The 114,600-nt window shown below is 72.6% G+C and carries 102 protein-coding genes, 2 pseudogenes and 2 riboswitches (1 of these 106 only partly in view); of the genes and pseudogenes, 63 read left to right on the plus strand and 41 right to left on the minus strand.

Annotated elements, in window-relative coordinates:
• The coding region (locus QSK37_RS20795; protein WP_432705581.1) for a transposase at positions 1-248 on the minus strand (248 nt) is incomplete at its 3' end.
• 155 nt (positions 249-403) lie between these two features.
• On the opposite strand from QSK37_RS20795, the gene QSK37_RS20800 reads away from it, so the two are divergent.
• The 4 genes from QSK37_RS20800 (at position 404) to QSK37_RS20815 (ending at position 4,179) form a co-directional block, all read left to right on the plus strand.
• Positions 404-577 (plus strand): hypothetical protein, encoded by a 174-nt coding sequence (locus QSK37_RS20800; protein ID WP_285623577.1) that lies wholly within the window; start codon positions 404-406, stop codon positions 575-577.
• A 99-nt stretch (positions 578-676) separates the two neighbouring features.
• On the plus strand, positions 677-874 hold the full coding sequence (locus QSK37_RS20805) for a hypothetical protein (RefSeq protein WP_285623578.1): 198 nt from the start codon (positions 677-679) through the stop codon (positions 872-874).
• A gap of 435 nt (positions 875-1,309) precedes the next feature.
• Positions 1,310-2,695 carry a discoidin domain-containing protein gene (locus QSK37_RS20810; protein ID WP_285623581.1) on the plus strand — a complete coding sequence of 462 codons (1,386 nt, stop codon included), beginning with the start codon at positions 1,310-1,312 and terminating at the stop codon, positions 2,693-2,695.
• A 104-nt stretch (positions 2,696-2,799) separates the two neighbouring features.
• Positions 2,800-4,179 (plus strand): discoidin domain-containing protein, encoded by a 1,380-nt coding sequence (locus tag QSK37_RS20815; RefSeq protein WP_285623583.1) that lies wholly within the window; start codon positions 2,800-2,802, stop codon positions 4,177-4,179.
• Positions 4,180-4,230: 51 nt separating this feature from the next.
• Here QSK37_RS20815 and htpG read toward each other — a convergent pair whose 3' ends face one another.
• From htpG to QSK37_RS20835, 4 genes are all read right to left on the minus strand, one after another.
• The gene (gene htpG, locus QSK37_RS20820) at positions 4,231-6,162 is read right to left on the minus strand and encodes a molecular chaperone HtpG (RefSeq protein ID WP_285623586.1); all 1,932 of its coding nucleotides are present in this window, start codon (positions 6,160-6,162) and stop codon (positions 4,231-4,233) included.
• Positions 6,163-6,271: 109 nt separating this feature from the next.
• Positions 6,272-8,296 (minus strand): xanthine dehydrogenase family protein molybdopterin-binding subunit, encoded by a 2,025-nt coding sequence (locus QSK37_RS20825; RefSeq protein WP_285623588.1) that lies wholly within the window; start codon positions 8,294-8,296, stop codon positions 6,272-6,274.
• The gene (locus QSK37_RS20830; protein WP_285623590.1) at positions 8,293-9,267 is read right to left on the minus strand and encodes an FAD binding domain-containing protein; all 975 of its coding nucleotides are present in this window, start codon (positions 9,265-9,267) and stop codon (positions 8,293-8,295) included. Before QSK37_RS20830 ends, QSK37_RS20825 begins: the two co-directional genes overlap by 4 nt.
• Positions 9,264-9,764: a (2Fe-2S)-binding protein gene (locus tag QSK37_RS20835; protein ID WP_285623592.1), complete on the minus strand. Its 501-nt coding sequence runs from the start codon at positions 9,762-9,764 to the stop codon at positions 9,264-9,266. The genes QSK37_RS20830 and QSK37_RS20835 overlap by 4 nt, the downstream gene beginning before the upstream one ends.
• A gap of 218 nt (positions 9,765-9,982) precedes the next feature.
• Between QSK37_RS20835 and QSK37_RS20840 the strand changes: the two genes are divergently transcribed.
• Positions 9,983-11,158: an oxalate decarboxylase family bicupin gene (locus QSK37_RS20840; RefSeq protein WP_285623594.1), complete on the plus strand. Its 1,176-nt coding sequence runs from the start codon at positions 9,983-9,985 to the stop codon at positions 11,156-11,158.
• A gap of 46 nt (positions 11,159-11,204) precedes the next feature.
• Here the strand turns inward: QSK37_RS20840 and modA are convergent, their stop codons facing one another.
• The 4 genes from modA to QSK37_RS20860 form a co-directional block, all read right to left on the minus strand.
• Entirely contained in the window at positions 11,205-11,984 is a 780-nt protein-coding gene (gene modA / locus QSK37_RS20845; RefSeq protein WP_285624936.1) for a molybdate ABC transporter substrate-binding protein, read from the minus strand.
• Positions 11,985-13,039: 1,055 nt separating this feature from the next.
• Positions 13,040-13,249 carry a TOBE domain-containing protein gene (locus tag QSK37_RS20850; RefSeq protein WP_285623600.1) on the minus strand — a complete coding sequence of 70 codons (210 nt, stop codon included), beginning with the start codon at positions 13,247-13,249 and terminating at the stop codon, positions 13,040-13,042.
• A gap of 1,361 nt (positions 13,250-14,610) precedes the next feature.
• Positions 14,611-14,961: a hypothetical protein gene (locus QSK37_RS20855; RefSeq protein ID WP_285623602.1), complete on the minus strand. Its 351-nt coding sequence runs from the start codon at positions 14,959-14,961 to the stop codon at positions 14,611-14,613.
• Positions 14,962-15,017: 56 nt separating this feature from the next.
• Entirely contained in the window at positions 15,018-16,103 is a 1,086-nt protein-coding gene (locus QSK37_RS20860) for a nitronate monooxygenase (protein ID WP_349497977.1), read from the minus strand.
• A 170-nt stretch (positions 16,104-16,273) separates the two neighbouring features.
• On the opposite strand from QSK37_RS20860, the gene QSK37_RS20865 reads away from it, so the two are divergent.
• Entirely contained in the window at positions 16,274-17,143 is an 870-nt protein-coding gene (locus QSK37_RS20865; RefSeq protein ID WP_285623605.1) for an LLM class flavin-dependent oxidoreductase, read from the plus strand.
• A 25-nt stretch (positions 17,144-17,168) separates the two neighbouring features.
• On the opposite strand, the gene QSK37_RS20870 is transcribed toward QSK37_RS20865, so the two are convergent.
• The 3 genes from QSK37_RS20870 to QSK37_RS20880 all read right to left on the minus strand — a co-directional run bounded on the left by QSK37_RS20870 (position 17,169) and on the right by QSK37_RS20880 (position 22,714).
• A complete protein-coding gene (locus QSK37_RS20870) occupies positions 17,169-19,127 on the minus strand; it encodes an ABC transporter ATP-binding protein (protein ID WP_285623607.1) in 1,959 nt (652 codons plus the stop codon).
• A gap of 86 nt (positions 19,128-19,213) precedes the next feature.
• Positions 19,214-20,677: an MFS transporter gene (locus tag QSK37_RS20875; protein WP_285576205.1), complete on the minus strand. Its 1,464-nt coding sequence runs from the start codon at positions 20,675-20,677 to the stop codon at positions 19,214-19,216.
• A 93-nt stretch (positions 20,678-20,770) separates the two neighbouring features.
• Entirely contained in the window at positions 20,771-22,714 is a 1,944-nt protein-coding gene (locus tag QSK37_RS20880; RefSeq protein WP_285623610.1) for a hypothetical protein, read from the minus strand.
• A 593-nt stretch (positions 22,715-23,307) separates the two neighbouring features.
• On the opposite strand from QSK37_RS20880, the pseudogene QSK37_RS20885 reads away from it, so the two are divergent.
• From QSK37_RS20885 to QSK37_RS20930, 11 genes and pseudogenes are all read left to right on the plus strand, one after another.
• Positions 23,308-24,017: pseudogene (locus tag QSK37_RS20885) on the plus strand (PP2C family protein-serine/threonine phosphatase).
• A 10-nt stretch (positions 24,018-24,027) separates the two neighbouring features.
• Positions 24,028-25,020, plus strand: a complete 993-nt coding sequence (locus tag QSK37_RS20890) for an NAD-dependent epimerase/dehydratase family protein (protein ID WP_285623614.1) — start codon at positions 24,028-24,030, stop codon at positions 25,018-25,020.
• Positions 25,017-26,222, plus strand: a complete 1,206-nt coding sequence (locus QSK37_RS20895) for a glycosyltransferase family 4 protein (RefSeq protein WP_285623617.1) — start codon at positions 25,017-25,019, stop codon at positions 26,220-26,222. The genes QSK37_RS20890 and QSK37_RS20895 overlap by 4 nt, the downstream gene beginning before the upstream one ends.
• A 13-nt stretch (positions 26,223-26,235) precedes the next feature.
• On the plus strand, positions 26,236-26,961 hold the full coding sequence (locus QSK37_RS20900) for a hypothetical protein (protein ID WP_285623624.1): 726 nt from the start codon (positions 26,236-26,238) through the stop codon (positions 26,959-26,961).
• Positions 26,958-27,341 (plus strand): hypothetical protein, encoded by a 384-nt coding sequence (locus tag QSK37_RS20905; RefSeq protein WP_285623625.1) that lies wholly within the window; start codon positions 26,958-26,960, stop codon positions 27,339-27,341. Before QSK37_RS20900 ends, QSK37_RS20905 begins: the two co-directional genes overlap by 4 nt.
• On the plus strand, positions 27,341-28,444 hold the full coding sequence (locus QSK37_RS20910) for a glycosyltransferase family 4 protein (protein WP_285623627.1): 1,104 nt from the start codon (positions 27,341-27,343) through the stop codon (positions 28,442-28,444). The genes QSK37_RS20905 and QSK37_RS20910 overlap by 1 nt, the downstream gene beginning before the upstream one ends.
• On the plus strand, positions 28,441-29,328 hold the full coding sequence (locus QSK37_RS20915; protein WP_285623629.1) for a hypothetical protein: 888 nt from the start codon (positions 28,441-28,443) through the stop codon (positions 29,326-29,328). The genes QSK37_RS20910 and QSK37_RS20915 overlap by 4 nt, the downstream gene beginning before the upstream one ends.
• Positions 29,329-29,342: 14 nt before the next feature.
• Complete coding sequence (locus tag QSK37_RS20920; RefSeq protein WP_285623631.1) at positions 29,343-29,939, plus strand: MaoC family dehydratase; 597 nt, start codon at positions 29,343-29,345, stop codon at positions 29,937-29,939.
• Positions 29,940-30,592: 653 nt separating this feature from the next.
• Positions 30,593-30,760 (plus strand): hypothetical protein, encoded by a 168-nt coding sequence (locus QSK37_RS20925; RefSeq protein ID WP_285623633.1) that lies wholly within the window; start codon positions 30,593-30,595, stop codon positions 30,758-30,760.
• Positions 30,761-30,887: 127 nt separating this feature from the next.
• Positions 30,888-30,998, plus strand: a pseudogene (locus QSK37_RS51770) (acetyl-CoA hydrolase/transferase C-terminal domain-containing protein); the annotation flags it as partial.
• 142 nt (positions 30,999-31,140) lie between these two features.
• Positions 31,141-32,052, plus strand: coding sequence for an alcohol dehydrogenase catalytic domain-containing protein (locus QSK37_RS20930; protein ID WP_285576185.1), 912 nt, complete (start codon positions 31,141-31,143; stop codon positions 32,050-32,052).
• 550 nt (positions 32,053-32,602) lie between these two features.
• Here the strand turns inward: QSK37_RS20930 and QSK37_RS20935 are convergent.
• A complete protein-coding gene (locus QSK37_RS20935) occupies positions 32,603-34,387 on the minus strand; it encodes a sensor histidine kinase (RefSeq protein ID WP_285623636.1) in 1,785 nt (594 codons plus the stop codon).
• 235 nt (positions 34,388-34,622) lie between these two features.
• Between QSK37_RS20935 and QSK37_RS20940 the strand changes: the two genes are divergently transcribed.
• From QSK37_RS20940 to QSK37_RS20985, 10 genes are all read left to right on the plus strand, one after another.
• On the plus strand, positions 34,623-35,843 hold the full coding sequence (locus tag QSK37_RS20940) for a threonine synthase (RefSeq protein ID WP_285623637.1): 1,221 nt from the start codon (positions 34,623-34,625) through the stop codon (positions 35,841-35,843).
• Positions 35,844-35,863: 20 nt separating this feature from the next.
• The gene (locus QSK37_RS20945) at positions 35,864-37,387 is read left to right on the plus strand and encodes an ABC transporter substrate-binding protein (RefSeq protein ID WP_285623640.1); all 1,524 of its coding nucleotides are present in this window, start codon (positions 35,864-35,866) and stop codon (positions 37,385-37,387) included.
• A 2-nt stretch (positions 37,388-37,389) separates the two neighbouring features.
• Positions 37,390-38,364 (plus strand): ABC transporter permease, encoded by a 975-nt coding sequence (locus QSK37_RS20950; protein ID WP_285623642.1) that lies wholly within the window; start codon positions 37,390-37,392, stop codon positions 38,362-38,364.
• Positions 38,361-39,224, plus strand: coding sequence for an ABC transporter permease (locus tag QSK37_RS20955; protein WP_285623644.1), 864 nt, complete (start codon positions 38,361-38,363; stop codon positions 39,222-39,224). Before QSK37_RS20950 ends, QSK37_RS20955 begins: the two co-directional genes overlap by 4 nt.
• 90 nt (positions 39,225-39,314) lie before the next feature.
• Positions 39,315-40,103: an SDR family NAD(P)-dependent oxidoreductase gene (locus QSK37_RS20960; RefSeq protein WP_285623646.1), complete on the plus strand. Its 789-nt coding sequence runs from the start codon at positions 39,315-39,317 to the stop codon at positions 40,101-40,103.
• Positions 40,100-40,945: a polysaccharide deacetylase family protein gene (locus QSK37_RS20965; RefSeq protein ID WP_285623649.1), complete on the plus strand. Its 846-nt coding sequence runs from the start codon at positions 40,100-40,102 to the stop codon at positions 40,943-40,945. Before QSK37_RS20960 ends, QSK37_RS20965 begins: the two co-directional genes overlap by 4 nt.
• A complete protein-coding gene (locus tag QSK37_RS20970) occupies positions 40,938-41,912 on the plus strand; it encodes an ABC transporter ATP-binding protein (protein WP_285623651.1) in 975 nt (324 codons plus the stop codon). The genes QSK37_RS20965 and QSK37_RS20970 overlap by 8 nt, the downstream gene beginning before the upstream one ends.
• 40 nt (positions 41,913-41,952) lie before the next feature.
• On the plus strand, positions 41,953-42,924 hold the full coding sequence (locus tag QSK37_RS20975; RefSeq protein WP_285623653.1) for an ABC transporter ATP-binding protein: 972 nt from the start codon (positions 41,953-41,955) through the stop codon (positions 42,922-42,924).
• Positions 42,921-45,155, plus strand: coding sequence for a penicillin acylase family protein (locus QSK37_RS20980; protein WP_285623655.1), 2,235 nt, complete (start codon positions 42,921-42,923; stop codon positions 45,153-45,155). Before QSK37_RS20975 ends, QSK37_RS20980 begins: the two co-directional genes overlap by 4 nt.
• Positions 45,148-45,822, plus strand: coding sequence for a GntR family transcriptional regulator (locus tag QSK37_RS20985; RefSeq protein ID WP_285623658.1), 675 nt, complete (start codon positions 45,148-45,150; stop codon positions 45,820-45,822). Before QSK37_RS20980 ends, QSK37_RS20985 begins: the two co-directional genes overlap by 8 nt.
• A 109-nt stretch (positions 45,823-45,931) precedes the next feature.
• Here the strand turns inward: QSK37_RS20985 and QSK37_RS20990 are convergent, their stop codons facing one another.
• On the minus strand, positions 45,932-46,921 hold the full coding sequence (locus tag QSK37_RS20990; protein WP_285576161.1) for an aldo/keto reductase: 990 nt from the start codon (positions 46,919-46,921) through the stop codon (positions 45,932-45,934).
• A gap of 106 nt (positions 46,922-47,027) precedes the next feature.
• On the opposite strand from QSK37_RS20990, the gene QSK37_RS20995 reads away from it, so the two are divergent.
• Together QSK37_RS20995 and QSK37_RS21000 are read left to right on the plus strand one after the other, a co-directional pair.
• Complete coding sequence (locus tag QSK37_RS20995) at positions 47,028-47,681, plus strand: TetR/AcrR family transcriptional regulator (protein ID WP_285623660.1); 654 nt, start codon at positions 47,028-47,030, stop codon at positions 47,679-47,681.
• Entirely contained in the window at positions 47,669-47,986 is a 318-nt protein-coding gene (locus tag QSK37_RS21000) for a DUF6204 family protein (RefSeq protein ID WP_285623662.1), read from the plus strand. Before QSK37_RS20995 ends, QSK37_RS21000 begins: the two co-directional genes overlap by 13 nt.
• 28 nt (positions 47,987-48,014) lie before the next feature.
• On the opposite strand, the gene QSK37_RS51470 is transcribed toward QSK37_RS21000, so the two are convergent.
• Positions 48,015-48,929: a GNAT family N-acetyltransferase gene (locus QSK37_RS51470; RefSeq protein WP_349497978.1), complete on the minus strand. Its 915-nt coding sequence runs from the start codon at positions 48,927-48,929 to the stop codon at positions 48,015-48,017.
• Positions 48,930-49,044: 115 nt separating this feature from the next.
• Here QSK37_RS51470 and QSK37_RS21015 point away from each other — a divergent pair, with 115 nt between their 5' ends.
• Positions 49,045-49,635, plus strand: a complete 591-nt coding sequence (locus QSK37_RS21015) for a dienelactone hydrolase family protein (protein WP_285623664.1) — start codon at positions 49,045-49,047, stop codon at positions 49,633-49,635.
• Between the two features lie 16 nt (positions 49,636-49,651).
• On the opposite strand, the gene ligD is transcribed toward QSK37_RS21015, so the two are convergent.
• Together ligD and QSK37_RS21025 are read right to left on the minus strand one after the other, a co-directional pair.
• Positions 49,652-50,608 carry a non-homologous end-joining DNA ligase gene (gene ligD / locus QSK37_RS21020; RefSeq protein ID WP_285623667.1) on the minus strand — a complete coding sequence of 319 codons (957 nt, stop codon included), beginning with the start codon at positions 50,606-50,608 and terminating at the stop codon, positions 49,652-49,654.
• Positions 50,609-50,741: 133 nt separating this feature from the next.
• Positions 50,742-51,215: an RrF2 family transcriptional regulator gene (locus tag QSK37_RS21025; protein WP_285623669.1), complete on the minus strand. Its 474-nt coding sequence runs from the start codon at positions 51,213-51,215 to the stop codon at positions 50,742-50,744.
• 85 nt (positions 51,216-51,300) lie between these two features.
• Here QSK37_RS21025 and QSK37_RS21030 point away from each other — a divergent pair, with 85 nt between their 5' ends.
• Complete coding sequence (locus QSK37_RS21030; protein WP_285623671.1) at positions 51,301-52,041, plus strand: SDR family oxidoreductase; 741 nt, start codon at positions 51,301-51,303, stop codon at positions 52,039-52,041.
• Positions 52,042-52,271: 230 nt separating this feature from the next.
• On the opposite strand, the gene QSK37_RS21035 is transcribed toward QSK37_RS21030, so the two are convergent.
• Positions 52,272-53,030, minus strand: a complete 759-nt coding sequence (locus QSK37_RS21035) for a DeoR/GlpR family DNA-binding transcription regulator (protein WP_285623674.1) — start codon at positions 53,028-53,030, stop codon at positions 52,272-52,274.
• Positions 53,031-53,103: 73 nt separating this feature from the next.
• Here QSK37_RS21035 and QSK37_RS21040 point away from each other — a divergent pair, with 73 nt between their 5' ends.
• Positions 53,104-54,291: an MFS transporter gene (locus QSK37_RS21040; protein WP_285623677.1), complete on the plus strand. Its 1,188-nt coding sequence runs from the start codon at positions 53,104-53,106 to the stop codon at positions 54,289-54,291.
• 99 nt (positions 54,292-54,390) lie between these two features.
• A complete protein-coding gene (locus tag QSK37_RS21045) occupies positions 54,391-54,684 on the plus strand; it encodes a hypothetical protein (protein WP_285623680.1) in 294 nt (97 codons plus the stop codon).
• Between the two features lie 25 nt (positions 54,685-54,709).
• Here QSK37_RS21045 and QSK37_RS21050 read toward each other — a convergent pair whose 3' ends face one another.
• A complete protein-coding gene (locus QSK37_RS21050) occupies positions 54,710-55,498 on the minus strand; it encodes a putative protein N(5)-glutamine methyltransferase (protein ID WP_285623682.1) in 789 nt (262 codons plus the stop codon).
• A 221-nt stretch (positions 55,499-55,719) separates the two neighbouring features.
• On the opposite strand from QSK37_RS21050, the gene QSK37_RS21055 reads away from it, so the two are divergent.
• Positions 55,720-56,559, plus strand: a complete 840-nt coding sequence (locus QSK37_RS21055) for an SAM-dependent methyltransferase (protein WP_285623685.1) — start codon at positions 55,720-55,722, stop codon at positions 56,557-56,559.
• A 60-nt stretch (positions 56,560-56,619) separates the two neighbouring features.
• On the opposite strand, the gene QSK37_RS21060 is transcribed toward QSK37_RS21055, so the two are convergent.
• Entirely contained in the window at positions 56,620-58,653 is a 2,034-nt protein-coding gene (locus QSK37_RS21060) for a phosphocholine-specific phospholipase C (protein ID WP_285623688.1), read from the minus strand.
• Between the two features lie 137 nt (positions 58,654-58,790).
• Here QSK37_RS21060 and QSK37_RS21065 point away from each other — a divergent pair, with 137 nt between their 5' ends.
• On the plus strand, positions 58,791-59,807 hold the full coding sequence (locus QSK37_RS21065; RefSeq protein ID WP_285623690.1) for a class I mannose-6-phosphate isomerase: 1,017 nt from the start codon (positions 58,791-58,793) through the stop codon (positions 59,805-59,807).
• 7 nt (positions 59,808-59,814) lie between these two features.
• Here the strand turns inward: QSK37_RS21065 and QSK37_RS21070 are convergent, their stop codons facing one another.
• Positions 59,815-61,380, minus strand: a complete 1,566-nt coding sequence (locus tag QSK37_RS21070; RefSeq protein WP_285623692.1) for a glycosyltransferase family 39 protein — start codon at positions 61,378-61,380, stop codon at positions 59,815-59,817.
• Complete coding sequence (locus tag QSK37_RS21075) at positions 61,380-64,040, minus strand: methyltransferase domain-containing protein (protein WP_285623693.1); 2,661 nt, start codon at positions 64,038-64,040, stop codon at positions 61,380-61,382. Before QSK37_RS21075 ends, QSK37_RS21070 begins: the two co-directional genes overlap by 1 nt.
• A gap of 169 nt (positions 64,041-64,209) precedes the next feature.
• Between QSK37_RS21075 and QSK37_RS21080 the strand changes: the two genes are divergently transcribed.
• On the plus strand, positions 64,210-65,094 hold the full coding sequence (locus tag QSK37_RS21080; protein ID WP_285623695.1) for a phosphotransferase family protein: 885 nt from the start codon (positions 64,210-64,212) through the stop codon (positions 65,092-65,094).
• 11 nt (positions 65,095-65,105) lie between these two features.
• Here the strand turns inward: QSK37_RS21080 and QSK37_RS21085 are convergent, their stop codons facing one another.
• Positions 65,106-65,792, minus strand: a complete 687-nt coding sequence (locus tag QSK37_RS21085; RefSeq protein WP_285623697.1) for a dienelactone hydrolase family protein — start codon at positions 65,790-65,792, stop codon at positions 65,106-65,108.
• A 128-nt stretch (positions 65,793-65,920) separates the two neighbouring features.
• Positions 65,921-66,838, minus strand: coding sequence for an NmrA family NAD(P)-binding protein (locus QSK37_RS21090; protein ID WP_285623700.1), 918 nt, complete (start codon positions 66,836-66,838; stop codon positions 65,921-65,923).
• A 264-nt stretch (positions 66,839-67,102) separates the two neighbouring features.
• On the opposite strand from QSK37_RS21090, the gene QSK37_RS21095 reads away from it, so the two are divergent.
• The 5 genes from QSK37_RS21095 to QSK37_RS21110 all read left to right on the plus strand — a co-directional run bounded on the left by QSK37_RS21095 (position 67,103) and on the right by QSK37_RS21110 (position 73,799).
• A complete protein-coding gene (locus QSK37_RS21095; RefSeq protein WP_285623703.1) occupies positions 67,103-68,746 on the plus strand; it encodes a beta-N-acetylhexosaminidase in 1,644 nt (547 codons plus the stop codon).
• Between the two features lie 521 nt (positions 68,747-69,267).
• Positions 69,268-69,438 (plus strand): DUF397 domain-containing protein, encoded by a 171-nt coding sequence (locus tag QSK37_RS51775; protein WP_432705582.1) that lies wholly within the window; start codon positions 69,268-69,270, stop codon positions 69,436-69,438.
• A gap of 206 nt (positions 69,439-69,644) precedes the next feature.
• Positions 69,645-70,259: a cardiolipin synthase ClsA gene (gene clsA / locus QSK37_RS21100; RefSeq protein ID WP_432705586.1), complete on the plus strand. Its 615-nt coding sequence runs from the start codon at positions 69,645-69,647 to the stop codon at positions 70,257-70,259.
• A gap of 31 nt (positions 70,260-70,290) precedes the next feature.
• The gene (locus QSK37_RS21105; protein WP_285576116.1) at positions 70,291-72,789 is read left to right on the plus strand and encodes a mannose-1-phosphate guanyltransferase; all 2,499 of its coding nucleotides are present in this window, start codon (positions 70,291-70,293) and stop codon (positions 72,787-72,789) included.
• Positions 72,786-73,799: an alpha/beta fold hydrolase gene (locus QSK37_RS21110; protein ID WP_285623706.1), complete on the plus strand. Its 1,014-nt coding sequence runs from the start codon at positions 72,786-72,788 to the stop codon at positions 73,797-73,799. Before QSK37_RS21105 ends, QSK37_RS21110 begins: the two co-directional genes overlap by 4 nt.
• A gap of 7 nt (positions 73,800-73,806) precedes the next feature.
• Here the strand turns inward: QSK37_RS21110 and QSK37_RS21115 are convergent, their stop codons facing one another.
• Both QSK37_RS21115 and QSK37_RS21120 read right to left on the minus strand, forming a co-directional pair.
• Positions 73,807-74,217, minus strand: a complete 411-nt coding sequence (locus QSK37_RS21115; RefSeq protein ID WP_285623708.1) for a hypothetical protein — start codon at positions 74,215-74,217, stop codon at positions 73,807-73,809.
• A 73-nt stretch (positions 74,218-74,290) separates the two neighbouring features.
• Positions 74,291-74,848 (minus strand): 2'-5' RNA ligase family protein, encoded by a 558-nt coding sequence (locus tag QSK37_RS21120; protein ID WP_285623711.1) that lies wholly within the window; start codon positions 74,846-74,848, stop codon positions 74,291-74,293.
• 108 nt (positions 74,849-74,956) lie between these two features.
• On the opposite strand from QSK37_RS21120, the gene QSK37_RS21125 reads away from it, so the two are divergent.
• From QSK37_RS21125 to QSK37_RS21155, 7 genes are all read left to right on the plus strand, one after another.
• Positions 74,957-75,817, plus strand: coding sequence for a DUF881 domain-containing protein (locus tag QSK37_RS21125; RefSeq protein WP_285623713.1), 861 nt, complete (start codon positions 74,957-74,959; stop codon positions 75,815-75,817).
• Entirely contained in the window at positions 75,814-76,146 is a 333-nt protein-coding gene (locus QSK37_RS21130; RefSeq protein WP_285576105.1) for a small basic family protein, read from the plus strand. The genes QSK37_RS21125 and QSK37_RS21130 overlap by 4 nt, the downstream gene beginning before the upstream one ends.
• Positions 76,143-76,844: a DUF881 domain-containing protein gene (locus QSK37_RS21135; RefSeq protein WP_285623716.1), complete on the plus strand. Its 702-nt coding sequence runs from the start codon at positions 76,143-76,145 to the stop codon at positions 76,842-76,844. The genes QSK37_RS21130 and QSK37_RS21135 overlap by 4 nt, the downstream gene beginning before the upstream one ends.
• 322 nt (positions 76,845-77,166) lie before the next feature.
• Positions 77,167-77,718, plus strand: coding sequence for an FHA domain-containing protein (locus QSK37_RS21140; protein ID WP_285576100.1), 552 nt, complete (start codon positions 77,167-77,169; stop codon positions 77,716-77,718).
• Between the two features lie 73 nt (positions 77,719-77,791).
• The gene (gene ftsR / locus QSK37_RS21145) at positions 77,792-78,502 is read left to right on the plus strand and encodes a transcriptional regulator FtsR (RefSeq protein ID WP_285623718.1); all 711 of its coding nucleotides are present in this window, start codon (positions 77,792-77,794) and stop codon (positions 78,500-78,502) included.
• A 270-nt stretch (positions 78,503-78,772) separates the two neighbouring features.
• On the plus strand, positions 78,773-79,243 hold the full coding sequence (locus QSK37_RS21150; RefSeq protein WP_285576096.1) for a bifunctional nuclease family protein: 471 nt from the start codon (positions 78,773-78,775) through the stop codon (positions 79,241-79,243).
• Positions 79,244-80,800: 1,557 nt separating this feature from the next.
• Positions 80,801-81,394: a MerR family transcriptional regulator gene (locus QSK37_RS21155; protein ID WP_285576094.1), complete on the plus strand. Its 594-nt coding sequence runs from the start codon at positions 80,801-80,803 to the stop codon at positions 81,392-81,394.
• 30 nt (positions 81,395-81,424) lie between these two features.
• On the opposite strand, the gene QSK37_RS21160 is transcribed toward QSK37_RS21155, so the two are convergent.
• Together QSK37_RS21160 and QSK37_RS21165 are read right to left on the minus strand one after the other, a co-directional pair.
• Positions 81,425-83,800, minus strand: a complete 2,376-nt coding sequence (locus QSK37_RS21160; protein WP_349497980.1) for a lysylphosphatidylglycerol synthase transmembrane domain-containing protein — start codon at positions 83,798-83,800, stop codon at positions 81,425-81,427.
• 179 nt (positions 83,801-83,979) lie between these two features.
• Entirely contained in the window at positions 83,980-84,774 is a 795-nt protein-coding gene (locus QSK37_RS21165) for a TetR/AcrR family transcriptional regulator (RefSeq protein WP_285623722.1), read from the minus strand.
• A 109-nt stretch (positions 84,775-84,883) separates the two neighbouring features.
• Here QSK37_RS21165 and QSK37_RS21170 point away from each other — a divergent pair, with 109 nt between their 5' ends.
• The 4 genes from QSK37_RS21170 (at position 84,884) to QSK37_RS21185 (ending at position 91,371) form a co-directional block, all read left to right on the plus strand.
• Positions 84,884-85,846, plus strand: coding sequence for an ATP-binding cassette domain-containing protein (locus tag QSK37_RS21170; protein ID WP_285623725.1), 963 nt, complete (start codon positions 84,884-84,886; stop codon positions 85,844-85,846).
• Positions 85,846-86,679, plus strand: coding sequence for an ABC transporter permease (locus QSK37_RS21175; protein WP_285623727.1), 834 nt, complete (start codon positions 85,846-85,848; stop codon positions 86,677-86,679). Before QSK37_RS21170 ends, QSK37_RS21175 begins: the two co-directional genes overlap by 1 nt.
• Before the next feature lie 69 nt (positions 86,680-86,748).
• A riboswitch (glycine riboswitch) is annotated at positions 86,749-86,846 on the plus strand.
• Position 86,847: 1 nt separating this feature from the next.
• Positions 86,848-86,958, plus strand: a riboswitch (glycine riboswitch).
• A 57-nt stretch (positions 86,959-87,015) separates the two neighbouring features.
• Positions 87,016-89,856 carry an aminomethyl-transferring glycine dehydrogenase gene (gene gcvP / locus QSK37_RS21180; RefSeq protein WP_285623729.1) on the plus strand — a complete coding sequence of 947 codons (2,841 nt, stop codon included), beginning with the start codon at positions 87,016-87,018 and terminating at the stop codon, positions 89,854-89,856.
• Between the two features lie 381 nt (positions 89,857-90,237).
• Positions 90,238-91,371, plus strand: a complete 1,134-nt coding sequence (locus QSK37_RS21185) for a tetratricopeptide repeat protein (protein ID WP_285623732.1) — start codon at positions 90,238-90,240, stop codon at positions 91,369-91,371.
• Positions 91,372-91,492: 121 nt separating this feature from the next.
• Here QSK37_RS21185 and QSK37_RS21190 read toward each other — a convergent pair whose 3' ends face one another.
• Positions 91,493-91,921 carry a PPOX class F420-dependent oxidoreductase gene (locus tag QSK37_RS21190; RefSeq protein ID WP_285623734.1) on the minus strand — a complete coding sequence of 143 codons (429 nt, stop codon included), beginning with the start codon at positions 91,919-91,921 and terminating at the stop codon, positions 91,493-91,495.
• 75 nt (positions 91,922-91,996) lie between these two features.
• Between QSK37_RS21190 and QSK37_RS21195 the strand changes: the two genes are divergently transcribed.
• Positions 91,997-92,608, plus strand: a complete 612-nt coding sequence (locus QSK37_RS21195; protein ID WP_285623737.1) for an alpha/beta hydrolase family protein — start codon at positions 91,997-91,999, stop codon at positions 92,606-92,608.
• 53 nt (positions 92,609-92,661) lie between these two features.
• Here the strand turns inward: QSK37_RS21195 and QSK37_RS21200 are convergent, their stop codons facing one another.
• Entirely contained in the window at positions 92,662-92,865 is a 204-nt protein-coding gene (locus tag QSK37_RS21200; protein WP_285623739.1) for a DUF5999 family protein, read from the minus strand.
• A gap of 311 nt (positions 92,866-93,176) precedes the next feature.
• Here QSK37_RS21200 and QSK37_RS21205 point away from each other — a divergent pair, with 311 nt between their 5' ends.
• The 5 genes from QSK37_RS21205 (at position 93,177) to QSK37_RS21225 (ending at position 98,816) form a co-directional block, all read left to right on the plus strand.
• Positions 93,177-93,929, plus strand: coding sequence for a (Fe-S)-binding protein (locus QSK37_RS21205; protein ID WP_285623741.1), 753 nt, complete (start codon positions 93,177-93,179; stop codon positions 93,927-93,929).
• Entirely contained in the window at positions 93,926-95,074 is a 1,149-nt protein-coding gene (locus QSK37_RS21210; protein WP_285623744.1) for a 4Fe-4S dicluster domain-containing protein, read from the plus strand. The genes QSK37_RS21205 and QSK37_RS21210 overlap by 4 nt, the downstream gene beginning before the upstream one ends.
• Before the next feature lie 142 nt (positions 95,075-95,216).
• Complete coding sequence (locus QSK37_RS21215) at positions 95,217-95,807, plus strand: LutC/YkgG family protein (RefSeq protein ID WP_285623747.1); 591 nt, start codon at positions 95,217-95,219, stop codon at positions 95,805-95,807.
• A gap of 268 nt (positions 95,808-96,075) precedes the next feature.
• Entirely contained in the window at positions 96,076-98,082 is a 2,007-nt protein-coding gene (locus QSK37_RS21220; RefSeq protein ID WP_285623750.1) for a zinc ribbon domain-containing protein, read from the plus strand.
• Between the two features lie 74 nt (positions 98,083-98,156).
• The gene (locus QSK37_RS21225; protein WP_432705587.1) at positions 98,157-98,816 is read left to right on the plus strand and encodes a DNA alkylation repair protein; all 660 of its coding nucleotides are present in this window, start codon (positions 98,157-98,159) and stop codon (positions 98,814-98,816) included.
• A gap of 7 nt (positions 98,817-98,823) precedes the next feature.
• On the opposite strand, the gene QSK37_RS21230 is transcribed toward QSK37_RS21225, so the two are convergent.
• Complete coding sequence (locus QSK37_RS21230; protein ID WP_285623752.1) at positions 98,824-99,690, minus strand: oxygenase MpaB family protein; 867 nt, start codon at positions 99,688-99,690, stop codon at positions 98,824-98,826.
• 126 nt (positions 99,691-99,816) lie between these two features.
• Positions 99,817-100,353, minus strand: coding sequence for a TetR/AcrR family transcriptional regulator (locus QSK37_RS21235; RefSeq protein ID WP_285576064.1), 537 nt, complete (start codon positions 100,351-100,353; stop codon positions 99,817-99,819).
• A gap of 179 nt (positions 100,354-100,532) precedes the next feature.
• Between QSK37_RS21235 and QSK37_RS21240 the strand changes: the two genes are divergently transcribed.
• From QSK37_RS21240 to QSK37_RS21255, 4 genes are all read left to right on the plus strand, one after another.
• The gene (locus tag QSK37_RS21240; RefSeq protein ID WP_285623753.1) at positions 100,533-100,943 is read left to right on the plus strand and encodes a plectin; all 411 of its coding nucleotides are present in this window, start codon (positions 100,533-100,535) and stop codon (positions 100,941-100,943) included.
• Positions 100,944-101,274: 331 nt separating this feature from the next.
• The gene (locus tag QSK37_RS21245) at positions 101,275-101,901 is read left to right on the plus strand and encodes a maleylpyruvate isomerase N-terminal domain-containing protein (RefSeq protein ID WP_285623754.1); all 627 of its coding nucleotides are present in this window, start codon (positions 101,275-101,277) and stop codon (positions 101,899-101,901) included.
• A gap of 102 nt (positions 101,902-102,003) precedes the next feature.
• A complete protein-coding gene (locus tag QSK37_RS21250; protein WP_285623755.1) occupies positions 102,004-103,149 on the plus strand; it encodes an FAD-dependent monooxygenase in 1,146 nt (381 codons plus the stop codon).
• Positions 103,150-104,335: 1,186 nt separating this feature from the next.
• A complete protein-coding gene (locus QSK37_RS21255; RefSeq protein ID WP_285576049.1) occupies positions 104,336-104,983 on the plus strand; it encodes a lysophospholipid acyltransferase family protein in 648 nt (215 codons plus the stop codon).
• Here QSK37_RS21255 and QSK37_RS21260 read toward each other — a convergent pair.
• Entirely contained in the window at positions 104,970-105,617 is a 648-nt protein-coding gene (locus QSK37_RS21260; protein ID WP_285623756.1) for a response regulator transcription factor, read from the minus strand. The genes QSK37_RS21255 and QSK37_RS21260 overlap by 14 nt on opposite strands.
• On the minus strand, positions 105,614-106,912 hold the full coding sequence (locus QSK37_RS21265; protein WP_285623758.1) for a sensor histidine kinase: 1,299 nt from the start codon (positions 106,910-106,912) through the stop codon (positions 105,614-105,616). Before QSK37_RS21265 ends, QSK37_RS21260 begins: the two co-directional genes overlap by 4 nt.
• A gap of 323 nt (positions 106,913-107,235) precedes the next feature.
• Between QSK37_RS21265 and rho the strand changes: the two genes are divergently transcribed.
• Positions 107,236-108,435: a transcription termination factor Rho gene (gene rho, locus QSK37_RS21270; protein WP_285624945.1), complete on the plus strand. Its 1,200-nt coding sequence runs from the start codon at positions 107,236-107,238 to the stop codon at positions 108,433-108,435.
• A gap of 6 nt (positions 108,436-108,441) precedes the next feature.
• Here the strand turns inward: rho and QSK37_RS21275 are convergent, their stop codons facing one another.
• The 7 genes from QSK37_RS21275 to QSK37_RS21305 all read right to left on the minus strand — a co-directional run.
• Positions 108,442-109,239 (minus strand): hypothetical protein, encoded by a 798-nt coding sequence (locus QSK37_RS21275; RefSeq protein WP_285623759.1) that lies wholly within the window; start codon positions 109,237-109,239, stop codon positions 108,442-108,444.
• Between the two features lie 213 nt (positions 109,240-109,452).
• Positions 109,453-111,255, minus strand: coding sequence for a glutamine--fructose-6-phosphate transaminase (isomerizing) (gene glmS, locus QSK37_RS21280; protein ID WP_285623761.1), 1,803 nt, complete (start codon positions 111,253-111,255; stop codon positions 109,453-109,455).
• A gap of 12 nt (positions 111,256-111,267) precedes the next feature.
• Positions 111,268-111,537 carry a hypothetical protein gene (locus QSK37_RS21285; RefSeq protein WP_285623763.1) on the minus strand — a complete coding sequence of 90 codons (270 nt, stop codon included), beginning with the start codon at positions 111,535-111,537 and terminating at the stop codon, positions 111,268-111,270.
• Positions 111,538-111,640: 103 nt separating this feature from the next.
• The gene (locus tag QSK37_RS21290; protein ID WP_285623764.1) at positions 111,641-112,393 is read right to left on the minus strand and encodes an SDR family NAD(P)-dependent oxidoreductase; all 753 of its coding nucleotides are present in this window, start codon (positions 112,391-112,393) and stop codon (positions 111,641-111,643) included.
• A complete protein-coding gene (locus tag QSK37_RS21295) occupies positions 112,390-113,013 on the minus strand; it encodes a hypothetical protein (protein ID WP_285623766.1) in 624 nt (207 codons plus the stop codon). Before QSK37_RS21295 ends, QSK37_RS21290 begins: the two co-directional genes overlap by 4 nt.
• 14 nt (positions 113,014-113,027) lie before the next feature.
• The gene (locus QSK37_RS21300; protein WP_285623768.1) at positions 113,028-113,609 is read right to left on the minus strand and encodes a TetR/AcrR family transcriptional regulator; all 582 of its coding nucleotides are present in this window, start codon (positions 113,607-113,609) and stop codon (positions 113,028-113,030) included.
• Positions 113,610-113,642: 33 nt separating this feature from the next.
• Positions 113,643-114,600, minus strand: partial view of an MFS transporter gene (locus tag QSK37_RS21305; protein WP_285623770.1) — the 3' portion only. It continues 299 nt past the right edge of the window; only the last 958 of its 1,257 coding nucleotides appear in the window; the start codon falls outside the window, past its right edge; the stop codon is at positions 113,643-113,645.

A 114,600-nucleotide genomic window follows, 5' to 3' on the forward strand; every position in this document is an offset into this window, starting at 1 on the left:
GTGGCCAGCCGACGCCGCACCCCAATGAAATCCCAGGTCGAAGAGCTCATGAACTGCTGCAACCGCTGATGATCCACACCAAGGCGCTCCGCCATCGGCTGCATCGACTTACGCTGCCCGTCCAGCAGCAAACCCCGCACATACAGCCCACCCGTGGCGCGCTGATCCGACCGCGGCAATCCCGCGAACACCTCAGCCGCGAACTCCTCCAACCGCGACCGGACCGCGGTGATCTCCCCAGACCTCACACACGATCATCGCCACCAAGATCACAAACGTAACAAAGCACTACTAGAGCCTGTCTCGAAGCCCCGCTGTCCTACTGCGGCGGCGGACGGGGGACTTCGAGACAGACCCTGGCGCCTGGTCGTCGGCGAGAGTGGCGCGAAGGCGGGCGAGGGGCGTGGTCCGACGGGGTCGCGTGGCCCACGACCAGGGCGGGCGGGCCCGGCTCTGGAGTGCGGCGGTGGCCGCCGAGCCCCGCCGGCGCGAGGCCGCACCGGGCGGCGCGTGCGCCCACCGTACGGCCTCGGTCAGCCGGCGGCACGCCCAGCGGGAACTGGTGTCCCGCGTCTGAAGAAGCCGGCCGAAAAGGAGGGTTGGATCGTCCAGCACATCCTGGTTCGCTCGCGTACGTGGGACCCCGGCGGAAACCGCGGGTTCCACGCTGGCCGGCATGGCCGGCACGCCGGCGTTTCCCGACAGCTACGACATGATCCCTAAGCCGGCCGACCAGGACACGGCGACCTGGGAGGTCGTGATCACGGGTTTCGCCGGTTTCCTTCACGGGCGGCTTCCGGCCGCCTTCGGGGCGGAGCGTCATACGTCACCCGCCGGCCTCCTGCCCATGGTGAAGACGCGGCCCGACTTCTGATCCCGGGACGAGACGAGGCTCCTGGTAATCCGGGGTGGGGCCCGTATCGCGCGAGCGCGAGCGCGGTCGACTGGAGCGTGAGGGCACGGGCCTGTCGGCCCGCGCAGGTGATCATGGGCCGGAGTCTCCGCCGCCAGAAATATTTCCGTGGCGTTTCGGCGGAGTAATGGGGTGTGGAACAACAAATACCCTGGCCAGGGCATATGTCCGGCGACAGGGCGAGTGAGTTCTCGCTGGCCGTTACCCAAACGTTATGACTTGACTCTCTTGACGGGAGCCGGAAAGACGGCCACCGTCTGCCGTGAGAGCGCTCTCAGCAGCACCCCGAACCCGCCCGGACGATCCGGCGAGCTCATCCGCCGAATCGCGGCTCCGGCGGCCGCCACCGCCGGAGCCGCGCGTCTCACCTCCCTACCCCAGAAAGGGAGACGCCACGTGCGACCTACCCTCCGCCCCCCGGCGCGCCGTCGCGCGCCCGCCCACCTCATGGCGATCGCGTCCGCCGCGATCATGCTTCTCGTCGGCTCCCTCGTGGCCGGCGCCCCGTTCACGGCCGGCGCCCAGGCGCTGTCCGGCGGCACTCCGAAGGCCGCCGCGTGCGGCGGGAGCAACGTCGCGCTGAACCGGCCGGCGACCGCCTCCTCCACGGAGAACTCCGGTACCCCCGCGTCGGCCGCCGTGGACGGCAACACCGGAACCCGCTGGTCCAGCGCCTTCAGCGACCCGCAGTGGCTCCAGGTGGACCTCGGCTCCTCCCAGCAGATCTGCCAGGTCACGCTCAACTGGGAGACGGCCTACGCCAAGGCCTTCCAGATCCAGGTCTCCGACAACGCGTCCACCTGGACCACCGTCTACAGCACCACGACCGGCACCGGCGGCACCCAGACGCTGAGCGTCAGCGGCACCGGCCGGTACATCCGGATGTACGGCACCACGCGCAGCACCCAGTACGGCTACTCGCTGTGGGAGTTCGCGGTCTACTCCGGGAGCACCACGACGCCGCCGCCGGACTCGTTCTGGGGCGACACCAGTGGCATCCCGGCCGCGCACAACGTCCTCGAGCTGAAGATCCTCAACCGGACGAACGGCCACTACCCCGACAGCCAGGTCTACTGGAGCTTCAACGGGCAGACGCACTCGATCGCCGAGCAGCCCTACTTCGACATGCCCGCCAACTCCGCGGGCCGGATGTACTTCTACCTCGGCTCACCGGACAGCCAGTACCGGGACTTCATCGAGTTCACCGTCGGGCCGGACGTCTTCAACGGCAACACGACACGCGTCGACGGGTTCGGCCTGAAGCTGGCGCTGCGGCTGCACGCCCACGACGGGTACGACACGCAGGTCGGCGAGGACCAGGCGACGTTCGCCGAGGACCGGTCGGCGACGTTCCAGCGGTTCCAGAACGAGGTCCCGACCGAGTTCAAGCACCTCGCGACGGTACAGGCCCCGTACTACATCCCGGCGCCCGGCAGCGACAGCGCGTTCCGGACGGGCGGGCAGTACGCGAACTACTTCACGAGTTACGCCCAGGCGAACGGCGTGAACGAACCCACGTCCAACGTCTTCGGATGCGCGGGCTCGCTCGCCGGCAACCCGAACATGTGCGCCGCGCTCAACCGGCACGTCGCCGGGCAGTCGCAGCAGTCGGACCCGAGCCAGTACTACAAGGCCGCGCCGGCCAACTACTACGCCAAGTTCTGGCACGACCACGCGATCAACCACCTGGCCTACGGCTTCCCCTACGACGACGTCGCCGGCCAGTCCTCGTTCATCTCCCACGGCGACCCGCAGTACCTCCTCGTCGCCGTCGGCTGGTGAACCACTCGAACCACGCCTGAGAGCTCCATCGCCCCATCGACCGTCACCCTCGCCACAGGGGGCCGTACGGGTGGGTCTGTACGGCCCCCGCAAAGGAGCACATCGTGTTGTTCGACCGGCAAGACAGGCACCTCCGCGCCTCGTGGGCGCACCGGCTCAAGGTGGGAGCCGGCGCCCTCATCCTCGCCGTCGGCGTGTTCACGCCCGCCACCGTCGCCGCGAGCGCGCCCGCCGGGGCGGCTCCCGTGCGGCCCGCCGCGGTGCCGGCCCCGCCCGCCGGGTTCACCACCACGTGGAGCGACGACTTCACCGGCGCGGCCGGCACCGGCCTGAACACCGGCACGTGGAAGTACGACACCGGTCCCGGCAGCGGTTTCGGCACCGGTGAGATCGAGACGATGACCAACAGCACCGCGAACGTCTACCAGGACGGCGCGGGACATCTCGTCCTCAAGGCGCTCCACTCGGGCTCGGACCCGCGCGCCGGCTGGACCTCCGGGCGGGTCGAGACGCAGGCCGCGACTTTCGGCGCGCCCGCCGGCGGCGTCGTCATGATGCAGGCGTCGATCCAGCAGCCCAACGTGACCACCGCCAACGGGGCCGGCTACTGGCCGGCGTTCTGGATGCTCGGCTCGACGCTGCGCAGCGGCACGCCGTGGCCGACCTCCGGGGAGGTCGACATCCTGGAGGACATCAACGGCCGCAGCTCGGTGTTCGGCACCCTGCACTGCGGCACGAACCCCGGCGGGCCCTGCAACGAGTCCACCGGCATCGGCAGCGGCGAGCACGCCTGCCCGGGCTGCCAGACCGGCTACCACACCTACGCCGTGCAGATCGACCGGTCGGTCTCGCCGGAGCAGATCCGCTGGTACCTCGACGGCACCAACTACTTCACGCTGGCCGCCAACCGCGTGGACGCCACCACCTGGGCGAACGCCGTCGATCACCCGTTCTTCATCATCTTCGACCTGGCGATGGGCGGCGGGTTCCCCGACGCGTTCGGCGGCGGGCCCAACTCCTCGACCGTGTCCGGCGCCTCGCTCAACATCGACTACGTCGCGGTCTACAACAAGGCGCCGGGCGGCGGCGGTGGCACGGGGACGAACCTGTCGCAGGGGCACTCGACGACCGCCTCGTCCACCGAGGCGCCCGGCACCGCCGCGGCCAACGCCACGGACGGCGACACGGGTTCCCGCTGGTCCAGCGCGTTCAGCGACCCGCAGTGGCTTCAGGTGGACCTCGGCGCGGTGCATCAGCTCAGCCACGTCGTGCTGAACTGGGAGGCCGCCTACGGCAAGGCGTTCCAGCTCCAGACGTCCAGTGACGGCACGAACTGGACGACGGTCTACTCGACGACCAGCGGCACCGGGGGAGTGCAGGACCTGAGCGTCTCCGGCTCGGGCCGGTACGTGCGGATGTACGGCACGCAGCGCGGCACGCCGTACGGCTACTCGCTGTGGGAGTTCCAGGTCTTCGGGACCTGACAGGGGGAGCGGGTGGGCCGGGACACCGTCGGGCGCCCCGGCCCACGCCGGTCACTCCTCGCCCGAGCCCCCGTCGGCGTCCGCGTTCTCGGCGTCCGCCTCGGTGCCGTCCGCGAGCGTCATGAGCAGGTCGTTGAGCCGCTCGACGAACTCCGCCGGGTCCTCGATGCGGGCGCCGAGCGTCAGCACCGACTGGCTGTAGAGGACGTGCGCCCAGTCGCTGAGGCGCTGTTCGTTGCCCTCCCGGTCGAGCCGGCGTACGAGGGGGTGCTCGGGGTTGATCTCCAGGATCGGCCGGCTCGGCATCCCCGAACCCTGCATGCGGCGCATGAGGTTCAGCTCGAGGTCCGGCTCGTCCGCGACGATGCAGGCCGGCGAGGTGGTGAGGCGGTTGGTGGTGCGCACGTCGGCCACCTTGTCGCCGAGGGCCTTCTTCACCCGCTCGATCAGGCCGCTGAGCTCGGTGCCGGCCTTCTCACCCGCCTCCTTCTCGGCCTCGTCCTCCATCGCGCCGAGGTCGGAGACGCCCTGGGCGACCGACTGGAGCCGCTTGCCCTCGAAGTCGGGCAGGCTCGTCACCAGCCAGTTGTCGATGGCCTGACCCAGCAGCAGCACCTCGATGCCCTTCTTGCGGAAGATCTCCAGGTGCGGGCTGCTCTTGGCCGCGGCGGGCGTCGGGGCGATCAGGTAGTAGATCTTGTCCTGGCCCTCCTTCATTCGCGCGACGTAGTCGCTGAGGGAGGTGTCGGGCTCGTCGGTCGCGGACTTCGTCGTCGTGAACCGCAGCAGTTTGGCGATCTCGTCGCGGTTGGAGAAGTCCTCGGCCACGCCCTCCTTCAGGACGTCGCCGAACTCGCGCCAGAACCTGGCGTACTTCTCCGGCTCCTTCTCGGCCAGGTCCTTCAGCAGCCGCAGGACCTTCTTGACCGCGCTGGAGCGGATGTTGTCGACCACCCGGCTGCTCTGGAGGATCTCGCGGGAGACGTTGAGCGGCAGGTCGGCCGAGTCGATGACCCCGCGGACGAACCGCAGGTAGTTCGGCATCAGCTGGCCCGTGTCGTCCATGATGAACACCCGCTGGACGTGCAGCTTCACGCCGTGCCGGGCCTCGGGCATCCACAGGTCGAACGGCGCGGTCGCCGGGATGAACAGCAGCAGGGTGTACTCGTAGGTGCCCTCCATCTTGCTGTGCAGATGGGCGAGCGGGTCGGCGAAGTCGTGCGCGACGTGCTTGTAGAACTCGTTGTAGTCGGCGTCGTCGATCTCGCTCTTCGGGCGCGCCCACAGCGCGGAGCCGCGGTTGACCACGGTGTCCTCGCCGGCGTCGTCGCCGCCGTCCTGCGGCATCACGATCGGCAGGCTGATGTGGTCGGAGTACTTCTGGATGATCGTGAGCAGCCGGTGGTGGTTCAGCAGGTCGTCCTCGCCCTCACGCAGGTGCAGGACGAGTTCGGTGCCGCGCCGTGGCCGCTCGACGGTCTCCAGGGCGTACTCCCCGCGGCCGTCGGACTCCCAGCGCACACCCTCCTCGGCGGACAGCCCGGCGCGGCGGGTGGTCAGCGTCACCCGGTCGGCCACGATGAAGGAGGAGTAGAAGCCGACGCCGAACTGGCCGATGAGCGTCGCGTCCTTGCGCTGGTCACCGGTCAGCGCCTGGAAGAACTCCCGGGTGCCGGACTTGGCGATGGTGCCGATGTTGTCCATCACCTCCTGCCGGCTCATGCCGATGCCGTTGTCGGTGATGGTGATCGTGCGCGCGTCCTTGTCGAAGGCGACATGGATCCGCAGCTCTTCCTCGTCCTCGTCGAGGCCGGGCTCGGTCAGCTGCGCGAACCGCAACCGGTCGATCGCGTCGGATGCGTTGGAGATCAGCTCCCGCAGGAAGATCTCCTTGTTGCTGTACAGCGAGTGGATCATCAGGTCGAGAAGCTGGACGACCTCGGCCTGAAAACTGAACCTCTCCTGCTGCGTCGGCGCGCTCATTGGGGTACTCCTGCTCCCTGCGTCAACTCGTCTCCGGCCCGCGCGACCGGCCGCGCGGCACCGTCCAAAGGCAAGGACTCAGCGTATCGAGATCGGACTCGTTCCCGCGTCAGCCGACCAGTTTCGGCGGGGTGATCGGAAGGTCGCGCACGCGCCGTCCGGTGGCGTGGTGGACGGCGTTGGCGACGGCGGCGGCGGTGCCGACGATGCCGATCTCCCCGACGCCCTTGGCACCCATCGGGTTGAGGTGCGGATCCTCCTCCTCGATCCACACCGCGTCGATGTCCTGGACGTCGGCGCAGGCGGCCACGTGGTACTGCGCGAGGTCGTGGTTCAGGAAGCCGCCGTCCCGCTCGTCCACGATCGTCTGCTCCATCAGGGCCATGCCCATGCCCATCGTCATGCCGCCGACGAACTGCGACCGCGCGAGCTTCGGCTCGAGGATCCGCCCGGCGGCGAACACGCCGAGCAGCCGGGGCACGCGGACCTCGCCGGTGTCCAGGTCGACCCGTACCTCGGCGAACTGCGCGCCGAACGCGTGCCGGGAGAAGCCGGTGTCGCCCTCGACGTCCTCGGTGGTGTCGGCGGTGCCGCGCTCACCGTTCTTCAGCAGCGCCTCGCACGCCCGTACGACCGCCGACCCCCACGAGGCCGTCCCCATCGAACCGCCCGCGAGCGAGGCGCGCGGCAGGGCGCTGTCGCCGACCTCGACGCGCACGCGCTCGGGCGCGGTGCCCAGGGTCTCGGCCGCGATCCGCGTCAGCACCGTACGGGCGCCCGTGCCGATGTCGGCGGCGGCGATCCGGATGACGAAGTCGCCGTCCTCGACGGTCGCGTCGGCCGTGGACGCCATCCGCCGGGAGGGATAGGTGGAGGCGGCCACGCCCGTACCGATGAGCCACCGCCCGTCGAGCCGGATGCCGGGCCGGGGGTCGCGCCCCTCCCAACCGAACCGGCGGGCGCCCTCCCGCAGGCAGGCGACCAGGTTGCGGGAGCTGAACGGCAGGTCGTTCTCCGGGTCGACGTCGGGCTCGTTGCGTATCCGCAGCTCGATCGGGTCGATGCCGGCGGCGACCGCCAGTTCGTCCATGGCCGACTCCAGCGCGAACATCCCGGGACACTCGCCCGGCGCGCGCATCCACGACGGCGTGGGCACGTCGAGGCGCACGAGCCGGTGGGTCGTCCGGCGGTTCGGCGCCGCGTACATGACCCGCGTCGGGGCCGCGGTCTGCTCGGCGAACTCCATGAGCGTCGAGGACTGTTCGACGGCCTCGTGGCTGATCGCGGTCAGCCGACCCTCGGCGTCCGCGCCGAGCCGGACGCGCTGGATGGTGGGCGTACGGTAACCCGTGAGGTCGTACATCTGCTGCCGGGTCAGCGCCAGCTTCACCGGGCGCCCGGCGGCCCGCGCCGCGAGCGCCGCGAGGATGGCGTTCGGGCGCGTGGTGCCCTTGGACCCGAAGCCGCCTCCGACGTGCGGCGCGACCACCCGTACCCGCTCCGGCGGCAGGCCGAGCACCTCCGCGATCGTGTCGCGGTCGTCGGCGGCGCCCTGGGTCGAGTCGTACAGCGTCAGGTCGCCGTTCTCCTCCCAGACGGCCATCGTGGCGTGCGGTTCCATCGGGTTGTTGTGCAATGTGGGCGTCGTGTAGGTCGCGTCGACGGTGACCGCCGCCTCGGCGAACCCGGCCTCGACGTCGCCCCGCCGGGTCTCGGCCGGCATCCCCGGGTTGACCTTCTCCGGGGTGTAGAGACCGGGATGGTCCGCCCGCAGCAGCACGTCGTGCGGCTCGGCGTCGTAGCCGATCCGCACCCCGTGTTCGGCCGCCTCCCGTGCCGTCTCCGGCGCGCGCGCGACGACCGCCGCGACGAGCTGCCCGCGGTAGGCCACCTGGTCGCTCTGGAACAGCGCGAGCTCGGCGTCCTCCCGCGAGCCGAGCGCGGGCGGCTCCGCGCAGGACAGCACGGCCAGCACCCCCGGTGTCGCGAGGGCGTCGGTGGCGTCGACCGAGAGGATCCGCCCGCGGGTCACCGCCGCCTGGACGGGGTGGACGTACGCGACGTCCTCGGCCGGGTACTCGAACGCGTACCGCGCCCGGCCGGTGACCTTGTCGCGTCCCTCGACGCGGTTCACGGGATCAGCTCCTGGAGGGTCCGGACGATCAGGTTGCGGGCGAGCGGCACCTTGTAGGCGTTCCGTGGCAGCGGCCGGGCCTCGGCCAGCTCGGCCTCGGCGGCCCGGACGAACTCCTCTTCGGTCGCCGGTGCGCCCCGCAGCGCCGCCTCGGCGCGTTCGGCCCGCCACGGCACGTGGGCGACGCCGCCGAGCGCGATCCGGCAGTCGCGTACGGTGTCACTCGCCTCGTCGACGTCCAGCACCGCGGCGACCGAGACGAGAGCGAAGGCGAACGACGCGCGCTCACGCACCTTCCGGTAGTGGGAGCGGCCCGGAGGCGGCGGAGGCAGCGTGATCGCCGTGATCAGCTCGCCGGGCGTCAGGACGGTGTCGCGTTCCGGCTCGGCGCCGGGGAGCCGGTGCAGGCCCGGGATCGGCACGACCCGGTCGCTGGCGGGGCCGGTGACGTGCACCTGCGCGCCGAGCGCGGCGAGCGCCACCGCCATGTCGGACGGATGGGTCGCCACGCACTGCTCGGAGTGCCCGAGGATCGCCAGGTTCTCGTGGTCGCCGGGGATCGCCGGGCACCCCGAGGCGGGCCGGCGCTTGTTGCACGGCCGCGAGACGTCCTGGAAGTACGGGCAGCGGGTGCGCTGCAGCAGGTTGCCGGCGGTCGTCGCCATGTTGCGCACCTGGCCGGAGGCGCCGCTGAGCACGGCCCGGGCCAGCATCGGATAGCGCTCACGGACCGCCGGATGCGCGGCCAGGTCGCTGTTGCGCACGGCGGCGCCGATGCGCAGCCCGTCGCCGTCGGCGTCGATCGTGTCGTACGGCAGGCGCGTGACGTCGACGAGAAAGTCCGGCCGGGCGACGCCGAGCCGCATCAGGTCGACGAGGTTGGTGCCGCCGCCGAGGTACATCGTGCCGGGCCGGAACCGTTCCAGGGCCTCCCGCGCGTCGGCGGCGCGTGCGTACTCGAAGAGCTTCACCGGGCCGCCTCCTGGATCGCGGCGACGATGTTGACGTACGCGCCGCAGCGGCACAGGTTGCCGCTCATGCGCTCCCGGATCTCCTCCGGTGTCAGCGGTGGATCGTCGGTGAGGTCGGCGGTGACCGCGCTCGGCCCGCGCTCGGCGAGCATGCCGGCGGCCGAGCAGAGCTGGCCGGGCGTGCAGTAGCCGCACTGGAAGGCGTCCCGCTCGACGAAGGCGGTCTGGAGGGGATGGGGCTCGTCGCCGTCCGCGGCACCGCCGAGTCCCTCGACGGTGGTGACCTCCGACCCGTCGCAGGCGACCGCGAGCGCGAGACACGCGTTGGCCCGCCGCCCGTCGAGCAGCACGGTGCAGGCGCCGCACTGCCCGTGGTCGCACCCCTTCTTCGTACCGGTCAGCCCCAGACGCTCACGGAGCAGGTCGAGCAACGAGGTGCGGGGATCGACGTCGAGTTCCCGTACCGATCCGTTGACTCGCAGTGTCATCTCCGCCATGGGCGGCGGCCTACCCGCGCCCCGGCGCACTAACCACCAAGGCGATGGGGGTGATCGGAAAGATTCGGGCTCCGCGGTGGTCCGCCGCGACGCGCCGCCCGCGTCTTTGCCCAATGCTGGTTCGGCGCGTGACCGGCTTTCCTGGCATCGGGGTATTTCGGGCTTATGCGGCTATCCGCCCCCAAGTGACCGTCTCGCGGACCAGGGAAAGGACTCGGATGAGACTGAAGCGACGCCCGGCCGACCGCGCTCCGCAGGCCGTACCGCAACCGCAGCGCGACGGGCAGGGCGGCCTCGACACCGGTCCGCGCAACATCGAGCTGGACCGGCAGAACCCGGACCTGCTCACGCCGCCGCCGACCGACCACGGCACCCTGCCGAACCTGAAGTTCTCCTTCTCCATGGCGCACACCCGCATCGAGAACGGGGGATGGACCCGTGAGGTCACCCAGCGCGAGCTGCCGGTCGCCACCACGCTCGCCGGCGTCGACATGAAGCTCAACCCCGGCGCGTACCGCGAACTGCACTGGCACAAGGAGTCCGAGTGGGCGTACGTGCTGGAGGGGAGCTGCCGGATCGGCGCGGTCGACCAGGCCGGACGCGGGTTCCTCGACGACGTCGAGCAGGGCGACCTGTGGTTCTTCCCGAAGGGCATCCCGCACTACATCCAGGCGCTGGACGAGGGCGTGGAGTTCCTGCTCGTCTTCGACGACGGGGCGTTCTCGGAGAACTCCACGTTCATGCTGAGCGACTTCTTCGCGCACACGCCCAAGAGCGTGCTCGCCAAGAACCTCGGCTGGACGCCCGAGCAGCTGGCGAAGATGCCGGAGCGGGAGAAGTACATCTTCGACGGGCAGGTGCCGCCGCCGCTGGACGACGCCGCGCGGATCATCAGCCCGAGCGGCGACGTGCCCCGGACGTTCAAGCACCGGATGCACACGCAGCCGCCGATGCGCTTCGACGGAGGCACCGTACGGATCACCGACGCGACGAACTTCGCGGCGACCACGATCGCGGCGGCCCTCGTGGAGCTCGAACCCGGCGCGCTCCGCGAACTCCACTGGCACCCGACCGACGACGAGTGGCAGTACTACATCTCCGGGTTCGGGCGGATGGGAGTGTTCGCCGGCTCGGGCCTGGCCCGTACGTTCGACTTCCAGGCCGGCGACGTCGGATACGTCCCGTTCGCGTACGGGCACTACGTCGAGAACCTCGGCGACGAGCCGCTGGTGTTCCTGGAGATGTTCCGCAACCCGAGGTTCGAGGACATCTCCGCGAACCAGTGGATGGCCAACCTGCCCGCGCGGGTCACGGCCGACACGCTCAACGTCCCGCCGTCCCTCGTTCAGGCGCTTCCGAAGGACAAGCGCAGCGTCCTGCCCGCCGTCCGTTAGGGGAGGGCGGGGGCCCGCTCCGGAGGGCCCCCGCCGCGCTCACGGGTCAGGGACTCTCGAACCCTGCCTGCTGAAGGACGGACTTGCCCTGGCCGGACAGGATGAGCTGGACGAACTCCTTGGCGAGCGCCGGCTGCGGCGCCTTGGCCAGCGTGGCGATCGGGTAGTCGTTGATCGCCTGGGCCGCCTCGGGAAAGTCGATGCCCGTGACCTTGCCGCCCGCGGACTTCACGTCGGTGCGGTAGACGAGAGCCGCGTCGGCCTCGTTGAGCTGAACCTTGGTGAGCGCGGCCTTGACATCCTGCTCCTGCGACACCGGCTTGACCTTCAACTCGGCCGCCGCGAGGGCCTTGAGCGCGGCGGCGCCGCACGGCACCTCAGGCGCGCACTCGACGACCTTGAGCTTGGGGTTGGTCAGGTCCTTGAGCGCCTTGACCTTGCCGGGGTTGCTGGGCGGCACCGCGATCTCCAGCCGGTTACGGACGAAGGTCGTCGGCGCGCCGGCGGCGTCCTTGGCGTCGGTCACGGTCTTCATGGTGGCCGGGCTCGCGGCGGCGAACACGTCGGCCGGGGCGCCCTGCGTGATCTGCTGCGCCAGGGTGGAGCTGCCGCCGAAGTTGAACTTCACCTTCACGCCCGGGTGGGCCGCCTCGAAGGTCTTGCCCAGGGAGGTGAACGTCTCGGTCAGCGACGCGGCGGCGAACACGAAGAGCGTCTTGCCTTTGGACGAGTCGTCGCCGGTGCTCCCGCATCCGGCCGCCAGCGTCAGACTCGTCCCGAGCGCGGCGGCGAGCAGCACCCGGACGCTGCGGGGCAGACGTTCGATCACCTTGGTCTCCTCGTGCAGTCGGGGGGCTGGGACCCTGTGAGGGCGCTCGGACCACGTGTCACCGTGACCGTCCCGTCGCCCCACCGTACTATCGCATATTCCACCCCTGACGCGCCCAGGGCGGCGCATATGCCACACAGGGGGGCTTCTCGCACCTGCTTCTGCCTACGCTGCCTTGGCCGGGGATGAGCAGAGTGACCTTTCGCCCGCCGGTCTCTTCAGGCGGGGACCGGCCAGCGTCGGAGATCCGCACCGTTTCGGGCAGGGGTGGGTTGGGGGGTGAGTGGGGTACGGCGCGGCGTCCTAGGTCAGCCCGGTTCTCACCGGCGCATTCCTAGTCAATGTGGATCGGCGTGGCCCTTCGTCCGCCGGGCCGCGGGCGGCGATCGGCCGGCGCGGCGTCTGAGGTCCGCATGGTTTTCGGCCGGGGGCGGTGTGGACGCGAGAGGCGGCCGGTTCTCACCGGCGCATTCCCAGTCAATGGGGGCCGCACGACCTCTCGCCTGTCGGGCCCCGGCGGGGGACCGGCCAGCGCCGTGTCCGAGGTCCGTACGGTTTCCAGCCGGGGCGGGGAGGGGTGGGCGGTGCGGCGGCCAGTTCTCACCGGCCGTTCCCGGTCAATGGGTGTCAGCATGACCTTTCGCCTGTCGGACCCCAGGCGGGGGGCCGGCCAGCGCCGTGTCCGAGGTCCGTACGGCTTCCAGCCGGGGCGGGGAGGGGTGGGCGGTGCGGCGGCCAGTTCTCACCGGCCGTTCCCGGTCAATGGGTGTCAGCATGACCTTCCGCCTGTCGGACCCCAGGCGGGGAACGACCAGCGCCGTGTCCGAGGAGCCGGGGTCCCCTTTGATGAGGGGCCACAGCAACGTCCTCCGCCTGTGCGGTCCTCTGCCGGGGAGACGGCGTCTTCCGCCCGCCTGGCTCAACGGCTCTCAGCCGAGGGTCCCGGCGGCTCTCAGCCGAGGGAGTCGGCGTGACGTCCTCCGCCGGCGCGGGTCTCCGTCGAGGATGGCCGGCGTCAGGTGTGCCTCTCGTTCGCGTTCCGTCCGCGGTTCTCAGTCGGGAACGGCCAGGATGACGTCCGAGGCCTTGATCATGGCGACGACCTCCCGACCCTCGGACAGTCCCAGCTCCCGCGCCGCCTCAACCGTGATGGACGCGACCATGCGCACGCCGCTCGCGTCCAGCTCCACATTGGCCGTCGCCTCGCCCTCCGTGACGCGAGTGACTGTGGCCCGAACCTGGTTACGCGCGCTCAGCCGCATCATGACTCCTCCGATCACATGTCTGACCTGCAAAAACGTTCCCCCTGGACGGCGCACTCATACCGAACGCCCCGCCGGCACGGCGACATCGAGACGGCGCGGGAACGAGCGGGAAGCGGTGCGGAGTCGGTAGTCACCTCCACCCAGACGGCCGTATGGCGACGGCCGGCGCACTGGGGCAGCGGCCCTCGACCTTGATGGGTGATACGCGCCCTGCAGTGCCGGCGAGGCGACGCGAGGTTGGGTGACAGGCGATGTGGAGTCGGCGGTCCTCCGGGCGGCGGCCATCGACCTTGATGGGTGATATGCGCCCTGCAGTGCCGGCGAGGCGACGCGAGGTTGGGTGACAGGCGATCTGGAGGCGTCGGTCCTCCGGGCAGCGGCATCTCACGACGGCCGAGGTGACGGTGTCGTGGCGACCGCCGAAGTGGTGGCGGCCGCCGTGACGGAGCGAGCATCGCCCGTGACAGGCCGGCCGCGGCTCTCGGCGGGCCGTGCCACGCCGTGCCGTGGCGGCGAGGGGCGGGAGGCGCTACGGGGTCGGTAGTCGTCTTTGACCAGACGGCCGTGTAGCGACGGCCGGCACAGCGGGAGAGCGGCCATCCTCCCTGACGGCCGGCCCTACGTGTGGTGCCGACGCGGCGACGTCGAGGCGAGCGGGACGGTGCGGTGTCTCGCGGCGCGGCGCGGCGCGGGGCGGCGAGGGGCGCGGGGCGGTCGTCGTCTCCGGCCGGGCAACCGCGTGACGACGGCGGCGGGAGGCCCCGACGGACCGGCTGCCGCTGTGGGGGGCGACGACGGGGACAGCCTCGGGCGGCCTCGCCTCCCGTCGGTCAGCCGGGCCGCAGGGCAGGGGAGAGGCGGCGGTCGTCGTCGCTCGCAGACCTTCCGTGCCGTTCGGGGGACTAGGGGCAGGGCGTTACCGATCGACCACGCCGCACCACGCCGTACCACGCCGTGCCGCGTCACCCCGTGCCGTGCCGTGCCGCGTCACCCTGTGCCGTGCCGCGCCGCGAGACGCTGCGCCGCGCTGCGCCGCGCCACGCCACGAGACGCCGCGCCGCGCCGTGCCGTGAGGCGCCGTGCCGAGAGACGCGGCGGCCCGGGGAGGCGGGCGTCATTATCCCTGGCCGGGCGTCTCTGGCCGGAAGGCCGTGCGGGTGCCATGCGCGCCGATGCAGTGCGTGCTGGTGCCGTGCGCGCCGATACCGCGCGCGGGACAAGGCGCCGAACGGCGGCCAGTCCGGTCTCACCGCGTCGAGGCGGACATAACGCCCGCCAACGGTGACCTCTTCGCCATCGAGCACCCCGCCCAAGAGCGTCACGGCCGGGAGCGCGACCTGGGGAAGCGGACGATGTGCCTAACCGGAGCGGCGGTTCGCGTGGGCGAAGGTCAAAGCCTCCTGGGCCAGCGCGGGCCAGTCGTGGCCGGAGTCGGGGGCCAGGCTCAGCCACTCGCGCATCGGTGTGCCCTTGTTCGCGTCGAAGTGCGTCCCCTCACCGGCGGCGACCAGCTCCCCGACCCGGGCGGCCGGTAGCTTCAGGACCAGGTGGCCGCGGACGAGCATCGCGAAGATCTTGCCGTGGAAGCGCAGCGCCGTGCGGCCGAAGCCGCGGCCCCCGTTCGGCGGGTCGACGCCGTGGATCGCGGTCATCTGGTCGACCAGGTCGGCATAGCGGTCTTCTGCCGCCCGCCCCTCCTCTCCGCTCACGCCCGTCAGCCTAATCCCCACCACCGACACTCCCCCCCGCTCCGTCCACAAGTCGATCACAGCTTCGACGCCAGCCGGGTGAGGACCTGGGCGGCCGGTTCGGCGGTCGCGTGCCGGTGGCCCGTGCCCGCCCACAGGTGGAGCACCTCCTGGTCGTTCGCTGCCGCCGCCGCCTTGCGCAGGGGGCTGGTCAGGTGGTGCACGGCGGGGTAGCCCGACGGCGCGCCGTCGCTGTACCGGTCGGTGAAGCGGTTGCGCAGCCCGCGGGCGGGACGGCCGGTGAACGCCCGGGTGACGACGGTACGGTCGCGCGCCGGGTCGGTCAGCGCCGCTCGGTGGGCGGCGGTGGCGCCGCTCTCGTCCGTTCGCAGCAGGACCGTGCCGACCATGGCCGCGACCGCGCCCGCCCGCAGCGTCCCGGCGACGTCGTCCGGTGTGGCGAGCCCGCCGGCCGCGACCAGTGGGACGTCCGTCACCGGCCGTACGCGGGCGACCAGTTCGGTGAGCGGGATCTCCGGCGGGAGGCGCTCCGGCGTGAGCGTGCCCGAGTGCGCGCCCGCCGCCGAGCACTGGACGATGAGCAGCCCGGCTCCCGCCTCCTCGGCCAGCCGGGCCTCCTCGGCGGACGTGACCGTCTGGGCGATGAGGCTGCCGGCGGCGCGCAGGGCCGCGATCACGGCCGGTTCCGGCACCCCGAACGTGAAGCTCACCACCGGAACGGGATCGGCGAGCAGCAGGTCGATCTTGTCCTTCCAGTGGTCGTCGTCCTCGACCGGTTCGCCGGCGGTCAGATCCAGCCCGTACGGCTCGGCCTCGGCCTGGATCGCCCGCGCGTACCGGCGGTACGCCTCGGCGTCCACGGGCACCGGGTTGGGCGCGAACACGTTGACGCCGAACGGCACGCCCTCGGCACGTACGGCGGCGATCTGCCCGGCCAGTGCCTCGGGCGTCTTGTAACCGGCGGCGAGGAAGCCCAGGCCGCCCGCTCGCGCGGCCGCCGTGACCAGCGCGGGCGTGCCGGCGCCTCCGGCCATCGGCGCCGCGAGCACGGAGGAGGTCAGGCCGAGATCGGACAGTGGCGAACCCATTTCTCTCCTCGTCTCATCGCGGTCGGCGGACGGATCGGCGTCGTCCGCTGCCATCAGTCTCCACCGTGCGGCACGCGGACCGGCGCCCGCGTACGGACCGTCCCGGGCTCACCGAAGGATCATCGCTTTCCGTACGCGCGGCGGGTCGGCGAGGATGGCCCCGTGACCGGGCTCGGCGAGAAAGAGGCGCGGTCTCTCTTGTCACTTCCCGGCGAAGGAGAGTCATGACCGTTCTCGGCGCGGTGAGCCTGCCCCAGCTGCCACCCGAACGACTACGCGACCTCGCCCGCGCGGCCGACGACGCGGGACTGGAGGAACTCTGGCTCTGGGAGGACTGTTTCTGGGGGAGCGGCGTCGCCACCGCCTCCGCCGTGCTCGGCTGGACCGGCCGGCTCCGCGTCGGCGTCGGGCTGCTGCCCGTGCCGCTGCGCAACGTCGCTCTGGCGGCGATGGAGATCGCGGCGCTGCACCGGCTGTTCCCCGGGCGCGCGACGGTCGGCGTCGGCCACGGCGTTCAGGACTGGATGGCGCAGGTCGGCGCGCAGGTCGAGTCGCCCGTGACGCTCCTGCGTGAGCACCTCACCGTGCTGCGCGCGCTGCTCGACGGCGAGGAGGTCACCGTCGACGGGCGTTACGTCCGCCTCGACGCGGTCAAGCTGGACTGGCCGCCCTCGACGCCGTCGCCGATCCTCGCGGGCGCGACCGGTCCGCGCTCGCTCCGCCTGTGCGGCGAGGCGGCCGACGGCACCATCCTCACCGGGGGTACGACGACGGACGAGGTACGCGCGGCCCGCCGGCTCGTGGACGAGGGACGGGCGGCGGCCGGCCGCGTCGACCCGCATCCGGTGGTCGTCTATCTCCTCGCCGCCACCGGCCCGGACGCGGCCGGGCGGGTGGCCGCCCAGCTGCGTCGCGAGGGCCGCGACCCCGTGGCCGGCGGCGTCGCCGGTGACGCGCGTACGGTCGCCGACGCCGTCCGGCGGTGGGCGGACGCCGGCGCCACCACCGTGGTTCTGCAGCCGACCGGCGACGAGCCCGATCCGGAGGCCTTCGTACGGTTCGTCGCCCAGGAGGTGCGGCCGCTCGTCCCCTGACCGCGACGCGGCCGGCAGGGACCGCTCACGCCTGCGGAACGGCCTCACCCGACGCGGACTCGTACGCGGACGCCTGCAACAGGTACAGGTCGCGGTACGCGCCCTCGCGCGCCATGAGTTCGTCGTGGGTGCCGCTGGCGGTGATCGTGCCGTGTTCGAGGACGTGGATGACGTCGGCGTCGCGGATGTTGGCCAGCCGGTGGGTGATCAGGACGACCGTACGGCCGCGCATGTGGCGGCGGATCGCCTCGAAGAGCGTGTGCTCGGCCCGCGCGTCCAGGTTCGAGGACGGCTCGTCGCAAATGATCAACGGCGCGTCGCGGTAGAAGCCGCGGGAGACGGCGACACGCTGCCACTGGCCGCCGGACAGCTCGTGGGAGTCCTTGAACCGGCGATCCAGCATCGTGTCCCAGCCGTGGGGCAGCCCGGCGACGACCTCGTCGGTGCCGGCGGAGACGGCGGCGCGGTCGAGGCGCCCGGCCTCGTCCTCGTCGCCCAGCACGACATTGGCGCGCGCGGTCATCGGCCAGTGGGCGTGGTCCTGCGCGATGACCGCGACCCGTGAGCGTACGGCCTCGGGGTCGGCGTCCGCGAGGTCCGCGCCGTCCCAGCGGATGCGGCCCGACCCGGGCGTGTACAGGTGGGCGAGCAGCTTGGCCAGCGTGCTCTTGCCCGAGCCGTTCTCCCCGACCAGCGCCATGATCTGTCCGGCGGGCAGGGTGAGGGACACGTCCCGCAGGGCGGGCTCATCGGCCCCGGGATAGGTGAACGACACGTTCTCCACGGTGATCGCGGTGAATCCGTCGGGGACCTCGGCGGTGGGCGGCGGTGGCAGGTGGGTGCGCGCGGTCGCGAGGAACGTCGTGTAGTCGGTGAGGTACAGGCCCTGCTCGTAGCAGTCGTTCACCGCGTGGATCAGCTGGGACAGGGCCGCCCGGCTCGTACGGATGGCCAGGACGGCGGTGCCGGCGACGGCGAGGGGCAGCCACGCGGCGGCCAGCAGCAGCCCGAGCGCGAGGTAGACCAGCCCGCTGGCCAGCCCGGATCCGGCGTCCCCGGCGAGGCGGGTGGTGACGTTCTTGCGCGCCAGGCGGAGCTGGGCGTCACGGTAGATCCCGGCCACGCGCCGGTACTGGGCGAGCAGCAGGTCCTGGAGGGTGTACGAGCGCAGGTCGGCGGCGTAGCGGCGGTTGCTGAGCAGGTCGCCGAGGATCACCGAGTGGTAGCGGGGCCCGACGGTCTCCACCATCATCAGGTACCGCGAGCGCGCGACGCGGATCGCCGCCCACGCTTCGGGCAGCGCGGTGACGAGCAATAGAGGCAGCAACACCGGATGCAGCGCGGTGATGGCGATCGCGGCGGCCACGAAGGAGGTCAGGCCGGTGACGATGTCGATCGTGGCGGACACCACCTGCTGCGCCGCCGAGGCGCCCGGTCCCTCGGCGCGCATGAGCGCCTCGTAGAACTCCGAGTCGTCATAGCTGGCCAGGTCGATGCGGCTCGTCACCTCGTACAGCTCGACCTCGGCCCGCTGCTGGACCCGCGGCGTCAGCCGGGACTGCGCCCACCCGGCGGCGGCCGACAGCAGCGACCGCAGGACCGCCGCGCCGCCCACGAGGAGCAGGGACGGCAGCGCCGCCCGTACCCGGTCCGGCGTCGGGCCCGCGGCGAGCAGCGCGTCGAGCACACCGGTCGTGGCGAGCAGCCCGAGCGCCGTGAAGACGCCCGACAGCAGGTTCAGCGTGATCGTGGTGATCGTGTCGGCGGGCCCGGCGCGCCAGGCCAGGTGCAGCGCCCGGCCGACCAGCGCGGGCAGCCGGCGGGCGACGGCGGTGAACCGCGCGGTCGCGGCCGCCTCGGCGTGGTCGTACCAGCGGAGGGTCGCCACCGCCGGCAGGACGTCGTCCTCGCCGGTGGTGTCGGGAGCCTCGTCCTGCTCCCCGTCGTCGTCTCGTGCGGTGTCGGCCGATGGCGTTCCGTCCATCCCACCCCCAGGCTCCGCCCTTCATGATGGGCGCACCCGGAGCGGGCCGCTGTGTCACCTGGCACGGTCGGGGAGACGGACGGCCGCTACCGGCCGGCGCTCACCGCGGGCTGCTCGGCGGAGAGCGGAGCGGCGATGTCCTCCAGCGAACGCCCGGCGGCCTCCACGCCGAGGACCAGCTCCACGATGCCGGCGAGGATCATCAGGCCCGCGCCCAGCAGGTAACCGCCGGCGACCGTACCGGTGTGGCCGGTGTCGACGAGCTTGCCGAACAGCAGCGGGCCGATGATGCCGCCGAGCGCGGTGCCCACGGCGTAGAACGCGGCGATGGCCATCGCGCGGGTCTCCATCGGGAAGATCTCCGAGACGGTCAGGTACGCGGAGCTGGCGCCGGCCGAGGCGAAGAAGAACACCACGACCCAGCAGACGGTGAGCGTCACGGCCGACAGGTGGCCGCCGCGGAACAGCATCGCGGTGCCGATCAGCAGCACGCCCGACAGGATGTACGTGCCGGAGATCATCACCTTGCGGCCCAGCCGGTCGAACAGGCGGCCGAGCACGAACGCGCCGCCGAAGTTGCCGAGGCCGATCGGGATCAGGTACCAGCCGGCGTGGTCGTCGGGCGTCTTGAAGAACTTCGACAGGACCAGCGCGTACGTGAAGAACACCGCGTTGTACAGGAAGGCCTGGCCGACGAAGAGCGACAGCCCGAGGACGGTGCGCCGGGGGTAGCGGCTCACCGCGGTGCGGGCGATCTCGCCGAAGCCGACCGTGTGCCGCTGACGGATTGTGATCTTCTCGTCCACCTCGTCGAGCGGCCGGCCGGTCTCGTCGGCGACCTCCCGTTCGATGCCGCGGACGACCTCCTCGGCCTCGCGGTCCCGGCCGTGGATGAACAGCCAACGTGGGCTCTCCGGGACGATCCGCCGGACGAAGAGGATGCCGATGCCGAGAATGGCGCCGAGGGCGAACAGCAGCCGCCAGCCGAGGTTCTCCGGCAGCACCGACGCGTTGAGCACCGGCACCGACAGCAGCGCCGCGAAGGTCGTGCCCAGCCAGAACGACCCGTTCACCACGACGTCGACGGTGCCGCGCAGCCGCGCGGGGATCAGCTCGTCGATGGCGGAGTTGACCGCCGCGTACTCGCCGCCGATTCCCATGCCGGTGACGATCCGGCACAGGTAGAACCAGAGTGGGGAGAAGGAGAACGCGGTCGCCACGGTCGCGAGCAGGTAGACCGCGAGCGTGACGAGGAAGAGCTTCTTGCGCCCGAACCGGTCGGTGAGGTACCCGAAGACGAGCGCTCCGGCGCAGGCGCCCGCCACGTACAGCGCCGCGCCCAGGCCGACCTGCGAGTCGCTCAGCCCCAGCCCGCCGCCCTTGGAGGTCAGCCGTGGGCCGATGACCCCGACCACGTTCACCTCGAGGCCGTCGAGGATCCACACGGTGCCCAGGCCGACCAAGATGAGCCAGTGCCAGCGCGCCCAGGGCAGCCGGTCGAGCCGCGCGGGCACATTCGTCTCGATCGTTCTCAGACCATCGGCGCCCATGCGGCCTCCCTGCTCCCTCGCCGTCGATCGGAACCGACGAGGTGAATACCCTCCCCTCCATTCGCAAACGTGCATACCGGGGCCAAGCGCCCCCTAGCGGGGACGGTCCGGCTCCTCGCGGTCGGGTTCCTCGGCCCGGGTGTCCTCCGGTTCGTGCGTCTCGCTCGCCGGGCGTCCCGTGTCATCCGCCGGTGGCGCGGGCGGCGGGGGACGGTGGCCGGGCGGAGGCCGGTAGCCGCCGGGGCCGGCCGGCGGACCGTAAGGACCGGCGGGCGCGGGTGGCGGTGGACCGTACGGGCCGGCCGGCGGACCGTACGCCCCGGGTGGGGGACCGTACGGACCGGGCGGCGGGGGACCGTACCCGGGAGCGGGCCACGGGGCGCGCGCCTGGGGGAGCGGCCCGCCGGGCGTGTCCGCCTCGGCCTCGCCGGCCGGACCGGTGGTGATGACCAGCCGGTCGAGGTAGAAGATCTGCAGTACTCCGAGGGCGAGGAAGAGCACGATCACCAGGACGAGCGGCGTCGCCACGCCGAGCGCCGGACGGCCCGCGAAACCGCCCAGTTGCCTCAGCACCAGGAGGGGCGCGGTCTGGTCGTCGAGCCGGCTGGCCACGGCGCTCGGCCACAGCACACCTTGCGTGCCGAACAGCACGGTCACGCCGCCCATGAGCGCGGCGAGCGGCAGCGCGGGCACCACCACCTGCGGGAAGAAGCCCGCCCCGCCCGCGCGCCACCGCGCCGCGCGGCTGCGGCAGAACAGCGTGAGCACGAGCAGCGACGGCACGCTCAGCAGGATCGGCGGCACTAGGCCGATGAAGCGGTTGAGCAGGTGGAGATGCCGGGCGTTGTCGAAGTCGGCGACGCTCAGCGGCGTGACGCCGACGAACAGCCACGGCGCGAACGCCAGCAGGAGCCACTCGCTGTGGCGGCCGAGCGGGCGCAGGCCGCCGATGCCGAGGGCGGCCAGGAACGCCGTGCCGACCGAGATGATCGCGCCCAGCACCGGCGGCACCCACGTGTTGAGCAGGAGGCGCGCGGTGGACGGCCCCAGCGGAACGGAGCGCCCGGACGAGAAGAGGGCCGACAGCCACGGCCAGGAGCAGACGACCCCGACGATCACGACGACGACCAGGGCCAGGGCGCCGATCACCAGGCGGCCTCCGGCGTCCGGCCGCTTCGGCGCGGCGGCGTCGTCGCCCGGCCCGAGATCGATCCGCAGCCCGGTCCGTACGGCGACGAAGGTGGCGGCGACGCCGAGCACGCCGAGCATCAGCCCGGTCAGGGTCGCGACGGCCGCGCCCCTGCCGAAGTCGAAGTAGAAGTACGAAACGCGGTACTGCAGCGCCGCGAGCGTCGTCCGCGGACTCATCGTCTGGCTCACGGTCAACACCTGGAGCGCCACCGCCACGCCCGCCAGAACGACGATCGAGCCGACCGCGACCAGCGCCGGGGTGACCGGGCGGCCCCGCGCACGGCCGCGCAGGAGCGGCAGGAAGACGAGCAGCGCCAGCCCGCACAGCAGGCCGAACATCGCCGCCCCGGTGATGAGCTGAAGAGTGGGCGACCACCCGTGCGCGGTCGGCACCCGGCCGAACACGGTCGCGATGCCGCCGTCACGCTGCCCGAGGACCCACCCGGCGGCGATCGCGACCGGAGAGAACGTCACGAGCGGCAGGGACAGCAGCACCCGGCCGACGCGACGCGGCCACGTGCCGGCCCGATCGAGCGCCGCGGCGAGCGCGGTCCCGACCACCAGCAGGATCAGCAGCGGGACCACGGCGAACGACAGCGAGAAGGCCAGGGCCTCCCAGAAGGCGCTCTCCTTCAGGAGGTGGGTGTAGTTGCGCAGCCCGGCGGAGTGCGTGGTGCCCACGACACCGCCCCGCTGGAAACTCCGCACGACGGTCTGCGCGCTCGGCACGACGAGCGTGATCAGCCCGGTCAGCGCGGCCGGAATGATGAGGAGCAGACCCAGGCCGCGACCCGCGGTCGCACCGCCGGGTCGGGCGCCCGGAAGTGCCGGAGAGAGAGCGGTCATCGGCCCTCCTCCGTCGGAGAGATGCCACAGGGGACCGTGTCTTCGATTTCCTCGCTGCGTTCGGTCATGGACGCTCCGCGGGTGCCGATTCTCGCTGCCGACCCGGTGATCGGCCAACCCGACCGTAGCGTCGCGCGATGTCGGTTGTCCCCTGGGCGCGTGTCCGGATATGGCACCGTTTCCCGTCGACGTACCCGGACGCGTTCCCGTGCGGCGGTCCCGACCACGACGGCTGGGAACGCAGCATGCGCGGCCTGCAGGCGTCGGTGCGGCGGGCGTCGGCCACGGGGAGACGCGACGTCCAGGGGCCGATGCAGCACGACATCCCCGTGAAGGGGCGCGTCCCGGTGAGTTCGAGGAGCGGTACTGGAGCACGGTCACCGGCCCGGACGGCGACGCCGTCCTGTTCGTCGCGCGCTCGGAGGACGTGACCGAGTTCGTCATGCACCGGCGCCGCGACCGCTCCCGGCGGAGCGGACGGATTCCAGGCCGCCGAGCTGTTCTCCCGCGCCAGTGAGCTGTACGAGCTCAACGAGGAGCTCAGGACGGCCTACGCGCGGGAGCGCGAGATCGCGCCGGCCCTCCAGCAGGCCATGCGGCCCGCGGCCGACGGCGGCCCCCGCACGGACGTGGCCGTGCGCTACCTGCCCGCCGTCGGCACGCTCAACGTGTGCGGCGACTGGTACGACCTGGTCGAACTGAGCGACACCCGGCCGGCGGTGGCCGTGGGGGACGTCGTCGGGCACGGCCTGGCGGCCGCGGGCGTGATGGGACAGCTGCGCAGCGCCCTCAGCCGCGGGGATCCAGGTCGTCGGGGACCCCGCGCAGGCGCTGCAGGCGCTCGGCCGCTACGCCCGCTCCGTCGACGGGGCGCTGGCCGGCACCCCGTCCAGGTCGTCATCGACCGGGCGCGGCAGATGATCACCTACAGCTGTGCCGGCCACCTCCCGCCCGTGCCGCTCCAGCCCGACGGCACCGTCCACTTCCTGGACCAGGCCACCGACCCCCCCTGGGCGTCCCCATGGCCGACGTCCCACGGCCCCGGGCGGACCTGCCGTACGCGCCCGGCGCCACCCTCGTCCTGTACACCGACGGTCTCGTGGAACGCCGCGGGGAGGACATCGACGACGGCCCGCGCCGCCTCACCGGCTGCCTTCGCCGGCATCGCCCGGCTCGACCCGGAGCGGCTGGCCGAGGCGCTCCTCTCCGATCTCGGCGTGGCCGACGGCGCCGAGGACGACACCGCCCTGGTCATCATCCGGCTCTGAGCGCCGGAACGTCCCGGTACCGGGTGATCCGCTAAGGTGCGCAGCGTGCGGGCGGTGGTGACGGGGGCGGCCGGGTTCGTCGGAAGCCATGTGGTGGAGGCGATGGCCCATGCCGGGCACGAGGTGGTCGCCGTCGACGCGCCCGCGCGTTCCGCCTCGCCCGCCGCCGCGCGGGTGAACTGGGCCGGTCTCGCGGACCGGCCCGGCGTCCACCGGGTCGAGACCGACCTCGCGGTCGGCGACCTCACCGCACTCGTCCGCGCGGACGTCGTCGTGCATCTGGCCGGCCGCCCGGGTGTCCGCAGTTCGTGGGGCGCGGGCCGCGCCGCCGCCGTCCGCGACAACGTCACCGCCACCCGGCGGCTGCTCGCCGCCTGTGCGGCCGCCGCCGCGCCGCCGCGTTTCGTGGTCGCCTCCAGTTCCTCGGTGTACGGCTCGGCCGGCGGCTGCCCGCACACGGAACGGGATCCGCTGCGGCCCGCCAGCCCGTACGCGGCCAGCAAGGCCGAGATGGAGCGCCTCACCGCGGAGGCCGCCGCCCGCGGCTTGTCCACCGTCGTGCTGCGGTACTTCTCCGTCTACGGCCCCCGGCAGCGTCCGGACATGGCCTTCCACCGGTTCATCGAGGCGGGCCTCGCCGGGCGCCCGCTGCCGGTCTTCGGCGACGGCGGCCAGTCGCGCGCCTTCACGCACGTCGACGACGTCGTCGCGGCCACCGTCGCCGCCGCCACGACCGGGCTGCCGCCCGGCACCGTGCTCAACGTCGGGCACCCGGAGCACGTCCCGGTGCGGGCCGCGATCGACCTGCTGGCCGGCCTGCTCGGCGTACGGCCGCGGATCGACCACCGGGCCGCCGTGCGCGGTGACGCGGCCCGTACGTGGGCGGACAGCGGCGAGGCGGCACGGCTCCTCGGCTGGTCGCCCCGGATCGGCCTCGCCGAGGGTCTGGCCGACCAGGTGGCCTGGCACCGCCGGCGCGCCGTGGGCCCCGAGCCCGCGCACGCCTCCGGCGCCGGTCCCGCGGGGCGGCCGTCGTGACCGCGCCGGGGCAGAAGCGGTGGCGGGAGGCCCGCGCGGCGTACTTCGCCTTCGACCGGTATCCCTCCACCAAGGGCTCCGCGGTGCACATCGGGCAGATGGCGGCGGCGCTGTTCGAGGAGTTCGGCGGCGGCCTGCTCGGCGTGCTGGGCGGGGGCGGCCTGCCGCGCTACCAGTGGGAACCGGACCGCGGCGTCGAGATCGCCCGGTTCGACGAGCGGATCCCCAACCTGATCGACCGCGCGGAGGCCTACTCCGCCTGGGTCGCCGCGCACCTGGCGCCGCACGTCTCCACGATGCGGGTCTGCCACGTCCGCGACCCGTGGAGCGCCCTGCCCGTCGTGACCGCGCCCGGCCGGCGGTACCGCGTGGTGTACGAGGTGAACGGGCTGCCCTCCATCGAACTGGCCCACACCTGGCCGCTGGCGCCGCCGGCCACGCTCGCCCGGATCGCCGAGCTGGAGGACCGCTGCCTGGAGCGGGCGGACACGGTCGTGGTGCCCTCCGGAGTGATCGCGTCCGCGCTCGTACGGCGGGGTGTGCCCGAGGACCGGATCCACCTGGTCCCGAACGGCGCCGACGTGCCGCAGGAGACGCCGCGCCCCCGTGACGCGCCGGAGCGGTACATCGTCTACGTGGGCGCGCTGCAGCCGTGGCAGGGGCTCGACGTGCTGCTCCGTGCGTTCGCCCGGCTCGCCGACCTGACCGGGCTCCGGCTCGTCATCTGCTCGTCCGTGCCGGAACGCCGCGCGCGGGCGCTGCGCCGTCTCGCCGGGCGGCTCGGCGTCGCCGACCGGATCGTCTGGCGGTTCACGCTGCCGCACGCCGAGGTGGCCGCCTGGCTCGCCGGGGCGGAGGTCTCCGTCGCGCCGCTGACCGGCTGCGCGCGCAACGTCGACCAGGGCTGCGCGCCCCTGAAGATCCTCGAGTCGATGGCCGCCGGCACGCCGGTGGTGGCGTCCGGGCTGCCCGCCGTACGCGAGATCATGGCCGACGGCGCGCACGGCCGCCTGGTCGCCCCGGACCGGCCCGCGGAGCTGGCGCGGGCGATCCGCGTCCTGCTGGAGTACCCGGACGCCGCGCGGGCCATGGGGGAGCGGGCACGCCGGCGCGTACGGGAGGAGTTCGGCTGGGCGGCGACGCGCGCCAAGATGGCCGCGATTTATCGCTCTATCAATGCCGATATCGAGATAAACAATTGATAGTGTCCGCGTCATGTTCTGGCGGAAGACCCGCGAAGCGATCGGCCGCTTCCACCCCGCGCACCAGCACCTGACGCTGGAGCGCACGGTCACGGGGTCGGCCGGCCCCGGCGAGTGGGCGGCCGTTCTGGCGAGCCTTTCCCAGCACGAGACGACGGTGAAACGGCGGAAATGGCAGCTGCCGTCGCGGACGACGGCGGTTCTCGTCCCGCTCATCCACGTGCTGTCGGAGGACACGGCGCCGGACGGCGCGATCGGCGTCACCGCCGACTTCCGCGGCCTCAAGGAGCCCGGCAAGAAGGGCCCCGAGCAGGACCTGCCCGTCAGCGGGCGCGTCCGCCGGCTCACCGAGTGGTTCGTCGTGGACCCCTGGCTCCAGGTACGCGCCGAGCTGCGGGACGGCAGCGTCCTGGAGATCCAGGTCACCGACCGGGTCCGCCACCGGGAGATCCACCGGGTCAACCCCCGCGGCAAGCACAAGTACAAGACCAAGAAGAAGGCCGTGCAGCGGATCGACGCCAAACGCACGCTGGCGCGCGACGCGGCGGTGCGGCGACCGGGTACGCCGCCGCCCGCCTGGGTCCAGGTGCGGCTCAAGGACGGCAAGCGGACCGCGCTGAACGCGACCGCCAAGCTGCCCCGCGTGCCGGAGGAGAACGACCAGCTCCAGGCCATCCTCACGGTCGTCGCCGAGCTGTTCCGCTGGACCCCGCCGCAGACCTCGGGGAGGACCGCGTGAACCCCTGCGGAGCGACCACCGGGTTCTTCATCCTCGGCCGCTGCGACCGCCCTTCGGTCACCGTGTGCCGCTGCGGCCGCCCGGTCTGCGCGGAGCACGCGGACGCCCAGGGCCTGTGCCCGGAGTGCTCCGGCGCCCAGGGCTACGCCGACCCGTACGGGCCGGGCTGGGCGCGCGGCTACCGGCGCGCGTACTACCAGCAGGCCTCCTACGACTACCGCGACCCGGTCCTGTACGACACCTACGACAGCTACGACCGGGACGGTTTCGACCAGGGCGACAACTCCGACTCCGACTCCGACTCCGACTCCGGCGACGACTTCGACATCGGCGGGGACGTCGGCGATGACTCCGGTGACGGCGGCTGGATCGACAGCTGATGCGCGTGCTGTGGCTCACCGAGCACTACCCGCCGAGCCGCGGCGGCATGGCCGAGTCGTGCGACCGGATCGTGCGCGGCCTGCGCGGCGCGGACGTGGAGGTCGACGTCGCGCACCTGACCCGGCGCGACCGGCCGTGGGGGAGCGAACGGGAGTACGGCGGCCGGCTGCTGACCGCGCCGCTCGGGGACGGCCCCGAGCACGCGCTGCGGCGCCTCTGGACCCGGCTCGCCGGTCACACCTACACGCACGTCGTCGCGTTCGGCGGCACGTACGCGTTGCTGGGCGCACCGGTCATCGCCGCCTGGCTCGGCGTGCCGCTGGTCACCTGCCTGCGCGGCAACGACTTCGACACCGGGGTCTTCTCGCTGCGGCGCCGCGAGGCGCTGCTGGCCGCGCTGCGCGCGTCGGCGCGCGTCTGCGTGGTCGCCCGCTCGCACGCGCCGCTGGTCTCCGCACTCGTGCCCGAGGCCGCCGTGACCTGGGTGGCCAACGGGATCGACACGGCGAACTGGGAGATCCTGCCCTCCGAGCGCTCGCGCGCGAGGGCGTGGCGGGCCTCCGCCGTCGCGCCCGGCCGCCGGGTCCTCGGGCTCGTCGGGCAGCTCAAGAACAAGAAGGGCGTCGGGTTCCTGCTGGACGCGCTGCTGGCCTCCGGCCACGCGAAAACGTTCCACCTGCTGTTCGTCGGGGAGTTGGAGGACGGCGTCACCGAGCGGCTCGACGCCGTCGCCTGGACGCGGATGCCCTTCCTCGACCGGTTCGAGCTGCCCGCCGTCTACGCCGCCTGCGACCTCGTCGCCCTGCCCTCGTTCTACGACGGCCTGCCGAACGTCGCGCTGGAGGCGGCCGCCCTGGGCGTGCCGTTGCTCGCCTCGGACGCGGGCGGCCTCGCCGACCTGGCCGACGACGAGATCGGGTTCACGTTCACGGCCGGCGACCCGCACGGCTGCCGGGCCGCCGTCGCCCGCGCGGCACGGGCGACCGGCGGGGAACTGGCCAAGCTGGGCGCCGCCGCCGGCGAGCGGGTCCGGCGCGACTTCACCCCGGCCGCGGAGACGGCGGGTTACCTGGCCGTCCTGCGGGAGACCCGCGCCGGGTGATCGTCTGTTACGCCCACGGCGGCGGGCTCGGGCACCTCACGCGCATCCGGGCGTACCTGCACACGCGGGCCGTGCGAGGGCCGGTCACGATCCTGACCGGCTCGCCGTTCGCCGCCGACCCGCGTGTGACCGGCGGCCATCCCGTACGGTCCGCGCCGGCCGGCCTCGGCCGCGACGGGCTCACCCGGTGGATCGCCTCCGCGCTGGCGGAGCTCGCGCCCGCCGAATTCGTGGTGGACGCCTTCCCCGCCGGCCTCACCGGAGAGCTGTCCTCGCGGGCCGTTCCGCCGGGGATCCGCGTCGTGCACCTGGCCCGGCTGCTGCGCTGGGACGTCTACCGGCCGCTGCTGCCGGCCGAGCCGCTCGGCTTCGACGAGACCTGGCTCGTGGAGCCGGTGGCCGCGGAGCACGAGGCGTACCTGCGGTCGGTGTCCGCCGCCCTCGCCCCGCTGGAACTCGCCGAACCGTCCGTCGCCGCGCCCTCGCCGGCCCGGCCCGGCGGCTGGCTGGTCGTGCACTCCGGACCGCCCGGCGAGACCGCCGAGCTGGTCGCGTACGCGCGGGAGACCGCCGCGCTGGAGGGCGTACGGCCGCGGCTCACGCTCGTGTCGCCGAGCCGGCCCGCGACGCTGCCGGACGACGTCGCCCACCTCGACGTCTATCCGGCGTGGCCGCTGTTCGCCGGCGCGGAGCGGATCGTCACCGCCGCCGGGTTCAACGCCGTGCGGCAGGCCGCGCCGTGGGCCGGCCGGCACCGCATGATGCCGTTCCCGCGCCGCTTCGACGACCAGTTCGCCCGTGCCGCCCGCGTCCGGGGCGGCCGGGGCGGCCGGGGCCGGCCCGCGCCGGTCGGGAACGATGGGGATGAGGCGGCGAAGACGTGAAGGAGTTGCCGAACATGAACGAACCGAACACGGGCGAGACGGAACAGGACCACCGGCGGTCCGGCGGCACGGTCTCCTGGACCGGCCGCTACTTCGAGGACTTCACGGTCGGCGACGTGTACCGGCATCCGCTCGGGCGCACCGTGACCGCGACGGACAACGCGTGGCTGACGCTGCTGACGCAGAACACCGCGCCGCTGCACTTCGACACGCACTACGCCTCCCAGACCGAGTTCGGCAAGCCGCTGGTCGACTCGACGTTCACCCTCGCCCTGGTCACGGGGCAGAGCGTGACCGACATCTCCCAGCACGTGATGGCCAACCTCGGCTGGGACCGGGTGCGGATGCCGAACCCGCTGTTCGAGGGCGAGACCGTCTACTCCCAGTCCGAGGTGCTCGCCGCCCGGCCCTCCCGGTCCCGGCCGGACGTCGGCGTCGTCACCGTCCGCACCGTCGGGTTCACCGCGGAGGGAAGGATCGTCATCACCTTCGAACGCACGCTGCTGGTCTACAAGCGCGGCCACGGACCGCGCTTCGCCGACGTCCAGCCCGAGTGGGACCGCCGCTCGCGCGCCGCCGCGGGCCTCCCGGCCGACGACGAGGCCACCTGATCGTCACACGGTCATGGACGCGCCGGAGGCGGGTGCCGCGGGGCTCACCGGCGTCCGGGCGCACGAGATGGACCTCGTGCGTACGTGGAGGGTGAGTTCCCCGGGCGGCTGGAGCGCTTCCTCCGGCGACGGCGGGCGTACTGGAACGGCATGTGCGAGTACGGGCCCGCGCGCTTGAGCGAGGTGCCGCTGCTCCTTCGCCAGACCACGCGCCCCGGCACCCGGCCGGCGCCAGTGCCGGCCAAGCGGCCTCCTTCCATCGGCGAGACGCCGGCCAGCCGCTCACCGAGACGGTCCCGGTCGAGCCGGCGACAGGATCGTCGAGTACGCCGCGAAGCGCGTGCCGGACGGCGTATGCCCCAAGGCCGGGGCCGGCGGGACCACGAGTGGGCGGATCAAGGCGATCGTCGGCGGCTTCGCCGAAGCGTGCGCCTTGACCGGGCGCGTGCCCGCCCCGGGGGGAGGGGACGGGGTCCGGCGACGTCCGGGGCGGCTCCCGCCAGGTAGGGACCCTCTCGCCGGAGTGTGGGGCCGACACCGGCACCGGCCGGATCCCGGACGCCCTGCTACGCGCGCGAGTACCGGCAGCGCGACGAGCACGTCCCGACGTTCTGCGTCGGCAGCCGCCTTCGACACCCCCGCGTGAGCGGCGGATGGTCTCGATCAACACCACGAGCGAGGGCGACCTGCGCGGTCAGGCCGCCGACGGGATCATCGCCGGGCGGCCGGGCCGACTTCGCCCGCAGGGCGCCGTACCCGCCGGGCGGGCGTTCCCGGTCACCCCGTCGAGAGCTGGTCACGTGGGCTGTTCGCCCACGTGACCGCGTACGAGGAGCCGGCCCTGGAGGCGGCGCTCAAGGGAGGTGTCGACCGGGTGACGGACCCACGTGACCGCCCCCATGGCGCCAGCAGAATCACCGTCGACCTCTCACCGGGCAACTCGTCACGACGCTGAAGAACACGGCCGGCGATAGGGGGACCGAGTACGGCGTGGCCGAGCTGCGAGGACGGAGTCCGGCATGTCGTGCCGAGGCCCTCATGGCCGTCGCGCACCCGGACCACCGTGACCGGCCGCGGCACCGCGCCCGGCGGGCCGGGCCGCTTCGCCGACCCCGGGTGGCGATCTTCGGTCCGGTGGATCGATCCTGTAGCCAGGGGGTGTGCTCGGCCGCGGTCACGCGGCGGAGAGGAGGAACCGGAGATGCGGGCCTGTGGAGTGACCGAGGTCGGCGGGAGGGTCGAGGCCCTGGACCTGCCGGATCCGGACCCGCCCGGCGCCGGCCAGGTCGTGGTCGCCGTCGAGGCCGCCGGCGTCGGATCCTGGGACCGGCTCCTGTACACCGGAGGATGGGATGTGGGGCTGGTCCCGCCCGCGGCGCTGGGCGTCGAGGGAACCGGACGGGTGGTCGCCGTCGGTGAGGGCGTCGAGGAGACGGCCGAAGGCGACGCCGTGCTGGCGCACGAGGTGCCGTTGCCCGGCGGCAGCGGCTTCTGGGCCGAGCGTGTCCTGCTCACCGCATCCGCGCTGACCCCGCGCCCGGACGCCCTCGATCCGGAGACCGCCGCCGCGCTGCCCGTCGCCGGGCTCACCGCGAGGCAGGCGATCGACCTGCTCTCGCTCGAACCGGGCCAGCGGCTCCTGATCACCGGCGGGGCCGGCGTCACCGGCGCGCTCGCGCTCCAGCTCGCCGTGGCCGCCGACATCACGGTGTCCGCGACCGCGTCGGAGTCCAGCGCCGCGCGGCTGCGCGAACTCGGCGCGGCCGAGGTGGCCGACTACCACGACCGCCGCTGGACCGCACGGCTGGAGGGCGGCTTCGACGCCGCGCTGGTCGCCGCCCCGGGCACCGCCGACGAGGCGATGGGCCTCGTACGCGACGGCGGGCTGCTCTGCTCCCTGACCTCGGACGCGCCGCCGCCGCGCCGAGACGTGGCGAGCACCAACCTCTATGTCCGGCCGGACCCGGCGCTGCTCGCCGATCTCGCGGACGACGTCGTCGCCGGGCGCCTGCGGCTCACCCCGGAGGCGATGCCGCTCGACGAGGGCCCGTCGGCCTTGAGGCGCGTCGTCACCGGCCGGGCCGGCGGCCGGAAACTCGTCCTCGTGCCCTGACGGCCTCACCGACCCGGAGCGTCCCGAACGTCCCGTTTCCCGAGAGCCCCGCCGGTCCCGACGGTGTCCGGAGTCCCGCGCGGTCCCGAGAGCCCTGCCGGTCCCGACGGTGTCGGATCCGGGGTCCCGCGCGGTCCCGAACGGCCGTCCCGAGACCCCCGCCGGTCCCGATGGTGCGCGCCGGTCTCGGAAGCTCCGCCGGTCCCGATGGGTGCGCGCCGGTCCCGAGAGCTCCGCCGGTCCATGGTCGCGCCGGTCCCGAAAGCTCCGCCGGGGTCCCGTACGCCTCATGGCGGTCTTCGGCGCGGGGCGAGAGCCGCACCCCCGCGGTTCTCACCCCGCGCCGTCTCGCGGACCCGCCGGTCAGCCGGCTCGTCAGGACCCGGTCGTGATGCCGTACCGCCGACGCGCGGGCTCGTCACTCGGAGCCCGGCTGAGGCCCTCCGCGGCCGTAGGGGGTTCCGCCCTGTACCTAACCGCGGAGAGAGCGATGAACACGCTCAGTAGCGGATTGGCCACAATCGGCACGAGGCTGGCGAGTTCGCCGTCGTCATGCCTGGTAGGGGATCTCGGCGAACAGCGTCGTCCCCTCGCCGGGCCGGCTGATGATCTCCATCCGCCCGCCGAGGGCGTGGACGCGGTCGGTGAGGCCGGTCAGCCCGGACCCGTGGTCCGGGTCGGCGCCGCCGGTGCCGTCGTCGCGGACGGACAGCCGGACCAGGGTCTTCTCGACCGTCAGATCGACCCGTACGGCCGACGCGTTCGCGTGCTTGGCCGCGTTGGTCAGCGCCTCGGAGACGACGTAGTAGATGCTCACCTCCACGCGCTCGGGCAGCCGGGCCGGGACGCCGACGTCGAGCTCGACCGGGATGGGCGAGCGGCCCGCGAGCGCGGTCAGCGCGGGCTTCAGGCCGCCTTTCGCCAGGATCGCCGGGTGCAGGCCGCGGGAGATCTCCTGGAGTTCCGCGAGCGCGTCCTCCATCCCGTGCGCCGTCTCCGAGAGCCGGCGTCGTGTCTCCTCCAGCTCCGGCGGCAGGGCGACCTCGATGCCCCTGATGTCCAGGGCGATCGCGACCAGGTGCTGCTGCGTGCCGTCGTGCAGATCGCGTTCGATGCGGCGGCGGGTCTCGTCCGCGGCGGCGACGACCCGGGCGCGCGAGGCGATCAGGTCGGTGTGGCTCTGGGCGTTCACGATGGCGGCGGAGGCCAGCTCGGTGAACTCGCGCATCCGCCGTTCGGTGTCGGGCGGCAGCGGCTCCTCCGTGCTCGCGGAGGCGATCGCGATGCCCCACAGGAAGCTCCCGACCATGATCGGGCAGCCGACGGAGGAGATCACCCCGCGAGAGCGCAGCCGCTTGGCCAGCGCACCGTCGCCGGTGTAGGCGTTCACTCGCGCGGGTGAACGGGTGCGGTAGACCAGTTCGGTGACGGTTCCCGGCTCCAGCACCCAGTGCGAGCCGTGCTCGACGATCCCCCGGTAGTTCCAGCTTCCGGCGGTGACCACCGCGGTGTCGTCCGGCTGGTAGCGGACGATCACGGTGTGCTCGACCCCCAGGTTCAGGCCCATCTCGCGGGCGACGGCGTCGAAGACCTCCGTCGGCGGGGCGCCGCGCGCCACGAGGGTGGCCAGATGTCGCAGTGAGGTCTGCTCGTCAACGATCCGCTGGAGCTGGTCCCGGCTGACGCGGAGCGCGTCAGCCGCGCGTTCACGCTCGTGCGCGGCCTCCAGGAGCAACTCCAGCGAGGGCACCGCGCGGTCGCGCAGCCGCCGGAGCGTGGGCCTGGTGAGGTCCGCGGGGACGACGAGGGTGGCGAGCGTCCCGTCGCCGCGGAGCGGGAACGTCGTGTGCCCCTCCCGGGGGCGTACGGGGCCGGGCTCGATCGAGGCGGACGGCAGCCCCAGCGTGCGGGCCAGTCCCCGGGCCGCCGTGGGCATCGCGGCCCGCGGGTCGGGGGTCCGCAACAGCAGCCGGGCCAGCGTGGCGGACAGATCGGCGTCGACCCGCGCGTCCACCTCGCCCGCCAGCAGCCGGGTCAGGCCGCAGACCGAGTAGGCCAGCAACGCCACCACGCAGTAGGCCACGAAGTTCGCGAGGAACGCCATCCACATGCCGGGTAGGGGCGGCGTGGACGCGGCGACGTACAGGCCGAAGGTCATGGCGCTGACCGCCGCCGTCACCAGCCCCAGCCGCAGTCCCCAGATCGAGGAGATGAGCACCACGCCGAACAGGTAGATCGCGTCCAGTGACAGGACCGGTGTGACGTCGCTGAGCAGGGCCACGACCGCGGTCTCCGCCAGGACGCACACGACCAGCAGCAGAACGCCGACCAGCACTGATGGGTGCGTCCGGCGTCGCGGAAGCGCGAGTGGGCTCCAACGCATAACACATGTTATCGGTCGTACAAAACGCATGGTTACGGACGGCTGATGCCAGGGACGCGGGCCGGCCCGGCGATGATTCACCACAATCCCTGCCGATCTTGTCCGGAATGTGGATGGCCTATTGACGCCCGCCCAATTTTGGATCCAAAATTACGGCTTCGCGCACCCCCACTCGTGAGGAGAGGCCGTGACCTTTTCGTTCCTCAGCCACCTGGAGTGCTCACGGACGGGCGAGCGCTACGACGCCGGCGTCCTCCAGGGCACCTCCGCCGCCGGGGCGCCGCTGCTCGCCCGCTACGACCTCGGCCGCGTACGGGACGCGGTGACCCCGGACGACATCGCGCGCCGGGAGCCGAACCTCTGGCGATACCACGAGGTCCTGCCCGTGCGGGACCCCGAGCACGTGATCAGTCTCGGCGAGGGGATGACGCCCCTGCTGCCCCTGCCCGCGTACGCCCGCCGCGCCGGGCTGAACCGCCTCCTGATGAAGGACGAGGGACTGATCCCCACCGGCACGTTCAAGGCGCGCGGCGCGGCCGTCGGGGTCTCCCGCGCCGCCGAGCTGGGCGTCAAGGGCGTCGCGATGCCGACGAACGGCAACGCCGGCGCGGCCTGGGCGCTGTACGCCGCGCGGGCCGGCCTGGGGAGCCTGATCGCGATGCCCGACGACGCGCCGTCGATCACCATGGCCGAGTGCCAGGTCGCCGGGGCCGAGCTGTACCGGGTCGACGGGCTCATCGGCGACGCCGGGCGGCTCGTCGGCGCCGCGGTGGGGGAGCGGGACGGCTACCAGGAGGTCTCCACCCTCAAGGAGCCGTACCGGCTGGAGGGCAAGAAGACCATGGGCTATGAGATCGCCGAGCAGCTCGGCTGGCGGATGCCCGACGTCATCCTGTACCCGACCGGCGGCGGCGTCGGCATCATCGGCATCCACAAGGCCCTGCTGGAGCTGAAGGAGCTCGGCTGGGTCACCGGCGACCTGCCGCGCCTGGTGGCGGTGCAGGCCACCGGCTGCGCGCCGATCGTCGAGGCGTACGAGAACGGAGCGGAGGAGAGCGCGCCGTTCCCCGATGCCCGCACCGTCGCCTTCGGCATCACCGTGCCCAAGGCCCTCGGCGACTTCCTCGTCCTTCGGGCGGTCCGCCAGACCGGTGGCACCGCGGTCGCGGTCACCGACGAGGAGCTCCTCGCCGCCCAGGCCGAACTCGCCGAGCTGGAGGGCGCCTTCATCTGCCCCGAGGGCGCGGCCTGCTTCGCCGCGCTGGGGAGGCTGCGCGACGCCGGGCACCTCGACGCCGACGACGAGGTGGTCGTCCTCAACACCGGCGCGGGCGTGAAGTACCCCGAGACCGTGCGCGTCGACGTGCCGCTGCTGGCCAAGGACGGCCGCATCCCCGCCCGCGGTTGAGCGGATTGGATCCGATCGCCATGCGAGCGAAGCGCCTCCGCGCCGCCGTCGCCGCCGCCCTCGCCGTGGCCGTGCCGACCCTGGCGGCCTGCGGCATCCATCCCGCGACCGCCGAACGCGACCCCGGCACCCTGGTCATCGACACCGCCAACTACCCGTCCACCCTGGACCCCGGCAAGCAGTACGACTCCGACACCTACGCGGTCTACCGCAACATCTTCGACCAGCTCCTGCGCCGGGATCCCCGAACGCACGCGCTCGTGCCGTGGATCGCCACCTCCTGGCGGCAGACCGACGCGACCACCTGGCGCTTCGCGATCCGGCCCGGTGTGCGGTTCAGTGACGGCAGCCCGCTCACCGCGGCGGACGCGGCGTTCAGCGTCAACCGGATCCTGGACAAGAAGTTCGCCAGCCAGCAGTTCGCCAACTTCTCGATGATCAGCAGGGCCACCGCGGACGGCGGTGACCTGGTGATCCACACCGCGCAGCCCGCGCCGACGCTGCTGACCTACCTGACCACCCTGTCCGTCGTGCCCGAGCGGTACGTCCGGAAGGTCGGCGACGAGAAGTTCGCCGCCAGGCCGATCGGCTCCGGCGCGTACGTGTTCGTCTCGGCGACGGCCGGATCCCAGGTCGAGCTGAGGGCCAACCCGCTGTGGTGGCACGGACGGCCGAGTGTGCGCGCCGCGGTCTTCCGCGCGGTGCCGAACGTGGCGAGCCGCGTCGTCGACCTGCAGTCGCGCAAGGCGGACCTGGCCACCGGGCTCACCCCCGACGCCGCCGACCAGATCAAGCGCGACCCCCGGCTCGCCGTCCTGTCCACGCCGACCGAGCGGATCGCCTACCTGGCCTTCAACACGATCAAGGGCGGCCCGGCCAACGATCCGCGCGTGCGGCGGGCCGTCGCCGCCGCGATCGACTACCGGGCCCTCATCGAGAACCTCCAGCGCGGATACGCCAGACCGATCAACTCCCTGCTCACCCCGCTCGCGTTCGGCTACGACACGAAACTGCCGGCCGCCGGGTACGACCCGGCCGCCGCCCGGCGGCTGGTCGCCGAGGCCGGCGCGAAGGGCGCGACCGTCGTGATGGCGACCTCGCCCTCGTTCAACCCGCAGATCGTCCAGGCGATCCAGGCCGACCTCGCCGCGGTGGGACTGAAGGTCCAGATCCGCAGCACCGACCAGCCGACGTACCTCAAGAAGGTGCAGGACCCCGGGCACGACTGGGGATCGATCCGGTTCGGCCGCTGGTCGTGCTCCTGCCTGGACGCCGACGGAGTGATCTACCCGCTCTTCCACACGGGCGGCATCTGGAGCTCCTACACCAGCCCGTCCTTCGACCGGCTCGTCGAGCAGGCCCGGCGGGTGATCGACCCGAAACGGCGCGGCGCCCTCTATGACCAGGCGTTCCAGGTGCTGGCCCGCGACCTGCCCGGCCTCGGCCTCTTCCAGGACTACGCGATCTACGGCGCGAACGCCCGCGTCTCCTGGACGCCGGACGCCCAGGAGAGCTTCTTCCTCGACACGATGAAGGTGCGCTGACCATGACGGCCGTGCTCCCCCGGCGGCGGCTCGCCGCCCTCCCCGCCACACCCCGCTACATCGCCGGACGGATCGGGCAGGCGCTGCTGGCCCTGTTCGGCGTGGTGACGATCGTGTTCTTCGCGCTGCGGCTCTCGGGCGACCCGGCGCGGCTGCTGGTGCCCGAGGGCGCCACGGCCGCCGACATCGCCCGGGTACGCGACCGGCTGGGCCTGAACGACTCGCTCTGGCACCAGTACACGACCTTCCTCGGCGACGCCGTCCACGGGAACCTCGGCTACTCGTACGTGCAGAACCGTCCGGCCACCGACCTGCTCGCCGAGCGGCTGCCCTACACCGCCAACCTCGCGGTCGCCGCGCTGGTGCTGTCGCTGCTCTTCGGCGTCACGGTCGGCACCGTCACCGCGCTGAAACGCGGACGGTGGCAGGAGCGGGTGCTGATGCCGATCGTGCTCGCCGGCCAGGCGATGCCGGCGTTCTGGACCGGTCTGCTCCTCGTGCTGGTGTTCTCGGTCGGCCTGCGCTGGCTGCCCTCGACCGGGTACGACGGGCCGCTGTCGCTGCTGCTGCCCAGCGTCACGCTCGCGGCGCTGTCGGCCGCGGCCATCGCCCGCGTGACACGGGGCGCGATGCTGGAACAGCTCGCCCAGGACTACGTGCGCACGGCGCGCGCCAAGGGCGCCGGCACCTGGCGCCTGGTCACCCGCCACCTCGCCCGCAACACCGCGATCCCGGTCCTCACGGTGGCCGCGCTGGAGCTGGCCAACCTGCTCGGCGGCGCGGTCGTCACCGAGGTCATCTTCGCCTGGCCGGGGCTGGGCCAGCTCACCGTCCAGTCCGTCGCGGCGCGCGACTTCCCGGTCGTGCAGGCGATCGTGCTGCTCGCCTCGGCCGTGTACGTCGTGGTCAACCTCGCCACCGACCTGCTGTACGGCGTCATCGACCGGCGCGTGGCCGCCGGAGGAGGTACCGCATGAACGGCCGGTCCCGTCTCACCGTCCCGCTCGTGATCGTCGGACTCTATGTGCTGCTGGCGGCCTTCGCGCCGCTGCTCGCCCCGGACGACCCGAACACCGTCGCGCTGGCCCGGAGGCTGCTGCCGCCCCAGGCCCACCACCTCATGGGCACCGACGCGCTCGGCCGCGACGTGCTGTCGCGCGTCATGTACGGCACGCGGGTCTCGCTGCTCGTCGCCGCTGCGGCGGTGGTCGTCGCGGGCGTCGCCGGCGTCGCGCTCGGCATGGTCGCGGGCTGGCGGGGAGGCTGGCTCGGCGCGCTCGTGATGCGGATCGTCGACGTCGTGCTGTCGGTGCCGTTCTTCCTGCTGGCCGTCCTCGTCGTCGCCGTGCTCGGCCCCAGCCTGGTCAACGTCGTCGTGTGCCTGGCGATCGTGCGCTGGCCGAGGTACGCCCGGGTGGCCTACTCCACCACCTTGCAGACCCGGGGCCGCGGCTTCGTACGCGCGGCGACGGCGACCGGGGCGTCCGGCGGCTGGATCCTGGTCCGGCACGTGCTGCCCGAGGTGCTGCCGGTGGCGATCGTCGTGGGCACGCTGGAGTTCGGGCTGATGGTGGTGTACGAGGCGTCGCTGTCCTTCCTGGGGCTGGGCGTGCAGCCGCCGACGGCCTCCTGGGGATCGATCCTGTCCGACGGGCAGCAGTACATCGCGACGGCCTGGTGGCTCGCCACCTTCCCCGGCCTGGCCCTGTTCGTCCTCGTGCTCGCGGTGAACCTCCTCGGCGACGCCGCGCGGGACCGGCTCGACCCGGCCAAACGCGCCACGGTGACACGCCGCCGCGTCTTCCGGCGCCCCCGTACGGCGGAGGCGGCGGCGTGAGCGATTTCGGATCACAGCGTCAGGAGGCATCGTGAGCGAGGGAACCGAGGACACGGTGCCATGGATCATCTCCCCGACGCAGGAGGCCTCATGATTCCCGACTACGGCCGTGAGTTCGCCGGCAAGCGTGTGCTCATCACCGGGGCGGCGGGAGTGATCGGCCGGTGGACCGCCGAGGCCTTCCACGCCCAGGGCGCCGAGCTGCTGCTGTCCGACGCGCGGGCCGAACCCCTCGCCGAGCTCGGCGAGGCCCTCGGCGCGCACACCGCGGTCGCGGACCTGAGCAGGGCGGACGGCGTCGCCGCGCTGATCGCGGCCCTGGACGAGCGCTGGCGAACGGCCGACATCCTGATCAACAACGCCGGCGTCTACCCCCGTACGCCGCTGGCGACGACCGACCGGGCCGCGGTCGAGCGGATCCTCGACGTCAACGTGATCGCGCCTTACCAGCTCGCCCAGCACGTGATCGGCACCATGACCCGTGCGGGCGTGCGCGGCTGCGTCGTCAACCTCACCTCCGGCGCGGCGAAGCGCCCGACCCGTACCGGCGGGGTCTACGCCGCGAGCAAGGCCGCGCTGGAGATGCTCACCCGCTCGCTCGCCCTGGAGGCGGGCGAGGCGGGCATCCGGGTCGTCGCCGTCGGCCCCGGCTTCGCGCCGGGCAGCGAGGTGAGCGAGCTGCCCGCCGACCACGTCGCGAAGATGCGGGCGGGCATCCCGCTGGGCCGTACCTCCGGACCACACGACGCGCCCGCGGCGATCCTGTGGCTGTGCTCCGGCGCGGCCTCGTTCGTCACCGGCACCACCCTCGACGTGGACGGCGGCCGTACCGCCGGCGACTTCGCCCCGGCGGCGAGGCAAGACGGGAGTGCGACATGACCTACCCATGGCCGGGCGGCGCGCGGGCCGCCGTGTGCTTCACGCTGGACTTCGACGGTGAGTCGCCGTACCTGTGGCGGAGCCGGGACCGGCGCGACGACGCCGTCGGCGAGCTCGAACAGCGCCGGTACGGTCCGCGCCGGGGCGTGGCGAACCTGCTGTCGATGATGGACGGCCTGGGCCTGCGGGCGACGGTGTTCGTGCCCGGCTGGATCGCCGCGACCTATCCCGAGCAGGTCGCCGAGGTCCACCGGCGGGGACACGAACTCGCGCTGCACGGCTGGTGCCACGAGCCGCCGACGAGCCTGACCGGCGACGAACTGCACGCCACCCTCGACCGGGCGATCCGCACGCTGGAGGAGGTCTCCGGCGAACGCCCGGTCGGCTACCGGTCGCCGAGCTGGGACATGACCGGCGGCGTCTTCCCGGTCCTGCGGGCGCTGGGCATCGGCTACGACAGCTCGCTGATGGGCGACGACCGCCCGTACGAGGTGGACGGCGTCGTGGAGGTGCCCGTCGACTGGGCCACCGACGACGCGCCGTACTACCGCTACGTGGGCGGCGACCCGCGCCCGCCGACGCCGACCGGCCCGGTGCGCGACGCCTGGGCCGCCGAGATCGCCGCCGCCAAGAGACACGGCACGCTCTGCATGATCACCGTGCATCCGTGGCTGTCCGGCCGTCCCGCACGCGTCGCGGCCCTGGAGGAGCTGCTCGCGCCGGTCGTCGCCGACGCCGAGCTGTGCACCCCGACCGTACGGGACCTGGCCGCGCACCACCGGGCCCAGCACGGCGGGCGCACGGTCACCCTCGACCGGCTCGATCGGCCCGCCCATGACTGAGCCCGCGACGTTCTTGAGGATCCGCGACCTGCGGATCGGCTTCGGCTCCGGGCACGAGGCCGTACGCGGCGTCGACCTGAGCGCCGAGCGCGGCGAGACGGTCGCGCTCGTGGGGGAGTCCGGCTGCGGCAAGAGCCTCACCGCGCTCGCGCTGCTGGGCCTGTTGCCCCCGGGAGCGAGCGCGACCGGCTCGGCGGTGCTGGACGGCACCGAGCTGGTCGGCCGGGACGAGCGCGCGCTGCGGCGGATCCGCGGTGCCCGCGCGGGCATGGTGTTCCAGGACCCGATGAGCTCGCTCAACCCCACCACGCCGGTCGGCGCCCAGATCGCCGAGGTGCTGGCCATCCACACGCGGATGAGCCGGTCGGCGCGGCGCCGGCGGGCGGTCGAGCTGATGGAGTCGGTGGGCATCCCCGACGCCGCCGCGCGGGCGCGGCAGATGCCGCACCAGCTGTCCGGCGGGATGCGCCAGCGGGTGATGATCTCCATCGCGCTGGCCGGCCGCCCGGACCTGCTCATCGCCGACGAGCCCACCACCGCGCTGGACGTGACCGTGCAGGCCCAGGTGCTCGCGCTGCTGCGCGAGCGCGCCCGCGACACGGTCCTGCTGTTCATCACCCATGACATGGGCGTGGTCGCCGAGATCGCCGACCGGGTCGCGGTGATGTACGCGGGCCGGATCGTCGAGACCGGCCCGGTCCGCGCCGTGCTCGACGCTCCGCGCCACCCGTACACCGCGGCGCTGCTGCGGTCCGTGCCCGACCCCGACCGCCCGGTCGCGGGCGAGCTGCCGACCATCCCCGGTCAGGTGCCGGCGGCAGGCGAGCGCATCGAGGGCTGCCCGTTCCGTCCCCGCTGCGCGCGGGCCACCGACCGGTGCCTGACCCCGCCGGACCTGACCCCGGACGAGACGGGCGGCAGCGTCGCCTGCTGGCATCCGCACGAGCTCACGGAGGCGGCGTCATGAGGGAACGCGTCAGAAGGCCCGCACCGAGGAGGGCGCACCAGTGACCGATCATCTCGTGGTGGCCGAGGGCCTGGTCAAGCACTATCCCGTACGCGGACGCGGCACGCTCGCCGCGGTGGACGGCGTCGACCTGCGCGTCGAGCGCGGCACCACGCTGGCGCTCGTCGGCGAGTCCGGCTGCGGCAAGTCCACGACCGGCCGGCTGCTGCTCGCGCTCGAACGTCCCGACGCCGGCCGGGTCACCGTGGCCGGCCAGGAGGTGCACGCGCTGGGCCGGCGTGACCTGCGTGCGCTGCGCCGCACGATGCAGCCGGTCTTCCAGGACCCCTACGACGCGCTCAACGCCCGGATGACCGTCGAGCGGATCGTCGCCGAGCCGCTGCGGGTGCACCACGCCGGCGGCGACGTCCCGGCCCGGGTGCGCGAGCTGCTGGCGACGGTGAGCCTCGACCCGGCGCTCGCGAGCCGGTACCCGCACGAGCTGTCCGGCGGCCAGCGTCAGCGGGTGGCGATCGCCCGCGCCATCGCGCTCGACCCGGCCTTCGTCGTCTGCGACGAGCCGGTGTCCGCGCTCGACGTGTCGGTCCAGGCCCAGGTGGTGAACCTGCTGCGGCGGTTGCAGGACGAGCGCGGCATCACGTACCTGTTCATCAGCCACGACCTGGCGCTCGTACGCCACCTGGCCCAGCGGGTCGCGGTGATGTACCTCGGCCGGATCGTCGAGGAGGGACCGGCCGGCGAGCTGTTCGCCGACCCGCGCCACCCGTACACACGGCTGCTGCTCGCCGCCGCCCCGCGCCCGCGCGTACGGGACCGGGACCCGGCGCCGGTCGCGGTCGCGGGGGAGACGCCGGGCGCGCTGAGCCGGGGCCGCGGCTGCGCGTTCGCGCCGCGCTGCCCGCTCGCCACCGGGCTGTGCCGCACCGACGACCCGCCGCTGCGCGCACTGCCCGGCACGGAGCGCAAGGCGGCCTGCCACTACGCCGAGTCGTCGCGGGCCGGTGCGGCGTGAGCCTTCCGGACGGCCTCACGATCTCCCGGGACGCGTACGGGATCCCCTCGATCGACGCGGAGTCCGAGCCGCTCGCCTGGTTCGGTCTGGGCTGGGCGGCGGCGGAGGACCGCCTGTGGCAGCTGGAGTACGACCGGAGGCGGGCGCGCGGGCGGTGGGCCGAGGTGGTGGGGGCGGCGGCGCTGCCGGCCGACCGGCTGGCCCGGCGCCTCCGGCTGACCGACGCGGCGGAACGGGACCTGACCGCCATGGACCCGGTCACCGCCGCGACGTTCGAGCGGTACGCGGACGGGGTCAACGCGTGCGTCCGCGCGTCCGGGCCGCCGCCGGAGTACGCGATCGCCGGGATCGCGTGGGAGGAGTGGACGCCCCGCGACTCGGTGCTGGCGTTCAAGATCCGCCACGTGCTGATGGGCGTCTGGCAGTACAAGGTCGCCCGCGCCGTACTGCGCGCGCGTGCGGGACGCCGGGCGGCCGACGTCCTCGACCCCCGGCCGCTGCCCGGCATGCGGGTGACGGTGCCGCCGCTGGGCCGTATCCCGCGCGAGGACCCGCGGGTGGCACTGGCCGAGCGTGCCCGCGAGGACGTCGAGAGCGCCGCCGCGCACCTCGGCTTCCTGGCGGAGGCCGAAGGGGGGTCCAACGCGTGGGCGATCGGCGCCGGGCGTACGAGGACGGGCCGGCCGCTGCTGGTCAACGACTCCCATCGCGCCCTCGACACGCCGAACGCCTACTGGCAGGCGCACGTGCGCTGCCCGGAGTTCACCGTGTCGGGCGCCACCTTCCCCGGCCTGCCCGGCTTCCCGCACTTCGGGCACAACGGCCGGGTCGGCTGGGCGATCACCAACGCCGCCGGCGACGCGCAGGACCTCTACGTCGAGCACTTCCGCCGTGAGGGTACGGAGGTGCGCACGGCGACCGGCTGGGAACCCGCGCCGGCCCGCGAGGAGCGGATCGCCGTACGGGGCGGCGAGGACCACGTCGAGCCGTGCCGCGTGACGCCGAACGGCCCCGTCGTGCACGGCGACCCGGCGAGCGGCGCCGCGCTCTCGCTGCGCTGGACCGCGACGGACCGGCCGTGCGCCCAGTTCGGCGTGCTCCGGCGGATGCTGGTGGCCGCCGACGTGCGCACGCTGCTGGACGGTCAGGAGGGCTGGGTCGACCCGCTGAACAACCTGGTGGCCGCCGACACCGGCGGGCACATCGGCTACCTGCTGCGCGGCGAACTGCCCGCGCGGGACGGCCTGGCGCCGACCCAGGTCCCGGTGCCCGGCTGGGAGCGGCGACATGCCTGGCGCGGACGCGTGCCGTTCACCGAGATGCCGCGGGTCGAGGACCCGCCCGAGGGCATCATCGTGACCGCGAACAACACCGTGACCGCCACGGAACGCCCGTTCGTGTCCCACTCGATGAACGACTGCTACCGCTCCGAACGAATCCACGAACTCGCCGCGTCGGCGAACTCCGGCCCTGGGCGGCTCGGCGTCGATGACATGGTGGGCTGGCAGGGGGACACGGTCTCGGTCGCGGCGCGGCGGTGGGCGGAGCTGCTCGCCGGGCGCGGGCCGTACGCCGGGGCGGCCGAGCGGGCCCGTGCGCTTCTCGCCGCCGGTGGTGGGGACCTCAGCGCCACGAGTACCGTCGGCCTGGTGCACGCCTGTTTCCGCCGCGCGCTGGCGCGGCGCCTGCTGGATCGCGAGCTCGGCGCGGGCACGCGCTCGTGGTTGATGGACTCCGGTCTGCCCGGAGTGCCGGTGCTGCTGCGCCGCTGGTTCGCCGCGCTCACCTGGCCGCGCCCGGAGGACGGCGCGTGGCCGGCCGCCTCGCTCGGCGACGACCTGCTCACCGAGGCGCTCGACGCGGCCTGGCGGCAGGCGTGCGGGGACGCGGAGTCCCCGAAGCCCTGGAGCGAGGTGCACCGTACGGCCGCCCGGCACACGCTGCACACGGTCGCCGGGCCCGGTCTCGACCCTCCGCCGGCCGGCATCGGCGGTGACAACGAGACCATCCAGAACGGCGCGTACGGCTGGAGAGAGGGCACGCCGTTCCACATCACGAACCTGTCGGTGTACCGGCAGGTGCTCGACCTCGCCGACCTGGACGGGTCCGCCTGGGTGATCCCGGGCGGAGCCTCCGGCCTGCCCGGCGACCGGCACTACGCCGACCAGCTGGAGCCCTGGACGCGGCACCGCCTCGTGCCGATGCGCCCGGCCTGGGGGACCGGTGGCTGAAGCGCCCCCGGAGTTGAACAGCCTGGTCCGCTCCGCGTACGAGGCCGTGCGCCAGGCCGTGCTCGAACGCCGGCTGCTGCCCGGCGAGCGCGTCACCGTACGCCCGTTCGCCGAGCGGCTCGGCATCTCGCCGACCCCCGTCAAGGCGGCGCTCGCCATCCTCGAACGCGAGGGGTTCCTCGTCGCGCGCAAGCATTCGGGGTACTTCGTCGCCGAGATGACCGCCGCCGACATGCGCGACATCTACGAGCTGCGGTCGGCGATCGACGCCCTCGCGGCCCGGCACATCGCGCGCACCCGGCCCGCCGGCCTGCTCGACCGGCTCCACGAGCTGATCGAGGGCCAGCGGACCGCGCTGGAGGCCGGCGAGGTGGAGACGTACGCCGAACTGGACCGGGAGTTCCACGCGCTCATCTGGCGCGGCTCGGCCAACCGGCGCCTGACCGCCATCGCCGACCTGCTGACCGCCCAGCTGCGGCTCGGGCACAACCTCACCACCGCCGTGCCGGGGCGTCCGCGGGCGAGCCTGGACGAGCACGTGGAGATCGTGGACGCGCTCCGGTCCGGCGACACCGCCGCCGCCGAGCAGGCCGCCCGACGGCACGTCGCCCAGGTCATCCGTGCTCTGGAGAAGGTACTGCCCGAGCAGGGCACGTCGCCCTTCTGACGGGCCCGTCCCAGCGCCCCACGCCCGGACGACGCCTCGCCACGTCGGCCGGGATCCGGTCGGCCATCCACCGCTCGCTACGGACGAGGGCTTCGGCCCTCGCCCTCTCTCACCAGGCGAACGCCTCCGGAGAGGGGCCGGGGCCGGGGAAGATCTCGTCCACGCCGTCGAGGAACTCCTGCGGCAGTTCCAGCTCCACCGCCCGCAGCGCCGAGTCGAGCTGCTCCCGCGTACGAGGGCCGACGATCGGCCCGGTCACCGCGGGCCGGGTGAGCAGCCACGCGAGAGTGGCCTCTCCGGGCGCTACGTCGTGCTTGTCGCACAGGTCCTCGTACGCCTGAATCCGCGCCCGCTCGTCGGGGTCGGCCAGGGCGTCGGCCGCGCGCCCGGACGTCGAGCGCCGGCCCTCCTGTTCCTTGCGCAGGACGCCGCCGAGCAGCCCGCCATGCAGCGGGGACCAGGGGATCACTCCCAGGCCGTACGCCTCGGCGGCCGGGATGACCTCCATCTCCGCCCGCCGCTCGGCCGGGTTGTACAGACACTGCTCGCTGACGAGCCCGAGCGAGCCGCGCCGCGCCGCCGTCTCGTTCGCCCGGGCGATGTTCCAGCCGGGGAAGTTGGAGGAGCCGACGTAGAGGATCTTGCCCTGCTGGACCAGGACGTCCATCGCCTGCCAGATCTCGTCCCAGGGCGTGTTCCGGTCGATGTGGTGGAACTGGTAGAGGTCGATGCGATCGGTGCCGAGCCGCCGGAGGGAGGCGTCGACGGCCCGGCGGATGTTGACCGCGGAGAGCCGGTCGTGGTTCGGCCAGGCGTCGCCGTCCGCGGCCATGTTCCCGTAGACCTTCGTGGCCAGGACCGTCTTGTCACGCCGGCCGCCGCCCTGGGCGAACCAGGTGCCGATGATCTCCTCGGTGCGTCCCTTGTTCTCGCCCCAGCCGTAGACGTTCGCGGTGTCGAAGAAGTTGACGCCCGCGTCGAGCGCCGCGTCCATGATCGCGTGAGCGTCGGGTTCGTCGGTCAGCGGCCCGAAGTTCATCGTGCCGAGGACCAGCCGGCTCACCTTGAGGCCGGTCCGTCCGAGTTGCGTGTAGTCCATGACCGCCCAGCCAATCAGTTCGAGCGGTCATCGGCACACCCGGGAGGGAGGCGGCCGTGAAAAACTATAGTGCGCTGAAAGTTTGGAGTCGACTATAGTTTTGCTCATGGAAGAGGGGCTGCGAGAGCGGAAGAAGCGTCAGACACGGCAGCGGATCTCCGACGTGGCCACCGGCCTGTTCGTCGAGCGAGGCTTCGAGAACGTCACGATCACCGAGGTCGCCGCCGTGGCGGACGTGTCCGTCAACACCGTCTACAACTACTTCGACGCCAAGGAGGACCTCGTTCTGCCTCCGGACGAGGCGTCACCGCAGCGGCTCGCCGACATCGTGCGGCAGCGGGCACCCGGCGAGTCCGCCGCGCGGGCGGTGCTGGCGCGGCTCCGGGATGAGGTGCGTCGTCGCGACCGCAAGCTGGGGCTGACCGAGGGGTTCGGCCGCGTCTTCCAGATGATGCGGGCCGCGCCCACCCTGCTCGCCCGGCTGGACGAGCTGGGCCGGCAGATGACCGAGGCCCTCGCCGCCGTGCTCGCCGCGGAGACCGGAGCGGCGCCGGACGACCCGCGACCGCGTGTCGTGGCGGCCCAGATCGGCTGGTTCCACGCGCTGGTCTTCGCCGAGATCGGCGAGCGCGTCACCGCCGGGCAGGGCCCCGACGAGATCGCCACGGCGGTGCTCGAACTCCTCGACACCGTCGAGGAACTGCTCGGCGAACGCCTGCTCGCCTACGCCGTACGAGAGGACCGGCCGTGTTCAGAGTGACGATTCGCGGCACGTTCGGCGAACTGAACGACGCCGATGTGCTCACCGACGGCGACGCCTTCGCGGCCGCCTTCACCGAGGCGGGCACCTTCACCGGTGACCGCGGCCTCTCGGCGTTCACCTTCCGTTGCCAGGTGCCGGCCGGTCCCGAGGACGGCGAGACGGAGGCCACCGAGCGGGCCGTCGCGGCGCTGGACGCGTACGGATACCCCTACCGGATCCTCCGGGTGGCGGTGACCGACATGCGCGACATCAAGATCCGCCGGAAGGGCCGGCGGCGTTACGAGGAGAGGGACGAGGCGTGACCCCGGTCGGCGATCAGGGCCGCCCGCCTCAGGGGAGCGGCAGCTCCCGCTGGAAGATGACGCGGTCGACGGCGGGGCCGTCGTAGTCGGCGACCGGGCCGGTGGCCGTGAAGCCCATCGCCGTGTGGAAGGCGATGGACCGCTGGTTCACGGGGGACGTGATCGCCTTGACCTTCGTACGGCCCTCGGCCGCGGCGAGGTCGAAGAACCGCTGGTAGAGGTCCCGGGCCAGCCCGCCACGACGAGCGCGCGGCGCGACGCCGACGAAGTGGATGTAGGCCGACTCGGGCAGCGAGGGAGACAGCAGTCCGATGAGGAACCCGGCCAGCCCGTCGCCGTCTTCGGCCACCAGGCTGGTGCGGTGGAAGTGGTCCAGGAACAGCCGGGGCAGGCTCGCACTGACCGGCCGGCCCCACCAGTCGTCCACCACCCCGACGATGCGATCGTAGTCGTCAGGTTCCGCGGGTCGCGGACGCGGGCTCTCGCTCATGACCGGGATCATTCCAGAGGCCGCTCGCGGACGGCGGGACGGTCGGGGGGTCGCCTGCCCGAGCGCCAGCAGGTTCCCCTCGCTGTCGCGGAAGAACGCGCCGCGCTCGCCGCTTCCCTTGCTGGGGTAGTTGCCGGGGACGGTCACGATGTCGCCCTCGACGTTGAAGTGGGGGACATCGACCGCCTCGAACCGCAGTCCGCGCGCCCGTAGCTCGGCGACGACCCGGTCGAGATCGTCCACCTCGAAGCCGATCTGCGTTGAGGTGCCCGAGGCGGAGCCGGACGAGAGGAAGAGGTGGAACTCGGTCGTCCCGCACACGTAGCGGAGACCGCCCTCGCGCTCCTCGACAGCCTCAAGGCCGAGGCGGTCACGGTAGAACCGCCGCGCTCGGTCGAGATCCTGGACGGGGAGCTTGGTGATGGCATGTGCGGTGTCGAGCGGCCCGGCCATGGCCTGCTCCATTCACAGTAGGCACCGATGAGTGACGGTGAAGATCATCTCGCATCGGCGGTGCGGCGGGGTGTAGAACGTTCCGATGAATATTGGTGCGGGGGGACGCCTCACGGTGGTCCTCTTCCATTCGATGTTCGGGCTGCGGCCGGTGGAGCTGAGCGCGGCTGAGCGCCTGCGCGCCGCCGGTCACCACGTCGTCACACCCGACCTCTTCGCCGGCGAGGTCGCGGGCGACGTGCCGGCCCTGGAGGACGGGTTCGCGCTCATGGAGCGGATCGGCTGGGAGACGATCACGGCGCGCGCTCGCGCCGCCGTCCGGGACCTGCCTCCCAGTGCGGTGCTCGGCGGGTTCTCGATGGGAGTGGGCGTGGTGGGCACCCTCTGGCCGGACAGGCCCACGGCGGCCGGCGCGTTCCTTCTCCACGCGACCACCTCCGTACCCCCGGGCATCCCCGCCGGCACGCCTGTCGAGGCTCACGTCGCCGACGGCGACCGGTTCGCCCCGCCCGACCAGATGGCCGCCCTCCGGGCCAGTGCGGAACACGCCGGGGCCGAGCTCTCGGTGCACACCTATCCCGGCGCCGGTCACTTCTACACCGACCCGAGTCTGCCCGACCACGACCCCGTCGCCGCCGACCGCACTTGGCGACACGTGGACGGACTGCTCGAGAAGGCGCGCCGCCGCGTGTCAGATCTCGCTTAGCGACCGCGTACTCCCCTCACGTTTCCCGGGTGACCTGCTCTGGTTGCTTGTCCGGGCGGAGGCCGCGCCAGCTGGGATGCCGTAGGTGGCCGTCGCCGGTCCACTCGGTGAAGGCGACCTCGCCGACGAGTTCGGGTTCGGTCCAGTGCGCGGTACGGGCCACCGGACCCGGCACGGTGGTGTCGAAGGGGCTGTCGGGGTGCTCCAGCGGATGCAGGCGATCGGCGAGCTCGTGGAGGTTCGTCTCGGTGAAGCCGGTGCCGACGTTGCCGACGTACCTGAGGCCGTGGTCGTCGTAGACGCCGAGGATCAAGGATCCGATCATGTCGGCCCGGCGGCCTTCGCCGGGTGTCCAGCCGGCCACGACGACCTCCTGGTGGCGGACGTTCTTGACCTTGATCCAGGGGCCCCGGCGGCCGGGCAGGTAGCGGGAGGTCAGGGGCTTGGCGACGACCCCTTCCAGGCCCTGCTCGATGCTGGCGGCCAGGACGGCCTCGCCGCCTCCCTGCCACCACGGCGGTGTGAAGACCGGGTCGGTGTTGAGGTCGAGCTCCTCCAGCGCCCGGCGGCGGGTCGTGTAGGGCTCGGCCAGGAGCGACCGGTCGCCGTGGTGGAGCAGGTCGAAGACGTAGTAGGCGACCGGTGTGGAGCGGACCAGCCGGTCGGTCGGTCGTTGGACGTGCATCCGGGACTGCAGCAGGCCGAAGTCGGGACGCCCGTCGCGCAGCGCGACGATCTCGCCGTCCAGCACCACCGGCTCGTGGACCATCCCCGTGAGCGCCCGGAGCTCGGGGTAGGACCGGGCCATGTCCTTGTCGTTGCGGGAGATCAGCTCCAGCCCGTCCGTGCGTACGTAGGCGACGGCGCGTACTCCGTCCCACTTCAGCTCGAACGCCCAGTTGTCGTCGTCGTGGGGGAGCGCGGGCCGGAGCGCGGCCATCATCGCCGGTATGCGCCTTGGTAGTTCGCTCATGATCAGACCTCTGAACTGGACCACTACCCAGTTCGCGGGCGCTCCACCGACGTTTTCGCGGAAGGATGCGCGTTCCTCCGAGCGTGACGGTGGTGATCATGCAGCCACGTAGTCGATGGCCTCGCTGCTGAGGCTATGTGGCGCCTGCCATGCGCCGGCGGGTGCGTTCGGGGGCGGACGGGGGCAGGGTGGCGAGGACGTCGGCGAGCGAGGTCGCGGCGAGGCTGCGCCGCCAGGCCTCATGCGCGTCCGCCATCTTCTCGGCGAGGACGCAGGTGTTCCGGCACTCCTCGGGAGACAGCGCCCCGCGTCCCTGTTGGCGGATCTCCCGGCACTCGTACGGCGAGGCGGCGCCGTCGACCGCCTCGACGATGTCCAGAAGCGTGATCTCGGAGGCGGGGCGGGCCAGCCGGAACCCGCCTCGGGGGCCCGTCGTCGCCGCCAGCGCGCCGCTCCTGACCAGCGCCTGGAGTTGCTTGGCCAGATAGGCCGCCGGCAGGTCGTAGTACTGCGCGAGCTGGGCCGCCGACGCGGTGGTGCCCGGGTCGAGCTGGGCCAGCGTCGTGGCGCAGTGCAGAAGCCATTCGGTGCTCACGGGCAACTTCATGATCCTGAGCTTATCGGAGATATTGCGGATCTTTTTAGTCCGAGATAGCGTCAGGTCTCGGACTGAGAGACGAGGAGAGATCATCATGCGAATCGCCGTCGCCGGTGCGACCGGCAACATCGGAGCGCTCACCGTCGCCGCGCTCCAGCGGGCCGGCCACGACGTCGTCCGCGTCAGCCGCTCACTCGGCGTCGACCTGGTGACCGGTACGGGCCTCGACGCGGCCCTGGCCGGTGTCGAGGCCGTCGTCGACGCGACGAACGCCACGTCGGCCGACCCTGAGGCGACGGTGGACTTCTTCCGCACCGCCACGCGGAACCTGCTCGCCGCCGAGGAACGCGCCGGGGCCCGCCACCACGTGCTGCTGTCGATCGCCGGGATCCACCGGGTCGAGGGCAACGCGCACTACGCCGGCAAGCGAGAGCAGGAGCGCCTGGTCGCCGCGGGTCCGGTGCCGTGGACGATCGTCCCGGCCACACAGTTCCACGACTTCGCCGCGACGGTGGCGAGCTGGACCGAGCGGGACGGCGTGGCCACGATCGCGCCGCTGCTCATCCAGCCGGTCGCGCCCGAGGACGTCGCCGCCATCCTCGCCGAGGTCGCCACCGGCACGCCGCAGGGGCGCCATCCCGACGTCGCGGGACCCGAGCCGCAGGACCTGGTGGACATGGCCCGGCGCACCCACCAGGCGCGCGGCCGCACGGTGAAGCTCGTGCCGACGTGGACGGGCCTGTTCGGCCCGGACATGGCCGGCAACGCGCTCCTGCCCGGCGAGGACGCCCACATCGCCCCGACCACCTTCGACGAGTGGCTCGCGACCCGCTGAAGAGGCCGGCACGGCCGGATCCGGGGCCCGGCGACGCCCGTCTCGGTGCCCTGCCGGCCGGTACGAGCCCACGTGCGGTGACGGGTGGTGCCCGCCCGGGGAGGCCGTCCCCGGCGGTACGGCGAGACGTGAGCGTTGGCGCCGTACTCGGGGCTACCTCCTGCGGTGCCCTGGGGCCCGCACGGGCCCGCGTGCGGCGGTGGCCGTCGCGGTGCTGTCCTCGGCCGGGGTCAGGCTCGGTGTACGACGGTGCCGGCCGCGGTCAGGCGGGCGGTCTCCTCGTCCGGGGCCGCGGTGTCGGTGACGACCGCGTGCAGGGCGGAGACCGGGGCGACGTGGGCCAGGGCGGTACGGGTCAGCTTGGCGGCCTCGGTCACCGCGATGACACGGCGGGACGAGGCGATCGCGGCGCGCTTGACCGCGGCGTCGTCGAGGTCGTAGGCGGTCAGGCCGTTGGCGGCGTTCAGGCCGCAGCAGCCGATGACCGCCGTGTCGAAGCGCAGGGCGGCCAGTGACGCCTCGGTCAGCGGTCCGGCCAGCGCCAGCTCGGCCGGCCGGGGCCGGCCGCCGGGCACCAGCAGCGTCACCTCGGGGGCGCCGCTCAGGACGTTGACCGCGTGCAGGGACAGTGGCATCACGGTCACGCGCCGTCCTTCGAGGGCCCGCGCCACCTCCAGGCAGGTGGTTCCGCTGTCCAGGACGACGGACTCGCCGTCGGCGATGAGCGCGGCGGCCTCGGCGGCGATGCGCCGCTTGGCCTCCAGGCCCTCCTGGGACCGCAGCGCGAAGGGCGGCCCCTCGCCGCGCAGCACCAGGCTTCGCGCCCCGCCGCGGTACCGCTGGAGCACGCCCTGGGCGGCCAGGACCTCCAGGTCGCGCCGGATGGTCATCTCCGAGGCGCCGGTGAGCCGGGCCAGCTCCGCGACGCCGACGCTGCCCGCCTCGCAGACGGCCTCGGTGATCTGTCTCAGTCGGTCCGTACCGGTCATGACACCCATTGAACACAGTCAGCGCGCGAAAAACAGGCTTACGAACAAAAAAGTTGTTCGTTATGTTCGCAGCATGGAGAGATCGCTGCGAGCCGGCCGGCTGGCCACGTTCGCCTACTTCGTCCTGAACGGCTTCCTGATGGGCGTGTGGGTGGTCCACATCCCCAGCGTCGAGCACCGGGTGGGCGTCGACCACGCCGTGCTCGGCTGGCTCCTGCTGGTGCTCGGCGCGGGGGCCTTCGCCGGGATGCAGGTCTCCGGCCCGCTCACCGACCGTTTCGGGGCCCGTGCGGTCGTACCGCTGAGCGCCTGCCTCGCCGCCGCGTCCGTGGTCCTGCCCGGCCTGGCGACGAATGCCGGGACGCTCGCCGCGGCGCTGGTCGTGTACGGCTTCGGCACCGGCGCCATGGACGTCTCCATGAACGCGCACGCCGTCCAGGTCGAGCGCGAGTACCCGCGGCCCGTCATGTCCGCCTTCCACGCCGCCTACTCGATCGGCGGCGTCTTCGCCTCGCTCGTCGGCGCCCGCACGCTGAGCTGGGGCTGGAGCCCGGCGGCGTCGCTCGGCGCGGTCGCCGTCCTCGGCCTGGCCGTCACCGCGCTCGCGGCCCCGGCGCTGCTGCGGGCCGAACCCCGCGCCCCGGAGACGGCCGCGCCCGCACGGCCGCGGCGCCGGACGCCGCGGCACATCTGGGCGCTGGCCGCGCTCGCCCTGATGATCATGTTGTGTGAGGGCGTCGCGAACGACTGGAGCGTGCTGCACCTGCGGAACGTGCTGGACGCGCCCGCCTCCACGGCCGCGTTCGCGTACGGCGCCTTCTCCGCGGCCATGACCGCGGGCCGCCTGGTCGCCGACCGGGTGACCGCGCGCATCGGCCCGGCGGCCGTGCTCCGCCGTGGCGCGGCCGTGGCCGCGCTCGGCCTGACCGTCGCGGCGCTCTCGCCCTGGGTCTCGCTGGCCCTGGCGGGCTGGGCGGTGTTCGGGGCCGGGCTGTCCGGCTGCGTCCCCCAGCTCTTCAGCGCCGCCGGCCACGCCGATCAGGACGCCGCCGCCACCAACGTCTCCCGCGTCGCCGGGCTCGGCTACCTCGGCATGCTCGCCGGCCCGGCGGTCATCGGGCCGCTGACGCGCCTCGTGCCGCTCAACGTCACGTTCTTCCTGCCCGTGGCGTTCTGCGTCACCGCCGCCGTCACGGCCGGCGTCCTGCGCCCCCGGCACGAGCCCGCCCCGCACCGCGAGGCCGAGACGGTGAATCCGTGACCGCGCGGTACCCGGATCGTCGGCGGGCGTGCGCTGGGACCGGCCGAGCCGCCGCGCCACGTGGCACGCGTGTACGTACCGGGTTCCTGGCGCAAGCCTTTGAGTCCGTTCTTCATCGCGAGCATCACCCGGGCGCTCGCGCCGGCGGATCCCGAACCTGAGCGGTGCCACCGCGAGCCGGTCGGCGAGGTCCAGGTCGTCGGCGTGCCGGAGGGCGGATACGGGGTGTTCGGCCGGGTCGTCGGAGAGACGGCGCTCATCGACCCGGTGTGCGGCATGGTCGCCCGCGACATGGTGGCCACCCTGGAACACGACGGCACGACCCACGGGTTCTGCAGCCTCGGGTGCCGCCGCCACTTCGCCGGCGAACCGGCCGAGGAGGCGGCCCGCTGACGCCCGTCCGGGCCGCGTGAGGTGTTCAGGACGGGCGGGTGCCGGTGACGACGGTGGCGTGCTCCTCCTCCGAGGTGACCACGCGGGGGAGCAGCCCGGCGTCGTGGAAGGCCGCGGCCGCGAGCGGCGCCTGGCGTTCGCTCGTCTCCACCAGCAGGTGGCCGCCGGGGATGAGCCAGGCGGGCGCCTCGGCCGCCGCGCGCCGTACGAGGTCGAGGCCGTCGGCGCCGCCGTCGAGGGCGACCCGCGCCTCGTGCTCGCGTGCCTCCGCGGGCAGCAGCGCCACCTCCCCGGTGGGCACGTACGGGACGTTCGCGGCCAGGACGCCGACGCGCCCTCGCAGCTCGGCGGGCAGCGGCTCGTACAGGTCGCCCTCGTGGACGTGGCCCGTGCCCGCGAGGTTGCGCCGGGCGCAGCGCACCGCGGCCGGATCGACGTCGGCGGCGTGCAGTTCGACCGGTGCCAGCTCCGTCGCCAGCGCGAGGCCCACCGCGCCCGAGCCGCAGCACAGGTCCACCACGACGAGCGGCCGGGACACCTCGCTCGCCAGCGCGACGGCCCGGCGGACGAGGAACTCGGTGCGGCGGCGGGGCACGAAGACCCCGGCGTCGACGGCGACGCGCAGGCCGCAGAACTCCGCCCAGCCGAGTACGTGCTCGAGCGGCAGCCCGGAGGCCCGGCGTTCCACCATGGCGGTGAGGTGATCCGGCGTGCGGGCGGCGGAGACGAGCAGCCGCGCCTCGTCCTCGGCGAAGACGCAGCCGGCGGCGCGCAGCCTGGTGACGACGGAGGCGGGGGACAGGGGTGAGGTCATGAGAACGCCTTTCGATGCTGAGGGCGCCCTCGTGTCACCTATCCGAGGCGAGTCGACGAAGAAGAGAGCGCCCGGCCTGTGATGGCGGTAATGGGGCTCACCTCCTCGGTCGCCGGAGACCGCAACATTACCGGACCCGGTCGTGGAGCGGCACGAGCCGGCTCCGGCGACTAGGCTGGCGCAATTCATGATCTTTACGACATTTCGGAGGAGGGCGTGTGGTGACGGGTGTCGGGGACGGCGGGGGGACGACTCCTGCCGAAGGGCGAGTGCCACAGGGGGTCGACATCACCCGGCCGAGCATCGCCCGGGTCTATGACTACCTCCTCGGCGGAAAGGACAACTTCACCCCGGACCGCGAGGTCGGCGACAGGATCAAGAAGGCCCTGCCCGAGGTCCACCTGGGCGTGCGCGCCCAGCGGATGGTGCTGGGCCGGGCGATCCGCTACATGGTCGGCGAGGCCGGCATCCGCCAGTTGGTCGACATCGGCTCCGGGCTGCCCACCGCCGGGAACGTGCACGAGGTCGCCCGGAGCATCGCCCCGGAGACCCGCGTGATCTACGTCGACAACGACCCGATCGTGCTGGCGCACGCCCGCGCGCTGCTGGCCGGCAGCTCCGGCGTGGCCGTGGTCGACCGGGATCTGCGCGAGCCCGAGCGGCTGCTGGAGGCGCCCGAGGTGCGCGTCGAGATCGACTTCGACCGGCCCGTCGGGCTGCTGCTCTGCGGCATCGTCCACTACGTCAGCGACGAGGAGGACCCGGCCGGCCTCATCGCCCGCCTGATCGCCGCGCTCCCGTCCGGCAGCCACGTGTTCCTCCACCACCTGGTCGAGGCCGGCACGCCCGGTGAGAAGGCCGCCGAGACCGCGATGCGCCAGGGCATCGGCCGTGGCTTCTTCCGCACCCCCGACCAGGTCCGCGGGTTCCTCCACGGCCTTGAGCTGGTCGAGCCGGGGCTGGTGCGCGTCCCCGACTGGCGCCCCAACGGCACCGAGGACTCCGCGGAGGAACACCCCGTGCTGCGGCTCGCCGTCGCCGCCGTCGGCCGCAAGCCCTGAGACCAAGCCCTGAGACGACGGCACCGCCCCGCGACCGGGACGGTGCCGCTCACCGATGCCTCAGCGCGCGCCGAGGGCCGGGTCGCTCGTGCTGGGGCGGCCCGTCTCCACGTGACCGGCCAGGCGGCGCAGGAACGTCCGGTCCTGGTCGGAGGTGACCGTCAGGTCGTACCAGCCGTGGCTGACGCGTGTCCGCGCGTCGTGCGTCGCGCTGCCGCCGGGGCGGATCCGGTACTCCGACGCGTGCCCGCCGGCGTCCTCGACCGTCAGCCGGACGATCGTGTTCCCGCCGTTCGTCAGCACGAGCCGCACCCGCTCGCCCGCGCCGTCGTGGCGCGCGGACACCTCCGGGCCCGCCGTGCCGGGTCCGCGCAGCCGTCGCAGGAACCCGTTCGGGCCGTGCACGGTGACGTCGTACGCGCCCGGCGCCCACTCGCCGGACAGCCGCCGGCCGGCCCCGGCGGTGAAGGTCCACGGCCCGTCCGCGTGCGTCGCCGACGTCACGTGGAAGCTCGCTCCGGTCGCGCCGCGGCTGGCGAAGTCGATCCGCAGGCCGCCGGAGACGACGCGGCCGTCGGCGGCCAGGTCGTACGGCAGCGGCCGGGCGGGACGCAGGCCGGGCTCCTGTCTCGGCAGCGCCGGCTTCGCCGGGAGCTTGGGCACGTAGTCGTCGTGCCGGTCGCGGTCCGGCGGCGTGTAGCGGCTGGTGTCGGGTAGCCGGGGCACCCGCGTGGCGGTACGCCCGAAGTCGAACGCCGAGGTCAGGTCGCCGCACACCGCACGCCGCCAGGGCGAGATGTTCGGCTCGCGCACACCGAAGCGCCGCTCCATGAACCGGATGATCGACGTGTGGTCGAACACCTCCGAGTCGACCCAGCCGCCCTTGCTCCACGGCGACACGACGAACATCGGCACCCGCTGGCCCAGGCCGTACGGCCCGGCGGCGTCGCCGCCTCCGGCCGGCGGTTCGTACCGCTCCCCGGTGAGGTCCACGGTCGAGCGGGCCGGGTCCGCGGGGGCGTACGGGGGCACGACGTGGTCGAAGAAGCCGTCGTTCTCGTCGTAGCAGATGAACAGCGCGGTCCGGCTCCACACCTCGGGGTCGGTGGTCAGCGTGTCGAGGATCCGCGACAGGTACCAGGCGCCGTAGTTGGCCGGCCAGTTCGGGTGCTCGGTGAACGCCTCGGGCGCGACGATCCAGGAGATCTGCGGGAGCCTCCCGTTCGTCACGTCGGCCTTGAGGATCTCGAAGAGGTCCTGGCCGCCCTTGGCGTTCGTGCCGGTGCGGGCCTTGTCGTACAGCGGGTCGCCCGGCTTCGCGCCGCGGTACTGGTCGAAGTAGAGCAGCGAGTTGTCGCCGTAGTTGCCGATGTAGGCGTCCTGGGTCCAGCCCCACGAGCCCGCGGCGTCGAGGCCGTCGCCGGCGTCCTGGTAGATCTTCCAGGAGATCCCGGCCTGTTCGAGCCGCTCGGGATAGGTCGTCCAGGAGTAGCCCAGCTCGTCGTTGCCCAGGACCGGTCCGCCGCCCCTGCCGTCGTTGCCGGTGTAGCCGCTCCACATGTAGTAGCGGTTCGGGTCGGTCGGCCCGAGCAGCGAGCAGTGGTAGGCGTCGCAGATCGTGAACGCGTCCGCCAGCGCGTAGTGGAACGGGATGTCCTCGCGCGTGAAGTACGCCATCGTCGTGGCGGTCTTGGCCGGGATCCACCGGTCGTAGCGGCCCTGGTTCAGCGCGGCGTGCCCGCCGTTCCAGCTGTGGTCCAGGTCCTGCAGGAACACCATGCCGAGGTCGTCGACCTCGGGGCGGAAGGGCAGCACGTCGCGCGTCCCGTCGGACTGGTACCAGACCGGCCTGCCGCTCGGCAGGGTCACCGGGTGCGGGTCGCCGAAGCCGCGTACGCCGCGGAGCGTGCCGAAGTAGTGGTCGAAGGAGCGGTTCTCCTGCATGAGGACGACGATGTGCTCGACGTCGCGCAGCGTGCCGGTACGGCGGTTCGCGGGGATCTCGGCGGCGCGGGCGATGCTGGTGGAGAGCGCGGACGCCGCGGCGGTGCCGCCCGCCAGTCGCATGAATCTTCGCCGGTTGATGCCGGTCATGGCAGCCTGCCTCAGAAATCGACTCGGTGGGGCGTGTCAGTGCTCTCAGGTGCCCGGCAACGACGCGCGGCAGCCGGGGAAACGGGCGGGAAAGGCTGGACCAACCTTGATCGTGAGGGCATAGGAGGATGGGACCCGTGCGACCTATCACGCTTTCTGGCAACATGCCGCGTTCGTTCTACCGGGGCGCCGGGCGCATCGACCGCTTCCGCGGCGACCCGCCGAAGGCCGACCCGTACCACCCGGAGGACTGGATCGGGTCGGTCACCGCGCGCGCCGGCGCGGCGCCCGCCGGCCTGAGCACGCTGCCGGACGGGCGATCCCTCGCCGAGGCGATCGCCGCGGACCCCGAGCGGTGGCTCGGCCCGGAGCACGTCGCCGCGCACGGGGCCGATCCGGCGATCCTGGTCAAGCTCCTCGACGCGGGCGAGCGGCTGCCGCTGCACGTCCACCCGGACCGCGCGTTCGCGCGCACGCACCTGGCCTCGCCGTACGGCAAGACGGAGGCGTGGATCATCGTCGACGCGGCGCCGGACGCCGCCGTCCACCTCGGGTTCGCGCGGGACGTGGCCCCGGAGGAACTCGCGGGCTGGGTCGGTGGGCAGCGGGTGGCCGAGATGCTGGCCGCGACGAACCGCGTCCCCGTACGGCCCGGCGACGCCGTCGTCTGCCCGGCGGGCGTGCCGCACGCGATCGGCGAGGGCATCCTGCTCGTCGAGGTCCAGGAGCCGACCGACTTCTCGCTCCTGCTGGAGTGGGAGGGCTACGACATCGAGCCCGAGGCGGGTCACCTCGGGCTCGGGTTCGACCAGGCGCTGGGCTGCGTCGACCGCGCCTCCTGGGACACCGGCCGGATCGAGGACCTGCGCCGGACCCGCCGCGCCGGCCGCGGCGTGCGCCCCGGCGTCGACCGGCTGTTCCCCGAGGCCGCGGACGCCTTCTTCGCCGCCGAGCGCCTGCGGCCCGACCCGGTCGGCGTGCTGGACCCGGCCTTCTCGGTCGTCGTGGTCGTCGAGGGCGCGGGCACGCTGGAGTCCGCGCACGCCGAACCGGTCGACGTGCGCGCCGGTCACACGCTGCTGGTCCCGTACGCCTCCGGCGAGTGCGTGCTGCGCGGCGAGGTCACCGCGATCCGCTGCCGCCCGCCGGTGTGACCGCGCCTCAGGCCACCTGCCACACGTGCAGGAGGCGGTCGTGGCTGGTCATGACCGGCCGCCAGGCCGGCGGCACCGTCGGCAGGACGGCGCGCGCGGCGTCGCCGCAGCGCGGGCAGGCGTCGCTGCCGACGCTGTAGACGACCACGTAGTCGCCCGACGGCGGCCGGGCCGAGGCGGTCATCGGACGCATGTGCCCGCGCCAGACCCGGTGCCCCGTCGAGGTCACGAAGTAGATCGGCAGGATCCGGAAGAGCTTGGCGTCCACCCACACCGTCCGCGCCTGCGATCGGGCCAGCCAGGAGCGGAACTCCGGCAGCGCGTCCGAGCGGACCCGGTCCGACCCGGCCCAGCCCGGCATGCCGGGCCGGCCGACGACGGCGAACGCGGCCGTGGCCACCGCGACGCACGAGACGACCGCGCCGGCCGCGAGCGCACCCCGCCGGCCGGCCGGCCGCAGCGCGCGGACGGCGACCCACAGCGCGGCGACGCCGCCCAGCACGAATGCCGGGAAGATCGGATACCAGTAGCGCAGCAGTTGCAGCCGCAGCTTCGGGTGCGCGGGGTTCAGCACCCCGCCCTCCAGCGTGAGCGGCACCCACAGCAGCATCAGCCACAGCGCGAACACCCCCACCCGGCGTTCGGGCAGCGTCGAGGTGCGGCGCACCAGGCGGACGACGACGTACATCCCGGCGGCGAGCGTCAGCGCGAGCAGCAGCAGCATTCCGGGCGCCTCGGCCAGGTGGCCGAGCTGCTGGGGGAGCCGCCACAGGTACACCCACAGCGGCAGGTTGTGGAACGTCCTGGCGACCTCCGGGCGCGAGGGCAGGTCGCCGAGGCCCGACCCCGCGTGCAACCGGGCGAGCGGGTCGCCGTACAGGTGGGCGTTGAGCGCGGTCTCGCCGATCCCGGTGAGGGCCACCGGCACGAGCCCCCACAGCCACTCCCACCGCCCGATCCGCCGCCACAGCAGCGCGGGCACCAGCGGCCAGACGAACACGATGAATTCGCGCGTGAGGTAGCTCCACCCCATCAGCGCGCCGATGACGACGAGCCAGAGCCGCCGCCACGGCAGCAGTCCCTCGCGCACCGCGATCGTCAGTGCCACGGCCGCCGTGAACAGCGCCGTCGCGGGCAGGTCCGGCAGCAGCTCGGTGCCCGCCACGACGACGATCCCCACGCAGCCGAGCACGCCCGCCGAGAGGACGCCGACGAGACGCCCGAACAGCATGCAGCCGATCGCGTACACCGAGGCGAACAGCAGCAGCGCCGCCGCCACGGGGAACGCGTGGTAGGTCACTTCGGAGTACCCGAACACCTTCATGACCAGCGCCGTCGGCCCGGTCAGGCCGATGCGCAGGTACTGGTGGTCGAAGATCGGGTCCTTCGGCCGGGACGGGAACGACCGGGCCGCGTCCATGTAGCGGCTGTGGTCGACCGGCTGCGGCACGGACAGGTCGCACAGCAGCAGCACGGCGTAGAGCAGCGTCAGGACGGCGCCGAGGACGACCGCGGGACGCCACGAGGACGTCCCGCGCCGCTCGGTGACCGGCTCGGAGGCGGTGTCGAGCATCAGAACAGCACGTTCTCCCCGGCCGGACCGTGGAACGCCACGCGGCCGTGCCGCATCAGCTCCGCGTCGCTCACCTTCCAGGTGTGCGCCTCACGGTCGCCGCGCACGGACACGAAGTTGAAGCGGTCACCGGAGTAGATCCCGACATCCTCGGCCTGCGCACGCCGCAACAGGTCGCTGTCGACCGCGCGCGGCAGGTCGGAGAAGCGCAGCTTCCGCATCGCGTCGCCGTCGGCCAGGATCGTGCCGCCCTGGATGAGTTCGGCCTCGGTGTGCTCCAGGTGCGGGAAGCGCAGCAGCGTGACGCCGTGCGTGCGCATCTCGCAGTAGTGCGCGCCCTTCCCGACCAGGCCCGCCGTCGTGTAGTCGAAGGCGTACGCCAGGTCGCTCAGGTAGTGACGTCCGTAGAGGTTGTCGTCGTCCATCTTGGCCAGGTACGCGCCGTCGGCGGCGTCGATGCCGAGATTGAGGATCGCGCCGAGCGTCAGCGAGGAGTCGGCGGACAGGACGACTACGTTCTCCAGCCCGGCGGCCCGCGCCCGCGCCTCCACGCCGTCCGCCGGGATGCCGTGCAGCACGAGGACGAGCTGGAGCGGCCGGTGGTCCTGCGCGGCGACCTGGGCGATGGCGTGGTCGATCTGGTCGGGCCGGTTGGTCGGCAGGATCACCGAGATGGAGCGTTCGCGGCGGGGCGCGGACACCCCGGCGGCGGTCAGCACGGTCTCGGCCCGGTGGCCGTACAGGTGCTTGGCGAAGACCTCCCGCATGGCCAGGTGACCGACGCGGTCGCGCAGGTCGGCGTCCTTCATCAGCTCGACCAGCGCCTCGGTGGTCTGCCGGGGCGCGGAGGAGAGCCGTACGAGGTCGCCGAAGACGTTCTCCAGCGCGCGGGAGTGCCCCGACACGACCGGCGTGGCGCACGCGGACAGCTCGAACACCCGGCGGGCGCACATCGTCGGCGACTCGGTCACCGAGTTGACGTTCAGGAAGATCTTGTACGCCTTGTAGGCCGCGAGCATCCGCTCGTACGGGAGCGAGCCGACGATGTGGTCGGCGTACTGCGGCGGGAACGCGAAGTCCGGGTCGTCGGAGATCCGGCTGTAGATGTGCAGGTCGAACTCGCGCGCCGGACCGAGGATCGTGTCCATCTGCGCGGCACGCTCGGGGTACTTCTTCGCGTGGTACGTCCCGGCGAACGCGACCTCGTGCTTGCGCCCGCCCGGCACCGCGACCGGGTTGTGGATGCGCGGCTGGGCGCCGAACGGCAGCAGCGCGACGCGGTCGTGACCGACGGCCTCCACGTAGCGCGGGATGCAGTCGGCGTCCACGGTGAACACGTGGTCGAACAGCTTGGCCGTCTCGATGAAACGGTCGAAGTTCGGCGGGTCCTCCTTGTTCCAGAAGACCGTCGGGATGCCCTGCTCCCCGCACCAGGCGACCAGGTCGCGCACCGGCTGTTTGGGCGCGCCGGCCGCGCTCATCATCGTGGCCCACCGGCCGTTGTTGCCGTGCCAGGCCGACTCGGCGAACAGCATCGACGGACGTTCGCGTTCGAGCACCTCCCGCCAGTCGTCCGGGCCGAAGGTGATCTGCTCCCACTCGTACCGGAAGGCGCCGGTGGAGAACACGTCGAGGATGACCGCGACCTTGATGTCGCGCGCCACCGGCCCGTCCGGGACGGCCACCTCGGGGATGTTGATCGCCGAGTAGTGGCCCGACAGGTCCGGTGAGCCCGCCGTCGTCTCCGGCTTGGGCTCGTCCAGGCGCGGCGCGGCCTTCAGGGCGGTGGCGACGCTCCTGGGCAGTTTCAGCGCCTGCGAGGGACGCTTGGCGCTCCACAGCGCCTCGCCGAGCCGCCACCACTTGCGCGACTTGGCCGACTTCAGCTGCCAGGTGACGTACTCGGTGCGGTAGGACTGGTGCGCCAGACGCGCCTCGAGGTTCTTCATCCGCGCGTTGACCTGCTCGTACCGCGCGATGGCGATGTCGTAGCGGCGCATCCGCTCCTTCTCGTCCTGCACCGCCTCCTGGATCGCGACCAGCGCCCGCTCCATGAGGGGCTGGGACTCGACGATCAGCCGGTCCGGGTCGGCCATCGCCCCCGGCCGCGAGACCGTCCGCAGGTACCGGTCGACGATGTCGAGGTCCTCGACGGTGAAGTGCGGCGCGAGCAGGCGCACCAGAGAGGCCACGTAGAACGTGGCGTAGTGGTCGTGGTGGCGGCTCAGCCCGAACGGCGTGGTGAGCACGAGCCGGCCCCGCGGCCGCAGCACGCGGGCCGCCTCGGCGAGCAGGGGGGAGGCGTCGGGGGAGTGTTCGACGATCTCGCCCATGATGACGGTGTCGAATGACGCGTCGGGAAATTCGAGTGCGTTTCCGTCGGCGAGCCGGAAGTCGAGCCTCGCCTGGACGTCCTCGGGTTCGCCGTCGCGTTCCGCCTTCGCGTATTCGACGCGGTCGGCCTGGATGTCCACCCCGATGACGGTCAGCCCCCGCCGGGCGCACAGAATCGAGGCGATGCCCTGCGAACAACCGATGTCCAGGACGTCTCCGGTGGCCTGCCCGACGAGCCAGTCGATACGATCACGAGCGACCTGCTGGGTGCTTTCGGCCCAGATCTCGCCCTTGTAGACCTCGGAGATGCGATCGGAATTAGCCATTGAGCCTCTTGTCGTCGGATGTGGCCCAGCGACGCTAGCCGTGTTCGGCGAACGGACGGTGTCCAGCAGGAGACGCCGGAGTATCGACGGGGAAGAAGGTGGGCACATGGACGTCATCAGGGTGGGCGTACCGGTGATCGCACCCGGCCTTCTCGCCGCCGGCGGCTAGATGGCATCTCCGCATCCGCCGGAGACGGTGCTCGGCTGGGTACGCGACGTGGTCGGCGGGCGTATCTCCTCGATCCGCTCGATGGGCGTCGGCTCGACCACCCTGCACGCCATCGACGCCGGCGAGCCCCCGCGGCGGCTCGTCGTCCGCCGCTTCCACGACACCGGGCGGCTGCGCTCCGACCCCTGGTACGTCCCGGCCAACGAGGCGGCCGTGCTCGAACTGCTCGACGACACCGAGGTGCCCGCGCCGCGCCTGCTCGCCGCCGACCCGTACGGGCGGATCTGCGACGTTCCGGCGTTGCTGACCACGCGGGTGCCCGGCCGCCCCGCCGTACGGCCGTGGGACATGGCGGGCTTCCTCACCGCGATGGCACAGGCGATGGCACGTGTCCACGAGGTGCCGCTCGACACCGCGCTGCCCCCGTACGCCCCGTACCACGACCCCGCCGTACAGGGGGAGCGGCGCCCGCCGGAGTGGTCGGCCAGCCCCGATCTGTGGGAGCGCGTGTTCGCCGCCCTGGCGCAGGCCGCGCCGGAGACGCCGACGGGGTTCATCCACCGCGACTTCCATCCGGGCCAGACGGTGTGGTCCGGCGACCGGCTGACCGGCATCGTCGACTGGACCACCGGCAGCCACGGGCCGTACGGCATCGACCTGGCGCGGATGCGGCTCAACCTGGCGGCCGAGTACGGCGTGGAGGTGGCCGCGCAGTATCAGCAGATCTACCGGGAGGCGTCCGGCCGGGACCTGCGGCACCCGTACTGGGACCTCACCGACGCGGCCGACGCGATCATGGACATGCCGTTGCCGCGCACGCAGGAGGTCGCCGACCGCTACGGGCGCTTCGAGCACTGGGTCGCCATCGCGCTGTCGGAGCTCTGACGGCCCGGGCGTCAGCTCCCTACGACGTGCGCCACGGGCCGCAGGTGCAGCAGGAACCAGTCCCGGGCCAGCGACGACACCTGCTCCAGCGTCCCGGGCTCCTCGAACAGGTGCGACGCGTCCGGGACGATCTCCAGGCGTCCCTCGCCGGGCAGTTCGCGCAGCGCCCGCCGGTTGAGGTCGATGACGCCCGGGTCGTTTCCCCCGACGATCAGCAGCGTGGGCTGGCGGACCAGGTGCAGGTACTCCCCGGCGAGGTCCGGCCGTCCGCCGCGGGAGACGACCGCCTGGACGATCTCGGGCCGCTCCGCCGCCGCGACGAGCGCGGCCGCCGCGCCCGTGCTGGCGCCGAACAGCCCGATGCCCAGGCCCTCGGTGAGGGAGAACGCCGAGACCCAGTCGGCCAGCGCCGCGACACGCGCGGCGAGCATGCCGATCGCGAACCGGAGCTCGGCCGTCCAGGCGTCGCGCTGCTCCTCCGCCGGGGTGAGCAGGTCGACCAGGACGGTGGCCAGGCCCGCCTCCCGCAGCACGCCCGCCACGTGGCGGTTGCGGGGGCTGTGCCGGCTGCTGCCGCTGCCGTGCGCGAACAGCACCACCCCACGGGCCTGCGCCGGGACGGCGACCTCGGCCTCCAGGACGACGTCCGCGACCGGGATCTGGCGGCTCTCCTCGACGATCTTCATGTCCGGGTTCATGTCCGGGTTCATATTCGACCTCCGAACTCGCCGTGTCTACGACGCTACGCCTCGTCGCCGCCGACCCGTCATCCGCCTCGCGGCGGGCCGACCACCACCCGGCCAGGCCGGAGCCGTACCTGGCGGCCTCAGGCGTAGAGCGCGGCGTGCCGGGCGACGAACTCCTCGACGGTCGCGGCGGGCCGGCCGGTGACCAGCTCGACGGTGTGGGTGGCCCGGTCGTAGCGGTTCTCGCGGTGCAGGCGGGCCATGGTCACGATGTGCTGCTCGACGTGCGGCGGCAGGCCCGCGGGGCGGAGGACCCGCTCGATCCACTCCTCCAACGGGACGTCCTCGTACGTCACCGGGCGGCCCAGCGCGCGGGAGAACTCCCCGGCGACGCCGTTCATGTCCTGGGACCGCGGGCCGGTCAGCTCCAGGACCTGGCCCAGGTGGGGTTGCGGGTCCTCCAGCACGGCGGTGACGACCCGCGCGACGTCCTCGGCGGAGACCGGGGAGGTACGGCCGTCGCCGAACGGCAGCCGGAGCACGCCGTCCTCGGCCACCGAGCGCGCCACGAGCGTCGTGAACAGCGGGTTGTCCAGGAAGGCGGTGGGACGGACGTGCACGACCGGCAGGCCGGACCAGTTCAGCACCTGGTCGGACAGCCAGTGCAGCCGCTGCTGCCGCGACTCCTCGGTGCTGAACGCGTCCATCTGCGACACCGTCATCTGCGACATGGCCACGAGGGCGTCGAGGGAACCGAGCGCGCGCCCGACCGTGGCGACGGTGGCCGCCGCCTCCAGGTAGGCCGGCGACACGCTCAGACTGAAGAACATCCGGGAGACGCCGTCGAGGGCACGCGCCACGTCGGCGGGGTTCGTCAGGTCGCCGACGACCACGTCGGCGCCGACGCCGCGCAGCCGGGTGGCGCGCGGGTCGTCGTGGTGCGCCATCGCGCGCACCGGCCGGCCGTGCGCGGCGAGCGCCTCCACCACCGTGCGCCCCACGCCGCCGATCCCGCCCCCGGCGCCGGTGACCAGGATGAGTCCGGGTTCATCGGCCATGTCCGCCAGCGTACGCACCGCGCCCGCTCGCAGGGAGGAAGCGCGCAGGCGAGAGCGGGCCGGGCGGGCGTCGCCCCTGACATCGAACATTACCGATGGTTAGGATGGCCGATGAGAGCCGTCTTGACGTGATCGGAGAGTTTCCCTATCGTGCCTGGATTATAGGAAACCTTCCTAACAAACGTCGGCCGGACCGCCGCCGGACGAGGCGGGGTCCGGGCGCACGCGGCCCGCGCGGGCCGCCCGTTCTCAGCGGAGGTTCGCGTGGCAGGTCCACCACTGGCCCGGTCCGATCGTCCCGGCCGTGCCCTCGCCGGGCGCCGCGGACGCCGTGTCCTGGCCGCCGGGGCGACCGCCACGGCCCTCGCCTGCGTTCCCGGCGCTCCCGCGACCGCCCGGCCGTCCGCGGCCTCGCCGCAGGTCGCCGCGCCGCGGCTGGTCCCGGAGCCCTCGTCGGTGCGGACCGTCCCGGGAGTGACGTTCACCCTCACCCGCGCCACCCGGATCGTCGCGCGGCCCGGATCGGGCACGGCCGGCCCCTATCTCGCCGGCATCCTGCGCCGCTCCACGGGCTACCGCCTGCCGCTGGTCGCCGGTGGCGCCTCGCGCGGCGTCATCTCGCTGAGCCTGTCCGGCCGGGAGAAGGGTGAGGCCTACCGTCTCGACGTGACCAGGACGGCCGTACGTCTGGAGGCCGGCACCGCGGAGGGCCTGTTCCGCGGCGTGCAGACATTGCGCCAGCTCCTGCCGCCGTCCGTGGAGGCCGCGACCGTCCAGCGCGGTCCGTGGACGGTGCCCGGCGTGCGGGTCGAGGACTCCCCGCGGTTCGCCTGGCGCGGCACGATGCTCGACGTCGCCCGGCACTTCTTCACGGTGCGCCAGGTCGAGCGCTACATCGACCTGGCCGCGCTGTACAAGATCAACACCCTCCACCTGCACCTGAGCGACGACCAGGGCTGGCGTATCGCGATCAACGGCTGGCCGCGCCTGGCCACCTACGGCGGGAGCACCGAGGTCGGCGGCGGGAAGGGCGGCTACTACACGCAGGCCGACTACACCCAGATCGTCCGGTACGCCGCCGCGCGCTACGTCACGGTCATGCCGGAGATCGACGGCCCCGGCCACACCAACGCGGCCCTGGCCTCGTACGCCCGGCTCAACTGCGACGACAAGGCGCCGCCGCTCTACACCGGCACCGACGTCGGGTTCAGCTCCTGGTGCATCGGCAAGCCCGTGACGTACCAGCTGCTCGACGACGTGCTCGGCCAGCTCGCCCGGCTGACCCCCGGGCCGTACCTCCACATCGGCGGCGACGAGGCGCACAGCACGACGGCCGCCGACTACGCGACCTACATCGGCCGGATCGGCCCCATCGTCACCGGGCACGGCAAGAAGATGGTCGGCTGGAACGAGATCGGCGCGGGCAGGCTCCCGGCAGGGTCGGTCGCGCAGTACTGGAACACCGCCACGGGCTCGGAGAGCGGCACGCGGACCGCGCGCGAGGCCGTCGCCCAGGGCGCCAAGGTCGTGATGTCGCCGGCGAACCGCGCCTACCTCGACATGAAGTACGACGAGAACACCCGGCTGGGCCAGGACTGGGCCGGTCTCGTCGAGGTCCGGGACGCTTATGACTGGGACCCGGCCACGCTGGTCGACGGCGTGACCGAAAAGGACGTCCTCGGCGTCGAGGCCCCGCTGTGGTCGGAGACCCTCGTCACCGACGACGACATCGACTACATGGCGTTCCCGCGGCTGCCGGCCATCGCCGAGATCGGCTGGTCGCCGCAGGCGGCGCGGGCGTGGAGCGACTTCCGCGTGCGTCTCGCCGCGCAGGGTCCGCGCTGGTCGGCGCTGGCGGTGAACTACTACCGCTCGCCGCAGGTGCCCTGGCCGGTGTCCGCGTCGTGAGCCCCGCCACGCGAATCGCGAACATCCGTCCGCCCGAACCCCTTCCGCCGTCGTCGCACATGGAGTTACGTTCGAAGTGTTCCACCAGGTCAGCGGGTGTGCCGATCCTCTGTGGATCTCCAACGAATCGCACCGCCCAGCCCGTGTGGCCGGCGGAACGGCAAGAAGATGACGGTGTCCCGATCCGCCCCAGAAGGTCCGGCTCCGTCACCGGCCGGTCCTGACGCGCATCCGGGGGCCGGCGATACGGGCGCTGGACGCCGCGACGCCTCAGGCCGCGTGCGCCCGGCGCCCTCGGCGTGGCCGGCTAATCGGCGGCGGACGGGCTCTGGTCGACGTTATTGTGCGATTTGGCCGACAGGATCGATGAATCCGAATGCGCCCGGAATCTGGATAGCCGAAATGCACGTGCATAGGGCATGTGCAGGTTCTATGATGTCCGCAAATAAGATGTGGATGCGCCGGGCCGTGATCTGGGACCGCTTACGGTCCGTGACGGCGTCGGTCAAGAGGGGGCGGGGATGCGTCCTGTCGACAGCGACCCGCGGTCAGGTCTCTCCGATGCGGCGTGGCGAAAAAGCGGCCGGAGCAATCCGAGTGGAAACTGCGTCGAGGTGGCACGGGTCCCCGCGGGGGAGCGGGGCGGAGGCGAGACGGCGCGGTGCGGCCCGCCGACGCGGCCGGATCAATAACATGCGGCGCCTGGTCCGGGCCAGCGCCGCCTCCGTGGCTGGCCGATGCCGGACGGGCCGGGCCCGCGAAGGTCCGATCCGTTCCCGCGACCCGCGGTGGGCATGCCATATGTCCGGGCAGCGTGCGCCATCAATGGCCTGTTCCGGTTGTGCCCAGCACCACTTATTCGGCGCGCCAGTACCGACAGGTAAGGTCATGACCAGCGCTGGGGAGCGGGAGGTGGCCGTTGAACGACCGTCTGTGGACGTGGCCGAACGCATTGAGCTTGGCCCGTCTGCTCGGTGTCCCCATCTTCCTGTGGCTCGTGCTGGCCGAACAGGACTGGTGGGCCCTGGGCATCCTGGTGTTCGCCGGGCTCTCGGACTGGCTGGACGGCAAGCTCGCCCGGATGCTCGACCAGACCAGCCGGATCGGCACGATCCTGGATCCCGCGGCGGATCGTCTTTACATCTTCGCCACACTCATCGGCCTGGTCGTGCGCGACATCGTCCCGCTGTGGCTCGCGGTCGTGCTCGTCGCCCGCGAGCTCTACATGGGCATCCCCCTCTACGTGCTCAGGCGGCACGGCTACGCGGCGCTCCCGGTCCACTTCGTGGGCAAGGCCGCCACCCTCTGCCTGCTCTACGCCTTCCCGCTCCTGCTGCTGGGCGCCCACTCGGGCGCTTGGGCCACGGTCGCGAAGGTCGTCGGCTGGGCGTTCACGCTGTGGGGGACCGGCCTGTACTGGTGGGCGGCGGCCCTCTACACCGCCCAGACCCGGCAGCTCGTCCGGGTCGGCGTCAGCCACGGCGAACTGAAGGGAGCGGAACCCAGACCATGATCGGCGTACCCATCGCAAAGGAGTGGCTCCCGTGAAAGCGGTTGTGATGGCGGGTGGGGAAGGGACGCGGCTGCGGCCCATGACGGCCAACCAGCCGAAGCCACTGCTTCCGGTGGTCAACAAGCCGATCATGGAACACGTGCTGCGCCTGCTGAAGCGGCACGGCTTCACCGAGACCGTCGTGACGGTGCAGTTCCTCGCCGCGCTCGTGCGCAACTACTTCGGCGACGGCGAAGAGATCGGCATGAGCCTCAGCTACGCGACCGAGGAGATGCCGCTCGGCACCGCCGGCAGCGTCAAGAACGCCCAGGACGCCCTGCGCGACGAGCGCTTCCTGGTGATCTCCGGCGACGCGCTCACCGACATCGACCTGACCGACCTGGTGCGCTTCCACAAGGAGAACGGGGCGCTCGTCACCATCGCGCTCAAGCGGGTGCCCAACCCGCTGGAGTTCGGGATCATCATCATCGATGACGACGGCCGGGTGCAGCGGTTCCTGGAGAAGCCGACGTGGGGGCAGGTCTTCTCCGACACCGCCAACACCGGCATCTACGTCATGGAGCCCGAGGTCCTCGACCACGTCGCGGCGGGCGAGTCGGTCGACTGGTCGGGCGACGTGTTCCCCAAGCTCCTCGCCGAGGGCGCCCCGCTGTACGGCTACGTCGCCGACGGCTACTGGGAGGACGTCGGCACCCACGAGAGCTACCTCAAGGCCCAGGCCGACATGCTGTCGGGCAAGATCGACATCGAGCCCGACGGCTTCGAGGTCTCCCCGGGCGTCTGGGTCGCCGAAGGGGCGGAGGTCGACTCCGAGGCGGTGCTGAAGGGCCCGCTCTACATCGGCGACTACGCCAAGGTCGAGGCGGGCGCCGAGCTGCGGGAGTACACCGTGCTCGGCAGCAACGTCGTGGTCAAGGAGGGCGCGTTCCTGCACCGCGCCGTCGTGCACGACAACGTCTTCATCGGGCCGTCCACGAACCTCCGCGGCTGCGTCGTCGGCAAGAACACCGACGTCATGGCCGGCGCCCGCATCGAGGAGGGCGCGGTCATCGGCGACGAGTGCGTGATCGAGTCCGAGGCGTACGTCTCCAGTGACGTCAAGGTGTACCCGTTCAAGACGATCGAGGCCGGGGCGGTCGTCAACACGAGCGTCATCTGGGAGTCGCGTGGCCAGCGCACGCTGTTCGGCCCGCGCGGCGTCTCCGGCCTGATCAACGTGGAGATCACCCCGGAGCTCGCGGTACGGCTCGCCAGCGCGTACGCCACGACCCTGAAGAAGGGCGCCGGCGTCACCGCCTCACGCGACGCCTCACGTGCCGCCCGCACGCTCAACCGGGCCGTGCAGAGCGCGCTCACGGCCAGCGCGATCAACGTACGGGACCTGGAGGCGTGCCCGATCCCGGTCGCGCGGTACGAGACGGCGCGTGAGGACTGCGCCGGCGGCATCGTGATCCGCACGACGCCCGGCGACTCCCAGGGCGTCGACATCGTCTTCCTCGACGAGCACGGTGCCGACCTGTCCCAGGCGGCCCAGCGGAAGCTGGAGCGGGTGTTCGGGCGGCAGGAGTACCGCCGCGCGTTCCCCGGCGAGATCGCCGAGCTGACCTACCCCTCCCGCGTCGTGGAGACCTACGTCCGCGACCTGCAGCGCTGCATCGACATGCGCGGCGTCCGCGAGGCCGAGCTCAAGATCGTCATCGACTGCGCGGGCGGCACCGCGTCGCTCGTCCTGCCGCAGCTCCTCGGCCGCCTCGGCGTCGAGGTCCTCACCGTCAACAACCGGCTCGACGAGGTGTCGCCCACCGAGACCCTCGCCGAGCGCATGCGCGACCTGCAGCGCCTCGGCGAGCTCGTGTCGTCCTCCCGCGCGGCGTTCGGCGTGCGGTTCGACCCGGTCGGGGAGCGCATCACCCTCGTCAACGAGAACGGCGAGCTGATCAGCGACGACCGCGGCCTCCTCGTCGTGCTCGACCTGGTCGCCTCCGAGCGCCGGGCCGGCCGCGTCGCCCTCCCGGTCACCACGACGCGGGTCGCCGAGCAGGTGTGCCGCTTCCACGGCGTGCAGGTCGAGTGGACCTCCACCTCGCAGGACGTGCTGACCAAGGCCGCCGCCGCGGAGGACAACATCTTCGCCGGTGACGGGCGCGGAGGGTTCATCATCCCGGAGTTCAGCCCGACCGTGGACGGCATCGCCGCGTTCATCCGGATGCTCGGGCTGGTCGCCCGCACCCGCCTGACCCTGTCCCAGATCGACCACCGGATCCCCGAGGCGCACCTGCTCAAGCGGTCCGTGCCCACACCCTGGGCGGCCAAGGGCAGCGTGATGCGTCACGTCGTGGAGGCCGCCGGCACCCGGCGGGTCGACACCACCGACGGCGTACGCGTCATCGAGGACGACACGAGCTGGATCCTGGTGCTGCCGGACCCGGCGGAGGCCGTCACGCACCTGTGGGCCGAGGGCGCCGACCGGGACACCGCCCAGGACCTCCTGCAGGACTGGGCGCGCGTGGTCGAGAGCGCCGGTAGTTGATCAGCGCGGAAGAGACCGCCGGCGCACCGGCGGCCGGCACGCACGCCCCGCGGGGGCGGTCCCGTGCCCGGCGGTGGCTGCGGCGCCTGGCGGCGGCCGCCGCGGTGCTCGTCGTCGCCGTCACGGTCTTCTCGTTCGCCTACAACGCGGCGACGGCCGGCCGTGCGCGTCCCCCGGCCGGGCTGACGTACGTGCGGACCGGCGACCTGATGACCCGGTACCGCGTGTGGGGGAGCGGCGGCTCGCCGATCGTGCTCGTGCACGGCGCCGCGGAGTCCGCCGACACCTGGGCGCGTCTCGCGCCGTTCCTCGCCCGCGACCACCGCGTGTACGCCATCGACCTGGACGGCGCCGGCTACACGACCCGCCGCGGACCGTACACGGTGGACCACCAGACGCGGCAGCTGCTGGCGTTCCTGGACGCGATGCGGCTGGACCGCCCGGTGCTGGCCGGCCACTCGGCCGGCGCCGCGATCGTGGCCGAGGCGGTGCTGCGCGCTCCCACGCGTGCCGGCGGGCTGCTGCTCCTCGACGGCGACGCGCTGGCCGGTGGCGCCGGCCCTCCGTCGTTCGTCCACCACCTGGTCATCCCGCCGTACCGCACCACGCTCCTGCGGATGGTCGTGCGCTCGGACCGGCTGATTCGAACGATCTACTCCAGCCAGTGCGGGCCGGCGTGCCCGCGCCTGGACGCCGCCGGGCTCGACGTGTGGCGCCGTCCGTACGAGGTCGCCGGGGCGGAGGCGGGAGTCTGGGGCATGCTGCGGTACGGCGTCGCGGGCCTGCCGGCGAGCCGGCTGGGGCTGCTGCGCGGGGTGAACCTGCCCAAGGCGGTCGTGTACGGCGCGGAGGACCACGTCTTCAGCAAGACGTCGGCGGCCGACACGGCCCGGCGGATCGGAGCCCCGCCGCCCACCCTCATCCCGGGCGCTCGCCACCTGACCATGATCTCCTCGCCGGACCAGGTGGCCCGCGCCGTCGAGGCCCTCGCGGCGCCGCGCCGCCCCTGAGGGCCTCTCAGCGAGCGCGTACGCGGCGGAGGCGGCCGCTGACCAGGACCGGGCCCGCGTGCACGGTCACCCCGGCGAAGCCGCCCGCGGCCTCGGCCACCCAGTAGATGCCCTCGATGACGACCCCTGGGATTTGCCGCACCGCCGGCCTGAGCCCGCCGGTGGTGAACCCCGCGGTGACCGACGTCGTCCCGGCGGGGAGCTGACCCCAGGCGAGGGCCCAGGGCGCGCCGCCGCGCGGGCTGCGCCACGCCCCGCGCAGGACCGAGACCGACACGGGCGTGGCGACGCAGACGTCCGCCATGCGGGAGCCCTCGTACACCTCCAGGGCCGCCCGGTCGGCGGTGCTCCGGCCCACCCGGACCGTCCAGCCGCTGATCGGCAGCCGCAGGAGCGGAACCTCCCCCGTGTGTCCCATCGATGACCCCCACCGTCGGAGTGTGTCGGGGTCCAGTCCACCGGCGGGTCCTGGGGAACACGTGCGAACATGCTCAGAGTTCCCTGTGAGTTCGCCCCGGACGCGCGCCGTCTCCCAGCGGGAACCCGGCGACGGTGTGCCAGGAGTCCGCCTCCGGCGATCCCACGACGAGAGAGACCGCGTCGACGGAGGTCCGGATCGGCAGGTGCGCCGCGACGGCCTCGGCGGCCCGCTCCAGCAGGTGGCGGGGCGCGTCGTGCCCGATCGTCAGGTGCGGTGCCGAGTCGGGATGCGCGCCACCGTACGGGGGAGTCTCGGGGAACCGCTCCCAGATCGCCGCGGTGAGCGCCCGGAACGGTTCGGCGGGCTCGGGCGCCAGCCATACGACCGCGTCGCCGAACCAGCGGACGCTCCGCAGTGTCATCGCGAACCGCGGCACGCGGGCGACCGCGCCGGCGACACGGGCGAGCACCTCGTCGTCGATCCGGCCGGGCGGCAGGAACGGGTAGAGCACCGTGACGTGCGCGAGCACGCCCCAGGAGGCGGCGGTGTCGAGCGATGCCCGGTGCGGGCCGACCGCCTCATCGGCCTCGGGCACCGGTACGATCAGCGCGCTCTGCGTCGGGGGCATGACGGAAGTGTCCGGCGGCCTCGCGCACCCGTCCACCCGATACTCTTCGCGTCTCGCGTCGGCGGACCCCGGTCCGACCGGTGGCGCGACCTTGCCACAATAAGGCGGATGAGCGAACCGGGAGTGAAGAGGCGGTGGGACCGGCCGGACGCCTCCATGTCGCTGCTCGCCGACCTGCTGTCCGGTTCCGGCCTCGACCCCGGGTACGAGGAGGCCGCCGCGCGGCGGGCCGCCGCGGGTGGCGCCGGCCGGTCCGGGCGCGCCGGGCGGGCGTCGCGGCTGCTGGCCGCGACCCTGCTCCTCGGGCTGCTCGGCGCCATGGCGGTCATCCAGGTACGCCGGGGAGCGCCGGTCGCCGAACGCCAGCGCGACGCCCTGATCGCGCAGATCCGCCAGCGCACCGACGAGACCGCCTCCCTCCAGCGGCAGGCCGAAGCCCTGCAACGGCAGACCGAGAGCCTCCGCCGGTCGGCGCTGGCGAGCAGCGACGCCGGCCAGAACGCCCGCCAGTCGCTCGACCGGGCCGCCGGCCAGGCCGCGGCGGCGCCCGCCACCGGCACCGCGGCGGTCGTCACGGTGGACGACTCCCACACCGCGCGCGGCGCGACCGCCCAGCAGGACGGCCACATCTACGACCAGGACCTGCAGCGGCTCGTCAACGGGCTCTGGGCGGCCGGCGCGACGGCGATCGCCATCAACGGCCAGCGGATGACCGCCACGACCGCGATCCGCTCCGCCGGCGACGCCATCCTGGTCGACTACCAGCCGCTCTCACCCCCGTACGTCGTGACCGCCCTCGGCGACGGCCTGGACAAGACCTTCGCCGGTTCCGCGGCGGGCCGCGCCTTCCGTACCCTCAAGGCCACGTTCGGCATACGCTTCGACATTCGCCAGGAGGACGACGTGCGGCTCCCCGCGGCACCCGCCCCGCGCCTCCGCTACGCCCAGCCGGAGGAGACCCCCAAGTGATCGCCCTCATCGGCCTCGCGGCCGGAGTCGTGCTCGGCTTCGTCTTCCACCCCGGGGTGCCGCTGTGGCTGCAGCCGTACCTGCCGATCGCGATCGTGGCCGCGCTCGACGCCATGTTCGGCGGCCTGCGGGCCCGGCTCGACGGCGTTTTCGACGACAAGGTGTTCGTCGTGTCGTTCCTCAGCAACACGATCATCGCGGCGCTCATCGTGTTCTTCGGCGACCAGCTCGGCGTGGGCTCGCAGCTGTCCACGGGCGTCGTGGTCGTCCTCGGCATCCGCATCTTCTCCAACGTCGCCGCGATCCGGCGGAAGCTCTTCCAGGCATGAGCGAGCAGAGCGGCGAGAACGACGCCGGCGGGCGGAAGGGGTTGCTGCGCCCGCGCCTCAACCGCGGACAGCTGATCGTCGCGGTGCTGTGCGCGGTGCTCGGCTTCGCCGTCGCCGCCCAGGTGCGCTCCAACGACAAGGACACCAAGTTCGCCACCGCGCGCCAGGACGAGCTCGTCGGCATCCTCGGCGACCTGTCGCAGCGCTCGGACCGGCTGCGCTCCGACATCCGCGACCTGGACGCCACCAAGTCCGGACTCCAGCACGACGCCCAGGGGCAGGCCGCGCTCGAGGACGCCCGCCGCCGCGCCACGACGTACGGCATCCTCGCGGGCACGCTGCCCGCCACCGGCCCGGGGATCGAGCTGACCATCAACGACCCGCAGGGCCGGGTGCGCGCCGCCTCCCTCCTCGACACGCTGGAGGAGCTGCGCGACGCGGGCGCCGAGGTCGTCCAGGTCGGCGACGTACGCGTGGGCGTGAGCACCTACTTCACCGACCCGTCCGGGGGCGGGGTGATGGCCGACGGGCACCTGCTCACGCCGCCGTACCGGTTCCTGGTCATCGGCGACCCGCACACGCTCGCGACCGCGATGAACATCCCCGGGGGCGTCCTGCGGACGCTGCACAACAGCGGCGCCGACGGGGTGGTCGCACAGCGTGAGAAAATCACCGTTCAGGCGGTAAGATCACCGTAGGCGGTCGCCTGATCCACTACTTTCGGTAGCGAGAGGTACGCCTGGTTCTTCCCCCGGCGCGGCGGCATGGACCGGCGATCACTGCCGGCGGTAGCTTGAGGACAGACCACGCCTGTCGTGGTTGACCCCTCGGGCGTTGCCGCGTAAGTTGCGGCAACCGTCGTCGTGGCGGGTGAGGAACGAAACGGGCGTCATCGCCGACGGCGCTCGGAGGGGGATGGTGTGCTGGGCACCGAGCGGACCACGGTGCCGAGCGCTCGTCCTCCGCGCCGTACGGTGCCACTGGCACACCGAGGCCATAGGTAGGAGGCCGAGCCGATAAATGCCGAGCGTCTACTGCACGCAGTGTGGTCACGCCAACCCGGATGATGCGCGCTTCTGCTCGAACTGCGGCACGCCGCTGACGCGTAGCGTTCCTCCGCCGGTGATGGGCGAGCCGAACGACTCCACGTCGACGATATCGCTGGGCGCCGTCGACGTCGCGGAGCCGGACGCGGGCGACGAACTGCCCGCCGATCAGACCGGGGTCGAGGCCCTCCCGCCGAACACCGCGCTCCTCGTCGTCAAGCGAGGGCCGAACGCCGGGAGCCGCTTCCTTCTCGACAGCGACAGCACCACCGCGGGCCGTCACCCCGACAGCGACATCTTCCTCGACGACGTGACGGTGTCCCGCCGGCACGCCGAGTTCTACCGTCGCGGTCCTCAGTTCTCCGTGCGCGACGTGGGCAGCCTCAACGGCACCTACGTCAACCGCGAGCGGATCGACGAGGCGGGCCTGTCCGGCGGTGACGAGGTCCAGATCGGCAAGTTCCGGCTGGTGTTCCTCACCAACCCGCAGCATGCCGCCGACGGGCGGCATCCAGGAGGGCTGTGAGGGCGCTGGAGGCCTGGCCGCCCGGGGCGCGCGAGGGCCGCGCCACCGGGCCCGTTGAGCTTCGGGGGCGCGCATGAGCGGTTCGGCCGCACGCGCGACGATGACGATCGGCGAGGTGCTGGGGCTCCTGTCCGCGGAGTTCCCCGACGTCACCGTCTCGAAGATCCGCTTCCTCGAGTCGGAGGGGCTGATCGAGCCCGAGCGCAGCCCGTCCGGCTACCGCAAGTTCGCCCCGGCCGACGTGGAACGCCTGCGGTTCATCCTGGCCGCGCAGCGTGACCACTACCTGCCGCTGCGGGTCATCAAGGAACACCTCGACGCCGTCGACCGCGGGCAGAACCCTCCGCCGCTGGGCGAACACCGCCGCGCGCCGCGCGGCCTCGTCGCCACCGACAGCGTCCACGAGGACAGCGGCGACGTACGGCTCACGCGCCGGCAACTCCTCGACGCCACCGGGGTCGACCCCGAGGTGCTCGGGGAGCTGGAGGAGTTCGGGCTGGTCAGCCGGGTGAGCGGCCAATACGACGGCGACGCGCTGACCGTCGCGCGCGCGGCCGCGGCGCTGCGTTCCTTCGGCTTCGAACCGCGCCACCTGCGGGCCGTCAAGGCGGCCGCCGACCGCGAGGTCGGCCTGATCGAGGCGGCCGTCGCCCCGACACTGCGCCAGCGCAGCCCGGGCGCCCACGCACGCGCCGCGGAGACCGCGAAGGAGATCGCGTCGCTGTCGCTGAAGCTGCACGCGGCCCTCGTCTCCACCGGCCTGCGGGCCACGCTCGAGCCCTGAGGCCTCCGGCGTCGTTCGGCCGGCCCGCGTCGGTTACTCGGCGCGTTCCTCTGGACACCCTCTGTGGCGGCACGCCCGGAGTCCACACGGGTGCGAGGAAGATCACGACGCTGCCGGCCGCCCGTCTCGCCGGGTGCGCGTGGCCTCGATCAGGCCCGTACGCCCGGTGAAGCGGGCGGATCCGGCCGTCCACGGCGCTCCGGCCCGGCCCGGCCGGGGTGTACGTTGGGCTAAAGGGTTTCGGGTAAGCCGTCTCAGCAGGGAGCCGCAGTGAAGCAGATGGAGGTCGTCGGCGTACGGGTCGAGATGCCCTCCAACCAGCCCATCGTGCTGCTGAAGGAGACGGATGGGGACCGTTACCTGCCCATCTGGATCGGAGCGGTGGAGGCCACCGCGATCGCCTTCGCCCAGCAGGGTGTGCTGCCCGCGCGTCCGCTCACTCATGATCTGTTCCGTGACGTCCTGGACGCCTTCGAGGTCCAGCTCCGCACCGTGAACATCACCGCCCTGCGGGAGGGCATCTTCTTCGCCGACCTGGTCTTCTCCAACGGCGTCGAGGTCAGCGCCCGCCCCTCGGACTCGATCGCCCTGGCACTGCGCACCGGCGCGTCGATCTTCGCCAGCGAGGACGTGCTGGAGGAGGCCGGCGTCGCGATCCCGGACGAGCAGGAGGACGAGGTCGAGAAGTTCCGCGAGTTCCTCGACACGATCTCTCCCGAGGACTTCGGCCGCGCCACCTGAGCCACCCGCGCTGTCCCGGCCGCCGTCTTGAGGGGTTCGGTGCGTTGCCACGGGTGGAGTTCCTGCGTTCCGCCCCCTGAGCGTGGAACCAGCAGGGATCAACGCTCCCCGCGAGCTGAACCAGTCGCGCCCCTTTTCCGCCAATGACCGTCCGCCCGTCCCTGGCCGGGCGCCGGGGGTGGCGGTGGCGCTGCGGGCGGGGCGGCCCGCTGCCGCACGGGACGAGCGGACGTTCACGTCGTTCCGGGCAGGAGCCTCCGAACCGGGAACCACCAGGGCGCCGAGCCGGCGCGAGCCGAGCCGCCTGTGCGACCTTGATCCGTCATCGCTCACGCGCTGGTCGTGTCCGGTGGACGGGCGGCGCGGGGCGCCAGGGGAGCGGAGGCGCCCGTGCCGGCCCGCCGTCGTGGGGAAGAGGCGGACGGTCGCCCTCCGGGCGGAAGCTCCCGTACTGCCCGCCGACACCTGGAACCAGGCGGTGCCTGGGCTTCGTGCGGGTTGAACCGGACGTGCGACCGTGATCCGTCATCGGTCATGTTCTGGTCGTAGCCGGTGAGCGGGCGTGTACGGGTCGCCACGAGCCCCGTGGCGGGCGGCAGCGATAACGGCCGAGGCGTCCGTCTTGGCCCGCTGCCGCCCGAGATCAGCAGACACCCGCACCGCGGGCGGAGGCCTCCTGCCCCCCGTTCACGCGTCAAGCCATGCGGCGTCGACCGTCGCCTGGTCGGCAACGGCGGCGGCGAGGGGCTTGGACGGCGCGGGTCGCCGCGGACACCGTGACGCCGCGTCGGTGTCCGTCCCGCCTCGCCATTCAGGGGGACCAGCGAACGTTCGCGCCGCAGGCGGAAGCCTTCCGCACCGGCCACTGACGCGTGAGGCCGGCAGGGGCCCGTACTCGGCGCGACCTCGATCCGTCCATCGGTCCGTAACCTCTGGACGGGCGGCAGCGGCCGCCGCGCTGCGGGCGGAGGTCTCCGTCCTCACCGGCCTTCACGCGCGGGACCGGCAGACGGCCGGGCCCCGGTCAAAAGCCTCCGTACCGCCCGCCGACGCCCGGAACCCCGCCGAGGCTCACGCTCCGAGCGCTCGATGCCTCAGCCCCCGCCAGGTGATACGCCCGCCCTCCCTGGGGGTTCCATCCCACTCCGATTGTCCAGGGCCCGATTCCGCCGGGGCAAGGCGCTCTGGCGGCTGTGGACAACCGACCGCACCGGCCTGCTCCGGTCACGCTGGACGCCTCGGCTCGGCGATTACCCGGCTGACCTGGGGTGCGTTCCGGTCACGGCTGTGGAAAGCGCCGATGCCGGAGGGTTTCCTTTCCGCGGTCCAGGGGCATAGCCTCGTCACCAAGGCCGGTGGTACGTGGTCAGATGCCCCAAAGACAGCGACTGCGGTGATTTGGAGACGTCGTAACGGTTTGCAGTCGCGTGCGACGCGCCGAGGGCGAACGTTGACCCTCGTCTGGCCGCGACCTACCGTGCTGCTTGAACACCTGCGGTGTAATTCCGTCAAACCCCCTTGGTGGATCACTGCGGGATGATAGAGCCGGAGGTCCGCGTGGCGGCAAGCAGCGGCGAGGGCAAGGCGGCCCGCGACAGGCGTGATGCCTCTCAACGCGCCGGAGAGCAGGGACTCCTGTTCGGTGGTGCGGTGTCGCCTCTTCCCGATGACGTCGGATACCGCGGTCCGACCGCGTGCGCCGCCGCGGGCATCACCTATCGTCAGCTCGACTACTGGGCGCGCACGGAGCTCGTGGAGCCGAGCGTACGGTCCGCGCACGGGTCGGGTTCGCAGCGTCTCTACAGCTTCCGCGACATCCTGGTGCTCAAAGTCGTCAAGCGGCTGCTCGACACCGGAGTGTCACTCCAGCAGATACGCACGGCCGTCGAGCACCTGCGAAACCGCGGCGTCGAGGACCTCGCGCAGATCACGTTGATGAGCGACGGCGTCAGCGTCTACGAGTGCACCTCGCCCGACGAGGTCGTCGATCTCCTCCAGGGCGGCCAAGGGGTCTTCGGCATCGCTCTGGGCCGCGTCTGGCAGGAGGTGGAGGCCGGCCTGGCGGAGCTCCCCGCCGAACGGGCCCACAGCGACCACGACGCGCCGGGCGACGAGCTGGCGCACCGCCGCCGCGTCCGCCGCACAGGCTGACCCGCGCGAAAGCCGTACGCGCCGACCCCCTCAGATCGCCTCGGCGCGCTGCAGATGGGTGAAGGCGGCCCACCCGGGCAGCACCGGCAGCCAGAAGGTCAGCAGCCGGAACATCAGCACCGCGGACGTCGCCGTACCCGCCGGCAGACCGGCCAGCGTCAGGCCCAGTGACAGCGCACCCTCCACCGCCCCCAGCCCGCCCGGCGTCGGCGCCGCCGAGCCCAGCGCGTTGCCCGTCAGGAACACCACGGCGACCGTCGTGAAACCCATCGACCCGCCGAACGCCCGGATCGAGGCGTCCAGGCACACGACGAACGCCACGGTCAGCAGCAGTGTGCCGCCCATGCCGGTGGCGATCTTCTTCGGCGACTGCAGCACGTCCAGGAGCCGTGGCACGACCCCGGAGAACAGCGACCGAGTCCGGGACGTCACGAGGCGGCGCAGCGGACCGATCGAGAAGACGACGACCGCCAGGACGGCCGCCGCGAGCAGCGCGATGATGATCGCCCGGGAGGGCGGAAGCGAGGGCCCGGTGCCGCCGCTGCCCGTGACGTACCCGAACAGCAGGATCAGCAGCACGTGGCAGGCCATCCCGGTGAGCTGGGAGGCGCCGACGCTGGCCGCCGCCTGTCCCGCCGGGACGCCGGACTTCTGCAGGTAACGCGTGTTCACCGCGATGCCGCCGACCGCGGCGGGCGCCACCAGCTTGACGAACGAGGCTGCGAGCTGGACCAGCACCGTGCGCCACAGCCGCAGCCGCTCCGGCACGAACCCGAGCAGCATGAACGCCGCCGCGAGATAGCTGAGCGCCGAGGCCGCCAGCCCGACGCCGAACCAGCGCCAGTCCGCGTTCGAGAGCAGCCCCGGGACGTCGACGTTGCCGAGCTGGGACAGCAGGATGTACGCGCCGACCATCCCGGCGATCACGCTGATCAGCGTGCGGGGGCTGAACCGGTCGAGCTGCGCCGGCTCGGCGGCGATCTCCGGGCGGAGCACGCGGATCTGTTCCCTCAGGGCGCTGAGCGACAGCTTGTCGCGGCGCAGGGCGGTCCGCGTGCTCCGGGCGAGCACCACCTTCTGCAGCAGCGGCACCACGGCGGCCAGGGATTCGGGGCCGAGCACCGCCGCCGCCGTACGGACCGCGCGCTCCGGGCCGACGCGCAGGGCCACGTCGGTGAGGAGCTGGGCCAGGTCGAGCCGCAGCGCCAGGTCACCGGCGGCCGTCTCCCCGGCGCGCAGGTCGATGAGGTGGGGGCGGCCGTCCGCGGCGACGAGAACGCTCGCGGCGACCAGCCGGCGGTGGGCGAGCCGGTGCCGCTGGAGCACGCCCAGCAGCCGCCAGACGTCACCGAGCAGCGCGTCGGTCAACTCGTCGTCGGGCACCTCCGCCAGGGTGCGCCCGGGCACGTGCTCGTACGCCAGCAGGGCCGCCTCGCTGCCCACCTCCGAGGTGGCCAGGAGCCGCGGCGTGGCCGCACCGGCCGCCGCCGTGGCGTACGCCATCAGCGACTCCTGTTCCAGCGACCGGCGCAGCGAGCGGATCGTCCGGCGCGGAGTGCCGCCGCGCAGCCGTGCGCGGCGCCACAGCCGGTAGAGCAGCCCGGCGGTCTGCTGGTCGCGGTCGAGCACGGTCACATCGACGCTGCGGCCGTCGGCGAGCGTGACGCCGTAGCGGCGGAACTCGTCGTGGTCGTCGGAGGCCCGCGCGGCGCGGACCGGCTCCAGGCCCACCCGTCGCAGCGCCGTCATCACCGCGCGGCCCGGCGGTCGCGTGTTGGGCGAACCGGCCGCGTACAGGGTGCCGTACCCGACGGCGCGCCCGATGAGGTACGTCGTGACGAGCGCGAGCGGCGTGATGGCGCCGGCGGTGAGCGAGGCGATGGCGTCCAGGCCGACGACCGTCCAGGTCACGGCCTGCCAGCGCGTACGGCCGGACAGCCGTACGGCGGTGACGTAGGCGATGACCGGCGTGATGTCGATGTGGGCGGGGCCGGGGAACCAACCGCCGTGCCGCTTCCACGTGAGGTACCAGGCGAGGTCCCGCATGCCGGCGGCGGTGACCCAGGAGTCGATCGTCAGCGACACGCCGAGCGCCAGGACCGCGGCGAGCACGCCGATCGCGACGCGCAGGCCGTCGCGGTGGATGACGCGCTCGACGCCGAAGGCGACCGGGACGGCGAGCACGACGATGCCGGAGGCGAGCCCGGCGAGCGTGAGCAGCAGATGCGGCGCCTGCTCGGTGCCGTGCGTGATGTCGGAGGACAGGCCGCTGGTCGTCTCGCGGGCCACGTGGGCGAGCCCGAGGATCAACGCGATGGCGCCGACGGACACCAGGAACCGGAAGGCGTCGGCGGGCCGCCGGAGGCGCGCCGGCAGCGAGGGCTCCTCGACGGGGGGATCGGTCACCGCGCCGCCCGGGCCTCGGGGGCGCGTCAGCATGTCACCGCCATGTGGCCGGTCGGGGGATTCGTTAGCGGGCACGAGGTGAATCTTCCCAGCCCGGCAGCTCGGTTATCGGCAGGACGTCCCCCTGTGCCGCCCCCGGGGTACGGAAGGGTGCCCTCGCGAGACACGGCGGCAACGGCTCAGATGCCGAGCCGGGCGGAGATACCGTCGAGTACGCAGGTGAGGCCGAACTCGAACTGCCAGTCGGCGTCGTCCTGGTTCGACCCTTCGAGGATGTAGCGGCCCAGCGCCGGATAGCGGCCCGAATCCAGCATCCACCGCACCCACGGCGCGTACGCCAGCCGTACGTCGTCCTCGGACTCCCACCCCTTGCGCTCCAGGACCTCCCGCTGCGCCACCTCGGCGAAGACCGCGCCGCGCGCGAAGGAGGTCACCGCGCCGAACGCCGCCATCATCGTGTCCACGTCGAGGCCGAGACCCTCGATGGAGGTCAGGGCCCGCTCGGTGAGCGCGACGCTGTTGGGGGACAAGGAGGCCGGGACGCGGGCGAAGGCCTGGATCGTCCATGGGTGGCGCAGGCTGAGCGCGCGGAACTGGCGGGCGTACCCGTCGGCGACCTCGCGCCAGCCCCCGTCCGGCAGGTCGATCTCGGCCAGCACCGCGTCGAGCATCAGCTCGTAGACCTCGTCCTTGCCGGTGACGTAGCGGTACAGGCCCATGGTGGCGACGCCCAGGCGTTCGGCGAGGCGCCGCATGGACACGGCGCTCAGCCCCTCGGCGTCGGCGATCTCGACGGCGGCGCGCGCGATCTGCTCATGCGTCAGCGCCGGGCGCGGACCGCGGCCGGGGCCCTCGATGCGCTCCCAGAGCGTCGGCTTCCGGCGGCCCTGCGCCCGCTCCTCCTCGAACTCCGCGATCTTTTCGCGGAAGCGCCGCATCCGCTCGTCGTCCGCGGGGTTCGCCGCGTCAGTCATGCCGCCCTCTCACATCGGCCAACCTATCAGGGCTTGTACGGCGTACGCGGTTACGCGTACGGTGTACCCAGTGAGCGTACGAGGTACGCAGTAGAAGGGAAACGATGAGATGACGAGTTCGGAGCCGGCCATCTGGGCCGAGGGGCTGCGCAAGCGGTTCGGTCCGACCGAGGCCGTACGCGGGGTCGACCTGGAGGTGCCCGAGGGCGGCGTCTTCGGCCTGCTCGGCCCGAACGGCGCCGGCAAGACCACGACCGTGCGGATCCTGTCGACGCTCACGCTGCCCGACGCCGGGCGGGCGCGGGTCGCGGGGTACGACGTGGTCCGCGACGCCGACCAGGTGCGGTACCGCATCGGCCTGGCGGGCCAGCACGCCTCGATGGACGAGAAGCTGAGCGGCCGCGACAACCTGCGGCTCTTCGGGCGCCTGTACCACCTGCCGCCCAGGGTCGCCCGGCGGCGCGCGGACGAGCTGCTGGAGCGGTTCGGCCTCGCCGGGGCCGGCGACCGCCTGGTCAAGACCTACTCCGGCGGAATGCGCCGCCGGATCGACCTGATCTCCAGCCTGATCACCGCGCCGCCGGTGCTCTTCCTGGACGAGCCGACGACCGGCCTGGACCCGCGCAGTCGCGGCGAGATCTGGGACACGATCCGCGAGCTGGTCGCCGACGGCGTGACCGTGCTGCTGACCACGCAGTACCTCGACGAGGCCGACCGGCTCGCCGACCGGGTCGCCGTGGTCGACCGGGGACAGGTGATCGCCTCGGGCACGCCGGACGAGCTGAAGGCCGAGATCGGCAGCCGCATCGACGTCGTCGTCTCCGCCGCGGACGCGTTCGCCGACGCCACCGCCGTGCTCTCCCGGATCGGCGAGCCGGACACCGATCCGGAGTCCCGCCGGGTGAGCGTCCCCGTCTCCGCCGGCTCCGTCACTCTGCCCGCCGTCGTGCGCGAGCTGGACCGCGCCGGCGTCGAGGTCGAGGACGTCACGCTGAGGCGTCCCACCCTCGACGAGGTGTTCCTCCGCCTGACCGGCCGGGCCGAAGAGACCGCGGAGAAGGTGAGCGCCTGATGGTCCTCCATGCCCCCGTCGCGCCCACCGGACGCCTGGACCGGCTCCGCTGGACCCTCACCGACGGCGTCACCCTGGTGTGGCGCAACCTCGTCCAGCTCAAGAACCAGCCCGGGGAACTCGTCGGCGCGCTGGTCTTCCCGGCCGTCATGGTCGTGCTGTTCGGCTACGTCTTCGGCAGCGCGATCAAGGTCCCCGGCGGCGGGAACTACCGGGAGTACCTCATGCCCGGCCTGTTCGCGATGACCTCGATCACCAGCTTCATGACCACGATGCTCGCGGTGGCCACCGACGCCTCCAAGGGCGTCATGGACCGGTTCCGCTCGATGCCGATGGCCCGGTCGGCCGTGCCGTTCGGGCAGGTCGGCGGCGACATCCTGGTCGGCGCCCTCGGCATGGTCATCATGGTCGGCTGCGGCCTGGCCGTCGGCTGGCGCATCCACGACGGGCTGCCGAAGGCGCTCGCGGCGTTCGGCCTGCTGATCCTCCTGCGCTACGCGATCTCCTGGGCGGGAGTGCTCTGCGGCCTGGTGGTGAAGAACGAGGAGACCGCCGACCAGATGGTGCCGCTGGTCTTCCCGGTGTCGATGCTGTCGAACTCCTTCGTGCCGACCGCCGGCATGCCGGCCTGGCTGCGGGTGATCGCCGACTGGAACCCGGTCAGCGCGGCGGTCGCGGCCTGCCGTGGGCTGTTCGGCAACCCCGGCGCTCCGGCCGGCGACGTCGCGCTGCCGCTGCGGCATCCGGTGGCGGCGACCCTGCTCTGGTCCGGCGTGCTACTCGTGATCTTCGTTCCGCTGAGCGTCCGCCGCTTCCGCACCCTGAACCGCTGACCTTTACGGCCCGCACGCCCCATGCTTAACGTCGGGGAAACAACCCTCCGGTAGGGTGGAGATCGCCGTCGAACCCGCGCGGGAGAGATCCCGGTGCAGCCAGTGCCGGGGCGCCGAAGGAGCAAACCTCCCCGGAACCTCTCAGGCAAAAGGACCGCGTGGGCGAGGCACCTCTGGAAAGCGGGAGACCGGGGCCGTTCCATCGGCCGCCGATCCTCACCGAAGGTGCAAGCCGCGTCCGTCGCGGCGAAGCTCTCAGGTCCAGGTGACAGAGGGGGAGACCGGCCACCGGCGTGCCCGGTGGCGTCCGCGCCCCGACTCGCCTGGAGGCTCCCCATGACCGATGTTCCGTTCGCCGCTCGCCACATCGGCCCCTCCCCGGCCGAACGCGCCTCGATGGCCGAGACCGCCGGGTACGACGGCGTCGGCGCGCTCGTCGACGCGGCCGTGCCCGCCCGGATCCGCACCGACCGCCCGCTCGACCTGCCGCCCGCGCTCAGCGAGGTGGAGGCGCTGGCGCGGCTGCGTGAGCTGGCCGCCCGCAACCAGGTGCTCACCTCGATGATCGGCCTCGGCTACCACGGGACGATCACCCCGGGCGTGATCCTGCGCAACGTCCTGGAGAACCCCGGCTGGTACACCGCCTACACGCCGTACCAGCCGGAGATCTCCCAGGGGCGGCTCGAGGCGCTGCTGAACTTCCAGACCATGGTGAGCGACCTGACCGGGCTGCCGGTGGCGAACGCCTCGCTGCTGGACGAGGGCACCGCCGCCGCGGAGGCGATGACGCTGGCGCACCGCGTCGCGCCGCGGGGGAGCGGCGACACCTTCCTCGTCGACTCCGACGTGCTGCCGCAGACCGTCGAGGTGATCCGCACCCGCGCGGTGCCGCTGGGCATCGAGGTCGTCGTCGCCGACACGTCCGGGGGACTGCCGGAGGGCGACTTCTTCGGCGTGCTGCTGCAGTACCCGGGCGCGAGCGGCGCCGTACGCGACCTGTCGGGGCTGACCGAGGCGGCGCACGGGCGCGGCGCCCAGGTCGTGGTCGCCGCCGACCTGCTCGCCCTGACACTGCTCCGGCCGCCGGGGGAGTTCGGCGCCGACATCGCGGTCGGCACGACGCAGCGCTTCGGCGTGCCGTACGGCTTCGGCGGCCCGCACGCCGGCTACATGTCGGTGCGCGACGGCATCCAGCGTCAGCTTCCCGGCCGGCTCGTCGGCGTCTCGCTCGACGCCGACGGCGGGCCGGCGTACCGGCTCGCGCTGCAGACCCGGGAGCAGCACATCCGCCGGGAGAAGGCCACCAGCAACATCTGCACCGCCCAGGTGCTGCTCGCCGTGATGGCGAGCATGTACGCCGTCTACCACGGCCCCGAGGGCCTGAAGGGTATCGCCGAGCGGGTGCACGGCCACGCGGCGCGCCTCGCCGCCGGCCTGCGCGCACGGGACGTCGAGGTCGTCCACGACGCCTTCTTCGACACCGTGCTCGCCCGTGTTCCGGGCCGCGCCGAAGAGATCGTGCGGTCCGCCGGCGAGCGCGGGATCAACCTCCGCCTCGTCGACGCCGACCATGTGGGCGTGTCCTGCGACGAGATCACGACGGCTGAGCACGTCACACTGGTGCTCCGCGCCTTTGGCATGCGGGACAACGAGAACTTCGTCGCGCTCGGCGACGCAATGCCCACAGCCTTGCGGCGGGAGAGCGAGTTCCTCACGCACCCGGTGTTCCACGCGCACCGGTCGGAGACGGCGATGCTGCGCTACCTGCGCCGGCTCCAGGACAAGGACATCGCGCTGGACCGCTCGATGATCCCGCTCGGCTCCTGCACGATGAAGCTGAACGCCACCGCCGAGATGGAGCCGATCACCTGGCCGGAGTTCGCGCAGATCCACCCCTTCGCGCCGCTGGAGCAGGCGCGGGGGTACGTCGAGCTGATCGGTGAGCTCGAGTCCTGGCTCGCCGAGATCACCGGGTACGCCAAGGTGTCGGTGCAGCCCAACGCCGGTTCGCAGGGGGAGCTGGCCGGCCTGCTCGCCGTGCACGGCTACCACGCCGCACGCGGAGAGAGCCACCGGAACGTCTGCCTGATCCCGTCCTCGGCGCACGGCACGAACGCCGCCAGCGCGGTGATGGCCGGGATGCGGGTGGTCGTGGTCAAGAGCACCGAGAGCGGCGACATCGACCTCGACGACCTGCACGCCAAGATCGACAAGCACCGCGACGACCTCGCCGCGATCATGGTGACCTACCCCTCGACGCACGGCATCTACGAGGAGACGATCACCGAGGTCTGTGAGAGCGTGCACGCGGCCGGCGGCCAGGTCTACGTCGACGGCGCCAACCTCAACGCCCTCGTCGGGCTGGCGCGCCTCGGGGAGTTCGGCGCCGACGTGTCGCACCTGAACCTCCACAAGACCTTCTGCATCCCGCACGGCGGCGGCGGGCCGGGCGTCGGCCCGGTGGGCGTGCGCGAGCACCTCGTGCCGTTCCTGCCCAACCACCCGCTGCGGCCCGAGGCCGGTCCGGAGACCGGCAGCGGCCCGATCTCGGCGGCTCCGTGGGGCTCGGCGGGCATCCTGCCGATCTCGTGGGCCTACATCGCGATGATGGGCGCCGACGGGCTGCGCGAGGCGACCGAGGCGGCGGTGCTGGCCGCCAACTACGTCGCCAAGCGGCTCGACGGCCACTACCCGGTGCTGTTCACCGGCCGGGGCGGCCTCGTCGCCCACGAGTGCATCATCGACATCCGGAAGATCACCAAGGAGACGAAGGTCACCGCCGAGGACGTCGCCAAGCGGCTCATCGACTACGGCCTCCACGCCCCGACCCTCGCCTTCCCGGTGGCCGGCACGCTGATGATCGAGCCGACCGAGAGCGAGGACCGCGCCGAGCTCGACCGCTTCTGCGACGCGATGATCGAGATCCGGCGGGAGATCGAGCGGGTGGCGGCCGGCGAGTACGACGCCGACGACAACCCGCTCAAGAACGCCCCGCACACGGCGGCGTCGCTGCTGACCACCGAGTGGAAGCACTCCTACACCCGCGAGGAGGCGGCCTACCCGGTCCCGTCGCTGCGGGAGAACAAGTACTGGTCGCCGGTGCGCCGCATCGACCAGGCCTACGGCGACCGCAACCTGGTCTGCGCCTGCCCGCCGCCGGAGGCCTTCGAGTCCTGACCCGTACGCGCGTGCGGGCCGGGCCCCGGCCCGCACGCTCAGCGGCGCCGCGACTCGCGGAATGAGTCCTCGTCGTCGGCGTGGAGGACCTCCTCCACGGTTCCGCCGAAACAACGGTCCGGGCGGATCGCGAGCGGAAGCGCGGCCCTGCTCGATCGCGTTGATCGTCTGGCGCGGCACGCGCTCCGGTGTCGAGGACGCTTTCCATTGGCCCGAGCCGGACATCGCGGTCACGCTGCGGGACGAGGCGGCCCGAATCCCGTTAGGCTCATGCCACACGCCGCCTACCCCCAAGGGCACGGAGATGAGTGCGAGCGACGCCTGTGAGGCGCCGATGAGGACGTCCGGCGACGGGACCGCCCGTGGCCGCCGGAGCGCGTCATGACGACCCCGCCGGAGGAGGCGGCCACGGATCCGTCGACCCGGCTCGACGAGGCACGCAGACACGCCGAGGGCGGCCGGCTCGACGAGGCCGCCACACTGTTCCGCCAGGTGATGGAGGCCGGCGCGACGGCCGAGCGCGCACAGGCGGCCCTCGGGCTCGCGGTGGTGCTCGAGAGCGGCGGCGACCTCGACGGCGCCCGCGAGGCCGACCGGGCCGCGATCGCCACCAAGGACCCGGAGTACGGCGCGCGCGCCGCGTACCACCTGGCGTTGTCCTGGGAGCGCTCCGGCGACCGCGACCGGGCGCGCGAGGCCTGGCGGACCGTGGTGGACTTCGCCAACCCGGCGTACCTGCCGCCCGCCTGCCTGGCGCTGGCGCAGCTCGCCGACGAGGAGGGCGACGCCGCGCAGGCCTGCGAGTGGTGGGAACGCGTCATCGCCACCGGCGACCCGCGCTACGGCCCGGCCGCCGCCCACGACCTCGCGCTGCGGCTGCTCGACTGGGGCGAGCCCGCCCGCGCCCAGCGCGCGCTCGACGCGGCGCTGGACGTCGTCGACCGCAGGCGCGACCGGCAGACGCACGCGCGCCTCGCGGTGAGCCTCGGCATCGCCCACCTCGAACAGGCGATCGCGGCGTTCGGCAGCGTCACCCCGACCGAGGACTCCGACCCCGAGGTCGTACCACTCGCGATCGAACTCCTGGCCCGCACCCTCCCGCTGCGCGGCCGCGACGAGACGGCCCAGGAGGTGTGGCGCCGCGGGCTGGACGACCCGGCGCTGGGCGAGCACGTCCGCGCCCGGCTGCGGCGCACGTTCGGCACCGACGGCGGCGAGCACCTGTGGTGGGAGGACGACATCGAGGCCGCGCTGCGGGCCGGCGCGCTGCCGCTGCTGACCGGTGAGGCGTTCGGCGCGCTCGACCACATGTACGCGGTCGCCGCCATGCGCTACGCCGAGGGCCCCGAGGGGCTGCCCGCCGAGCTGTACGACCTGCTCAGGCAGCTCGTGCGGGTGCCGGAGGACTACGCCTGGGGCGAGGCGCTGAAGGAGAGCTTCGCCGAACGCCTGCGACAGGTCATGGGCGGCTCGGACGCACCGGTCCCACCACCGAGGTGGCCCGCCGACGAGTGAGCCGGCGAGCGCGTCCGCCGATCGCGCTCGGGTTTGCCGGTCGCGCTCGCCTCCTCACTCACTCCGCGGACGGCTCGTCCCTCACCGTCCACTCCGCTCGCTCGTCGGCTCGCCGCTCGGGTCAGTCGGCGATGTCTCGTACGGCGACCGCCTTCTCGATGCGGACACGGACGAGGTACTCGCCGGGCACGCCGTTGCGTTCGCCGTACTCCTCGGCGCGGTCGCCGCCCATGTAACGGCCGCCGAGCCGGGTCGCCCACCGGCGTACCTCGTCCAGGTCGGTGGACAGCGTCGCCCGTCCCCACAGCGACACGAACGAGAACGGCGGCGCGTCCTCGTCCACGCACACGCAGATGCGCGGGTCGCGGCGCAGCGCGCGGCCCTTGACGCTCGACTCGTGGGTGGTGAAGACCAGGTCGTCGCCGTCGAGCAGGAACCAGATGGGCGTCACGTGCGGTGTTCCGTCGGCACTGGTCACCGCGGCCTTCCCGGTACGGGTGCCGCTCGAGACGAACTCCCGCCACTCGGCCGTGCTCATCGTCTTCGCCATGATCAGATCATCTCCCATGCCGCCCGCGCCACACCGGCCAGGGGGAGTCGACGCAGGTGGAGTACGGTGCGTGCCATGGAGCCGACGTGGGAGGTGGCGACGCCGGCGGGGCCGGCCGAGGTCACGCTGGACGAGGTGGCCGACCCGGCGTTCCTGCTGGCGCTGACGCACGGGTCGAACGGCGGGCTGGACGCGCCGGACCTGCGGGCGGTGCGCGCCGAGGCGATCCGGCTGGGCGGGGCCGTGGCCGGGATCCGGCAGCCGTTCCGCGTGGCGGGAAGGCGGGCGCCCGGGGCGCCGGACCGCCAGGACGAGGCCTGGCTGACGGTCATCGAGGCGCTGCGGGAGCGGTACGGCGACGTGCCGCTGATTCAGTGCGGGCGGAGCAACGGCGCCCGCGTGGCGTGCCGTACGGCGCTGAAGGCCGGGGCGCGCGGGGTGCTCGCGCTGGCGTTCCCGCTGCACCCGCCGTCGAACCCGGCCAAGTCGCGCGCCGGGGAGCTGCGCGACGCGGGGGTGGAGGTGGTGGTCGTCAACGGCGACCGTGATCCGTTCGGGGTGCCGGATCCGGCCGACGCGACGGAGGTGCGCATCGTGCCGGGCGAACGGCATGATCTTTCCCGGACCCCGTCGGCGGTCGGCGAGGTGGCGGCCGAATGGCTCGGCCGATGGAGCGGTCGAAGCTGAATCCCCCTGAGGATGATCACTCGAAAGAACTAGTCCCCCGTGTGAGGAACGTGTCAGGCCGCCGACGGAGCAGGAAGGTCCGTCGGACGGTGCGGAGCGATGATCTCCCCGTCGGGAAGCAGCTCACCGGTGTCCTCGAACAGCACGATGCCGTTGCACAGGAGACTCCACCCCTGCTCGGGGTGGCACGTGACGGTGCGGGCGGCCTCGCGGTCGCGCGCCGTCGCTTCGGGACAGGGCGGCTGGTGTTGGCACATGGTTCGTGCCTCCGGTCTCAACTACTGGGGTGGTCTGTCTGTGTGTCTCTATCCAGTGAGACGTTGTCAAGTGTGCTGTGGTTCACCCTCACGGCGACATAGCACGGCCGGGCGGTTTTCCAGTTGGCCTGATCGCCTCCCAGTACTCACCGGTGACACAGATCACTTTACGGCTTATCGGCCCACACTCGCATCAATAACGGCCAAAGAACAACTCTTGGGGCAGAGCGCGACTCTGTTCGAGTTTCCATGATCAGCCTTGAATCTCCGTCCTAGGATGCTGTAGTGCGTCGGAGGGAAGGGGAGCCCACGTGCGCATCGCCGTGTTCGTCACGTGCTGGGGGGATGCGCTTTTTCCCGCCACTGGACGGGCCGTCGTACGGCTGCTCGAGCATCTCGGGCACGAGGTCGTCTTCGAGCCGGCCCAGACCTGCTGCGGGCACATGCACTGGACGGCCGGATACCATCCGGAAGCCATCGCGCTGGCCCGCCGCCTCACCGAGGTCTTCGCCGGTCATGACGTGATCGTGACCCCGTCCGCCTCGTGCGCCGCGACCGTCCGCACCGCCTACCCGCGGATGGACCCGGCGCTCGCCGGCTTACCCGTCTACGAGCTGTCCGAGCTGCTCGTCGACGTGCTGGGCGTCACCGACGTCGGCGCGCGCTACCCGCACCGGGTGACCTACCAGCCGACGTGTCACTCGTTGCGGGCCCTCGGTCTCGGAGACCGGCCGCTCCGGCTGCTGCGCGCGGTCCGCGACCTGGAGCTGGCCGACCTGCCCGAGGCGGGGGAGTGCTGCGGCTTCGGCGGGGCCTTCGCCGTGAAGAACGCCGACACCTCGGTCGCGATGGTCGCCGACAAGATCGCGCGGATCCACGAGACCGGCGCCGACGTGGTCTGCGCCACCGACGACTCCTGCCTCACCCACCTCGGCGGCGCCCTGTCGCGGCTGCGCAGCGGGGTGCGCGCGGTGCACCTCGCCGAGATCCTCGCCTCCGGGCTCGGGGCGGCCGGGCCCGCGCCGGTTCCCGGTGGCGTGGCGCGCCGAGCGGACGCGCCGTGAGGTTCTCCGACGCGGCGCGCCCCGAGCTCGGCGACCCCGCCGCGCGCCGCGGGCGACGACGGGCCGCCGCCGAGGCACGAGGGCGCCGCGCGGACGCGGTCGGCGGCTTCCCCGGCTGGGAGGCGCTCCGCGAGGCCGGCGCCGCGATCCGCGAGCGCACGCTCCGCGAGCTCGGCACCCACCTCGAGACGCTGGAGGCCGCCGTCGAGGAGGAGGGCGGGCACGTCCACTGGGCGCGCGACGCCGCCGAGGCCCGCCGGATCATCGACTCCCTGCTTCCGGACGACGTCCCGGCCGCCCTGGTCCGCTCCGACGTCACCGACGAGATCGGGCTCGACGGCGCGGAGCCCGGCCCGCACAGCAAGGCCGCGGTCGTCGGCGCCGGCTTCCTGGTGGCCGAGACCGGCACGCTCGTCGTCGCCGAGAGAGGCGACGGCCTGAGCTTCCCCGGCACGCTCGTGGCCGTGGCGGGCATCGAGGACGTCGTTCCCGGCTGGACCGACCTGGAGGTGCTGCTCCAGCTCGTGTCCCGCGCGGGCGCGGGCGTGCCGATGCGGCCCGCGATCAGCACCCGCACCGGCGACTTCGCGCTCGTGCTGCTCGACAACGGCCGTACCACCGTGCTCGCCGATCCGGACGGGCGGGCGGCCCTGCGGTGCGTCCACTGCTCCGCCTGCAGCGATGTCTGCCCCGTCTTCCAGCGCACCGGCCCGCGGCCGTACGGTCCGGGCCGTGCGGGGCCGATCGGGGCCGTGCTCACGCCGCAGGTACGCGGCGTCGAGGCGCCGCTGGGCGCGTCACTGCCGTTCGCCTCGACGCTGTGCGGCGCGTGCGCCGACGTCTGCCCGGTGAAGATCGACATCCCGGCGATGCTCGTGCACCTGCGGGGCCGGGTCGTCGACGCGCGCCGCGGCCGTCCGGTGCCGCCACCGGAGATGCTCCTGATGCGCGGCCTCGCCTGGAGCATGGGCGACGAGCGCCGCTACGAGCACACGCTCGTACGCCGGGCGCGGTGGGCGCGCCTGCTCGCCCGCGACGGGCGGATTCGCCGGCTGCCCGGCCTGTTCGGCAAGTGGACCGACGCCCGCGACCTGCCCGCCCCGCCCCGGCAGAGCTTCCGCGCCTGGTGGCGGCGCCGACGATGAGCGAACGCGGCGAGCGAATCGGTGAGCATGGTCCGCCTGCGGTCACTCCCTCCGGCGAAGGAGGATCCAGTGAGTGAGCGCAGCGAGCGAATCAGTGAGCATGGTCCGCCTGCGGTCACACCCTCCGACGAAGGAGGATCCAGTGACCGCTCGTGAGGAGATCCTGGGGCGGGTACGGGGGGCGTTCCCCGGTGGGGACGGCGGGGGCGTGACCGTGCCGCGCGGCTACCGGCGGCGCGCCCCGGTGCCGCGCGGAGACGTGATCGCGCTGTTCGGTGAGCGTCTCGCGGACCGGCGGGCCGCCGTGCGCCACGTGGCGCTCGACGAGCTGGCGGTGGCGATGGCGGCGATGCTCTGGGCGCGTGAGGCTAAGCGCGTCGCGGTCCCCGCCGACCTGCCACGGGCCTGGCTGCCGGGCCTCGACGGCGTGCGCCCGCTCACCGACGACCCGCCGCTCGACCCGGCGGCGCTCGCCGAGGCGGACGGCGTGGTCACCGGCTGCGCGCTCGCCATCGCCGAGACCGGCACCGTGGTCCTCGACGGCGGACGCGCCCAGGGACGCCGGGAGCTGACGCTCGTCCCGCGTCACCACCTGTGCGTGGTGCACGCCGACCAGATCGTGCACACCGTCCCCGAGGCCGTCGGCCGTCTCGACCCGTACCTCCCGCTGAGCTGGATCAGCGGTCCCTCCGCCGGACGCACGCTGGAGATCCTCGTAGTGGAGGACTGGTAACTGACAGGGCTGTGTGGTCGTCTCCCGTCGTAGGCTCACGGGTTCTCTTAAGGGTCCGTGATGTTTCGTGGCTGGTCGCTCGAGGGCGTCGAGTTGCGGTGGTTGGTCACGATGGCGAAAGCGGGTGTGCTCGATGGTGTTTCGCCGGTGGGTGGGTGAGGCCCTGACGGTGCTGGCCTCGCTCGAATTTTCGAATGACCGGGCGGATTGCGGATACGGGTCGTTACCGTGCGTGCATGCTTGGTTGCGTGTCATCCGGTCGTGTCGCATGAGCCGGAAACTTCCGTTGGCTGAGGGTCAGGTGGCCCGGACCGCGACCGCCCGGATGCTGCTGCGTGGCGGGGTCGATGAGAAGACCGGGGAGGCTCTGACGGCGCGGATGGTGGCTGAGCGGGTGGGCTGGGCCGCGGATCTGGTCGCGGGGATGACCGCCGGTCTGCTGGCCGAGCATTGGAATGCCGGTGATGTGGCTGTGCTGGCCGGTGGGGTGGATGGCGCGGGCCGTGTGTTGCCTGCGAATGCGTGGATGGCGTTGCGACGTTTGGGATGGGGCGCGACCCCCTCTGAGGGGATCAAGGTCAATGACCGGATCGTGCGGATGGCGCAGGAACAGGCCGGGCGGATCCTGCGTGGTGCGCAGCACCGCGTCCAGCTGACCGCCGGAATCTTGGCGACCTGGCCCGCCGAGGCGGGAAAACGCACGCCGGCTGAGTGGGACGCCGTCCGTGAGGCGATCCCCGGCGGCCGATCCCTGCCCGGCAGCGTGATCAAAGCACGCACACGGCAGATCATGGCCTTCGCCGAGAAGTATGGGCGGTTTCCGGTCGATGTGTTCGAGCTGGAAGAGGTGCCGGGTGCGGCGCGGATGCTGGTGCTGGCGGCGGTGGACCGCCAGCAGGCCACCTTGGAACGTGCCGACGAGGACCCGGCCAGGGTGCTGGTGCGGCTGCAACTGCCCCTTCGCCCGGATCCGCGTTCCTACGCCGACTGGACCTGGGTGGCCTGCCCGCTCACGTTGCCGCCCACCGTCCCGCCTGATGCGGTGCCGCACCTGCCCACACTCCGCCCCCAAGACCAGAAAGTAAGCGTGGACCTGGCGTTCTCCCACCCCGTCCCCAAGGCTGAGGGGAAGGGCCACACGACGGCGCTGGGGGTGGACTGGGGCCTGAACACTCTGCTGGCGGCAGGCGCGGTGCGCCGCGACAATGACGGCACCATCACCGCGCTCGGGGCCGGGGCGATGTTCCGGGCGAGTGGGGTGATGGCCCGTCAGCACCGGCTACGCCGCCACAGCGAACGCCTGCACGCCAAAACCGACACCTACGCCCGCCTCATCGGCGGCCAGGGGGACCACTACCTGGCCGCCAAACACGCCGTCCTGACGGCCGAACGCCGACACGTGGCCGATCGCCGGTCCGGTTTGAACGACGCGCTGGCCTGGTCGGCCGCACGCTGGACGGTGGATCAGGCGATCGCCGTCGGCGCGAGCGTGATCTACCTAGAAGACCTGCGGTCGATGGAGGCCAAAGGCATGGGCCGCACCCTCAACACCCGCCTGTCCCAGACCGTGCGCGGACGGATCGCCGACAACATGCGGCACCTGGCCGCCGAGACCGGCATCGCCGTGGTCACCGTCCCCGCACCCGACACTTCCAAGCACTGCCCGCAGTGCCTGGTCCCTTTGCGGCACTGCAAGGCACCCGACCGGCCCACCACACCCGGATGGAAATGGGCGATCTGCCCCAACCCGCAATGCGGCTGGCAAGGCGACCGCGACCACGGCGCATGGCGGCGTATCGCCGCCCGTGGTCTCACCCACCAGCCCACCACCACCATCGACCGCGCCACCGGCCGCATGACCATCCCCCGCGTCATAGACACACTCGAAACCAGCGCGGTCATCGCGTCGACCGTGCCTTCTCCAGCCGGCGGGGGTGACCGGTCCAAGACCGGACCCACCCCGCACCGATCCCCACGCCCCGTGCCCAGGCGACGCGAGGCACCCTCCACCCCCAGCCCCCGCAGGCCGGCAGGTCAGCGTCCGGAGGGACACGCTCACACGGACCCCAGACCGCCCCGCGCGGCCTGCCGGTACCAGGGCGTGCGCACACCCGTGCACACGATCAGCTCAAGCACCCCCACCAGTCGGAACCGTCCACGGCACCGACCCAAGGGAACGGCACTGGGCGCAGGCTTCCACCTGCACGCCCACGCCGCCCCACCGCGATGGGCAGATCCCCCGATCACAACACTTAATGTGACTACGGATCCCTAGGCTGATCAGAGACGCTGCATCCTTCACGTGATGGACAGGAGGCTGGGGTGGCCGAGACGACGGTGGCCGAGGTGATGGCCGAACTGGCCGCCCTGGAGGACCCGAAGACACGCGAAGTGAACGAGAGGCACGGTGACGATCACGGGGTGAACCTCGGCAGGCTGAGGGCGTTCGCGAAGCGGCTGAAGACCCAGCCGGAACTCGCGCGCCGGCTCTGGGAGACCGAGGACACCGCGGCGAGGCTGCTGGCGCTCCTCATCTGCCGTCCCAAGGCGTTCGAGCGTGACGAGTTGGATGCCATGGTGCGCGACGCGCGTACCCCGAAGGTGCACGACTGGCTCGTGAACTACGTGGTGAAGAAGAACCCGCACGCCGAAGAGCTGCGCGTGGCCTGGTCCGCCGATCCGGATCCCGTCGTCGCGAGCGCCGGCTGGGCGCTGACCACCGAACGCGTGGCGAAGAGGCCCGAGGGCCTCGCCCTCGCAGGGCTGCTCGACGTCATCGAGGCGGAGATGAAGGACGCCCCGGATCGCCTGCAGTGGGCGATGAACCACTGCCTGGCTCAGATCGGGATCGAGCACGCCGAGCACCGCGCCCGTGCGATCGACATCGGCGAGCGCCTGGAGGTGCTCAAGGACTACCCGACCCCTCCGAACTGCACGTCTCCGTTCGCGCCCGTCTGGATCAGCGAGATGGTGCGCCGACGGCAGGACGACCAGGGCGTTCGCGCGTGAGCTCCGCTCAGCCCGTGCGCGCGGCGCGCTCGCGGATCCAGCCGGGGCCGATCTCCTCCAGCGTGTAGCCGTTCCGGTACGTGCGCGGGCGCGGTGTCTTCGGCATCGACGCCGGGCGCGCCGGCATCAGTCGGACCAGCAGCGCGCGGGCCCGCAGCGCGCGGTCGGCGGCGACCTCCAGCGCGCGCGGCGCGCCGCGCAGGCCCAGCGCCTCCCGCAGCGGCGCGTCGGTCATCGCGATCACGCCGCTGCGCGCGAGCGGCCGCGCGAAGCGGGGGAACCAGCCCTGGAAGATGGCGATCGTCGCATCGGCCACGCGGCGGCTCGGCTCGTTGAAGGCGAAGTGCTCGCGCTCGTAGCCATCGAGCAGGGCGGCGAACTCCTCGTAGGTCTCCGGGATGTCCTTCAGGCCCATGAGGCGGCCCATGTGCCGGAAGGTGTTGACCGTCGCCCGCACCTCGTGCCGGCTGTACGGCCGCCAGCCGTACCGCGAGATCCACCGCACCGGCACGACCACGAAGGTCGCCAGGACGTAGAGGAAGTCGTCGTTGCTGATCGGGTACCTGCCGTGGATCCGGTTCATGTGCCGGATCGCCGCCCGTCCCCGCGGGGAGTCCATGCCGCCGTCGCGCGTCGTCTCGTACAGCAGGACGACGGTGTCGTCGTAGCGCTTCTGACCGTGGTCGGCGAACTCGCGCGTCCGGTCGAGCAGTCCGCCGATGGAGGGGACGGCATAGGTGCGGAAGAGCGCGAGTTCGAGCGCGCGGGTCACGTCCCAGGGGAATTCGTACTCGGTGCTGATCCGGTAGATCTCCTGGTAGTCGCTCTCGGGGTCGAGCCGCTGGATCTGCCGGAGCCGGGAGTAGCGGGCCATGCGAGCCCTCCGGGGGTAAGAGTTCGCTTACAGGGGATCGGCGCGAGCATCGTACGGGACGATCCGCCCCGGTGCTGTGGCAGGGCTCACAGTCACCGGGCGGCCGCACATCGTGGCGGACGCCGATCAGGCGATCGCGGCCAGCACCCCGTCCAGGCCCGCGCGGAACCGGCCGTCGCGGTCCAGATCCGGCGCCGTCTCGGCGGCCTGCTCCCGCGCGTCGAGTGCGACCACGCCCAGGAGGTAGCCGAGGAGGGTGTGCGCGCCGACCGCCGCCTCGGCCTCCGTGCGCCCGGCGGTGCGCAGCAGGTCCTGGACCGACTGGGTGGTGGCCATGAGCGCTCCGGGGTTGCGCCGGGTCACGATGAGCGGCATGACGCCGACGTGATCGAGCAGCCGGTCGCGGTAGCCGCCGGCCCACGCGCGCAGCCGGTCGCGCACGTCACCGGCGCCGGGCGGCACCGGGTGCGCGGCCACGTGCGCGATCAGCTGCTCCAGCAGCTGTTCCTTGCCGTGGGGGAGATGGTGGTAGATCGCCATCGCCTCGACCTCCAGGGCATCGCCCAGCCGGCGCATGGTGAGGCGGCCGAGCCCCTGGCCGTCGATGAGGTGGAGCGCGGTCTCGATGATGCGCTCACGGGTGAGCGGCGGTCGCTGCGACATGATCGCACCTTACTATGTAAAGGCGGCGGCCGGGAAGTGTCCCCGCCGCGTGTCACCCCGCGTCACCCTCTACCCTTGGCTCGGGACAGCAACGAAGGAAGGAGCGCCGTCATGAGCGAACGCAGTGAGCGAATCGAAGACACAGCGCTCATGGTCACTGCTCCGACGAAGGAGGGCTCATGAGCCTGGGTCGTAAACCGAGCCCGGAGGTCGCCGAGCGCTACGCCGCCGACAAGGAGCTCGCCGCCGGCCTGCGTGACAGGCTCGCCGACGCGCAGGAGGCCGAGAGCCGCCTCCGCTCCGCCCAGGCCGAGCACCGGCCGTACGAGGACGTGCGCGAGCTCGCCATCGCCTACGACCGCGCGCTGTTCGACGCGCTGGCCGCCGCGAACGCCGCCGAGCGCGTGGCGATGGGGACCAAGACCTACGAGTCCGGCGACGCCAAGCAGCGCCGGGGCGCGCAGATCGCCGCTCGTCGCGCGCGGGCCAAGCCGTCGGTGCGGCCGTACACCGACGAGGCCGACCGGCTGCGGTCGCTGCGCGAGGCGCACAAGCTGAGCTTCCGCACCAGCCCGTCCATCGCGAGCTGAGCCGGCCGTCTCGTAGATCGTTCGCTTGCATCCGGTCATCAGCACGGTGACCTGACGGCGGGGTCGCGGTCCCGCTGGGCACACTGGGCGCGGACGTTGATCGTCTCGTGCGCTCGTGCCCGTGGAGCCGCGGCCGGCCGAAGCCATCGAACGTAGCCATCGAACGCTTGCGCGTGGGGGTGACGCGACCAGCGTGAACACGGCGTACCGAAGTGACACGGGCCGTCCGACTCTGAGAATCTACCGACTCAGAGAATCGTCGTGGGCCACAGCGCCCGGTCCGCTCGCGGCGAAGCGAGTCAGTGGGAAGTGCTCTGTCCGGGGGGATCACGTGGAGCGCACGCCGCCAGATCGGCGCGACCTTCTGCGCGCGTGCAGAGAGGGCGTCGTCGCGATCTGTGAGCTGGCCGCGCACTTCTCCGACTGGTCCGTGGCCACGCCGTGCCGGGAGTGGGAGGCCATCGACCTGGCCGGTCACCTTCGCTGCGTGGCGGAGAACTTCCACGAGTACCTCAACGACGCCCCGTCCAGCCGGCTGTCCCGGCTGTTCGCCCAGGACGCCCCCGCCGCCCTTCTCGTACGCCAGCTCTCCCGGCAGAACGCCGCGGAGCTGGCCGTGCTGCCGCCCGCGACGGGTCGCGAGCACATCGTCGCGTTCGCCGTCTCGGCGGAGGCGTACGCCGACCGGCTGCCGGACGTGTGGGACGAGGCGTACCTGTCCTACCGCGGCACCAAGCTGACGGCGGGCGACTACGCCGGCGCGGTGTGCGTCGAGTGGCACCTGCACGCCTGGGACCTCGCCCGCGCCCTCGACAAGGACCACCGCCCGAGCCGGCCCGACGTCATCGAGGCCGCCTGGCGCACGGGCGTGCCGCATCTGCCCGCACCGGCCGGGGGAGACCGCTGGGAGGCCGTCCTGCGCGCCTCCGGCCGGGCTCCCGACTGGCAGCCCAGCTGACGCCTTCTGTCAGCGCGGCGTAGGCACACCGCCGCCATCGATCAGCGCCCTGTCAGCGCACCCGGCGACGCTCCGGGTGATCGAGACGACAGGGAGAGTGTCATGCGGAAGGTTCTCATCGTCGGTGCGAGCATCGGCGGGCCGGCGTTGGCCCACTGGCTGCGGCGGTACGGGTTCGAGGTCACGGTCGTGGAGCGGGCGGCCGGTCTGCGGCCCGGTGGCCAGGCGATCGACGTCCGGGGCCCGGCGGTCGAGGTGGTCCGGCGCATGGGGGTGCTGGAGGAGGTCCGCCGCCGGAGCACGGACCTGCGCGGCATGTCGATGGTCGGCGAGAACGGCGAGGAGCTGTTCCGCACGACCGATCGGACCGCGAGCGGCGGCGACGTGGACGGTCCGGACGTGGAGATCCTGCGCGACGACCTGGCGGCGATCCTCGCCGGCGCCGGTGAGGCCGAGTACCTCTTCGGCGACGCGGTCGTCGCGCTCGACCAGGACGCCGACGAGGTACGGGTCGGCTTCCAGAGCGGTACGCGGCGGACCTTCGACCTGGTCGTCGGCGCGGACGGGGTGCACTCCTCGACGAGGCGGCTGGTGTTCGGGCCGGAGGAGGACCATCTGCGGCACCTCGGCAGCTACCTCGCCGTCTGGACGGTGCCGAACTACCTCGGCCTGGACCGCTGGGAGGTGGTGTACCCGATGAGCGGCGACCTCTGGGGCGCGATGGTGATGAGCGTCCGCGGCAACCGGGAGGCGAGGGTCTACGTGGGCTTCGACACGGACGTGCCGCCCGCGACGTTCCTGCCCTCGGACGTGGGCGAGCAGAAACGCCTGGTGGCCGAGTGGTTCGCCCACGCGGGCTGGGAACTGCCGCGGCTGCTGAAGCACATGGAGGACGCACCGGACTTCCACTTCGACGCCATGGCGCAGATCCACCTGGACACGTGGTCGCGCGGCCGGGTCGCGCTCGTCGGCGACGCCGGGTACTGCGGATCGCCCGCCTCGGGCCAGGGCACGAGCATGGCGCTGGTCGGCGCGTACGTCCTCGCGGGCGAACTCGCGCGGGCCGGCGGCGACCACGCGGCGGCCTTCGCGGCGTACGAGCGTGAGCTGCGCGACTACGTCGCCGGCAACCAGGCCCTCGCACTGGAGAACCAGGCCCGGCGGCGGGAACAGGCGAAGACCGGCGATCACGCACTTCCGGAGAACCCGCGAGAGGTCGTCGACGCGTATCCGCTGAAGGACTACTGACCGACGGCGGAGACGACCTCGCCCCCGGCGTCGCGGCCCGGCCGTGACCGCGGACGGCATAGGCGGCTCGAGCCGCCGGCCGACAGGCACTTCGCCTCCCGGGCCACGCTGGGTGACGACGTGCTCATGGCGGAGCGGCGTCTCCTGGTACGGACGCCGCTCCAGCGCCTCCAGGCGCGCGGCGAGCACCGCGCGGGGGACCTCGAGGTTGGACGGGGAGGTCGCGGGCGGGCGTGCCTGGAACGTCCCGCACGCGGTCGCGGCGGCGGCCTCGGCCGTGAACGCGGGCCGCGTGGGTGAGGATGCGGCTGGGGCCGTCGGCCGACAGGTGCTTCGCTCCTCTGGGCCGCGCTCGGTGAGGACGCCTCCAGACGTGCGGCGAGCACCGCGCGAGGGACGTCGGGGTGGGCGGGGAGGCCGCGGGTCAGCGGGCCTGGGACGTCGTGTGCGCGGTCGCGGCGGCGGCCCGGCCGGCGCTGGGGAGCCGAGGGCCGAGAACCCGGCGTCATGACGTGCGAGGCCCGGACGGCCGCGCTGCTCGGCGCGATCACGGGTGGCCGGAGGTGGTCGGCCTGCTCGCGCCCACCGCCTCCAGTCGGTGGGCTTCATGGCGGCGGGGCCGCGGAGCGCCGAGCCGGTGCCCTACCCACGGCTGTTCCGCCGGCTCGGCTTCGCGATCGCGACGGCCGGGCTCCTGTGAACCGGGCAGCGGGATCGGAGTCATGAGCCACCTGCCGACCGCGCCAGGTCGTGTCCTCGGGGAGCCGCCCCCTCGCCGCCGGCACGGCCACCGACGTCCACGCGGCCACCGCGGTCCGCCACGAGTACCTCGTCGGCGAGCGTCCGCTCCCGGCGAGGAGTCTCCTTCCTGGTCTCCCCGCCGGTACGACGGCTCACCGCCGCGGACGATGCCCTCTCTCGACCGCCCTGGCGGCGTCGGCGACACCGGGCGCGGCGCTGGACGCCTCCGCGACCTGGACCGGTCCAGGTCGCGCACGCCGCACTCGTCGTCTTTGTGAGTCCCGCACCAGTCGGCGCGATCGCCGCTACGCTCATCGGTAGAAGTTCGTGCGTCAAGTGAGGGTGTGGTACAAGAACCGTCGGTTATTTCTTGTAACGCCCCCGCACCGACGCGCCGGGAGGTGAGGCGTCAGACTGTCGGGCACCCCTCGGTGGAAGGCTGACCGTGTTCTTCTGGTTGCTCAAGCACATCCTGCTCGGCCCCTGGCTGCGTCTGTTGTTCCGGCCCAAGGTCGTCGGCACGATGCCCAAGCGTGGGCCGGCCATCATCGCCTCGAACCACCTGTCGTTCTGCGACTCGCTGTTCCTGCCGCTCATGGCGCCGGGGCAGCTGGTATTCATCGGCAAGGACGACTACTTCGTCCGCAAGGGCATCAAGGGCCGGCTCATGGCCGCCTTCTTCCGCGGCGTCGGCACGATCCCGGTGGACCGTCGCGGGGGCAGTGAGGCGGCCGATGCCCTCAGCACGGCGCTGCGCGTCCTGCAGGAGGGCCGGCTGTTCGGCATCTATCCCGAGGGCACGCGTTCGCCGGACGGCCGGCTGTACCGCGGCAAGACCGGCGTCGCGCGGCTCGCGGTGGAGTCCGGTGCGCCGGTGTACCCCTGCGCGCTCATCGGCACCGACGACATCCAGCCCACCGGTTACCGCATGCCTCGCAAGATCATGCAGCCGGTGATCAAGCTCGGCGAGCCGCTCCGGTACGGCAAGGACGCCGATCTGCGCAAGGCCACCGACGAGATCATCGCGGCGATCCAGGCGCTGTCCGGCCAGGAGTACGTCGACGTGTACGCCTCCACGATCAAGAAGGGCTGACGAAGCCGGACTCGTAGGCCGCGATCACCGCCTGTGTACGGTCGCGGGCCCGTAGTTTGGCCAGCACGTTGCCGACGTGCGTCTTGACCGTCTCCACGCTGACCACGAGCTCGCCCGCGATCTCGGCGTTGGACAGCCCGCGGGCCATGAGCGTGAGCACCTCACCCTCGCGGTCGGTGAGGCGCGCCGTGCGTACCCGGTCGGCGTCGCGGCCGCTCGCGTGCCGGGCGGCCAGCCCGCGGATCGCGGCGGGGAACAGCAGCGAGTCGCTCAGCGCCACGGTGCGCAAGGCCTGGATGATCTCCTCGGTCCGGGCGCGCTTGAGCAGGAAGCCGCTCGCGCCCGCCCGCAGCGCCTCGTACACGTAGTCGTCGTTCTCGAACGTGGTGATGACGAGGATGCGAGGCGGCTCCGGCACCGTGGACAGGATGGTCCGCGTCGCCTGGATGCCGTCCACCCTGGGCATCCGGACGTCCATCAGCACCACGTCGGGGCGCAGGGAGCGCACCAGGGGGAGTACCTCCGCGCCGTCGCCGGCCTCGCCCACGACGGCGAACCCGGGCTCCGCGTCGATGATGGCCCGCAGGCCGGTGCGGATCAGCACCTCGTCGTCCACGATCAGAACGTCGGTCACCGGCCCCTCACACTCTCCCGCTCCACGCCGTCGCCGGCCGCCTCTCGGTCCTCCACCGTCTCGCCGGACCAGGGCACGACCGGGAGCGTGACGGCGATCCGCCAGTGCCCGTCGTCCGCGCCGGCGGTCATCCGGCCGCCCAGGACCGCGACGCGCTCGCGGATGCCCCGCAGCCCGTGCCCGCCGCCCGTACGGGGCGGGGCGGACGCGTGGAGCGGATTGGTCAGCTCCAGTACGAGCCGCGAGGCGCGCACCGCCAGGCGTACCGTCACGGGCACCTTGCCGGCGTGCCGCAGGGCGTTGGTGAGCCCCTCCTGCACGATCCGGTACGCCTCGCGGGACACCACCGGCGGAACCTCCTCGACGCGGCCGAGGTCCGCGTGCACCTCGACGCCCGCCGACCGGGTCTGCTCGAACAGCGCGGGAAGGTCCGTGAGGGTCCGCTGGGGCGTCTTCGCGCTCATGTCCTCGCGCAGCAGTCCGAGGACGTGGTCGAGGTCCTCCAGGGCGGTGCGTCCGGTCTCCTCGATCGCGGTGAGCGCACGCCGGGCGAACTCGGGGTCGCTGTCGAGCAGGCGTGCCGCCGCGGCCGCCTGCAGCGTGGTGACGGTGAGCGCGTGGCCGACGGAGTCGTGCAGCTCCCGTGCCAGCCGGTTGCGTTCCAGCAGCGACTCGGCGCGCCGTTCCAGATGGGCCAGCCGGTCGGCGGCGGAGGGGCCGAGCAGCAGGGGCGCGAGCCGTGCGAACAGGGCGCCGGCCCCGGCGCCGAGGTAGGCGATCGCGGGCAGCGTCAGCAGCGCCGCGGGCACCGACCAGGATGGCGCGAACACCAACGTGTGGCCGAGGAACCGGCGGGTGGCCGCATGGTCGAGGAACGGCGTCTCCAGCAGGAACAGCATCATCGGCACGCCGAACACCACGGCGAAACCGATGGTGCCGCCGACACCGATGTGCAGCAGCCACCAGACGGCGGTGCGGCGGCGCGAGCGCCATGACCGCAGGCCCTCGGGCGTCTCCTCGGGCAGCCGCACGCCCAGCAGCGTCTCGGCGGCGGTCCGGCACAGGACCCGTACGGCCGGGATGAAGGCGACGGCGCCGGAGATGACGATGAAGGAGACCAGCATGCCCAGCGCGCCGATGAAGCCGCGCGTCGGCTGGTCGCTGACGTGCCGCATGATCTGCACGAGCGCGGCGTAGATCAGCACGTACGGCACGAGCAGCGCGGTGCCGCCGAGGAGGAAGGTCCAGCGCCGGTAGGTGGTGACGCTCACGAGCGGGCGGACCACGGATCTCATGTCGTCGATCCTGACAGAGCGTGCCGTCCGCCGCCTCCCCCGTGCGAGCGAGGCCGAGTCACCTTCGCGCGCCGGTGTGGCGGAATAACGACGGGTTGGTATACGCTAACGATGTTGCCGAGGATTCCGGTTCATCCGGATAGGCGCTCTTCCCAGCCGATATGGCTGCGTCTTTCTCGCCCCCCTTCTTGCTCCGGGCGACCGAACCTCCTCCGCGAGATCGATGTTTCTCTCGTCGGTTTCCGGCGTGCCTGTGGCGCGCCTCCAGGCCGCGTGTCCTTTTCCGCGTGCCCTTTCTCTGATCTTCCCGCCGAAAGGATCCCCTGATGAGCACGATGATCGAATCCGCCGCCGCGACCCGGCCGGCGGACTCCAGGCCCCCCGAGGAGAACCCGCCCGCCCCGGTGTCGGGCATCCTCGACGTGGGGGACAAGAATGCCTTCGTCCGGGTCACCGGCTACCTGCCGGGCCCCGGCGACACCTACCTGTCCGCCGCCCAGGTCGCGCGGTACGGGCTGCGCCCCGGCGACCACGTCGAAGGCGCCGCGCGCTCTCCCCGGCCGGGCGACCGGCGCGAGAAGTTCCGCAACCTCGTCCGCCTGGACACCGTCAACGGCCGCCCTGCGAACAATCCGAACAACACCGACAAGAGGCCGGAATTCGCCGACCTGACGCCGTTGTACCCACAGGAACGCCTGCGCCTGGAAACGGGCCGCGACGACCTGACCGGACGCATCACCGACCTGATCGCCCCGATCGGGAAAGGCCAGCGCGGGCTCATCGTCGCACCGCCGAAGGCGGGCAAGACGATGGTGCTCAAAGCCCTCGCCAAGGCCGTGCGCGCCGCCGACCCCGAATGCCACCTGATGGTCGTCCTGGTGGACGAACGGCCCGAGGAGGTCACCGACATGCGGCGGTCGGTGGACGCCGAGGTCGTGCACTCCACCTTCGACCGGCCGGCGAGCGACCACGTCGCGGTCGCCGAGCTGGCGATCGAGCGAGCCAAACGGCTCGTCGAACTCGGCCGTGACGTGGTCGTCATCCTCGACTCGATCACCCGTCTCGGCCGGGCGTACAACCTCGGGGCGCCCTCGAACAGCCGGATCCTCGCCGGTGGCGTCGCGACGAGCGCGATCCACCCGCCGCGCCGGTTCCTCGGCGCCGCCCGCAACATCGAGGACGGCGGCTCGCTGACCATCCTCGCGTCGGTGCTCGTGGAGACCGGCTCGCGCATGGACGAGGTGTTCTTCGAGGAGTTCAAGGGCACCGGGAACATGGAGCTGCGGCTCCGCCGTGACCTCGCCGACCGGAGGATCTTCCCGGCCGTGGACATCGCCCCCTCCGGCACGCGCCGCGACGACCTGCTGATGTCACCGGCGGAGCTGGAGGCGGTCAACCGCCTGCGCCAGGTCCTGACCGCCCTGGGCCCTCAGGAGGCCCTCGAACTCCTCATCGGCAAGCTCCGCGACACCTCGTCCAACGCGGAGTTCCTCACCCAGATCCTGCGCGAAGCCGCGCGCTGACCCGCATCACCACCACTCGACGGCCGGCCCGCTCCGTATGAAATAGGCGTAGGGAAATTCGCCGATCATGTCGTTGAGAGGTGCGGCCCACCCGTCCCGGCCGTTCACGGCATAGACGTCGTCCAGGTGCACGGCGTTCATGTAGCGAGGAAACCTCGATGAGTGGTCCGCCAGGTAGAGGAACCCTCGGGAGCCCGGCACGTAGCTCATCTGCTCCAGGATCTTCGCCGTCCCGGTGACATTTTCGAACTGGTAAGGGCGGCCGGGGTCCCATCGTCTGCTCGCCAGTCCTTCAACGAAGGTGTCGAAGTCCATCTCGTATGCTGGTTTGCCGGCGACCGACACCTTCTTCGTGGTGAGGAAGTCGTCTATCGCGAGCGCACTCGACCAGGAAGGCTCTTGCTGCAGAACGCCCCCGACGAGCTTTGTGTTCTGGCCTCTGAGGGGATTCACGTTCCTGGCGACGAAGTTCATCACCTCGCCCGTGCAGTTGTTCCACTTCGACCTTCGCATGTACGCCGCAACATCGCTGATCCTCTGGTGGCCGAGACGCAACCACTCCTCTTCTTCGCGGGTGACGTTCTCAAAAGGATTCTCTCCGCGGAGGGTGCCGTCGACGAAACGACCCCTGACGCCCTCGGTGTCCCGAGGTAGAAGGTGGTTCACATTATCGGTGACGTCCTTGTAGGCGTGAGAGATTCCTCTTGCCGCGTTAGAGGCCCCCTTCGCGCCCGTGTGGAAAAAATCTCCGGTTGCACGGAAAATCGTTTTCGCGAGGTTCTTTCCTTCTGCGCCACCGACCATGCGAATCTCCTGTGGGGGCATACGGGAGGTCGGCCGAAATCCCGTACGCGCCATCGTGCTGATCGCACGACATCGCAGCCCCCGGCCAGGTGCCGGCTTGGCGGCAGAGCCGACCGGGGGAGGGCGTTGACGACGGCCGACGCATGGTCGGCATCATACAGACATCAGTGTCTCTTCGACGGGCGAAGCGCGCCGCCTCCGCCCGGCCGGGTTCTAGTCGACGGTGACGCTCTTGGCCAGGTTGCGCGGTTTGTCGACGTCGTGGTCGAGCGCGACCGCGGCGTGGTACGCGAGCAGCTGCAGTGGGATCGGCAGCAGGATCGCGTCGAGTTCCGGCTCGTTCTTGGGCACGACGACGGAGTCCTCGCCCGCGTCGGTGTGGCCGATCGTGATGACCCGGCCGTGCCGGGCGCGGATCTCCCCGAGCGTCGAGCGGTTCTTGTCCAGCAGTTCGTCGTCCGGCACGATCGCGACGGCCGGCAGGTCGGGGCTGATGAGAGCGAGAGGCCCGTGCTTGAGCTCGCTCGCCGGGTACGCCTCCGCGTGGATGTAGGAGACCTCCTTGAGCTTCTGCGCCCCCTCCCGCGCGACCGGCCAGCCGCGCACCCGGCCGACGAACAGCATGCTGCGGTACTTCGCCAGGTCCGCGGCGAGGGCGGCGATCCGGTCCTCCTGCCGCAGGATCTCCTCGATCTGGCCCGGCAGCGCCCGCAGGCCCTCGGCGATCCGCCGCCCGTCGGCGGGGGACAGGTCGTGGATGCGGCCCAGATGCAGGGCGAGCAGCGCGAACACCACGGCCGTCGACGTGTAGGCCTTAGTGGAGGCCACCGCGATCTCCGGTCCGGCGTGCAGGTAGATCCCGCCGTCGCACTCGCGGGCGATCGCGCTGCCGACCGCGTTGACCACTCCGAGGACCCGGCCGCCCTTGCGCCGGAGCTCCTGGACGGCCGCGAGCGTGTCGTACGTCTCGCCGGACTGGCTCACCGCGATGTACAGCGTGTCCGCCTCGACGACCGGGTTGCGATAGCGGAACTCCGAGGCGGGTTCGGCGTCGGCCGGGATGCGGGCCAGCTCCTCGATGAGCTGCGCGCCGACCTGCCCGGCGTAGTACGCCGAGCCGCAGCCGAGGATCTTGACCCGGCGGATCGCCCGCGCCTCGCGCGGGTCCAGTTCCAGCCCGCCCAGGTGCGCGGTGTGGAACCGGCCGTCGAGCCGCCCGCGCAAGGCGCGCTCGACCGCGGCGGGCTGCTCGTGGATCTCCTTGCGCATGAAGTGCGTGTAGCCCTCGGCGTCGTAGGCGGCGTCCTCGGTCTCGATGACCGACGGCTCCTTGCGGGTCGCGCGGGCGTCGGGCGTGGACGTGCGGAACCCGTCCGGGCGGATCGTGGCGAGCTCGCCGTCGTCCAGGTGCACCACCTGGCGCGTGTAGCGGACCAGCGCGGCGACGTCGGAGGCCGCGTACATCTCCTTCTCACCGATGCCGAGCACGACCGGGCTGCCGTTGCGGGCGACGACGAGCACGCCGGGGTGGCGCGTGTCCACGACGGCGATGCCGTACGTGCCGACGATCTGCGACAGCGCCTCGCGTACGGCGTCCTCCAGCTCGGCGGCGGCCGAGCGCGCGATCAGGTGCGGCAGGACCTCGCTGTCGGTCTCGGAGGCGAGGACGACGCCGTCGGCCCGCAGCTTGGCGCGCAGCTCGTCGGCGTTCTCGATGATGCCGTTGTGCACGACGGCCACGGTGCCGGCGACGTGCGGGTGGGCGTTGTCGTCGCTCGGCTCACCGTGCGTCGCCCACCGGGTGTGGCCGATGCCCGTACCGCCCTTGAACCGGGCGGGCAGGCTCGCCGCGAGGGCGGCGACGCGGCCCGCGGCCTTGCGCACCCGCAGGTCGCCCGAGCGGCCGACGACCGCGAGCCCGGCCGAGTCGTACCCGCGGTACTCCAGGCGTGCCAGCCCCTCGGTCAGGATGGGGACGGCGTCCCCGGGCCCGGTGTAGGCGACGATTCCGCACATGAGTCCTGCCTCTCAGCCGTAGACGATCCGCCGGAGCTGGCGCAGCGACAGCTCCGGCGGAGCCACGCGGCGCTGCGGCAGCTCGGCCGCGACGCGTTCGAAGATCTGGTCGTTGGTGAGCCCGGCCGCCTTCAGCTCGGCGTGCCGCCGGCGGACGAAGTCCTCGGCCGGCTCGGCGAAGTAGGCCAGCACGTCGGCCACCACGCGCGCGGCCTCACCCGCGCTCAGCGACGTCGTACGGGCGAGGTGGACGAGAAGGTCGTCGTACGCGTGGCTGGGCATGTGGCAGGATCTAACCCCATGTGGCGAGAGAAAGCCAAGAATCCTGCCCGATATCGGGCAGGAAACAGGCCTTAGGTCCCTGTAATGGTCCTTCCGTAAAGAGTCAGGCGGTCGCGCCGCCGTCGACGGTGAGCTCGTGTCCGACGACGAACGCCGCCTCGGACGAGGCCAGCCACAGGACCGCGGCGGCCACCTCCTCGGCCGCGCCGATCCGTCCCGCCGGGACGCGCGCCCCGACCCGTGCCGCGCGGTCCGCCTCGCTCTCGCCGGGGCGCATCGACATCGCGGTGGCGACCGGTCCGGGGCTGACCACGTTGATCCGTACGCCGTCGGCGACGGCCTCGCGGGCGGCGGCCTTGGACAGCGCGACGACTCCGGCCTTGGTCGCGCCGTACGCGCCGAGGCCCGGCACGGCGGTGACCCCGATCGACGCGGTGTTCACGATCGCGCCGCCGCCGTGCGCGCGCATGTGCGCGATCTCGTGCCGGAGCGCCAGCCACACGCCGGTCAGGTTGGTGCCGACCATGGCCGTCCAGTCGTCCTCGGCGATCCCGGTCACCGGCCCGCCCGCCAGGACGGCGGCGTTGTTGAACGCGACGTGCAGGCCGCCGTGACGCTCGACCGTGGTGGCCACGAGCCGGGCGACATCCTCCGATCTCGAGACGTCGGCGGTGACGGCGCTCGCGGTGCCGCCCTCCTCCTTGATGAGCCGCACGGTCGCCTCCAGCGGCCCGGCGCCGCGGCCGGCCACGACGACGGTCGCGCCCTCGCGGGCGAACGCCAGCGCGGTGGCCCGGCCGATGCCGGATCCGCCGCCCGTCACGAGCGCGACCTGTCCGGTAAAGCGTGCGGTCATGTCCTTCTCTCCTGTTCATCGAGTCCGGCGCCGAAGCGGCGCCAGGGGTGCGGTGAGGGCGAGGGCGGCCGCGGCGACCCGCGGCGCGACCGCGTACCCGCTTCCGGCCTCGCCCGAGTGGGCGTTCGCGATCGCGACCAGGACGGTGAGCCCGACCGGCGGCTCGACCTCCATGGCGCGCCGCCGGCCAGCCCCAGATGTCCGGCCGGGACGTCCTCGGTGGCCGCGACCGTCGCGGCGGCGAACGTCACGCCCGCGCCCAGCGGGAAGACGAGCAGCCCGGCGTAGGGCGCGCCGAGCCGGGGGAGCAGCCGACCGGCGAGCACACCCGCGGCGGCCAGGGCCGGGGCGGGCACGAACACGGCGCGCGGCCGGAGCAGGTCCGTGGGACGGCCGCCGAGCAGCAGCAGCCCGCCGAAGGACGATCCGTACGCGGACGCGGCGAGTACCAGGTCGCGGGGGCCGGTCCGCAGGTCACGCTGGATCGCGGGGAGCGCGACGGTGATGACGGTGATGCTCGCGATGACCGTGACCTGGATCGTCGCGAGCAGGGCGAAGGCCGCTCTATCGAGACCGGTCGTTCTGTTATCGAGGCGTGCGGAGGCGCTGGTCGAGGTCACGATGAGTCTCCCGGTCAGTCCAGGAGCGACAGGGCCTGGGCGGCCGCGTCGCGAATGCGGGCGGGCTCCGGCGCCGTTCGGCCGAGGACCCGGATGCCCTGGAGCAGCACGAGCAGGAACCGCGCCAGGGCCTGCGGGTCCTTCTCCGCGGCGAGCTCGCCCTGGGCGCGGGCGCGGATGAGCGCCGAGGTCAGCGCGGTCTCCACGGTGTCCCAGCTGGCGGCCACGCGCCGGGCCGCGTGCGGGTCGCGGGGGGCCAGCTCGACCGCGGTGTTCACCACCAGGCAGCCGCGCCGGCGCTCGTCGGTGAGGGACTCCTCGGTGTAGGCGTTCACCAGCGCGCGTACGGCCGGCAGCGCCGGGCCCGGCTGGGACAGCAGCTCCACGACGTTCGGGTCGCGGACCTGGACGTACCGCTCGTACGCCTTGAGGTAGAGCTCGTGCTTGCCGCCGAAGGTGGCGTAGATGCTCGCGCGGGCGATGCCGAGGTGCTCCACGAGGTCGGCCATCGAGGTGGCCTCGTAACCGCGTTCCCAGAACAGCTCCATGGCCTTCTGGAGCGCCGAGTCCGGGTCGAACTCCTTGGTGCGTGCCACGAACGGAACCGTAGCCCTATCGAGACCGATCGGTCAATTAAAGGAGCCCGGTCGGTGACACGCGGCCATCGCTTCCCGCTCGCGCCGGCGTGGCCTGCCGGGCGACACGCTCCGGTAGCCCCGGACGTCGGCGAGCGCCAGCACGGCCAGGTTCGCCCCGGCGACCAGGACCGCCAGGGCCAGCAACGGTGCGGCGGCCCCGGTCACCGCGGCGACCGGGGCCGCCACCGCCATCCCGAGCGGCCGGCTGGCGAAGGAGATCAGTGCGTCGAACGAGCCGACCCGGCCCAGCGACTCCTGCGGGATCCGGTGCTGCAGGGTCGTCTCCCACAGCGGGCTGAGCACCCCGAGGCCGAACATCGCCGCGAAATAGGTCGGCGCGACGACCGCCAGCAGCGCGCCGGAGGGGACGAGCGCGGCAACCCCGAGCGCGGCCAGCGGCAGCCCGTACACCGCGCCGCCGAACGCGACCGCCACCAGCGGGCGGCGGATCCGCAGCCGGCTCGCGCAATACACCCCGATCAGCATGCCCGCGGTGCCGGCCTGGGCGATGACCACCCAGGCGGCGTCCCCGCCCAGACGCCGGACCGCGATGACCGGGGCGAGCGTCAGCAGGAACCCCGCCGCCAGATGCCAGACGCCGTGCCCGGTCACGATGGCGAGGAACCACGAGTGCCGCCGCGTCTCCCGCCAGCCCTCGCGCAGCTCCGCGGTGAACCGCTCCCGCTCGACGTGCGGCGTGGGGCGGCGTGGGGCGAGCCCGCCGAGGGTCGCCGCGGAGACCGCGAAGAGCCCGGCGGTGAGCAGCGATGACCAGCCGGGTCCCGCGGCCAGTACCAGCCCGCCGGCGGCGGCCGGGGCGGCCATCTGGGCCAGCCCCTCGGCGACGCCGAGCCGGGCGTTCGCCCGGAGCCGGTCGGCGCCCTCGATGACGCCCGCCACCAGCCGCCGTACGGCCGGGGTCCCGAACGCCACTCCGGCGCCGGTGACG

The organism is Actinoallomurus iriomotensis (assembly GCF_030269445.1).
GTDB classification, from domain to species: Bacteria; Actinomycetota; Actinomycetes; order Streptosporangiales; family Streptosporangiaceae; genus Actinoallomurus; species Actinoallomurus iriomotensis.

Coding starts and splice junctions, on each gene's coding strand:
- QSK37_RS21030 (WP_285623671.1), top strand. CDS start 51,301: ATGCGAATCGCCGTCGCCGGTGCGACCGGCAACATCGGAGCGCTCACC.
- QSK37_RS21085 (WP_285623697.1), bottom strand. CDS start 65,792: ATGAACCCGGACATGAAGATCGTCGAGGAGAGCCGCCAGATCCCGGTC.
- QSK37_RS21175 (WP_285623727.1), top strand. CDS start 85,846: ATGGTCCTCCATGCCCCCGTCGCGCCCACCGGACGCCTGGACCGGCTC.
- QSK37_RS20900 (WP_285623624.1), top strand. CDS start 26,236: ATGTTCTGGCGGAAGACCCGCGAAGCGATCGGCCGCTTCCACCCCGCG.
- QSK37_RS20970 (WP_285623651.1), top strand. CDS start 40,938: ATGACTGAGCCCGCGACGTTCTTGAGGATCCGCGACCTGCGGATCGGC.
- QSK37_RS20835 (WP_285623592.1), bottom strand. CDS start 9,764: ATGGCGGAGATGACACTGCGAGTCAACGGATCGGTACGGGAACTCGAC.
- htpG (WP_285623586.1), bottom strand. CDS start 6,162: ATGAGCGCGCCGACGCAGCAGGAGAGGTTCAGTTTTCAGGCCGAGGTC.
- QSK37_RS20910 (WP_285623627.1), top strand. CDS start 27,341: ATGCGCGTGCTGTGGCTCACCGAGCACTACCCGCCGAGCCGCGGCGGC.
- QSK37_RS21060 (WP_285623688.1), bottom strand. CDS start 58,653: ATGACCGGCATCAACCGGCGAAGATTCATGCGACTGGCGGGCGGCACC.
- QSK37_RS21115 (WP_285623708.1), bottom strand. CDS start 74,217: ATGGGACACACGGGGGAGGTTCCGCTCCTGCGGCTGCCGATCAGCGGC.
- QSK37_RS21025 (WP_285623669.1), bottom strand. CDS start 51,215: ATGAAGTTGCCCGTGAGCACCGAATGGCTTCTGCACTGCGCCACGACG.
- QSK37_RS21275 (WP_285623759.1), bottom strand. CDS start 109,239: ATGGTCGGTGGCGCAGAAGGAAAGAACCTCGCGAAAACGATTTTCCGT.
- QSK37_RS21125 (WP_285623713.1), top strand. CDS start 74,957: ATGAGCGAACCGGGAGTGAAGAGGCGGTGGGACCGGCCGGACGCCTCC.
- QSK37_RS21225 (WP_432705587.1), top strand. CDS start 98,157: ATGGCCGAACTGGCCGCCCTGGAGGACCCGAAGACACGCGAAGTGAAC.
- QSK37_RS51775 (WP_432705582.1), top strand. CDS start 69,268: ATGCGTCCTGTCGACAGCGACCCGCGGTCAGGTCTCTCCGATGCGGCG.
- QSK37_RS20960 (WP_285623646.1), top strand. CDS start 39,315: ATGATTCCCGACTACGGCCGTGAGTTCGCCGGCAAGCGTGTGCTCATC.
- QSK37_RS20860 (WP_349497977.1), bottom strand. CDS start 16,103: ATGGCAGCGGACGACGCCGATCCGTCCGCCGACCGCGATGAGACGAGG.
- QSK37_RS21170 (WP_285623725.1), top strand. CDS start 84,884: ATGACGAGTTCGGAGCCGGCCATCTGGGCCGAGGGGCTGCGCAAGCGG.
- QSK37_RS20850 (WP_285623600.1), bottom strand. CDS start 13,249: ATGCGGCTGAGCGCGCGTAACCAGGTTCGGGCCACAGTCACTCGCGTC.
- QSK37_RS20925 (WP_285623633.1), top strand. CDS start 30,593: ATGGTCTCGATCAACACCACGAGCGAGGGCGACCTGCGCGGTCAGGCC.
- QSK37_RS21075 (WP_285623693.1), bottom strand. CDS start 64,040: ATGGCTAATTCCGATCGCATCTCCGAGGTCTACAAGGGCGAGATCTGG.
- ligD (WP_285623667.1), bottom strand. CDS start 50,608: ATGAGCGAACTACCAAGGCGCATACCGGCGATGATGGCCGCGCTCCGG.
- QSK37_RS20950 (WP_285623642.1), top strand. CDS start 37,390: ATGACGGCCGTGCTCCCCCGGCGGCGGCTCGCCGCCCTCCCCGCCACA.
- QSK37_RS20865 (WP_285623605.1), top strand. CDS start 16,274: ATGACCGTTCTCGGCGCGGTGAGCCTGCCCCAGCTGCCACCCGAACGA.
- QSK37_RS20965 (WP_285623649.1), top strand. CDS start 40,100: ATGACCTACCCATGGCCGGGCGGCGCGCGGGCCGCCGTGTGCTTCACG.
- QSK37_RS21200 (WP_285623739.1), bottom strand. CDS start 92,865: ATGTGCCAACACCAGCCGCCCTGTCCCGAAGCGACGGCGCGCGACCGC.
- QSK37_RS21265 (WP_285623758.1), bottom strand. CDS start 106,912: ATGAGATCCGTGGTCCGCCCGCTCGTGAGCGTCACCACCTACCGGCGC.
- gcvP (WP_285623729.1), top strand. CDS start 87,016: ATGACCGATGTTCCGTTCGCCGCTCGCCACATCGGCCCCTCCCCGGCC.
- QSK37_RS21035 (WP_285623674.1), bottom strand. CDS start 53,030: ATGACCGGTACGGACCGACTGAGACAGATCACCGAGGCCGTCTGCGAG.
- QSK37_RS20930 (WP_285576185.1), top strand. CDS start 31,141: ATGCGGGCCTGTGGAGTGACCGAGGTCGGCGGGAGGGTCGAGGCCCTG.
- QSK37_RS21195 (WP_285623737.1), top strand. CDS start 91,997: ATGGAGCCGACGTGGGAGGTGGCGACGCCGGCGGGGCCGGCCGAGGTC.
- QSK37_RS21040 (WP_285623677.1), top strand. CDS start 53,104: ATGGAGAGATCGCTGCGAGCCGGCCGGCTGGCCACGTTCGCCTACTTC.
- ftsR (WP_285623718.1), top strand. CDS start 77,792: ATGAGCGGTTCGGCCGCACGCGCGACGATGACGATCGGCGAGGTGCTG.
- QSK37_RS20990 (WP_285576161.1), bottom strand. CDS start 46,921: ATGGACTACACGCAACTCGGACGGACCGGCCTCAAGGTGAGCCGGCTG.
- QSK37_RS21140 (WP_285576100.1), top strand. CDS start 77,167: ATGCCGAGCGTCTACTGCACGCAGTGTGGTCACGCCAACCCGGATGAT.
- QSK37_RS21190 (WP_285623734.1), bottom strand. CDS start 91,921: ATGGCGAAGACGATGAGCACGGCCGAGTGGCGGGAGTTCGTCTCGAGC.
- QSK37_RS21070 (WP_285623692.1), bottom strand. CDS start 61,380: ATGCTCGACACCGCCTCCGAGCCGGTCACCGAGCGGCGCGGGACGTCC.
- QSK37_RS21230 (WP_285623752.1), bottom strand. CDS start 99,690: ATGGCCCGCTACTCCCGGCTCCGGCAGATCCAGCGGCTCGACCCCGAG.
- QSK37_RS20880 (WP_285623610.1), bottom strand. CDS start 22,714: ATGACCGCTCTCTCTCCGGCACTTCCGGGCGCCCGACCCGGCGGTGCG.
- QSK37_RS21090 (WP_285623700.1), bottom strand. CDS start 66,838: ATGGCCGATGAACCCGGACTCATCCTGGTCACCGGCGCCGGGGGCGGG.
- QSK37_RS20875 (WP_285576205.1), bottom strand. CDS start 20,677: ATGGGCGCCGATGGTCTGAGAACGATCGAGACGAATGTGCCCGCGCGG.
- QSK37_RS21165 (WP_285623722.1), bottom strand. CDS start 84,774: ATGACTGACGCGGCGAACCCCGCGGACGACGAGCGGATGCGGCGCTTC.
- QSK37_RS21120 (WP_285623711.1), bottom strand. CDS start 74,848: ATGCCCCCGACGCAGAGCGCGCTGATCGTACCGGTGCCCGAGGCCGAT.
- QSK37_RS21250 (WP_285623755.1), top strand. CDS start 102,004: ATGCGGAAGGTTCTCATCGTCGGTGCGAGCATCGGCGGGCCGGCGTTG.
- QSK37_RS20920 (WP_285623631.1), top strand. CDS start 29,343: ATGAACGAACCGAACACGGGCGAGACGGAACAGGACCACCGGCGGTCC.
- QSK37_RS21235 (WP_285576064.1), bottom strand. CDS start 100,353: ATGTCGCAGCGACCGCCGCTCACCCGTGAGCGCATCATCGAGACCGCG.
- QSK37_RS20995 (WP_285623660.1), top strand. CDS start 47,028: ATGGAAGAGGGGCTGCGAGAGCGGAAGAAGCGTCAGACACGGCAGCGG.
- QSK37_RS21240 (WP_285623753.1), top strand. CDS start 100,533: ATGAGCCTGGGTCGTAAACCGAGCCCGGAGGTCGCCGAGCGCTACGCC.
- QSK37_RS21185 (WP_285623732.1), top strand. CDS start 90,238: ATGACGACCCCGCCGGAGGAGGCGGCCACGGATCCGTCGACCCGGCTC.
- QSK37_RS20945 (WP_285623640.1), top strand. CDS start 35,864: ATGCGAGCGAAGCGCCTCCGCGCCGCCGTCGCCGCCGCCCTCGCCGTG.
- QSK37_RS21135 (WP_285623716.1), top strand. CDS start 76,143: ATGAGCGAGCAGAGCGGCGAGAACGACGCCGGCGGGCGGAAGGGGTTG.
- QSK37_RS20840 (WP_285623594.1), top strand. CDS start 9,983: ATGAGACTGAAGCGACGCCCGGCCGACCGCGCTCCGCAGGCCGTACCG.
- QSK37_RS20955 (WP_285623644.1), top strand. CDS start 38,361: ATGAACGGCCGGTCCCGTCTCACCGTCCCGCTCGTGATCGTCGGACTC.
- glmS (WP_285623761.1), bottom strand. CDS start 111,255: ATGTGCGGAATCGTCGCCTACACCGGGCCCGGGGACGCCGTCCCCATC.
- QSK37_RS51470 (WP_349497978.1), bottom strand. CDS start 48,929: ATGGCCGGGCCGCTCGACACCGCACATGCCATCACCAAGCTCCCCGTC.
- QSK37_RS21285 (WP_285623763.1), bottom strand. CDS start 111,537: ATGCCCAGCCACGCGTACGACGACCTTCTCGTCCACCTCGCCCGTACG.
- QSK37_RS21050 (WP_285623682.1), bottom strand. CDS start 55,498: ATGACCTCACCCCTGTCCCCCGCCTCCGTCGTCACCAGGCTGCGCGCC.
- QSK37_RS21290 (WP_285623764.1), bottom strand. CDS start 112,393: ATGACCGCACGCTTTACCGGACAGGTCGCGCTCGTGACGGGCGGCGGA.
- QSK37_RS20805 (WP_285623578.1), top strand. CDS start 677: ATGGCCGGCACGCCGGCGTTTCCCGACAGCTACGACATGATCCCTAAG.
- QSK37_RS21220 (WP_285623750.1), top strand. CDS start 96,076: ATGAGCCGGAAACTTCCGTTGGCTGAGGGTCAGGTGGCCCGGACCGCG.
- QSK37_RS20870 (WP_285623607.1), bottom strand. CDS start 19,127: ATGGACGGAACGCCATCGGCCGACACCGCACGAGACGACGACGGGGAG.
- QSK37_RS21080 (WP_285623695.1), top strand. CDS start 64,210: ATGGCATCTCCGCATCCGCCGGAGACGGTGCTCGGCTGGGTACGCGAC.